The sequence below is a fragment of the Domibacillus iocasae genome (assembly GCF_001750285.1).
GTDB lineage: Bacteria > Bacillota > Bacilli > Bacillales > Domibacillaceae > Domibacillus > Domibacillus iocasae.
The window spans coordinates 346030-459342 of sequence record NZ_MAMP01000024.1 but is presented as its reverse complement, the minus strand read 5'-3'; the positions used below and the strand labels follow the sequence as shown (position 1 = coordinate 459342).

The 113313-nt window shown below is 43.1% G+C and carries 130 protein-coding genes, 3 tRNA genes, 1 other RNA gene, 2 pseudogenes and 1 riboswitch (2 of these 137 cut by a window edge); of the genes and pseudogenes, 93 read left to right on the top strand and 43 right to left on the bottom strand.

Going from position 1 to position 113313, the window contains the following annotated elements; all coding sequences use genetic code 11:
* Together BA724_RS16375 and BA724_RS16370 are read left to right on the top strand one after the other, a co-directional pair.
* Positions 1-621, top strand: partial view of a sensor histidine kinase gene (locus tag BA724_RS16375; protein ID WP_069939732.1) — the 3' portion only. It extends 759 nt beyond the left edge of the window; only the last 621 of its 1380 coding nucleotides appear in the window; its start codon lies off the left edge, out of view; it ends in the stop codon at positions 619-621.
* Positions 618-1085, top strand: a complete 468-nt coding sequence (locus BA724_RS16370; protein WP_069939731.1) for a FixH family protein — start codon at positions 618-620, stop codon at positions 1083-1085. Before BA724_RS16375 ends, BA724_RS16370 begins: the two co-directional genes overlap by 4 nt.
* 61 nt (positions 1086-1146) lie before the next feature.
* Here the strand turns inward: BA724_RS16370 and yhfH are convergent, their stop codons facing one another.
* On the bottom strand, positions 1147-1278 hold the full coding sequence (yhfH, locus tag BA724_RS16365) for a protein YhfH (protein WP_069939730.1): 132 nt from the start codon (positions 1276-1278) through the stop codon (positions 1147-1149).
* Positions 1279-1425: 147 nt separating this feature from the next.
* Between yhfH and BA724_RS16360 the strand changes: the two genes are divergently transcribed.
* The 4 genes from BA724_RS16360 to BA724_RS16345 all read left to right on the top strand — a co-directional run bounded on the left by BA724_RS16360 (position 1426) and on the right by BA724_RS16345 (position 4919).
* On the top strand, positions 1426-2160 hold the full coding sequence (locus BA724_RS16360) for an MBL fold metallo-hydrolase (RefSeq protein WP_069939729.1): 735 nt from the start codon (positions 1426-1428) through the stop codon (positions 2158-2160).
* A gap of 87 nt (positions 2161-2247) precedes the next feature.
* Entirely contained in the window at positions 2248-3798 is a 1551-nt protein-coding gene (locus BA724_RS16355; protein WP_069939728.1) for a fatty acid--CoA ligase family protein, read from the top strand.
* A 105-nt stretch (positions 3799-3903) separates the two neighbouring features.
* The gene (locus BA724_RS16350; RefSeq protein WP_069939727.1) at positions 3904-4617 is read left to right on the top strand and encodes an AzlC family ABC transporter permease; all 714 of its coding nucleotides are present in this window, start codon (positions 3904-3906) and stop codon (positions 4615-4617) included.
* Complete coding sequence (locus BA724_RS16345; protein ID WP_069939726.1) at positions 4614-4919, top strand: AzlD domain-containing protein; 306 nt, start codon at positions 4614-4616, stop codon at positions 4917-4919. The genes BA724_RS16350 and BA724_RS16345 overlap by 4 nt, the downstream gene beginning before the upstream one ends.
* 110 nt (positions 4920-5029) lie before the next feature.
* Here BA724_RS16345 and BA724_RS16340 read toward each other — a convergent pair whose 3' ends face one another.
* Complete coding sequence (locus tag BA724_RS16340) at positions 5030-5263, bottom strand: IDEAL domain-containing protein (protein ID WP_069939725.1); 234 nt, start codon at positions 5261-5263, stop codon at positions 5030-5032.
* Positions 5264-5434: 171 nt separating this feature from the next.
* On the opposite strand from BA724_RS16340, the gene BA724_RS16335 reads away from it, so the two are divergent.
* From BA724_RS16335 to BA724_RS16300, 9 genes are all read left to right on the top strand, one after another.
* Positions 5435-6001 (top strand): competence protein ComK, encoded by a 567-nt coding sequence (locus BA724_RS16335; RefSeq protein ID WP_069939724.1) that lies wholly within the window; start codon positions 5435-5437, stop codon positions 5999-6001.
* Between the two features lie 36 nt (positions 6002-6037).
* Positions 6038-6607 carry a TVP38/TMEM64 family protein gene (locus tag BA724_RS16330; protein WP_069939723.1) on the top strand — a complete coding sequence of 190 codons (570 nt, stop codon included), beginning with the start codon at positions 6038-6040 and terminating at the stop codon, positions 6605-6607.
* A gap of 92 nt (positions 6608-6699) precedes the next feature.
* Positions 6700-10170: a helicase-exonuclease AddAB subunit AddB gene (addB, locus tag BA724_RS16325; protein ID WP_069939722.1), complete on the top strand. Its 3471-nt coding sequence runs from the start codon at positions 6700-6702 to the stop codon at positions 10168-10170.
* Positions 10157-13828 carry a helicase-exonuclease AddAB subunit AddA gene (gene addA / locus BA724_RS16320; RefSeq protein ID WP_069939721.1) on the top strand — a complete coding sequence of 1224 codons (3672 nt, stop codon included), beginning with the start codon at positions 10157-10159 and terminating at the stop codon, positions 13826-13828. The genes addB and addA overlap by 14 nt, the downstream gene beginning before the upstream one ends.
* A 58-nt stretch (positions 13829-13886) precedes the next feature.
* Positions 13887-15056: a DUF418 domain-containing protein gene (locus BA724_RS16315; protein ID WP_069939720.1), complete on the top strand. Its 1170-nt coding sequence runs from the start codon at positions 13887-13889 to the stop codon at positions 15054-15056.
* Between the two features lie 4 nt (positions 15057-15060).
* The gene (locus tag BA724_RS16310; protein WP_069939815.1) at positions 15061-15921 is read left to right on the top strand and encodes a fumarylacetoacetate hydrolase family protein; all 861 of its coding nucleotides are present in this window, start codon (positions 15061-15063) and stop codon (positions 15919-15921) included.
* A 38-nt stretch (positions 15922-15959) separates the two neighbouring features.
* Positions 15960-16307, top strand: a complete 348-nt coding sequence (locus tag BA724_RS16305) for a YisL family protein (protein WP_069939719.1) — start codon at positions 15960-15962, stop codon at positions 16305-16307.
* Between the two features lie 80 nt (positions 16308-16387).
* Positions 16388-16534 (top strand): hypothetical protein, encoded by a 147-nt coding sequence (locus BA724_RS18695; RefSeq protein ID WP_169818568.1) that lies wholly within the window; start codon positions 16388-16390, stop codon positions 16532-16534.
* A 241-nt stretch (positions 16535-16775) separates the two neighbouring features.
* Positions 16776-18278, top strand: coding sequence for an alpha-amylase family glycosyl hydrolase (locus BA724_RS16300; RefSeq protein ID WP_069939718.1), 1503 nt, complete (start codon positions 16776-16778; stop codon positions 18276-18278).
* A 39-nt stretch (positions 18279-18317) separates the two neighbouring features.
* Here BA724_RS16300 and BA724_RS16295 read toward each other — a convergent pair whose 3' ends face one another.
* On the bottom strand, positions 18318-19136 hold the full coding sequence (locus BA724_RS16295) for a Cof-type HAD-IIB family hydrolase (protein WP_069939717.1): 819 nt from the start codon (positions 19134-19136) through the stop codon (positions 18318-18320).
* Positions 19137-19279: 143 nt separating this feature from the next.
* Here BA724_RS16295 and BA724_RS16290 point away from each other — a divergent pair, with 143 nt between their 5' ends.
* Positions 19280-19588 carry a metal-sulfur cluster assembly factor gene (locus tag BA724_RS16290; RefSeq protein ID WP_046179888.1) on the top strand — a complete coding sequence of 103 codons (309 nt, stop codon included), beginning with the start codon at positions 19280-19282 and terminating at the stop codon, positions 19586-19588.
* 270 nt (positions 19589-19858) lie between these two features.
* On the opposite strand, the gene BA724_RS16285 is transcribed toward BA724_RS16290, so the two are convergent.
* A complete protein-coding gene (locus tag BA724_RS16285; RefSeq protein WP_069939716.1) occupies positions 19859-20674 on the bottom strand; it encodes an undecaprenyl-diphosphate phosphatase in 816 nt (271 codons plus the stop codon).
* Between the two features lie 136 nt (positions 20675-20810).
* On the opposite strand from BA724_RS16285, the gene clpB reads away from it, so the two are divergent.
* Positions 20811-23408 (top strand): ATP-dependent chaperone ClpB, encoded by a 2598-nt coding sequence (gene clpB, locus BA724_RS16280; protein ID WP_069939715.1) that lies wholly within the window; start codon positions 20811-20813, stop codon positions 23406-23408.
* 62 nt (positions 23409-23470) lie between these two features.
* Here clpB and BA724_RS16275 read toward each other — a convergent pair whose 3' ends face one another.
* Entirely contained in the window at positions 23471-23653 is a 183-nt protein-coding gene (locus BA724_RS16275) for a ComZ family protein (protein WP_069939714.1), read from the bottom strand.
* 158 nt (positions 23654-23811) lie between these two features.
* Here BA724_RS16275 and BA724_RS16270 point away from each other — a divergent pair, with 158 nt between their 5' ends.
* From BA724_RS16270 to BA724_RS16250, 5 genes are all read left to right on the top strand, one after another.
* Positions 23812-23994, top strand: coding sequence for a YjzD family protein (locus BA724_RS16270; RefSeq protein WP_069939713.1), 183 nt, complete (start codon positions 23812-23814; stop codon positions 23992-23994).
* Positions 23995-24130: 136 nt separating this feature from the next.
* Positions 24131-25063 carry a beta-ketoacyl-ACP synthase III gene (locus BA724_RS16265; RefSeq protein WP_069939712.1) on the top strand — a complete coding sequence of 311 codons (933 nt, stop codon included), beginning with the start codon at positions 24131-24133 and terminating at the stop codon, positions 25061-25063.
* 27 nt (positions 25064-25090) lie between these two features.
* Positions 25091-26332 carry a beta-ketoacyl-ACP synthase II gene (gene fabF / locus BA724_RS16260; protein WP_069939711.1) on the top strand — a complete coding sequence of 414 codons (1242 nt, stop codon included), beginning with the start codon at positions 25091-25093 and terminating at the stop codon, positions 26330-26332.
* A gap of 76 nt (positions 26333-26408) precedes the next feature.
* Positions 26409-26597 (top strand): YuzI family membrane protein, encoded by a 189-nt coding sequence (locus BA724_RS16255; RefSeq protein WP_069939710.1) that lies wholly within the window; start codon positions 26409-26411, stop codon positions 26595-26597.
* A gap of 56 nt (positions 26598-26653) precedes the next feature.
* Positions 26654-27394: a DUF3603 family protein gene (locus BA724_RS16250; protein WP_069939709.1), complete on the top strand. Its 741-nt coding sequence runs from the start codon at positions 26654-26656 to the stop codon at positions 27392-27394.
* Positions 27395-27469: 75 nt separating this feature from the next.
* On the opposite strand, the gene trpS is transcribed toward BA724_RS16250, so the two are convergent.
* Together trpS and BA724_RS16240 are read right to left on the bottom strand one after the other, a co-directional pair.
* Positions 27470-28462, bottom strand: coding sequence for a tryptophan--tRNA ligase (gene trpS / locus BA724_RS16245; protein WP_169818567.1), 993 nt, complete (start codon positions 28460-28462; stop codon positions 27470-27472).
* Positions 28463-28528: 66 nt separating this feature from the next.
* On the bottom strand, positions 28529-28903 hold the full coding sequence (locus tag BA724_RS16240; RefSeq protein ID WP_069939708.1) for a DUF3899 domain-containing protein: 375 nt from the start codon (positions 28901-28903) through the stop codon (positions 28529-28531).
* A gap of 20 nt (positions 28904-28923) precedes the next feature.
* Here BA724_RS16240 and BA724_RS16235 point away from each other — a divergent pair.
* From BA724_RS16235 to pepF, 8 genes and pseudogenes are all read left to right on the top strand, one after another.
* Positions 28924-29283 (top strand): annotated as a pseudogene (locus BA724_RS16235) (ABC transporter permease); the annotation flags it as partial.
* 20 nt (positions 29284-29303) lie between these two features.
* Positions 29304-30380: an ABC transporter ATP-binding protein gene (locus BA724_RS16230; RefSeq protein ID WP_069939707.1), complete on the top strand. Its 1077-nt coding sequence runs from the start codon at positions 29304-29306 to the stop codon at positions 30378-30380.
* Positions 30373-31311 (top strand): ABC transporter ATP-binding protein, encoded by a 939-nt coding sequence (locus BA724_RS16225; RefSeq protein ID WP_069939706.1) that lies wholly within the window; start codon positions 30373-30375, stop codon positions 31309-31311. The genes BA724_RS16230 and BA724_RS16225 overlap by 8 nt, the downstream gene beginning before the upstream one ends.
* A gap of 94 nt (positions 31312-31405) precedes the next feature.
* Positions 31406-31996, top strand: coding sequence for a GNAT family N-acetyltransferase (locus BA724_RS16220; protein ID WP_069939705.1), 591 nt, complete (start codon positions 31406-31408; stop codon positions 31994-31996).
* Between the two features lie 242 nt (positions 31997-32238).
* Positions 32239-32634: a transcriptional regulator SpxA gene (gene spxA, locus BA724_RS16215; RefSeq protein WP_045850634.1), complete on the top strand. Its 396-nt coding sequence runs from the start codon at positions 32239-32241 to the stop codon at positions 32632-32634.
* Positions 32635-32848: 214 nt separating this feature from the next.
* Entirely contained in the window at positions 32849-33490 is a 642-nt protein-coding gene (mecA, locus tag BA724_RS16210) for an adaptor protein MecA (RefSeq protein ID WP_069939704.1), read from the top strand.
* A 102-nt stretch (positions 33491-33592) separates the two neighbouring features.
* A complete protein-coding gene (locus BA724_RS16205; protein WP_069939703.1) occupies positions 33593-34711 on the top strand; it encodes a competence protein CoiA in 1119 nt (372 codons plus the stop codon).
* A 68-nt stretch (positions 34712-34779) separates the two neighbouring features.
* Entirely contained in the window at positions 34780-36594 is a 1815-nt protein-coding gene (pepF, locus tag BA724_RS16200) for an oligoendopeptidase F (RefSeq protein ID WP_069939702.1), read from the top strand.
* A 336-nt stretch (positions 36595-36930) separates the two neighbouring features.
* Here pepF and BA724_RS16195 read toward each other — a convergent pair whose 3' ends face one another.
* The 4 genes from BA724_RS16195 to BA724_RS16180 all read right to left on the bottom strand — a co-directional run bounded on the left by BA724_RS16195 (position 36931) and on the right by BA724_RS16180 (position 39454).
* A complete protein-coding gene (locus tag BA724_RS16195; protein ID WP_069939813.1) occupies positions 36931-37752 on the bottom strand; it encodes a ClpXP adapter SpxH family protein in 822 nt (273 codons plus the stop codon).
* Positions 37753-37757: 5 nt separating this feature from the next.
* On the bottom strand, positions 37758-38156 hold the full coding sequence (locus BA724_RS16190) for a globin domain-containing protein (RefSeq protein ID WP_069939701.1): 399 nt from the start codon (positions 38154-38156) through the stop codon (positions 37758-37760).
* 121 nt (positions 38157-38277) lie between these two features.
* Positions 38278-38880 (bottom strand): lytic transglycosylase domain-containing protein, encoded by a 603-nt coding sequence (locus BA724_RS16185; RefSeq protein WP_069939700.1) that lies wholly within the window; start codon positions 38878-38880, stop codon positions 38278-38280.
* Position 38881: 1 nt separating this feature from the next.
* A complete protein-coding gene (locus tag BA724_RS16180) occupies positions 38882-39454 on the bottom strand; it encodes a CYTH domain-containing protein (RefSeq protein ID WP_069939812.1) in 573 nt (190 codons plus the stop codon).
* Between the two features lie 132 nt (positions 39455-39586).
* Between BA724_RS16180 and BA724_RS16175 the strand changes: the two genes are divergently transcribed.
* Genes BA724_RS16175 through BA724_RS16160 form a run of 4 tightly spaced genes read left to right on the top strand, consistent with a single transcriptional unit; the run spans position 39587 to position 42300 of the window.
* Complete coding sequence (locus tag BA724_RS16175) at positions 39587-39967, top strand: UPF0738 family protein (protein ID WP_069939699.1); 381 nt, start codon at positions 39587-39589, stop codon at positions 39965-39967.
* Between the two features lie 11 nt (positions 39968-39978).
* Positions 39979-40596 (top strand): GTP diphosphokinase, encoded by a 618-nt coding sequence (gene yjbM, locus BA724_RS16170; protein WP_069939698.1) that lies wholly within the window; start codon positions 39979-39981, stop codon positions 40594-40596.
* A gap of 26 nt (positions 40597-40622) precedes the next feature.
* Positions 40623-41417 carry an NAD kinase gene (locus tag BA724_RS16165; RefSeq protein WP_069939697.1) on the top strand — a complete coding sequence of 265 codons (795 nt, stop codon included), beginning with the start codon at positions 40623-40625 and terminating at the stop codon, positions 41415-41417.
* A complete protein-coding gene (locus tag BA724_RS16160) occupies positions 41395-42300 on the top strand; it encodes an RluA family pseudouridine synthase (protein WP_069939696.1) in 906 nt (301 codons plus the stop codon). Before BA724_RS16165 ends, BA724_RS16160 begins: the two co-directional genes overlap by 23 nt.
* 54 nt (positions 42301-42354) lie before the next feature.
* Here BA724_RS16160 and prpE read toward each other — a convergent pair whose 3' ends face one another.
* On the bottom strand, positions 42355-43092 hold the full coding sequence (gene prpE, locus BA724_RS16155) for a bis(5'-nucleosyl)-tetraphosphatase PrpE (RefSeq protein WP_069939695.1): 738 nt from the start codon (positions 43090-43092) through the stop codon (positions 42355-42357).
* Positions 43093-43254: 162 nt separating this feature from the next.
* On the opposite strand from prpE, the gene fabI reads away from it, so the two are divergent.
* Both fabI and BA724_RS16145 read left to right on the top strand, forming a co-directional pair.
* The gene (fabI, locus tag BA724_RS16150) at positions 43255-44034 is read left to right on the top strand and encodes an enoyl-ACP reductase FabI (protein WP_069939694.1); all 780 of its coding nucleotides are present in this window, start codon (positions 43255-43257) and stop codon (positions 44032-44034) included.
* A gap of 70 nt (positions 44035-44104) precedes the next feature.
* Positions 44105-44488, top strand: a complete 384-nt coding sequence (locus BA724_RS16145; protein ID WP_069939693.1) for a hypothetical protein — start codon at positions 44105-44107, stop codon at positions 44486-44488.
* 32 nt (positions 44489-44520) lie between these two features.
* On the opposite strand, the gene BA724_RS16140 is transcribed toward BA724_RS16145, so the two are convergent.
* Complete coding sequence (locus tag BA724_RS16140; protein WP_069939692.1) at positions 44521-45039, bottom strand: CotY/CotZ family spore coat protein; 519 nt, start codon at positions 45037-45039, stop codon at positions 44521-44523.
* A gap of 133 nt (positions 45040-45172) precedes the next feature.
* On the opposite strand from BA724_RS16140, the gene BA724_RS16135 reads away from it, so the two are divergent.
* The 5 genes from BA724_RS16135 to BA724_RS16115 all read left to right on the top strand — a co-directional run bounded on the left by BA724_RS16135 (position 45173) and on the right by BA724_RS16115 (position 46853).
* A complete protein-coding gene (locus BA724_RS16135; protein WP_069939691.1) occupies positions 45173-45622 on the top strand; it encodes a YhcN/YlaJ family sporulation lipoprotein in 450 nt (149 codons plus the stop codon).
* A 16-nt stretch (positions 45623-45638) separates the two neighbouring features.
* The gene (gene spoVAE, locus BA724_RS16130; RefSeq protein ID WP_069939690.1) at positions 45639-45995 is read left to right on the top strand and encodes a stage V sporulation protein AE; all 357 of its coding nucleotides are present in this window, start codon (positions 45639-45641) and stop codon (positions 45993-45995) included.
* A 66-nt stretch (positions 45996-46061) separates the two neighbouring features.
* Complete coding sequence (locus BA724_RS16125) at positions 46062-46172, top strand: YjcZ family sporulation protein (protein WP_069939689.1); 111 nt, start codon at positions 46062-46064, stop codon at positions 46170-46172.
* Between the two features lie 23 nt (positions 46173-46195).
* A complete protein-coding gene (locus BA724_RS16120) occupies positions 46196-46444 on the top strand; it encodes a stage VI sporulation protein F (RefSeq protein ID WP_069939688.1) in 249 nt (82 codons plus the stop codon).
* Between the two features lie 154 nt (positions 46445-46598).
* Positions 46599-46853 carry a hypothetical protein gene (locus tag BA724_RS16115; RefSeq protein WP_069939687.1) on the top strand — a complete coding sequence of 85 codons (255 nt, stop codon included), beginning with the start codon at positions 46599-46601 and terminating at the stop codon, positions 46851-46853.
* A gap of 76 nt (positions 46854-46929) precedes the next feature.
* On the opposite strand, the gene BA724_RS16110 is transcribed toward BA724_RS16115, so the two are convergent.
* The 3 genes from BA724_RS16110 to BA724_RS16100 all read right to left on the bottom strand — a co-directional run bounded on the left by BA724_RS16110 (position 46930) and on the right by BA724_RS16100 (position 48672).
* Positions 46930-47358, bottom strand: a complete 429-nt coding sequence (locus tag BA724_RS16110) for a GNAT family N-acetyltransferase (protein ID WP_245676235.1) — start codon at positions 47356-47358, stop codon at positions 46930-46932.
* A 4-nt stretch (positions 47359-47362) separates the two neighbouring features.
* Positions 47363-47878: a YjcG family protein gene (locus BA724_RS16105; protein WP_069939685.1), complete on the bottom strand. Its 516-nt coding sequence runs from the start codon at positions 47876-47878 to the stop codon at positions 47363-47365.
* A gap of 80 nt (positions 47879-47958) precedes the next feature.
* Entirely contained in the window at positions 47959-48672 is a 714-nt protein-coding gene (locus BA724_RS16100) for an alpha/beta hydrolase (protein ID WP_069939684.1), read from the bottom strand.
* A 131-nt stretch (positions 48673-48803) separates the two neighbouring features.
* Between BA724_RS16100 and BA724_RS16095 the strand changes: the two genes are divergently transcribed.
* From BA724_RS16095 to BA724_RS16080, 4 genes are all read left to right on the top strand, one after another.
* The gene (locus tag BA724_RS16095) at positions 48804-50450 is read left to right on the top strand and encodes an ABC1 kinase family protein (protein ID WP_069939683.1); all 1647 of its coding nucleotides are present in this window, start codon (positions 48804-48806) and stop codon (positions 50448-50450) included.
* A 183-nt stretch (positions 50451-50633) separates the two neighbouring features.
* A tRNA-Val gene (locus tag BA724_RS16090) sits at positions 50634-50706 on the top strand.
* A gap of 762 nt (positions 50707-51468) precedes the next feature.
* The gene (locus BA724_RS16085; RefSeq protein WP_069939682.1) at positions 51469-52851 is read left to right on the top strand and encodes an alkaline phosphatase; all 1383 of its coding nucleotides are present in this window, start codon (positions 51469-51471) and stop codon (positions 52849-52851) included.
* A gap of 66 nt (positions 52852-52917) precedes the next feature.
* The gene (locus BA724_RS16080; RefSeq protein WP_069939681.1) at positions 52918-53577 is read left to right on the top strand and encodes a DUF4352 domain-containing protein; all 660 of its coding nucleotides are present in this window, start codon (positions 52918-52920) and stop codon (positions 53575-53577) included.
* Positions 53578-53674: 97 nt separating this feature from the next.
* Here BA724_RS16080 and BA724_RS16075 read toward each other — a convergent pair whose 3' ends face one another.
* The 5 genes from BA724_RS16075 to BA724_RS16060 form a co-directional block, all read right to left on the bottom strand.
* Positions 53675-54217 (bottom strand): hypothetical protein, encoded by a 543-nt coding sequence (locus tag BA724_RS16075; RefSeq protein ID WP_069939680.1) that lies wholly within the window; start codon positions 54215-54217, stop codon positions 53675-53677.
* Positions 54218-54382: 165 nt separating this feature from the next.
* Positions 54383-54470, bottom strand: a tRNA-OTHER gene (locus tag BA724_RS18690).
* 62 nt (positions 54471-54532) lie between these two features.
* The gene (locus tag BA724_RS16070) at positions 54533-54961 is read right to left on the bottom strand and encodes a YugN family protein (RefSeq protein WP_069939679.1); all 429 of its coding nucleotides are present in this window, start codon (positions 54959-54961) and stop codon (positions 54533-54535) included.
* Positions 54962-55383: 422 nt separating this feature from the next.
* Complete coding sequence (gene speD, locus BA724_RS16065; protein ID WP_069939678.1) at positions 55384-56214, bottom strand: adenosylmethionine decarboxylase; 831 nt, start codon at positions 56212-56214, stop codon at positions 55384-55386.
* A gap of 134 nt (positions 56215-56348) precedes the next feature.
* Positions 56349-57134, bottom strand: a complete 786-nt coding sequence (locus tag BA724_RS16060; protein WP_069939677.1) for an SDR family oxidoreductase — start codon at positions 57132-57134, stop codon at positions 56349-56351.
* A gap of 143 nt (positions 57135-57277) precedes the next feature.
* On the opposite strand from BA724_RS16060, the gene BA724_RS16055 reads away from it, so the two are divergent.
* Positions 57278-57631: a hypothetical protein gene (locus BA724_RS16055; protein WP_069939676.1), complete on the top strand. Its 354-nt coding sequence runs from the start codon at positions 57278-57280 to the stop codon at positions 57629-57631.
* A gap of 37 nt (positions 57632-57668) precedes the next feature.
* On the opposite strand, the gene yyaC is transcribed toward BA724_RS16055, so the two are convergent.
* The 3 genes from yyaC to BA724_RS18685 all read right to left on the bottom strand — a co-directional run bounded on the left by yyaC (position 57669) and on the right by BA724_RS18685 (position 60347).
* Positions 57669-58229 carry a spore protease YyaC gene (gene yyaC / locus BA724_RS16050; protein ID WP_069939675.1) on the bottom strand — a complete coding sequence of 187 codons (561 nt, stop codon included), beginning with the start codon at positions 58227-58229 and terminating at the stop codon, positions 57669-57671.
* Positions 58230-58736: 507 nt separating this feature from the next.
* Positions 58737-59522 (bottom strand): DUF2935 domain-containing protein, encoded by a 786-nt coding sequence (locus BA724_RS16045; RefSeq protein WP_069939674.1) that lies wholly within the window; start codon positions 59520-59522, stop codon positions 58737-58739.
* Between the two features lie 681 nt (positions 59523-60203).
* Positions 60204-60347: a hypothetical protein gene (locus BA724_RS18685; RefSeq protein ID WP_169818566.1), complete on the bottom strand. Its 144-nt coding sequence runs from the start codon at positions 60345-60347 to the stop codon at positions 60204-60206.
* A gap of 238 nt (positions 60348-60585) precedes the next feature.
* On the opposite strand from BA724_RS18685, the gene BA724_RS16035 reads away from it, so the two are divergent.
* The 3 genes from BA724_RS16035 to BA724_RS18680 all read left to right on the top strand — a co-directional run bounded on the left by BA724_RS16035 (position 60586) and on the right by BA724_RS18680 (position 61759).
* A complete protein-coding gene (locus tag BA724_RS16035) occupies positions 60586-60975 on the top strand; it encodes a sporulation protein (protein WP_069939672.1) in 390 nt (129 codons plus the stop codon).
* A 68-nt stretch (positions 60976-61043) separates the two neighbouring features.
* The gene (locus BA724_RS16030) at positions 61044-61553 is read left to right on the top strand and encodes a cupin domain-containing protein (RefSeq protein WP_069939671.1); all 510 of its coding nucleotides are present in this window, start codon (positions 61044-61046) and stop codon (positions 61551-61553) included.
* 65 nt (positions 61554-61618) lie between these two features.
* The gene (locus BA724_RS18680) at positions 61619-61759 is read left to right on the top strand and encodes a hypothetical protein (protein ID WP_169818565.1); all 141 of its coding nucleotides are present in this window, start codon (positions 61619-61621) and stop codon (positions 61757-61759) included.
* 423 nt (positions 61760-62182) lie between these two features.
* Here BA724_RS18680 and BA724_RS18130 read toward each other — a convergent pair.
* Positions 62183-62459, bottom strand: a pseudogene (locus tag BA724_RS18130) (VOC family protein); the annotation flags it as partial.
* On the bottom strand, positions 62399-62935 hold the full coding sequence (thiT, locus tag BA724_RS16025) for an energy-coupled thiamine transporter ThiT (RefSeq protein ID WP_069939670.1): 537 nt from the start codon (positions 62933-62935) through the stop codon (positions 62399-62401). The pseudogene BA724_RS18130 and the gene thiT, both read right to left, overlap by 61 nt.
* A 36-nt stretch (positions 62936-62971) precedes the next feature.
* Positions 62972-63070: riboswitch (TPP riboswitch) on the bottom strand.
* Positions 63071-63257: 187 nt separating this feature from the next.
* Here thiT and BA724_RS16020 point away from each other — a divergent pair.
* Together BA724_RS16020 and BA724_RS18125 are read left to right on the top strand one after the other, a co-directional pair.
* Positions 63258-63539 carry an HNH endonuclease gene (locus BA724_RS16020; RefSeq protein WP_245676249.1) on the top strand — a complete coding sequence of 94 codons (282 nt, stop codon included), beginning with the start codon at positions 63258-63260 and terminating at the stop codon, positions 63537-63539.
* 80 nt (positions 63540-63619) lie between these two features.
* Entirely contained in the window at positions 63620-63787 is a 168-nt protein-coding gene (locus BA724_RS18125; protein WP_083256265.1) for an effector binding domain-containing protein, read from the top strand.
* Here the strand turns inward: BA724_RS18125 and BA724_RS18675 are convergent.
* The 4 genes from BA724_RS18675 to BA724_RS16000 form a co-directional block, all read right to left on the bottom strand.
* The gene (locus BA724_RS18675) at positions 63742-63948 is read right to left on the bottom strand and encodes a hypothetical protein (protein WP_069939668.1); all 207 of its coding nucleotides are present in this window, start codon (positions 63946-63948) and stop codon (positions 63742-63744) included. The genes BA724_RS18125 and BA724_RS18675 overlap by 46 nt on opposite strands.
* A 430-nt stretch (positions 63949-64378) precedes the next feature.
* The gene (locus BA724_RS16010; protein ID WP_069939667.1) at positions 64379-65275 is read right to left on the bottom strand and encodes a patatin-like phospholipase family protein; all 897 of its coding nucleotides are present in this window, start codon (positions 65273-65275) and stop codon (positions 64379-64381) included.
* Between the two features lie 42 nt (positions 65276-65317).
* Positions 65318-65731 (bottom strand): M48 family metalloprotease, encoded by a 414-nt coding sequence (locus BA724_RS16005; RefSeq protein ID WP_069939666.1) that lies wholly within the window; start codon positions 65729-65731, stop codon positions 65318-65320.
* A gap of 439 nt (positions 65732-66170) precedes the next feature.
* A complete protein-coding gene (locus BA724_RS16000) occupies positions 66171-66656 on the bottom strand; it encodes a DUF1648 domain-containing protein (protein WP_069939665.1) in 486 nt (161 codons plus the stop codon).
* 234 nt (positions 66657-66890) lie between these two features.
* On the opposite strand from BA724_RS16000, the gene BA724_RS15995 reads away from it, so the two are divergent.
* From BA724_RS15995 to BA724_RS15960, 7 genes are all read left to right on the top strand, one after another.
* Positions 66891-67868 carry a lysozyme inhibitor LprI family protein gene (locus BA724_RS15995; protein ID WP_069939664.1) on the top strand — a complete coding sequence of 326 codons (978 nt, stop codon included), beginning with the start codon at positions 66891-66893 and terminating at the stop codon, positions 67866-67868.
* Between the two features lie 215 nt (positions 67869-68083).
* Positions 68084-68293: a hypothetical protein gene (locus tag BA724_RS15990; protein WP_069939663.1), complete on the top strand. Its 210-nt coding sequence runs from the start codon at positions 68084-68086 to the stop codon at positions 68291-68293.
* Between the two features lie 696 nt (positions 68294-68989).
* A complete protein-coding gene (locus BA724_RS15980; protein ID WP_069939661.1) occupies positions 68990-69958 on the top strand; it encodes a glycine-rich domain-containing protein in 969 nt (322 codons plus the stop codon).
* A 97-nt stretch (positions 69959-70055) separates the two neighbouring features.
* Positions 70056-70262 carry a tautomerase family protein gene (locus tag BA724_RS15975; protein WP_069939660.1) on the top strand — a complete coding sequence of 69 codons (207 nt, stop codon included), beginning with the start codon at positions 70056-70058 and terminating at the stop codon, positions 70260-70262.
* A 235-nt stretch (positions 70263-70497) separates the two neighbouring features.
* Positions 70498-70902 (top strand): hypothetical protein, encoded by a 405-nt coding sequence (locus tag BA724_RS15970; protein ID WP_069939659.1) that lies wholly within the window; start codon positions 70498-70500, stop codon positions 70900-70902.
* A gap of 756 nt (positions 70903-71658) precedes the next feature.
* Positions 71659-72546 (top strand): TIGR01777 family oxidoreductase, encoded by an 888-nt coding sequence (locus tag BA724_RS15965; protein ID WP_069939658.1) that lies wholly within the window; start codon positions 71659-71661, stop codon positions 72544-72546.
* A gap of 104 nt (positions 72547-72650) precedes the next feature.
* Positions 72651-73277 carry a TVP38/TMEM64 family protein gene (locus BA724_RS15960; RefSeq protein ID WP_069939657.1) on the top strand — a complete coding sequence of 209 codons (627 nt, stop codon included), beginning with the start codon at positions 72651-72653 and terminating at the stop codon, positions 73275-73277.
* A gap of 442 nt (positions 73278-73719) precedes the next feature.
* On the opposite strand, the gene BA724_RS15955 is transcribed toward BA724_RS15960, so the two are convergent.
* Positions 73720-74085 carry a hypothetical protein gene (locus BA724_RS15955; protein WP_069939656.1) on the bottom strand — a complete coding sequence of 122 codons (366 nt, stop codon included), beginning with the start codon at positions 74083-74085 and terminating at the stop codon, positions 73720-73722.
* A 243-nt stretch (positions 74086-74328) separates the two neighbouring features.
* Here BA724_RS15955 and BA724_RS15950 point away from each other — a divergent pair, with 243 nt between their 5' ends.
* Both BA724_RS15950 and BA724_RS18375 read left to right on the top strand, forming a co-directional pair.
* Complete coding sequence (locus BA724_RS15950; RefSeq protein WP_069939655.1) at positions 74329-74745, top strand: hypothetical protein; 417 nt, start codon at positions 74329-74331, stop codon at positions 74743-74745.
* The gene (locus BA724_RS18375; protein ID WP_169818564.1) at positions 74745-74906 is read left to right on the top strand and encodes a hypothetical protein; all 162 of its coding nucleotides are present in this window, start codon (positions 74745-74747) and stop codon (positions 74904-74906) included. Before BA724_RS15950 ends, BA724_RS18375 begins: the two co-directional genes overlap by 1 nt.
* A gap of 78 nt (positions 74907-74984) precedes the next feature.
* Here BA724_RS18375 and BA724_RS15945 read toward each other — a convergent pair whose 3' ends face one another.
* Complete coding sequence (locus BA724_RS15945) at positions 74985-75707, bottom strand: hypothetical protein (protein WP_083256263.1); 723 nt, start codon at positions 75705-75707, stop codon at positions 74985-74987.
* Between the two features lie 297 nt (positions 75708-76004).
* Here BA724_RS15945 and BA724_RS15940 point away from each other — a divergent pair, with 297 nt between their 5' ends.
* From BA724_RS15940 to BA724_RS15925, 3 genes are all read left to right on the top strand, one after another.
* Positions 76005-76511, top strand: a complete 507-nt coding sequence (locus tag BA724_RS15940; RefSeq protein WP_069939654.1) for a GNAT family N-acetyltransferase — start codon at positions 76005-76007, stop codon at positions 76509-76511.
* A gap of 622 nt (positions 76512-77133) precedes the next feature.
* Positions 77134-77475: a hypothetical protein gene (locus tag BA724_RS15930; RefSeq protein WP_069939652.1), complete on the top strand. Its 342-nt coding sequence runs from the start codon at positions 77134-77136 to the stop codon at positions 77473-77475.
* Positions 77441-77644, top strand: coding sequence for a hypothetical protein (locus BA724_RS15925; RefSeq protein ID WP_069939651.1), 204 nt, complete (start codon positions 77441-77443; stop codon positions 77642-77644). The genes BA724_RS15930 and BA724_RS15925 overlap by 35 nt, the downstream gene beginning before the upstream one ends.
* Positions 77645-77748: 104 nt before the next feature.
* Here the strand turns inward: BA724_RS15925 and BA724_RS15920 are convergent.
* Positions 77749-77819: transfer RNA gene (locus tag BA724_RS15920), tRNA-Cys, on the bottom strand.
* Positions 77820-78186: 367 nt separating this feature from the next.
* Here BA724_RS15920 and trhO point away from each other — a divergent pair.
* Positions 78187-79137, top strand: a complete 951-nt coding sequence (gene trhO, locus BA724_RS15915; protein ID WP_069939650.1) for an oxygen-dependent tRNA uridine(34) hydroxylase TrhO — start codon at positions 78187-78189, stop codon at positions 79135-79137.
* Positions 79138-79579: 442 nt separating this feature from the next.
* Entirely contained in the window at positions 79580-81139 is a 1560-nt protein-coding gene (locus BA724_RS15910) for a Vga family ABC-F type ribosomal protection protein (protein ID WP_069939810.1), read from the top strand.
* Positions 81140-81199: 60 nt separating this feature from the next.
* Here the strand turns inward: BA724_RS15910 and BA724_RS15905 are convergent, their stop codons facing one another.
* The 3 genes from BA724_RS15905 to sspK are packed head-to-tail and all read right to left on the bottom strand — an operon-like array spanning position 81200 to position 81759.
* Complete coding sequence (locus BA724_RS15905; RefSeq protein WP_069939649.1) at positions 81200-81388, bottom strand: H-type small acid-soluble spore protein; 189 nt, start codon at positions 81386-81388, stop codon at positions 81200-81202.
* Between the two features lie 24 nt (positions 81389-81412).
* A complete protein-coding gene (locus BA724_RS18670; protein WP_169818557.1) occupies positions 81413-81589 on the bottom strand; it encodes a hypothetical protein in 177 nt (58 codons plus the stop codon).
* Between the two features lie 14 nt (positions 81590-81603).
* Positions 81604-81759: a small, acid-soluble spore protein K gene (gene sspK / locus BA724_RS15900; protein ID WP_069939648.1), complete on the bottom strand. Its 156-nt coding sequence runs from the start codon at positions 81757-81759 to the stop codon at positions 81604-81606.
* A gap of 222 nt (positions 81760-81981) precedes the next feature.
* Here sspK and BA724_RS15895 point away from each other — a divergent pair, with 222 nt between their 5' ends.
* The gene (locus tag BA724_RS15895) at positions 81982-82425 is read left to right on the top strand and encodes an esterase (RefSeq protein WP_069939647.1); all 444 of its coding nucleotides are present in this window, start codon (positions 81982-81984) and stop codon (positions 82423-82425) included.
* Positions 82426-82715: 290 nt separating this feature from the next.
* Here BA724_RS15895 and BA724_RS15885 read toward each other — a convergent pair whose 3' ends face one another.
* On the bottom strand, positions 82716-83432 hold the full coding sequence (locus BA724_RS15885) for a gamma-glutamyl-gamma-aminobutyrate hydrolase family protein (protein ID WP_141719962.1): 717 nt from the start codon (positions 83430-83432) through the stop codon (positions 82716-82718).
* 486 nt (positions 83433-83918) lie between these two features.
* Between BA724_RS15885 and BA724_RS15880 the strand changes: the two genes are divergently transcribed.
* The 4 genes from BA724_RS15880 to BA724_RS15860 all read left to right on the top strand — a co-directional run bounded on the left by BA724_RS15880 (position 83919) and on the right by BA724_RS15860 (position 87949).
* Positions 83919-84254, top strand: a complete 336-nt coding sequence (locus BA724_RS15880; RefSeq protein ID WP_069939644.1) for a YflT domain-containing protein — start codon at positions 83919-83921, stop codon at positions 84252-84254.
* 182 nt (positions 84255-84436) lie between these two features.
* On the top strand, positions 84437-84739 hold the full coding sequence (locus BA724_RS15875; protein WP_069939643.1) for an iron-sulfur cluster assembly accessory protein: 303 nt from the start codon (positions 84437-84439) through the stop codon (positions 84737-84739).
* A gap of 408 nt (positions 84740-85147) precedes the next feature.
* Positions 85148-86134, top strand: coding sequence for a BMP family ABC transporter substrate-binding protein (locus BA724_RS15865; RefSeq protein WP_069939641.1), 987 nt, complete (start codon positions 85148-85150; stop codon positions 86132-86134).
* 18 nt (positions 86135-86152) lie between these two features.
* The gene (locus tag BA724_RS15860; protein ID WP_069939640.1) at positions 86153-87949 is read left to right on the top strand and encodes a sensor histidine kinase; all 1797 of its coding nucleotides are present in this window, start codon (positions 86153-86155) and stop codon (positions 87947-87949) included.
* A 55-nt stretch (positions 87950-88004) separates the two neighbouring features.
* Here the strand turns inward: BA724_RS15860 and BA724_RS15855 are convergent, their stop codons facing one another.
* Both BA724_RS15855 and BA724_RS18370 read right to left on the bottom strand, forming a co-directional pair.
* Complete coding sequence (locus BA724_RS15855) at positions 88005-88460, bottom strand: TetR family transcriptional regulator C-terminal domain-containing protein (protein WP_141719961.1); 456 nt, start codon at positions 88458-88460, stop codon at positions 88005-88007.
* A 33-nt stretch (positions 88461-88493) separates the two neighbouring features.
* Positions 88494-89372: an exonuclease domain-containing protein gene (locus BA724_RS18370; RefSeq protein WP_069939638.1), complete on the bottom strand. Its 879-nt coding sequence runs from the start codon at positions 89370-89372 to the stop codon at positions 88494-88496.
* 118 nt (positions 89373-89490) lie between these two features.
* Between BA724_RS18370 and BA724_RS18665 the strand changes: the two genes are divergently transcribed.
* From BA724_RS18665 to BA724_RS15770, 19 genes are all read left to right on the top strand, one after another.
* Complete coding sequence (locus BA724_RS18665) at positions 89491-89667, top strand: hypothetical protein (RefSeq protein WP_169818563.1); 177 nt, start codon at positions 89491-89493, stop codon at positions 89665-89667.
* A gap of 219 nt (positions 89668-89886) precedes the next feature.
* Positions 89887-90027, top strand: coding sequence for a 3-methyladenine DNA glycosylase (locus BA724_RS18365; protein WP_141719960.1), 141 nt, complete (start codon positions 89887-89889; stop codon positions 90025-90027).
* 154 nt (positions 90028-90181) lie between these two features.
* Positions 90182-91060 carry a TRM11 family SAM-dependent methyltransferase gene (locus BA724_RS15845; RefSeq protein WP_083256276.1) on the top strand — a complete coding sequence of 293 codons (879 nt, stop codon included), beginning with the start codon at positions 90182-90184 and terminating at the stop codon, positions 91058-91060.
* Positions 91051-91347 (top strand): hypothetical protein, encoded by a 297-nt coding sequence (locus BA724_RS15840; RefSeq protein ID WP_069939636.1) that lies wholly within the window; start codon positions 91051-91053, stop codon positions 91345-91347. The genes BA724_RS15845 and BA724_RS15840 overlap by 10 nt, the downstream gene beginning before the upstream one ends.
* Positions 91348-91661: 314 nt before the next feature.
* On the top strand, positions 91662-94148 hold the full coding sequence (locus BA724_RS15835; protein ID WP_069939635.1) for a bifunctional 2',3'-cyclic-nucleotide 2'-phosphodiesterase/3'-nucleotidase: 2487 nt from the start codon (positions 91662-91664) through the stop codon (positions 94146-94148).
* 100 nt (positions 94149-94248) lie between these two features.
* A complete protein-coding gene (desA, locus tag BA724_RS15830) occupies positions 94249-95274 on the top strand; it encodes a Delta(5) desaturase DesA (RefSeq protein ID WP_069939634.1) in 1026 nt (341 codons plus the stop codon).
* Positions 95275-95342: 68 nt separating this feature from the next.
* Entirely contained in the window at positions 95343-96476 is a 1134-nt protein-coding gene (locus tag BA724_RS15825) for a sensor histidine kinase (RefSeq protein WP_069939633.1), read from the top strand.
* Entirely contained in the window at positions 96473-97072 is a 600-nt protein-coding gene (locus BA724_RS15820) for a response regulator transcription factor (protein ID WP_069939632.1), read from the top strand. Before BA724_RS15825 ends, BA724_RS15820 begins: the two co-directional genes overlap by 4 nt.
* A gap of 81 nt (positions 97073-97153) precedes the next feature.
* Positions 97154-97510, top strand: a complete 357-nt coding sequence (locus BA724_RS15815) for a DNA-binding protein (protein ID WP_245676233.1) — start codon at positions 97154-97156, stop codon at positions 97508-97510.
* Positions 97511-97599: 89 nt separating this feature from the next.
* On the top strand, positions 97600-97995 hold the full coding sequence (locus tag BA724_RS15810; RefSeq protein WP_069939630.1) for a hypothetical protein: 396 nt from the start codon (positions 97600-97602) through the stop codon (positions 97993-97995).
* A 416-nt stretch (positions 97996-98411) separates the two neighbouring features.
* On the top strand, positions 98412-98714 hold the full coding sequence (locus tag BA724_RS15805; RefSeq protein ID WP_069939629.1) for a peptidylprolyl isomerase: 303 nt from the start codon (positions 98412-98414) through the stop codon (positions 98712-98714).
* Positions 98707-98850 (top strand): hypothetical protein, encoded by a 144-nt coding sequence (locus tag BA724_RS18920; protein WP_245676231.1) that lies wholly within the window; start codon positions 98707-98709, stop codon positions 98848-98850. Before BA724_RS15805 ends, BA724_RS18920 begins: the two co-directional genes overlap by 8 nt.
* 551 nt (positions 98851-99401) lie before the next feature.
* Positions 99402-100211, top strand: coding sequence for an SGNH/GDSL hydrolase family protein (locus tag BA724_RS15800; protein WP_069939628.1), 810 nt, complete (start codon positions 99402-99404; stop codon positions 100209-100211).
* Between the two features lie 72 nt (positions 100212-100283).
* Entirely contained in the window at positions 100284-100883 is a 600-nt protein-coding gene (locus BA724_RS15795; RefSeq protein WP_069939627.1) for a TerD family protein, read from the top strand.
* A gap of 88 nt (positions 100884-100971) precedes the next feature.
* Entirely contained in the window at positions 100972-101391 is a 420-nt protein-coding gene (locus BA724_RS15790; protein ID WP_069939626.1) for an organic hydroperoxide resistance protein, read from the top strand.
* 12 nt (positions 101392-101403) lie between these two features.
* The gene (locus tag BA724_RS15785; RefSeq protein ID WP_069939625.1) at positions 101404-101883 is read left to right on the top strand and encodes a glutathione peroxidase; all 480 of its coding nucleotides are present in this window, start codon (positions 101404-101406) and stop codon (positions 101881-101883) included.
* A complete protein-coding gene (locus BA724_RS15780) occupies positions 101880-102329 on the top strand; it encodes a MarR family winged helix-turn-helix transcriptional regulator (protein WP_069939624.1) in 450 nt (149 codons plus the stop codon). Before BA724_RS15785 ends, BA724_RS15780 begins: the two co-directional genes overlap by 4 nt.
* A gap of 72 nt (positions 102330-102401) precedes the next feature.
* On the top strand, positions 102402-104219 hold the full coding sequence (gene asnB / locus BA724_RS15775) for an asparagine synthase (glutamine-hydrolyzing) (protein WP_069939623.1): 1818 nt from the start codon (positions 102402-102404) through the stop codon (positions 104217-104219).
* A 61-nt stretch (positions 104220-104280) separates the two neighbouring features.
* The gene (locus tag BA724_RS15770) at positions 104281-104580 is read left to right on the top strand and encodes a hypothetical protein (RefSeq protein WP_069939622.1); all 300 of its coding nucleotides are present in this window, start codon (positions 104281-104283) and stop codon (positions 104578-104580) included.
* An 818-nt stretch (positions 104581-105398) separates the two neighbouring features.
* On the opposite strand, the gene BA724_RS15765 is transcribed toward BA724_RS15770, so the two are convergent.
* From BA724_RS15765 to BA724_RS15755, 3 genes are read right to left on the bottom strand one after another with little or no spacing between them, the layout of a single operon-like run.
* The gene (locus BA724_RS15765; protein WP_069939621.1) at positions 105399-106259 is read right to left on the bottom strand and encodes a transglutaminase family protein; all 861 of its coding nucleotides are present in this window, start codon (positions 106257-106259) and stop codon (positions 105399-105401) included.
* Positions 106260-106295: 36 nt separating this feature from the next.
* Complete coding sequence (locus tag BA724_RS15760) at positions 106296-107228, bottom strand: alpha-E domain-containing protein (protein WP_245676245.1); 933 nt, start codon at positions 107226-107228, stop codon at positions 106296-106298.
* 13 nt (positions 107229-107241) lie between these two features.
* Positions 107242-108711, bottom strand: coding sequence for a circularly permuted type 2 ATP-grasp protein (locus BA724_RS15755; RefSeq protein ID WP_069939619.1), 1470 nt, complete (start codon positions 108709-108711; stop codon positions 107242-107244).
* A 278-nt stretch (positions 108712-108989) separates the two neighbouring features.
* Between BA724_RS15755 and ppnP the strand changes: the two genes are divergently transcribed.
* Positions 108990-109304 (top strand): pyrimidine/purine nucleoside phosphorylase, encoded by a 315-nt coding sequence (ppnP, locus tag BA724_RS15750; RefSeq protein WP_069939809.1) that lies wholly within the window; start codon positions 108990-108992, stop codon positions 109302-109304.
* A 141-nt stretch (positions 109305-109445) separates the two neighbouring features.
* A complete protein-coding gene (locus tag BA724_RS15745; protein ID WP_069939808.1) occupies positions 109446-111020 on the top strand; it encodes a catalase in 1575 nt (524 codons plus the stop codon).
* A 70-nt stretch (positions 111021-111090) separates the two neighbouring features.
* Here the strand turns inward: BA724_RS15745 and BA724_RS15740 are convergent, their stop codons facing one another.
* Positions 111091-112068, bottom strand: a complete 978-nt coding sequence (locus BA724_RS15740; protein ID WP_069939618.1) for an LLM class flavin-dependent oxidoreductase — start codon at positions 112066-112068, stop codon at positions 111091-111093.
* Between the two features lie 120 nt (positions 112069-112188).
* Here BA724_RS15740 and ssrS point away from each other — a divergent pair.
* Positions 112189-112389, top strand: a non-coding RNA gene (ssrS, locus tag BA724_RS15735) — 6S RNA.
* A 213-nt stretch (positions 112390-112602) separates the two neighbouring features.
* Positions 112603-113313, top strand: the start of a protein-coding gene (locus tag BA724_RS15730; RefSeq protein WP_069939617.1) for a methyl-accepting chemotaxis protein. It continues 981 nt past the right edge of the window; 711 of the gene's 1692 nt are visible here — the first part of the coding sequence; the start codon lies at positions 112603-112605; its stop codon lies beyond the right edge, outside the window.

The following is a 113313-nucleotide window of genomic DNA, read 5'->3' as shown; positions in this document are numbered from 1 at the left end:
AGCTATATAAAAGGATACAGTGAGGCCGCTATTAATGGCATTGGCAATCAGAAAAAACAGCTGTCGATTATTCATCGTGAAGCTATCCGAATGGAGCGGCTTGTGAATGACTTGCTTGAGTTGATCCGTCTTGATTCGGGTAAAATGAATATGGAAAAAACATTCATTCCGCTCGCTGATCTTGTCTACCGGACGGTTGATATATTCCGGCTGAAGCATGATCATTTTCAGCTTGATGTGGATGAGGAAACGATCGTAAATGGCGACGAAGGCAGATTGAGCCAGGTGATGACCAATATTTTAGATAATGCAGTGCGTTATTCAAAAAAGAAAACCCCTATTTATATTACGTTAAAACGAGAAAAAAATATGATTAAATGGATCGTGCGCGATACAGGAGCCGGCATGCCGGAAAATGAAATTCCGAAGATTACAAACCAATTTTACCGTATTAATAAAGCGCGGACCCGCCATGATGGCGGATCGGGTCTTGGCTTATCGATTGTAAAGCAAATTGTCGAACGCCATGACGGCAAATTAATGATTGAGAGCGAAGCAGGAGTGGGGACGACGGTCACCGTTATACTGCCGGCGCTGATAGAAGGAGGAGAAGAGAAATGAAAAAACAATTGATCTGGTTTATGATGCTGCTTGTATTTATGCTTGCAGCTTGCACATCAAAAGAAGAAGAACAGGCGGCAGAAGTAGAAAATAATCCCACGGTTCCAATCGAAGCTGCACTGGCTTTGCCGGAAAAAGCCAATGTCGGCGAAGAAGTAACGATTTCTACAACGGTGACACAAGATGGTAAACCGGTTAATGATGCGGACGAAGTAAAATATGAAATATGGAAAGATGGAACAAAAGAAAATAGTGAAATGATTGATGCCGTTTTAAAAGGTGAGGGAGTGTATACGGCTGCGAAAACGTTTAATGAAGAAGCCGCTTATTATATACAAGTGCATGTTACAGCAAGGAACATGCATACTATGCCAAAATCAGCCATCGCGATTGGAAATACTGTTATTCCTGCTGATGCGCGAGAAGGATCAGCGGATCACGATATGGAAGCAATGGATCATTAAAAAATCCCACCGGCCAAGGCGTAGCCGGTGGGATTTTTTATGGAATTGGTGGTATCATTGCTTACAGGTCTTTTGATGCACACGTTGTGCACGTATTACTGTAGCAATCATGCTGCTCTTCAATATGTGAACCGCAGCTCGCGCATTGCTTAGGCGGAAGGTTTTTGAAAAATTCAACGATGTTTGTAATCATGTCATTTCCTCCTTTGTTATATAACTGTTTGATTTGTTATTTATATTGTATTATAACAGATGGGAAGCGTCAACCGTTTTCAGAAAATTAATTTTATTTTTTAAAAACGAGGGAATAAAATAAACAAATAGAAAGGGGCAACTATTTATGAATATAACAATACTCGGCTGCTGGGGCGGCTTTCCAAAAGCAAATGAAGCAAGCAGTGGTTATTTAATGGAACAAGATGGGTTTAAGCTGCTCATCGACTGCGGCAGCGCTGTCTTATCAAAACTGCAAAATCATTTAAAGCCGGCTGAACTGGATGCCGTCATTGTTTCCCATTATCATGCTGATCATATTGCAGATATCGGTGTTTTGCAGCATGCACTGCTCATCGATTCATTTACTGATAAAATACGAAACGAGCCGCTTCCAATCTATGGACATAATGAATCAGATGGGTTTGGAGCGCTGACGTACAAAAACATAACAAAAGGAATCACTTACGATCCACAGAACATACTTCATCTCGGTCCGTTTTTGATTTCTTTTTTGAAAACAGATCACCCGGTGCCTTGTTATGCAATGAAAATAACAACTGGGGATGATACAGTCGTGTATACAGCGGACACGGCTTATAAAACAGAGCTGGCTTCCTTTGCAAAGGGTGTGGATGTACTGCTCGCTGAAAGCAATTTTTATAAAGGAATGGATGGGGCGTCTGCCGGTCACATGACATCAGAACAAGCGGGGATGCTCGCACGTGAAGCCGGCGTAAAAACATTAGTTTTAACCCATTTGCCGCACTTTGGAGAGCTGGATCAGCTTACAAGAGAAGCATCCGAACAATTTAATGGAACGATTTTATTAGCGAAAGAAAATATGGAGGTTGGATTGTAAGCCGCAGGTTGCGGCTTTTTTTCATGTCCTGTATAATAAAAGAAGAAAAAATGAATAGTTATTCATTTATGAAAAGGGGATGGAAGGATGAATGCATCACTGGCACTTGAACAAACCGCTTCAGCTCATGCAGGCAAAACGGCTTATACGTTTCTGAACACGTCCGCTACATATGGCGAGCTAAACGAAACAGTCACGCGATTTGCCGCAGGACTGCAATCGCTTGGTCTTCAAAAAGGCGATCACATCGCTTTACTGCTTGGTAATTCGCCGCATTTTATCATTGCGTTATACGGGGCGATGCGGGCGGGCGTCACTGTTATTCCAGTAAACCCTGTTTATACACTAAATGAAATTAGCTATATTTTGCAAAATGGCGACGTAAAAGCTGTTGTCATGCTGGATTTACTACTTCCGGCTACAGAAAACATGCATGAAAGCCTGCCGTCAGTTGAGCATTACATCGTATGCGAATCAGGAGATGAACGTGCGGCTGGAACCACAGCATCCTCATTTACTATTTACTCTAAATTGAAAGCGTTTTCTGAATTAATAGCAAATAGGGATATTTTACAGTGTCCTGACATACATGAAGAAGACACAGCGGTTATATTATATACGTCAGGCACAACAGGCCAGCCAAAAGGCGCGATGCTTACTCATAAAAACATTTATTCAAATGCGCGGGATGTTGCCGACTATTTATCGATTACAGAGAAGGATACAGTCATAACAGTCCTGCCGATGTTTCATGTATTTTGTTTAACTGTTGTCTTAAATGCCCCAATTGTCAGTGGGGCCGAAATGATCATTTTGCCTGCATTTAGCCCGAAAGAAGTGTTCAAAGCTGCGATAGAAAAAAAAGCAACTATTTTTGCCGGTGTGCCAACAATGTATAACTTTTTATTTCAATTTCCGGACTCCAATCCGGCTGATTTTTCATCGATTCGGCTTTGTATTTCAGGAGGCGCTTCAATGCCGGTTTCTCTTTTAGAACAGTTTGAAAAGAAATTTAATGTTCAAATTTCTGAAGGATATGGCTTGTCAGAAGCAAGTCCAGTTACTGCTTTTAATCCGCTGGACCGGCCGCGTAAGGCGGGTTCGATTGGCTGTTCTATTTCAAATGTAGAAAACAAGATCGTCAACGAACTAGGAGAAGAAGTGATACCGGGCCAGGTTGGAGAATTAATCGTAAGAGGGCCGAATGTAATGAAGGGTTACTACAAAATGCCGGAAGAAACAGGGGCCGCCATTCGTGATGGATGGCTGTACACAGGCGATTTAGCCAGACAGGACGATGAAGGCTACTTGTATATTGTAGATCGGAAAAAAGATTTGGTTATCGTAGGCGGCTATAATGTATATCCGCGTGAAGTGGAAGAAGTGTTATATGAGCATGATGACATTGTTGAAGCTGCTGTACTTGGCGCTCCTGATCCGGATTATGGGGAAGCCGTTCTCGCTTTTGTTGTTCAGAAAGGGAATTCACTTACGGAAGAGGAGGTGCTGAATTATTGCAGGGAGCGGCTCGTTTCATACAAAGTGCCAAGATCAGTTGAGTTTTTGCTGGAGCTGCCGAAAAACACAACTGGAAAAATTTTAAGAAGATCATTAAAAGATCAAATTGTAAAAAAGTAACAAAAAGCTGCGCGTGCCCAAAAGGCAAGCGCGCTTTTTTATATTGTTTATGTATAGACAAAAGAGTATTATAATTTGTGGGAAATTAAAAACGGAGGAAATAAGATGGAAACAACTGCTGCTGCACAAAGTGAGTTTAAAGATGGCCTTGCTGCTGGAACAGGTATTGCGATTGGATATGTACCGGCAGCTATAACCTATGGCTTGCTGGCAAAAAGTGCTGGATTGACATTTATTGAAACGATGTCATTAAGTATTTTTGTATTCGCCGGAGCGGCACAATATATTGCGCTCAGTCTCATTACAATCGGAACAGGGATTTTTGAAATTGTGCTGACAACGTTCATTTTAAACATCCGCCATTTTCTTATGTCGGCTGCCCTAAGTGAAAAAACAGAAGAAGAACCAATATGGAAAAAAGCAGCGTATTCGTTTGGGGTTACCGATGAAACCTTTTCGGTTGCCGCGATGAAAAGCGGCTCGATCCATTCTTCTTTTATGGCCGGTCTTATCCTTATTTCTTACTCAAGCTGGGTACTTGGTTCAGGGCTTGGTTATGTAGCGGGAAACGCGATGCCGCCTGTTGTGCAGGAAAGCATGGGAATTGCTTTATATGCAATGTTTATCGGATTGCTTGTTCCGTCGCTTAAAACAAGCTTAAAAGCAGTTCTTCTTGCCGCAACTGCAGCTATATTAAATTGTATTTTTACCTATTCAGGTGCGCTCTCAAGCGGGTGGGCTATTATTATTTCAACACTTATTGCTTCTATCAGTGTTGAAATGGCAGGCCGGGCAAGGGAAAAGGGGGGGATAGAATGAGCATGACAATGACAGCTATTGTTTTAGGAATGACTGTCGTCACGTATATTCCGCGCATGCTTCCATTTGTGCTATTGAAAGGAAAAGAGCTGCCTTCTTTTTGGCAGAGTATTTTGCAAAATGTTCCCTATGCGACGCTCGGTGCACTCATTTTTCCAAGTATTTTAACATTTCATGAAGATCCCTCATTTGCCCTAATCGGAGCAGCTGCGGCTTTTCTTATTGCTTTTACAGGGGCTAATATTATCATAACGGTTCTTGGATCGATTGGTATTTTAACTGTATTGTCGCTTTTTTTATAGAGAGGGTGTTTACGCGCTCAAAAAGCACCCGTATCAACAAGATACGGGGCTTTTTTTTGGTTAAGTTAATGGGGTTTTCATCGCTTGTGGTATCAGCATGAAGGAGTTAATCAAGATGCTTGATATGTTTTCTCCAAGCGGTTTAATTCATCAGACAAAGCAATAAATGCAGAACGGTCACCTTGATCAAGAGAGCGATCGATTTTTTCCATTAATGCGGCTTTTTCTTTTTTGTATAAAATATCGCTTAGGAAGCTGTCGATAAATTCACTAATTACTGTTTTCTCTTTTTCACGGGGCATCGGGGACTTCATCATCTCGGCAAAATAATTATTGTTTTCCATTTTAATCACCTCGGATACCTTTTTTTTATTATATGGGATTTTAAGAAACTAATCAACAGAAAGTTTAAAATTTTTTGAAAATTATTTCATGTGGCAAATGGGACAATTTTACTGCAAAATGGTAACATGAAGAAGTGCGAATAAATAAATAGAAACGGGTGAATCAAACAAATGAACAAGCAGCCGGGTAATGCAATCAACGAATACGTGATCAATGAAAACACACTTTTTTTAGAGCCGGTTCGTTACGGAGAGTATACGAAAGTGTACGAAAAAAACAGTGAACCGGTCATGATAAAAAAAACACCGTTGAAAATTATTCGGCATAGCTGTATCCGGCACCTTTCAACTTATGATGGAAGAAGAGAAGCTTCTGCTAAAGTGCTTGGCATCAATCGGAAAGTTCCCATTAATGTTGATCATTTGAAAGGTACTTATCTATTCCCGACGATTTCTCATTTAAAACCTGATTGTGTATGGATTACACTTTCTCATTTAAAATATTTGGAAAAGGTCGATAAAAAACAAACGAAAATTACATTTATGGATGGGCAGTGGATTGTCATTCCTGTATCGCCTCTTGCCGTTCATAATCAGATTATGATGACAAAAGAACTTTATGAGCGGGGCAATGCAGAGACGCCCTCTATCCGAACGGAAAAAGTGGCTCGCGCCCAATATGTTGTTGGAGTGAAAGAAAACGTTATTTCGTTTTTTTATCCGCAAAATAGGGAATGAGCATGTACAGGATTGATAATGAAAGGGAACAAGTAAATGAATTTTTCAATAGATCAAATTATGGAGTGGATTCAGCAATATGAATCATTTGGACCGCTTCCGGGTTTTTTACTGCCGCTTCTCGAAGCATTTCTGCCTTTTTTGCCTCTGTTTGCTTTTGTGCTTGCCAATGTAAATGCCTTCGGACTTTGGCTTGGCTTCCTTATTTCTTGGGGAGGAGCCGTAACCGGTTCTTTTATTGTTTTTTTACTTATTAGGAAGTTTGGACAGCAGCGCATTTTAACATTTTTGCAGAGAAATAAACAAGTAAGTCAAATGATGAATTGGATCGATCGTCATGGCTTTGCGCCAGTGTTTTTGCTGCTGTGCTTCCCATTTACGCCTTCTGCTATTGTAAATGTAGTCGCAGGCTTGTCACACATTAGCGTTGTTCAGTATTTATTTGCCGTCATGGCAGGTAAAACGGTGATGATTTTTACGATCAGCTATGTTGGTCATGACGTTTTTGCGCTCATTCATCAGCCGGGCAGGACTGCCGTTATTATAGCGGTTATGGCACTTTTATGGGTAGCAGGCAAGCAGTTGGAAAAGCGTCTTCAAAAATAAAAAACCGTTATGTTCTGGTTTTTTATTTTTTGAATTTTGACCGAACGTATGATCTTTGGTATAGTAATAATAAAGAAAAAGGGGGAATCGGGATGGCATTGCAATTTATTATTGGACGTTCTGGTTCAGGAAAAACAGAGCATATCGTCAATGAGATTAAAGAGCGTCTTCGCCGGCTGCCAAACGGAAAACCAATCATCTATATTGTGCCAGAGCAGATGTCGTTCCTGTCTGAATACCGCCTCGCCTCTGACCAGGAGATCGGCGGTATTATTCGGGCGCAGGTGTATAGCTTTACGCGGCTTGCATGGCGTGTTTTACAGGAAGAAGGCGGCATGAGCAGGCAGCATATTACACCAGCTGGCCGCAATATTTTAATTCGGAAAATTATCGAAGAACATCGTAATGAGATGGCTGTTTTCTCAAAAGCGGCTGATAAAACAGGGTTTGTCAGCACAGTTGAACAAATGCTGACTGAATTTCGCCAGTACTTAATTTCGCCGGATGAAATGGCGGAGCACCGAAAGAACGTTCCTGCTGCACTTGCAGACAAAATAAGTGATCTGCAAACGATCTATTCTTCCTATGAACAAGCTTTAGCTGGAAAATATACAGACTCGGAAGATTATATGAGGCTTTTAGCGGAAATGGCTGCAAATTCTTCCTACATACAAGAAGCGGATATTTATATTGATGGATTTCACAGTTTCACACCACAAGAATATGAAGTTATTCGTGTGCTGATGAAAACTGCAAACGAGGTAACCATCGCTTTAACAACAGATCGCCCGTTTCGGGATGAAGATCCAGTTGATACACATCTGTTCCGTATGCCGGGCCGTTCTTATCATGACCTATATGAACTGGCAAATGCAGAAGAGGTTAATATAAAAAAAGATCTTGCTATGCACGGTCATAAGCGCCAGGAAGCGGCTTCGCTTATTCACCTTGAAAGGCAATTTGACAAACGTCCGGCGAAACATTCCGCAAACAGTGAAGGAACATCTCTTTGGCAGGCGGCAGGCAGGCGTGCTGAAATCGAAGCGGCAGCGCGTGAAATCCGCCGCCTATCCCGTACTGAAGAACTGCGATATAAACAAATTGCACTGCTTGTACGGAATGGCGAAGAATATCGTTCGATCATTGAAACCGTTTTTGATGATTACAGCATTCCGTTTTTTATCGATCAAAAACGGCCAATGCTCAATCATCCACTCGTTGAACTTATTCGTTCGTCGCTCGAAGTCATTGGCGGAAAATGGCGTTATGAAGCCATTTTCCGTGCGATAAAAACAGATTTGCTTTTTTCATTCGATCAGCCGCGTGAACAAATTCGGCGCAGTATGGATTTGCTTGAAAATTACGTGCTCGCTCATGGCATTTACGGTGAGCGTTGGACGAATGGTGAGCGTTGGACGTACCGTCGTTATATGGGATTGGAATTTACCGCTGTTGCCCAAACAGATGAAGAGCGTTTATTTGAAGATCAATTAAACGAAATGAAAGAATTTATTGCCGCACCGCTTTTTAGATTGGAAAAGCGGCTGAAACGGGCAAGAAATGCAATGGAATGCTGCCGTGCGCTGTATCAATTTATTGAAGAACTCAATATTCCGGAGAAAATGGAGAAGCTTTCAATGGAAGCGGAAGATCGCGGAGAACTGACAGAAGCAGCCCAGCACAATCAGGCATGGGACGCGGTGATCGGCATGCTTGATGAATTCGCGGAAGTGGCCGGTGATGAAGAAATGGACGCGAAAAAATTCGCCGCGGTTTTAGATGCCGGACTTGAAGCGCTGGAATTTTCGATCGTGCCACCGGCGGCTGATCAGGTTATTATTGGCAATCCGGAAAAATCAAGGCTTGCCGACATTCATACCGCCTTTATCGTTGGTATGAATGATGGCGTTTTTCCTTCCCGGCAAATGGAAGGTGGAATTTTAGATGATGAAGAAAGGGAAGCCCTTCTTTCTTCTGGGATGCACGTTGCACCTGGCAGCAAAACAAAGCTGCTTGATGAAGAGTTGATTGCTTACCGGGCGTTCACAGTTCCATCAAATCGCCTTTACGTTTCATGGCCGATTGCCGATGCAGAAGGAAAATCATTGCAGCCATCCCCATATATAAAAAGAATACATGAATGGTTTCAGCAGATAGAAGAGGTTATTATTGCCAATGATCCCGCTGATCTGCCAGCAAAGGAACAGCTCTCTTACATTTGCCATCCGGAACCAACGTTATCGTATTTGACATCTCAGCTTCAGATGAAAAAACGAGGATATCCCATTTATTCATTCTGGTGGGATGTATACAATGTTTATATAGAAAGCAACAGAAAAAAAGCGGGATTTGTTCTCGACAGCTTATCATATGAAAACAAAACGGAGTCACTAAAAGATGAGACAAGTCTCGATTTATATGGAACCGATATGATTGCAAGTGTATCAAGAATGGAGACATTTTATTCCTGCCAGTTTAGCCATTTTGCCCGTCACGGTTTAAAGCTCCGCGACCGGCTTGTTTATCGCCTTGAAGCGCCGGATATTGGGGAATTGTTCCACGGAGCGCTGAAGTGGATTGCGGAAGAAGTAGAAAAAAGAGGGCTGAAATGGCCAGAGCTGACATCGGAACAATGCCAGTCTTTTGCCAAAACAGCCGTGCAGGAGCTGGCACCGAAGCTGCAAAATCGAATTTTAATGAGCTCGCATCGACACCTATATATTCAGAAAAAATTAGAACAAATTATTGCACGTGCGTCAACGGTACTTAGTGACCAAGCGAGGGTGAGCGGTTTTTCTCCGCTTGGCATTGAACTCGCTTTCGGCCCGCGTTCGGAATTGCCACCGCTCGTTTTCGAGCTGAAAAACGGGGCGCGTATGTCGCTGGCAGGCCGCATTGACCGGGTCGACCGGGCAGAAGGAAAAGAAGACACATATTTGCGGGTGATCGACTATAAGTCAGGCAGCCGGGATGTGGACATGACAGAGATTTACTATGGCTTTGCGATGCAAATGCTGACATATCTTGATATCGTTGTCACGAACGCGCCACTTTTAACTGGTACTGAAGCGCGCCCAGGCGGTGTTTTATATTTTCATGTTCATAACCCTTATTTGAATACAAAAAAATTTATGACCATTGATGAAATTGAAAAAGAACTGTTGAAAAGCTTCCGGATGAAAGGAATTGTACTTGGAGAAGACGAAGCGATTCATTTAATGGATGAACAGCTCGATACAGGAGACTCGCTCATTATTCCAGCAGGATTTAAAAAAGATGGCACATTATCCGCACGTTCAAAAACGGCGGATGATGAGGAGTTTAAAGCAATGAGGGGTCATGTGCGCAGCTTGTATGAAAAAGCGGGCAACGAGATCGTTTCAGGCCGTGTAGATATTACACCGTATCGTTACAATAAAAAAAAGCCATGTACATTTTGTTCGTATCGGCAAGTGTGCCAATTTGACGACACACTTGAAGAAAATCAGTACCGAATCATCCGTCCGAGAAAAAATGAAGAAATTATCGAAATGATGAAGGAGGAAGACGATGAACAGCTATAACATTCCTACCAAGCCCGAGAACGCGCGATGGACAGATGATCAATGGAAAGCCATTTATGCAGAAGGCAGCGACATTCTTGTTGCTGCAGCGGCAGGTTCCGGAAAAACCGCTGTTTTAGTCGAGCGGATTATTCAAAAAATGATCCGCGATGAATCGCCAGTCGATGTGGACGAGCTTCTTGTTGTCACTTTTACCAATGCAGCAGCGGCAGAAATGCGGCAGCGAATCAGTGAGGCGCTTGAACGTGAAATTGAGAAAAATCCGTCTTCCAGCCGTCTTCGCCGTCAGCTTCGCTTATTAAATAAAGCATCCATTTCCACGCTGCATTCGTTTTGTTTAGAAGTCATCCGAAAATACTATTACATGATTGATATTGATCCAGGGTTTCGGATTGCTGATGATACAGAAGCAGCGTTAATTCGGGATGAAGTGCTTGAAGACTTGCTCGAAGAAGAATATGCGAAACCGGACAATGATTCTTTTTTCCAATTAGTTGATACGTTCTCCGGCGATCGAAGCGATGTGGAGCTTCAAAAATCAGTTATTCGCTTATTTGACTTTTCAAGGTCGCACCCTGATCCAGATCATTGGCTAAAGAAGCTATCTTCTTTGTATGAAGCGACAGAGACAATTGATGATCTTCCTTTTATTCATTCATTGAAAAAGGATATCCGCTTTCAGCTTGAGAGTGCCCTTTCCCTGCTGGAGGAAGGCTTAATGATGACTGAATTGCCTGGAGGTCCCACGCCGCGGGCAGAAAATTTCACAATTGATCATGCAATGGTGAAAACACTCATCCAATGTGAAACGTGGGAAGAATGGTACAACGCTTTTCAACTTGTGAAATTTCCAACGCTGAAAATGTGTAAAGGCGATGAGTACGATGAAGGGCTGAAAGAACGATCTAAAAATGTCAGGGACCAGGCGAAAAAAATGATTATTGAGTTAAAAGATACTTTTTTTTCACGAAAGCCGGAAAACTGGCTGAATGATTTAAATGAAATGAAGCCAGTTGTAGAACGTTTGTCACAGCTCGTTCACATGTTTTCAGTGCGTTATGCAGATGTAAAGCGGGAAAAAGGCATCACAGACTTTAGCGACTTAGAACATTACACGTTAGCCATTTTAATCGAAAATGGACAGCCATCCAAAGCAGCAAAAGCATACAAAAACCGCTTTAAAGAAGTGCTGGTGGACGAGTATCAGGATGTTAATATGGTGCAGGAGACCATTGTGAGACTTGTCTCGAAAGACGATGAACAATCAGGTAATTTATTTATGGTGGGCGATGTGAAGCAGTCCATTTACCGTTTTCGTCTGGCAGAACCGGGTCTTTTTCTCGGTAAATATAATCGCTTTAACGAAGATGGTATTGGGGCGGGGCTGAAGATTGGCTTGTCCCGGAATTTTCGAAGCCGAGGAGAAGTGCTGGACGGCACGAATTATGTATTTCAGCAAATTATGGGGACAGAAGTCGGAGAAATTGAATACGGGGAAGCGGAAGCGCTCGTTCCGGGAGCATCCTATCCCGAGGCGGAATACCCGATTGAAGTGGCCGTTATTAATAGCAACGGCCCGGAAGATCCAGACGGGGATGAAATGGACCGTGAGGATGCGGAACAATCTCAGCTTGAATCGCGCTTGATCGCCTCGAAAATTAAAGAGCTGATCCAGTCAGGCCACTTGGTTTATGATTCAAAAACGAATTCAGAACGGCCGGTTCAATACCGGGACATTGTTATCTTAATGCGTTCCCTTACATGGGTGCCGGAGATGATGGAAGAATTTAAGCATGCTGGCATTCCTGTGTACGCCAATACATCCGGCGGTTATTTTCAGGCGACAGAAATTTCGGTGATGCTGTCACTGCTTCATGTGATCGATAATCCATTTCAGGATATCCCGCTTGCGGCTGTGCTTCGTTCACCAATTGTCCGCTGTACAGAAGATGAAATGGCAACGATTCGACTTGCATCCAAAAAAGGAAGCTATTTTGAAGCATTGCTTGCGTTTATGGAAGATACAGGTAGCGATGCGTCATTAAAAGAAAAAGTGAGTCCATTTATGGAGCAATTGGAAAGGTGGCGCTCAATCGGCCGCAGCGGCGCTTTGTCTGACCTTATTTGGGTGCTGTACCGCGATACGCAATTTTACGCATTTGCGGGCGGGATGCCGGGCGGAAAACAGCGCCAGGCGAATTTGCGTGCCCTTTATGATCGGGCACGGCAGTATGAAGAAACATCCTTTCGCGGTTTATTTCGGTTTTTGCGATTTATTGAACGGATGCGGGAGCGGGGCGATGACCTTGGCACAGCCCGGGCATTATCAGAACAAGAAGATGTTGTCCGCATCATGACAATCCATGCGAGCAAAGGTCTCGAATTTCCGATTGTGTTTACGGCTGCTGCCGGACGCAAGTTTAATATGATGGACTTAAACGGGCGGGTACTTTTTGACAAAGACTACGGGATCGCAGTGAAATATATGAATCCGGAAAAACGGATTGCCTGGCCGTCGCTCATTCAGCTTGCTTTCCAGCGGAAAAAAAAGCTGGAACTTCTGGCAGAAGAAATGCGTGTTTTGTATGTGGCGATGACTCGGGCAAAAGAAAAGCTGATTATAACAGCCTCTATGAAAAAACTAGAGAAAAAAATGAACAGCTGGACGCTTGCAGCAGACCATCCGGCAAATCTGCTTAAAGACGCAGTCCGGGCATCTGCTTCATCATACGTTGATTGGATTGGTCCTGCGCTTATGCGCCATATCGATTTAAATGGCAGTCATGCTCACTTTTTAGATCATCCGTCGCGCTTTCAATTTTCGGCAGTAGAAGCAGACAGCCTGCTGGTCACAGAAATAGAGCAAAAAGAGCAGGAAGAATCTTGGCTGGACGTGATCAAACAGCGCCAGCCGTATCATGAACACTCTGACGCGAAAAAAGAAATCGAAAAACAAATGACGTGGCAATACGGTTTTTCAGAAGCCGTTCGCCTTCGCTCGAAACAATCAGTCTCAGATTTGAAAAGATCAAACGACATTTACAGTGAAGGGGCGGCAAATGAAACGGCTCGTTCGTATCGGCGTCCGATCTTCCGGCGTCCACGTTTTGTGCAGGAAAAGCAGCTTTCACCTGCCGAAGTTGGAACAGCAGTCCACACTGTTATGCAGCATATTGACTTGAGCAGGCCTCCATCTGAGGTGGCAGTAGAACGGCTTCTTGAGAACCTTATTGAAAAAGAACTGCTGACGATTGAGCAGACGGAAGCAGTAAATGCAGGAGAAGTGGCCGCTTTTTTTGCTACCGAACCAGGTCGCATGCTGCTCGATGCCGATCAAGTTCAGCGTGAACTGCCATTTAATATGGGCATGACGGCACGGGAAGCAGGAATGGGCGAATCGGATGAGGTTGTTCTTATTCAAGGAGTTATTGACTGCTTATTTGAATACAAAGGACAGCTTTACTTGCTTGATTATAAAACGGATAGTATTACCGACCGATTTGCCGGTGGTTTTGATGAAGCAAAGCCGATTTTGGCAAAGCGATATGAAGTGCAGATTTCTCTTTACGCAAAAGCAGTTGAGCGGATTTTGAAACGCCCGGTCGAAAGGAAATTTGTTTTCTTTTTAGATGGGGCTCATGTTGTAGAATATGTGTAATCAATCCACTTTCTGTTATGATGAATAGGCAGTCATAATTAAGAAGGGAAGTGTTTTATTGCAGCATGTACAACAGAATGAATCGGCAAGAATTGTGTCCATTGATGTACTGAGGGGATTGTCTCTTTTTGGTATTTTCCTTGTGAATATGCTGTCATTTCATTCTCCTTATTTTTATTACAACCCATATGAATGGTGGAAAACATCGCAGGACTTAATTGCCTTTTCATGGATTGATGTGTTCGTGCAGGCAAGCTTTTATCCTTTGTTTGCAGCTATGTTTGGGTTCGGCGCGGCCATGCAGCATGAGAAGGCGGTCAAAAGGACGGGCACCTTTCTATGGACAGGCATTCGCCGTTTTTCCTTTTTGCTTGTTCTTGGCCTTCTGCACGCGTTTTTTATTTGGCCGGGCGACATTTTATTTAATTATGCGGTGAGCGGGTTTTTGATCCTTTTCTTTTTGCGCTTTTCCGGCCGGATTCTTTTGATCTTAGGCCTCGTCTTTTTATTTGTGCCGGCTTTTATATTCAGCCTGCTGCTTGTCTTAGCAGCACTGTCAGATCCATACAATTCGTTCTTTTGGACAGACATCACTTCCGTTTCCCAGTCGATTGCGGCATACGGAAGCGGCTCGTATGCAGAAGTGACCTTGCAGCGAATAAGCGACTGGATGAACAATAACATGATGGATGGCGCTTTTTTGTTTCAGCTTATAACAATTTTTCCGTTTTTGCTAATCGGCGCAGGAGCATATAAACAGCAGACACTTGGAAAGTGGGCAGCCAATCCGAAGAAAACGTTACATCTGTTCTTCATTCTTTTTACAGCGGGGCTTTTGCTGAAGGGTATTCCACATATACTAGACCCTAGCCACATGGCTTATATGTACATTCAAGACGCCATTGGGGGACCTGTGCTCGCGGCTTCATATGCCGCGCTTATTGTGTATTTATGCACATTTAATCGCGCGGCAAATCTGCTTTCACCTTTTGCAGAAGCTGGTAAAATGTCATTGACGAATTACTTAATGCAGTCTGTGCTTGGCTCGCTCCTGTTCTACGCTTACGGTCTCGGCTTTTACGGGCAAATTACATTGACAACCGGTATTTTGCTTTGTGTGACGATTTTTGCTATACAAGTAATCATCTCAGGATTATGGCTGAATCGATTTAAACGGGGACCGATGGAAGCTGTTTGGCGGTTTTTTACATATGGAAAAAGGGGATGAAGAAATGAAGTGGATGAGTTTTAAACATGAAGGAAAAGAAAAGTATGGTATTTATTTAACGGAAGACCACGCAGTGGCTGTCGTTTCAGATGAGGAATATGCACCTCCTACGCTTGTTGCCGCCATTGAAGAAAAGCGATTTTTAGATACCGTTTTACATAATGTTGAACAGCTGCCTCGTGTAGATGAAACAACAATTGAGTGGCTGTCACCCATTCCACGTCCATTGAAAAATGTGATGTGTGTTGGAAAAAACTACCGTGATCATGCGATTGAAATGGGCGGGGAAACGAGCGTTCCAGCGCACCCGATGATTTTTACGAAAGCCCCAACGGCCGTCAGCGCACATCATGCACCGATTCCATCTTACAAATCATTAACAGATGCGCTTGATTATGAAGGAGAACTCGCCGTCATTATCGGAAAAAAAGGAAAAGAAATTTCCCGCGCAGATGCGATTGATTACGTTTTCGGTTATACTGTGCTGAACGATGTAACGGCACGTGACCTGCAAAGCCGTCATAAGCAATTTTTTATCGGTAAAAGCTTGGATGGAACATGTCCAATGGGTCCGTGGATTGTCTCGAAAGACGAAATAAAAGATCCGCACCAGCTATCGATTGAAACAAAAGTGAATGGCGAAATGCGGCAGAAATCAAATACGTCGCAGTTTATTTTTCCGATCGATGAAATTATTCACGTTCTGTCAAAAGGAATGACGCTTGAACCGGGTGATATTATTGCAACCGGCACGCCGGCTGGTGTAGGATTTGCAATGAAACCAAAAGCAACGCTTCAGCCTGGTGATATCGTTGAGATTACCATTGAAGGTGTCGGGACTTTGTCAAATACGGTCGAGGTATAATGTGGTAAAATGAAGAAGGAAAAAAAGGAGGAAAATTTGTGGACTTTTTAACATCATCAACACACGTACATATTACAACATGGGTCGTCGCGCTTATTTTGTTTTTCATTGCGCTGAAAAAGCCATCAACCGGTGTTCATATGGGGCTTCGCTTATTTTATGTCTTGATTTTAATTACCGGCTTTATGCTGTTTGTTACATTTGACAGTTTAAATCCAATGCTCTATGGAATAAAAATGCTGGCGGGGATCATCGCGATCGGATTAATGGAAATGACGCTTGTCCGGAAGAAAAAGAATAAAAGCAATGGCGGTGTTTTTGCAGGTGCGCTTGTCGTGCTGCTTATCACGATTATTCTTGGCTTTGCGCTTCCAGGGATTGCTTAAAATTTGGATTTTGTAAAAAAGCTGCGTGAGGAAAATACACGCAGCTTTTTTGCTATAATACATAAAAAGGAGGCTTGTTCATGTTTCCGATCATTTTATGGGGCATGATTTTTATTTTATTTATTGTCACGGTCCGAGCCGTTTCTATTTATTTACGGCCGGCTGATAGAGAAACAAAAGACGAAGCACAGCAGCTTGAAAGAAAAGAAGACCCGTACTCAAACTAACCGCCATTTCCTGAAAAAGGAGAGGCGGTTAGTTTTATATACATACTGAATAGTGCGTTTAATCTGACCGCGTTTCTATTTTTTGTATCATGATTGTTCTTGTAAAAAAGCATTTATTTTGTAATGCGCAGTGGTTAAACCGTGTCGGTTTCTTGAACAATACCTGCTGCAATTGACGCCATGTAGGAAAAAGCGTACTCTAAATGGAGGTTGAACACTTTAGCGCAGGGGGAAACAGGCAGTGAAAAGACGACTATTTTCGCTCGTCATGGTCCCGCTTCTTCTTTTTTCTGCAAATGCGGCAGCCGCAGAGGAAAAAGAGGAAGACTGGCATGATGAAACGATGTATTTTTTAATGACCGACCGGTTTATGAACGGCGATCGCTCGAATGATGAACAGACAGACAATAACGACCCGTCTGCCTACCAAGGCGGCGATTTTAAAGGTATTCAAGACGAGCTTGAGTATTTACAGGAGCTTGGTATGACGTCAATCGTCATCTCGCCTGTTTTTGAAAATGAAGCAGGCGCGTATCACGGCTATAGTATAACGAACTACAGCAAAATGAATTCACAATTTGGCAGCGGGCAGGAGCTGGCGGCGCTTGTGGCCAGTGCGCATGAGAAAAACATTCGCGTCATTGTTGAGTTTCCGGCAACGCGTGTAAGCACGGAGCATGTGTGGCTCGATGATGCCCAAAAAGTGGATTGGTTTACGGAAGCGTCGATTGCTCAGGAGCCGGCTTGGCTTGGAGAAATGGCTCTTTTAAATACCGCCAATCCGGATGTCCAGTCGGCACTTGTCGAAGCTGCGGTAAAGCTGGCGGATGAAACAGGTATCGACGGCTATTTTTTCAGCGGCGCCTCAGCGGCTGAACCGAGATTTTGGACGAAATTCAACGAATCACTTCCAGAGCTGCATTTGATCGGGGAAATGTCAGGAGCCTCTATGCAGGAAGCGGCCGCTTATGAAGAAGCCGGGCTGGATGCTGTCACCTCTTCATGGCTGCAGGAGCCGATTCGTGAGCAATTTGCAACAGTAGACCGCTCGTCTGAGGAAGTAAAAGAGCTTCTTTTAGAAGAACAGAATGTATTAAGCGATCCGCTTGCTGCTGTTCATAAAGCCGACTCTGCTTTAGCAGACCGATTTACGCTTGATATGGCAAGTGAAAATATGTTTCCGGGAGCGCGCTGGAGAATGGCGCTGACATATATGTATACAGCTCCGGGAACGCCAGCCATTTTGTATGGATCAGAAATTGCGCAAAATGGAGAATCTGGTCCTGATTCACACGGACTGATGAATTTCCGGACTGACCAGGAGCTTGTCGATTATATTAAGCAAATTGCCGTGCTTCGGCAGGACCTTCCGGCGCTGCGGCGCGGTTCATATGAGCCGCTTTACGAAGAGGACGGCATGTCGGTTTTTAAACGGCAATATGAAGATGAAACGATTGTAGTAGCCATCAATAACACAGGAGAAACACAGAACATTACGATTTCGGCAGCTGAGCTGGATGAAGAAAAAGAATTGCGGGGACTATTGAACGGAGATATGTCTAGAGCGGCGGATGGCAGCTTTACAATCATTTTAGACCGGGAAGAAGCCGAAATTTACGCATTGGCCGAGAAAACAGGCGTAAATTACGCGTTTATCGCAGCAATGTTGGCTGTGTGGATTGTTTTTGTGATATTTCTTTATCTTGTTTGGAAACGCGGCAAAAAAGCGGCAAAATCATCATAAAACAAGCCTCACCGCATACAAAGCGGTGAGGCTGTTCTTTTAAACAAAAGTTTTAAGCGACAGGCGCTCTTCTAAAAAAAGAGCAATGCCGTCTTCTTCGTTCGACAGCGTTGTTTCGTTGGCGATCGACTTTAATGCTTCGATACCGTTGCCCATAGCGACGCCGGTACCGGCATACTCAATCATTTCAAGATCATTGTCCTCATCACCAAACGCAATGATCCGTTCAGGCGGAATACCGATCCAGTCAGACACTCGTTTTAATCCAACGGCTTTGCTCAAGCCGCTTTTGACAATTTCGATCACATGCCAAGGAGCGGCCCAGCGCCGGTGGTCAATGACTTCCGCGTGCACATCGCTTAAATGCCGCCGAATATCCGGCACTTGCTCCTCTGTTGCGTGAATAAGCATACTCGTTGGATGGTCGGTGAGTTTTTTACGCAAATCGCCGGTTGTGACGAGCGGACTGCCCATGTTAAACACATCAATCAGCTTTTCATCGTGATAGTGAAAATAAACACTATCAAGCACTTCGGCAATAATATTGTGGAAATCAAAATCATGGCATGCTTCCACAATATCAACTGCTGTTTTCAATTCCATCGGTTCGTGAAACAATCCCCATTTTTGATTGCCGGGGTGATGAACAAAAGCACCGTTAAAATTAACGATGGGTGTTTTTAAGCCAAGCTCAGCATAATAAAAGGAGCTTGATCGAAACGGGCGGCCTGTTGCAATCATCACCTCATGCCCATGTTCCATCGCTTTTTGAATTGTATTTTTTGTACGGGGAGAAATGGTTTTTTCGTCGGTTAATAACGTACCATCGAGGTCTAACACAATTAAATGTTTTTCCATACGGCCCAATCACTCCTTTGCCAGTTCTTCTTTTAGTGTAGAGGGGATGGACATTGTTTGTAAAGGAGCAGGCTTTTCACTCATCATTTCAATCGATGTCTGTTATGATAGGGTTATACGCATTCAAGGAAGGAGTGTTTGAAATGGATCAGGATTTAAAAGAAAATATCATGGGCGCGCTTGAACAGGTCGTCGATCCCGAACTTGGCATCGACATCGTCAATCTTGGGCTCGTGTATGACGTAGATATGGATGAAGCCGGTAAAACGACAATAACCATGACATTAACATCAATGGGCTGCCCGCTTGCAGGCGTTATTGTCGACCAGGTAAAAGCAGCATTATCCGGCATCCCGGAAGTAACAGAAGTGGAAACAAATATCGTCTGGACACCGGTTTGGTCACGTGATATGATGTCACGCTATGCAAAAATCGCCCTCGGTATTCAATAAGGGTCAAGGGCTAAGAGCGCGGCGGCCGTTCAGGACCGGCAGGCGTAAGACGGACCAGCAGGGTAGCGCTCATTGTCATCAGCTGTGACGGCTTATGACCGAGTGGGTGGCCGCCTGGAGCTGGACATGGATAAAAAAAGAAGGTTCCCCGGCGGAACCTTCTTTTTTTAATCTATTTGACAAATATCAATGGGGCAGTTTTCACAATTAATTTCTCTTTTTAAATAGTCAATATCGCAAAGGATAATCTAGCTCCGCTTCCTTCACCTTTTACCACGTCAGGAACAAAACAACAGGGCCGACAATAAAGCAATACAAGGCGAAATAAATTAAGTTTCCTTTTGCCATAATATGCATAAACCATTTTAATGAAAAGTAGGACATGACGAATGATCCGATAAATGCGAGCAAATATGGAACTGCGAGCTCACTGAGCATCGGATCATTCAACAAGTCACTGATGCTTAAAATCATGCCTCCAAAGCTGATTGGAATAAAGAGCAAAAACGAAAAACGCAGTGCAGTTTCCTGCTTCATTCCAAGTCCCATCGCTGCCACGATGGTTGCGCCAGACCTGCTGATGCCAGGAATAAGCGCAACAGCCTGAGCAAGACCGATAATGACTGCGTCACGCAGTTTCATGTCGCCATCATTTTTGCGCCCGCACAAATTCCGGATTAAAAAAAGGGCAATTCCGGTAATAATAAGCGTTATTGCTACGGTTTTAACACTGGATAATTTTTCGGAAATATAGTCGTTAAACAAAAGGCCAATGACACCGGCCGGAATCGTCGCAATAATGATATAGACGATAAACATAAACTCCGAACGGTCAGCAGGATTACGGTGCTTTACATAGTGTAATCCGTTTGATATGAGCCGCATAATGTCCTTGCGGTAAACGATCAGCACGGCAAAAAGCGAGGCCGTATTGACGAGCAGTTCAAATGTCAGCCCTTCAATTTCCATGCCGAAAAAATACTGGGCAAGCTGCAGGTGGCCGCTCGAAGAAACCGGAATTGGCTCGGTTAAGCCTTGAAACAAACCTAAAAATAAATATTTCAGCCATAAAAAAAAGTCTTCCATTCTCATCCTCCATTTTTCATGCTTCTGCTAGTTTACCAAGTTAAAAAGAATTTTTCACGCCGTTTCCTTTGCGTAAAAAAAAGGAATCTTTTAAAATGAAACAAAAGGTCAAAAAAGGTCAAGGAGGTTCTTGTCAATGAATATGGAAAAAATGACGTATACGATGCAGGAAGCACTTGCAGCCGCCCAGCAAAGTGCGGTAGAACGAAACCATTCGGATGTGGATACCGTACACATGATGACATCGCTTGTTTCAAAAGAAGATGGACTGTTTGGCCGTATTTTTGAACGAGGGGGACTTTCAAAAGCCGTATTGCTCAAGTTCGCACAGCAGGAAATTCAATCTAAGCCGGCTGTGTCCGGCAATGCCCAATACGGCGCTTATTTGTCGGGGGGGTTAAACACATGGTTTCAAAAAGCGGCGGACGTGCAGAAGGAGTGGAAAGACGCCTTTTTATCTGTTGAGCATATGGCCGCTTCTATCTTTTCTGCGGGTACAAAAATAACCGAATTGATGAAAAAAGAAAATGTGACAGAAAAAGCAATTTTGACTGCGATTCAAGACATAAGGGGGAATGAAAAAGTGACAACACAAAATCCGGAATCGGGATATGAAGCGCTGGCGAAATACGGACGTGATTTAGTAGAAGAAGTACGGGCGGGCAAAATTGATCCAGTGATTGGACGTGATGATGAAATTCGTCATGTTATTCGTATTTTGTCACGAAAAACAAAAAATAACCCGGTGCTGATCGGTGAGCCGGGCACAGGAAAAACAGCGATTGTTGAAGGGCTGGCCTGGCGGATTGTCCGTAAAGACGTACCGGACGGGTTAAAAGATAAAACGATTTTTTCGCTTGATATGAGCTCGCTCATCGCCGGCGCGAAATTCCGCGGCGAGTTTGAAGAACGGCTTAAAGCGGTCTTAAACGAAGTGAAAAAAAGTGACGGACGCATCTTATTGTTTATCGATGAAATTCACACGATTGTCGGTGCCGGCAAAACAGAAGGGTCGATGGACGCCGGCAATATGCTGAAGCCGATGCTTGCGCGGGGCGAACTGCACTGTATCGGGGCCACAACGCTTGATGAACACCGCCAGTACATTGAAAAAGACCCAGCTTTAGAACGCCGTTTTCAGCCGGTGCTCGTATCAGAACCAACAATTGAAGATGCGATTTCGATTTTGCGTGGATTAAAAGAAAGATTTGAAATTCATCACGGCGTGAACATTCATGACCGGGCCCTGGTGGCGGCTGCGACCCTTTCCAACCGGTACATTACGGACCGGTTTTTGCCGGATAAAGCGATTGATCTTGTCGACGAAGCCTGTGCCATGATCCGGACAGAAATTGACTCAATGCCGTCGGAACTGGATGCAGTGATGCGCCGGGTCATGCAGCTGGAAATTGAAGAAGCAGCCCTACGGAAAGAAAAAGACCGTGAAAGTGCGGCGCGTCTTGAACAAATTCAAAAAGAGCTGGCGGATTTAAAAGAGCAGGCTGATGCAATGAAAGCGCAGTGGATGAGTGAAAAAGACGCTATTATGAAGGTGAAAGACAAGAGGGAAGAGCTGGACCGTCTGCGCCGCGAGCTGGAAGACGCGGAAAGCCGCTACGATTTAAACCGGGCGGCTGAACTGCGCCACGGGCAAATTCCAGCGGTTGAAAAAGAGCTTTCAGAGCTTGAGACAGCGGCTTCTGCTGATAGAGACGACCGTTTGCTTCGCGAAGAAGTGACGGAAGAAGAAATTGCTTCCATTGTCGCCCGCTGGACCGGTATTCCAGTGACCAAGCTTGTGGAAGGAGAGCGCGAAAAACTGCTCCGGCTAGAAGAAATTCTTCATGAGCGGGTGATTGGCCAAGATGAAGCGGTGTCCCTCGTCAGTGATGCGGTCCTTCGCGCGCGTGCTGGCATTAAAGATCCAAACCGGCCAATTGGCTCGTTCTTGTTCCTTGGTCCGACCGGGGTTGGAAAAACGGAGCTTGCGAAAACGCTCGCTGACGTGCTGTTTGACAGCGAAGAGCAAATGATCCGCCTTGATATGTCAGAATACATGGAAAAGCATTCAGTTTCACGCCTTGTCGGCGCGCCTCCAGGATATGTAGGATACGAAGAAGGCGGCCAGCTGACAGAAGCGATCCGGCGTCGTCCATATTCGGTCGTGCTACTTGATGAAGTGGAAAAAGCCCATCCTGATGTATTTAATATTTTGCTTCAAATGCTGGATGACGGCCGCATTACCGATTCACAAGGACGGATGATCGACTGCAAAAACACGGTAGTCATTATGACGTCTAACATCGGATCTTCTTACTTGCTGGAAGCGGGGGGAGAAGGAGAAATTCCAGAAGATGCAAAAAATAACGTAATGGCACAGCTTCGAGGTCATTTCCGTCCGGAATTTTTAAACCGTGTCGATGACATTGTCCTCTTTAAGCCGCTGACACGTGAAAATTTAAAAGGGATTGCGGGAAAAGTATTAGAAGGACTGGCACATCGTCTGCTTGACCGTGGCGTAACCCTTCATGTGACCGGTGCGGCAAAGGAAAAAATTGCGGAAGAAGGGTACGATCCGGTCTTTGGCGCCCGGCCGCTTAAACGGTTTATTCAGCGGCAAATTGAAACGCAGGCTGCCCGTGCGATTATCGCCGGCGATATTTTACCTGGATCGGAAGCAGTGATCGATGTGAAAAATGAGGAGTTAGTTGTGAAGAAAGTCTCGAGTGAATGAACATAAATCCGCTAAACGGACATAAAAAATGGCGCATCCTTCAAAGGGAGCGCCTTTTTTTCTTATTCGTCCAATAAAGCTTCTTTTTTGCCAAGATCGTACGCCTCTTGCATGACGTTCATAAACAAGCCGAAAAAAGGTTCCGCCATTGCCGGTGAGAACTCAATACCGGCTTCTTTCATTTTTTCTTGCGCTTCCGGCAAATATTTCATCGCAATTTGCATAAACTCCATATTTTTTTCCATTATAAAAATCTCCTTTTCAGTTGCAGCTGATTTTTATCTCTATTTTAATGTATCAGCAAAAATCGTCAAGAAAAAGCAAAACTTTTTTATGCCGGTGCGTTGATAATATGCTAATATTATGGTCAGAGTACATAAAAACGACTAAAGGAGGGTTCCTTGTGCAATATCTTATGACGTTTGTCTGGACACTTATTTTGTCTGAAATGGTTGTATACGTTGTGTCTTCAATGAACGGAGCGGCATTTCACGCTGAAACAGGCGTTTTGATTTCAATTGCTGCAACGATTTTGTTGTTCATATTAACTGCGTTAATCCCGAATGATCCGATTGAAAAGCATTAAAATGAAAGCGGGTTCCCAATTGGTGGAATTCGCTTTTTCCTATTTAAACATTGCATTTTGGATAATTTTTCAGTAAAATTAGTACCAAGTCATAATAATTGATATTACAAAAGTGTGCGAAAGAAGGTGCGTTTTTTTGAACGCTGGAATATGGGGAATGGGACGGTATATGCCAGATCAAGTTATCACAAATGCTGATTTAGAAAAAAAGATGGATACATCAGACGAATGGATTCGTACCCGCACAGGCATCAAAGAGCGACGCATTGCTGAAGACAGCATAGGAACCGTGCACATGGCTGTAAGGGCGGCGGAAAAAGCGATTAAAAATGCAGGTATTAAACCTGAAGAGATTGATTTAATTATAACGGCAACTGTCACGCCAGATCACCAATTTCCTTCTGTATCATGTGAAATCCAGCATGAAATTGGTGCAATAAATGCAGCTGCAATGGACATTAGTGCGGCATGTGCCGGGTTTATGTATGGGATCATTACGGGAAAACAATTTGTAGAAACAGGCGCTTATAAACACGTACTGGTTATTGGGGCAGAAAAGTTGTCCACACTCATTGATTGGGAGGACCGGAATACCGCTGTCCTTTTCGGAGACGGGGCGGGGGCAGCTATACTCGGACCGGTATCTGACGGACGAGGCATTTTATCGTTTGAACTCGGTGCAGATGGACGCGGTGTCAAACATTTGTATGCAGATAAATATGTAAAAATGAACGGCCGTGAAGTTTTTAAATTTGCGGTTCGCCAAATGGGAGAATCCTCAATCAGCGTTCTTGAAAAAGCAGGATTGACGAAAGAGGATGTTGACTTTTTAATGCCGCATCAGGCAAATATCCGCATTATGGAGTCAGCAAGAGAGCGTCTTGGCCTCCCTCTTGAAAAAATGTCGGTGACGATTGATCGGTTCGGTAACACATCATCAGCGTCGATTCCGATTACAATGGTCGAAGAAATTGAAAAAGGAAACATAAAAGATGATGATGTCATTGTGATGGTCGGTTTTGGCGGCGGATTAACATGGGGTGCCATTGCAATGAAGTGGGGACGCTAAACGGAAACTAACAAAGAGGTGGAGAACGTGGAAAAACGAAGAGTAGTTATTACCGGACTCGGGCTTGTCTCGCCGGTTGGGAATACAGTAGAAGAAGCGTGGAATAGCGTCGTAACAGGGAAAAGCGGCATCAAGCCGATGACGCGTTTAAATCCGGATGATTACCCGGCTAAAGTAGCAGCGGAAATTCGCGATTTTGACCCGGAGCAATTTGTAGAAAAGAAAGAAGCACGCAAAATGGACCGTTTTACTCAGTTTGCGGTTGCGGCAGCAAAAATGGCTGTAGCGGACGCGAAGCTTGAAATCACCGAAGAAAATGCACCGCGTATCGGTGTTTGGGTCGGTTCAGGTATCGGTGGAATGGAAACATTTGAAAACCAGTACAAAATATTTTTAGAGCGCGGCTACCGCCGGGTCAGCCCATTTTTTGTCCCAATGATGATTCCGGATATGGCTGCAGGCCAAGTATCCATCTATCTGGGCGCAAAAGGCGTAAACTCGTGTACGGTAACGGCTTGCGCCACTGGAACGAATTCGATTGGTGACGCGTTTAAAGTTATTCAGCGCGGCGACGCCGATGCGATGATTTCCGGCGGAACAGAAGCGCCGATTACCCAAATGTCTGTAGCAGGATTTTGTGCCAATACCGCGTTATCAAATAATCCAGACCCTGCAACAGCGAGTCGCCCGTTTGATTCAGGTCGTGACGGTTTTGTCATCGGTGAGGGAGCAGGTATTGTTGTGCTGGAAGAATTAGAGCACGCCAAGGCGCGCGGCGCGCATATTTACGCTGAAATTGTTGGTTACGGGTCGACCGGAGATGCCCATCACATTACAGCACCGGCACCGGATGGTGAAGGCGGCGCGCGTGCGATGAAAATGGCGATTGATGATGCAGGTCTTGACCCATCTGAGATTGACTACATTAATGCGCACGGAACGAGTACGCCTTACAACGATAAATTTGAAACAGCGGCGATTAAAACCGTATTTGGTGATCATGCGAAAAAGCTCGCCATCAGTTCAACCAAATCAATGACGGGTCACTTATTGGGTGCCGCAGGCGGTGTTGAAGCAATTTTCACAGCACTTGCGATTCAACATGACCTCATTCCGCCAACGATTAATCTGCAAAATCCGGACCCGGAATGTGACCTTGATTACGTGCCAAACGAAGCGCGTAAAGCTGATGTTCGTGCGGCGATGAGCAATTCGCTCGGATTCGGCGGTCATAATGCAACAATCGTACTCAAACAATACAACGATTAAAAAAACAGGCTGCGGCCTGTTTTTTTTGTGCCTGTCCGGCATATACATAACGGACAAGCTGCGGGGGCGTGATCGAATGAGGTTCATTCTTTTTTTAACCGGCTTTGGCCTGGCAGTGGCGGGAGGAATTAGCTTTATCATGTACTTTAACTTGCTTGCAGCAGGCATGACATGGTCAGATTATCTTTCATTTACAATGCGCCGGCCGGAATGTTATTTATTTTTCATCGGCTGGCTGCTCATGTTTTTTGGTTTTATTGAATAAAGTAACAAAAACGTGTCGATAATGAACCCATAAAACGGTAATCAAGGAGGAATTTGATGCTGTACCTTCATGACGTGTGGGTGAACTGGTTTGAGGGAGAGGAAAATGGCTGCAACGTATGCCCGTATCACGAATGGCGAAAAGACGATGGAATGATGCTGCTTGATCAAGTGCCGGTCCTTATTCTGCATAAAAATGTGATGGATTTTTTTGAACAGACGCTTTGTGAATTGCCAAAAGAATTGCTGAAAAAAGTGGAAAGCAAAGCTTTTATCCGAAAAGGAAGCAAACGGGAAATGATGGAGTATTGTTTTATAGCATCAGATGGTGACCGGACGATGGCGGTTGATACAAATGGTTATCGTGTACCGATTAAAAAAAGCCGAATTATGCCACAGCATGAATTAATCGTCCGGGAAATGGCCGATTGTCATCCGGCAGAACCATTTTATTTTCCAGAAATGATTCAAAAAACGTACAGTTTAGCAGAACCGGCACCTGAATGGATGGCCGGGTTGACGAGGAAAGAGCGACAGCTGAAACAGCTTCTTTTGATGGCAGTTGAACAGCTGATTGAATCAGATCATGAGCCAGCGCTGAAGTACTGGCTGACGGAGTGGCAGCCGGCAAAATACGAAGTCATCCGGCAAATGGACTGGGAATCAGCTGTAAAGATGTTTAGTGAAACGATTATTGTCGGCTGGAGTTCTGCCCATGAACAATTGTGCGCACAAATGATCAAGGGGCGCCCGTTTTTCGAAAAAATGTATGAACAGGAAATGAGTATTGCGACTTGAACTGTCTGATTGTCTGCGTTGCTTACGATTAAGCCGTCATATAAAAAAACGTTCCAGGCAAAGCCTGGGACGTTTTTATTTACGCTTGCGGCCAAGACCCATAGCGTTTTCCATTTTCTTTAATGTTTTGCCTGCCGTGCGACGGGCTTTTTCGGCACCTTCATCTAAAATTCGGTCAAGTTCTTCAGAATCAATCAGCTCATGGTACCGTTCCTGAATAGGGCTAAGATGCTTAACAACCACGTCTGCCACCGCCTGCTTAAAATCGCCATAACCTTTTCCATCAAATTGCTTTTCAAGATCTGCGATGGAGATACCTTCAAGAGCGGAATAAATGGACAGAAGATTAGAGACGCCGGGCTTGTTTTCCTTGTCGTATTTGACGACACCGTCGGAATCAGTCACCGCGCTTTTAATTTTTTTCTCGATTTGTTTCGAATCATCCAAAAGAGTAATAAAAGCCTTTTGATTTAAATCAGATTTGCTCATTTTTTTCGTTGGTTCCTGCAGCGACATCACGCGTGCGCCTTCTGTTGGAATTCGTACTTCCGGAATGGTGAAAATGTCGTTGTACTTTTTATTGAATCGTTCTGCTAAATCACGTGTTAATTCAAGATGCTGTTTTTGGTCCTCGCCGACCGGTACAATGTCTGTTCCATATAAAAGAATATCTGCCGCCATCAACGGAGGATACGTTAATAATCCAGCTGAAACAGCTTCTTTGCCGGCTGACTTGTCTTTAAACTGTGTCATGCGTTCCAATTCGCCAATGTACGCTACACATTGAAGCATCCATCCGGCCTGCGCGTGTGCCGGCACTTCAGATTGAATAAATAAGGTCGCTTTTGAAGGATCAAGACCCACCGCTACATAAAGCGCCGCCAGACTGCGGATGTTTTTACGCAGCTCAAGCCGTTCCTGCTGCACCGTAATCGCGTGCTCATCTACAATGCAAAAAAAGCAATTGTAGTCTTCTTGAAGTTCTACAAACTGTCTCAAGGCACCGATGTAATTTCCTAATGTTATCGTACCGCTCGGCTGAATGCCGGAAAAAATCGTTTTCACCATAGGTCAAATCACTTCGTTTCGTCTTTTTATGTGTTTGTTTAATTATAAAGAAAACAAAATGAATATTCAAGATGACAGAATGTATGAGAGAAGCAGTGTGAACAAAACAGCTGAGCCGCCTGTTAGAAGCAGCGGCTTCGTCCAGCGTTCAGGCTTGCGGGCAGCATATTCTTCATACAGCTCGCCGGTTTGATCCAGGTCATCAAACTGCGTAGTATACGCACCTTCATTAGATGATTTGCGAATTCGTTTAAATCCATAAGCCACACCATTAATAAAGCCTTTTTCCAATACAAACAAGGCAACGCCCGCAATAAGGAATAATAAGCCAATCATAAACAAGGAATCAATCATTGCTCGAACAGAATCGGATTGCAGCAAGCTGAATCCAGCAGAACTAATAAAAAGAAAGGAAAACAATGAAAAAATTTTTTTCTTCATGTTTTTGGTCCGCCTTCCATGGCCAGTTTCTGAAGCTGAAAAATCAAGAGTTCGTCCTCGCTTCAAGAACACTTGGTGCATCAGGAAGCCGGCTGATTTGGAAGCATTTAATGCCGAACGTCATGGGCCCAATTATTGTCACAACGATGTTTACGATCCCGAGTGCGATTTTTACCGAAGCGTTCTTAAGCTTTATCGGCCTTGGTATTGCGCCGCCGGAAGCTTCACTTGGCTCACTTGTAAACGACGGATTTAAGTCGATGCAGCTGTATCCGCATATGCTGCTTATCCCATCCATCATTATCAGTTTGCTGATTTTAAGCTTTAACCTGCTGGCGGATGGCCTTCGTGACGCGTTAGATCCACAAATGAAAAAGTAACAAGAAAGGAGGACGTTTGAATGGAAAAGGTATTAGATGTAAAAGACTTGCACGTATCGTTTGATTTGCACGCCGGTGAAGTGCAGGCGGTAAGAGGAGTCGATTTTCATTTAGAAAAAGGAGAAACGCTTGCGATTGTCGGGGAATCCGGCTCCGGCAAATCGGTCACAACAAAAGCGCTTATGAGGCTGATTCCAAACCCGCCTGGCCGTATTAAGAAAGGGCAGATTTTGTTTGACGGCCGGGATCTTGCTCCTCTGTCTGAAAGGGAAATGGAAAAAATTCGCGGGAAAGAAATGTCGATGATTTTTCAAGATCCGATGACATCCTTGAATCCAACGATGAAAATTGGCAAGCAAATTATGGAGCCGCTTATGAAGCACCAAAAGCTGAGCAAGCAGGAAGCCCACAAGCGGGCAGCTGAACTGTTAGTGCTGGTCGGCCTGCAAAACCCGGAGATGCGCATGAAGCAGTTTCCGCACCAGTTTTCCGGCGGCCAGCGCCAGCGGATCGTGATTGCGATCGCGCTTGCTTGCAACCCGAAAGTGTTGATCGCGGATGAACCGACAACGGCTCTTGATGTCACGATTCAAGCGCAGATTTTAGAATTAATGAAGGAATTGCAAAAAAAGATCGATACAGCGATTATTTTTATTACCCATGACCTTGGCGTTGTCGCAAATGTGGCCGATCGTGTAGCCGTTATGTATGGCGGGCAAATTGTTGAAACAGGCACAGTTGATGAAATCTTCTATGACCCAAGACATCCATATACATGGGGACTGCTTTCCTCCATGCCGAGTCCAGACACCGACCACGAGGCAGAGCTTCGCGCAATTCCCGGAACACCGCCAGACTTGATTAATCCGCCAAAAGGCGACGCGTTTGCCCTCAGAAGCGAATATGCAATGGCCATTGATTTTGAACAGGAGCCGCCCCTATATAAGGTATCGGACACGCATTTTGTAAAATCGTGGCTGCTGCATGAACAGGCACCGCATGTAGAACCACCTGAAATTGTAAAGCTGCAGCGCCGCTCGCTGCCGGGGAATTATGAAAAGCCAGTACTGGCCGGGGAAGGAGTTGACAATGGATAAACTTCTCGAAATTAAAGGGTTGAAGCAATATTTTAATGAAGGAAAGCCAAATATGGTCAAAGCAGTTGACGATATTTCCTTTGATATTTACAAAGGGGAAACGCTTGGTCTTGTCGGGGAATCCGGCTGCGGGAAATCTACCACCGGGCGGACAATGATCCGGTTGTACGACGCAACTGACGGCCAGGTGCTGTTTAACGGAGAAAATGTGCACGGGAAAAAGTCGCGAAAAGAATTAATGCAGTTTAACCGCAAAATGCAAATGATTTTCCAGGATCCTTACGCTTCGCTAAATCCACGCATGAAAGTCGCGGATATTATCGCAGAAGGCATTGATATACACGGATTAGCCAAGTCCAAAGAAGAGCGGATGAAAAAAGTATACGAACTGCTTGAGACAGTTGGTTTAAACCAGGAACACGCAAGCCGGTATCCGCATGAATTCTCCGGTGGACAGCGTCAGCGTCTTGGCATCGCCCGTGCACTAGCGGTGGAGCCAGACTTTATTATCGCCGATGAGCCGATTTCGGCATTGGATGTGTCGATTCAGGCACAGGTCGTTAACTTGATGAAAAAGCTGCAAAAAGAAAAAGGCTTAACGTATTTGTTTATCGCTCATGATTTATCGATGGTTAAATACATTTCCGATCGGATTGGTGTTATGTATTTTGGCAAGCTTGTTGAACTTGCACCGAGTGACGTGTTGTACAAAAATCTGCTTCATCCGTATACAAAGTCGCTTCTGTCGGCGATTCCGCTGCCAGACCCGGATTATGAACGCAGCCGCACACGTAAAGTTTACTCTCCAGATGTGCACGGGTACAGTGCAGACGATGTAGTGGAAATGCGCGAGGTAGCACCAGGACATTACGTTTACTGTTCGGTAAAAGAAATGAAAAAGTACCAGGAAACATATGAAACGGCCCGTTAAACGGCCGTTTTTCTCATAGTGGTTTGTTTAAATCGCGGAAATATGTTTATACTATATAAGAAGGACAAAATACAGTAATACGAAGGAGAAATGCATGAATTGGTATGAAAAATTAAATCAATACTTTCCGATTGAAGAAATGAAATCAAAAGAACAGATGGATGTTTTGCTCGCTGAACGGGGCGATGTGTATCATAAAGATGAAGGGCCAAATCACGTACTTATTTACGTGGAGTTTAACGGGTTTGTTTTTGTCGACTATCTTTTCGTGTCTAAGGATGCACGTGGGCAAGGTCTTGGCAGAAAATTAATAGATAAGCTAAAGTCGAAAAACAAACCGGTCATCCTCGAGGTGGAACCGGTCCAGTATGATGACACCGACACAGAAAAACGGCTTCGTTTTTACGCACGTGAAGGATTTCAGCACGCATCAAAAATCGGCTACCGCCGCCGCTCGCTGGCAACGGGTCAGGAAACGGTTATGGAGATTCTTTATTGGAGTCCGAACGAGGCGGATGAAGAAACAATTTATAAAGCAATGATGCAGACGTATCGTGATATTCACAAGTATAAGGACAAAGAAATTTACGGGGCGCCATTTGCGCCGGTAGAGGAAACGCTCTCTTTTAAAGAAGAGCAAAATAATGACATTCTTGAACCGTTTGATCCGCTTGAAAAAGTTTAAAAAAATGCAGCTTTGACGTTTAGTTGACACATTCCTCGGGTACAATGTAGTTGTAAGTTAAAGAAGGAAAGATTATTTCATTTATATAATTGAAAATGATATTCAATTGGGTGTCAATTCATGGTATAATACATATGTAGCCGGTTGTTGAGGAGTTTCACTAACACTTGAAATCTCCATGAACGTTCAATTCCTCAAATTGACAGGTATTATATATTTTATTTAAGGAGTGTGAATGAGGAATGGTTACACTATACACATCACCAAGCTGCACCTCTTGCCGGAAAGCGAAAGCGTGGTTAGAAGAGCACGAAATTCCTTACGTGGAACGCAATATTTTTTCAGAACCATTAAGCATTGATGAAATTAAAGAAATTTTGCGTATGACGGAGGATGGAACGGATGAGATCATTTCAACACGTTCGAAAATTTTCCAAAAATTGAATGTTGATCTTGAAACATTGCCGCTTCAAGATTTGTTTGAACTGATTCGTCAAAATCCGGGCTTGCTTCGCCGTCCGATCATTATGGATGAAAAGCGCCTGCAAGTTGGATACAATGAAGATGAGATTCGTCGCTTCTTACCGCGGAAAGTCCGCACATTCCAGCTGCTTGAAGCACAGCGTATGGTTAACTAATTGACAAAGAAAAATTCCTGCTCAATATGCAGGGATTTTTTTTATTTTTTGTTTGTTTTGACTTGAAGAATGCGAAAAATTGGGTTAGAATGTGCAGACAACGGAGTCTTTCTATTTTCATTTATACCTTGTTTATCATACAATAGAACAAAGGGATGGGGCATTTGTTTCCGCAACCCTGTGAACCCTCTAAATGGAAGGGAGAGACCGCACAATGGAGATTGAACGCATTAATGATAACACGGTGAAGTTTTTCATATCATATGTTGATATAGAAGAACGGGGCTTTGACCGCGAAGAAATCTGGTATAACCGGGAACGCAGCGAAGAACTGTTCTGGGATATGATGGAGGAAGTCCACGATGAAGAAGATTTCACAGTGGATGGACCGCTTTGGATTCAAGTGCATGCACTGGATAAAGGGCTGGAAATTTTAGTGACACAAGCGAATTTGACAAAAGATGGACAGCGCCTGGAGCTGCCTTTCACAAGTGACAAAATGGATGTAAGCGGGCAGATTGAAGACTTGCTGGAAGAGCATTTTGACCGTTCAGAAGAAGACGATTCACCACTTGATTTCGTGCTTGCATTCCGCGATTTTGAAGATGTGATTGCGCTTAGCCGCCGCGGCGGTCTCGATCATTTAACCACTTCCTTGTATGCGCACGAAAATCGTTATTACTTGTTTGTTGAGTTTAATGAAGAGCGTTTTCAGGAAGAAGAGATCGACGACGCGCTCAGCATGCTGCTTGAATATACCCACGAATCCCGCATGACGATCCATACACTTCAGGAATACGGAAAATGCATTATGCCGGAAAATGTATTCCAGACGGTTCGTCAATACTTTTCATAATCCGCATCCTCTTGAGCAATCAAGAGGATGTTTTTTTATGAAAAAAGAAGGAGGTGGCACAGAGTTGTCGAATGATACATTTAAGAAAGGAGAGGATGTATTATGCTGTCGGCAGTTAATGCACACGGAGAGGTCGTTGTGCTTGCTGGACCAGGAGCAAAACTGTTAGCGATTCAGGCAAAAGAAATTCCTCATTTTTGTCCACAATGCGGCGGCTCTGTCATTGTTAAAGCGGGTGACGTCAATATTCCACATTTTGCCCACACGTCCTACTCTTCTTGTGACTCTTTCTCAGAACATGAATCTCCCCGGCATCTTGCCGGAAAAGCAGACTTATATCAATGGATCATGAAAACATCGGAAGCCAAAATGGAAGCACGTCTTCCTGATGGCTCGCAGCGTCCCGATATTTTATCCGGAAAAATCGCCGTTGAATTTCAATGTTCCACAATTTCCGCTGCGCTTTTTAAAGAACGTACAGATAAATACACAGCGCGTGGCATGACGCCTTTTTGGATTTATGGCGGCAAGCCGGTAGAGCGAAAAGGAAGGTATATGAAGTTGACACCGTTTCAGCGGCTTTTTTTGCGCTACCATTCCCAGCTTGGCTTTTACTTTATGTCTTACTGTCCCGATCAGAAAGGCTTTACAATTTACGAGCGGATTATACCGGTAACACCAACACTCTGCGAAGCAGAGTGTCGTTTTGTACGAGTGGAAGAGATGTCTTTTCCGCCTTCAGCAGCGATTGGCGAGACGAATGCTTTTCCTTTAGGTGCATTTTTTGATGAAAAAAGGAAATGGATTGATCGGGCGCTTTATTTTGGGCAGGCGCGCCGTCATCCTTTTTTTCAAGCGGTGTACACATCAGGACGTAATCCATATTTACTGCCAGAATTTATCGGGCTGCCGGTGAGAAGCAGCATGGTGCTTCGGAATCATCCGATTGAATGGCAATTTTATCTTTTGATAGGTGAGAAAAATCAGCCTGCTGAAGAGATTATCCGCCGCCGTATTAAACTCGGGCATTTAAAAGAACAGCCGCTGCCGCTTATAAATGGATTATCCGCGGAGAAGGCAGCAAAAGAATATGTGGACCTGCTCCAATTGATTGGAAAGCCAAAATTGGCTGACAGCAGGTCAATGGTGGCTAAACTGCAAAATGAGCAGGCTTTTCTGGCCGATTTCGAAAAAACGGTTATAAACAGGCTGATTTTTTGAGGTGAAAAAGAAAGGAATATATAATAAGGAACGAGAATGGTTATATACATAAAGGGAGGTTTTTATAAATGGCAGACAATCAGGTGAAACAGCTTCCGGCTCGCTCTGAAGTGGCGGAAGAGCTTAAATGGCGTCTTGAAGACATTTTTGAAACAGATGGATTATGGGAAGAAGAATTTAAAGCGATTCAAGTGCTTGCCGGGGAAGCAGTTTCATACAAGGGCACGCTCGGTAACAGTGCAGAACAGATGCATTCCTTTTTCACCTGGCAGGATGCATTGCTTGAACGGATGGGCAAGCTGTACACATACGCGCATATGCGTTACGACGAAGATACACAAAATGCGCATTATCAAGGCATGAACGACCGGGCAAAAATGCTGTATACACAAATTGCCGGCGCGCTTTCATTTGCTGATCCGGAAATTTTGTCGATTGAAGAAGAAAAAGTGAATGGATTTATTGCATCCTATGAGCCGCTTAGACTGTATAAAAAAGTGCTCGAGGACTTAAATAAACAGCGTCCGCACGTATTATCGGCTGTTGAGGAGAATTTGCTGGCCCAGGTGTCTGATGTTCTTGGGTCTTCCAGTGCCACATTTGGCATGCTGAATAACGCGGATTTGGAGTTCCCGGTTATAAAAGATGAAAACGGCGAAAATATTCAAATTACACATGGCAATTATGTGCGATTTTTAGAGTCATCTGACCGCCGTGTACGGGAAGACGCGTTTAAAGCAGTTTATGCGACATATGGAAAATTTAAAAATACATTTGCATCGACGCTGTCTGGTCAAATCAAAAAAGATAATTTTTCGGCAAAAGTCCGGCATTACGGCAGCGCGCGTGAAGCAGCGCTATCGCGCAATCATATTCCGGAAACGGTGTATGATAATTTAGTCGAAACCATCAATAATAATCTGCCGCTTTTGCACCGGTATATTAAGCTGCGCAAAAAAGTGCTCGGTCTTGATGAACTGCATATGTATGATTTGTATACGCCTTTGGTCGCTGAAGGAAAATTTGATGTAACATATGATGAAGCGAAAGAACTGCTTCAAAAAGGCCTGCAGCCGCTCGGGAAAGAGTACAATGATATTTTAACAACCGGTCTTGAAAGTCGCTGGGTTGATGTTGTTGAAAATAAAGGGAAGCGAAGCGGTGCTTATTCATCAGGCGCATATGGCACGAATCCATACGTGTTAATGAACTGGCAGGATAACGTGAACAATTTATTTACGCTCGCGCATGAATTTGGACACAGCATTCACAGCTATTACACACGTGAGAACCAGCCTTATATTTACGGCGATTATTCTATTTTTGTGGCGGAAGTAGCGTCGACATGCAATGAATCGATTTTAAATGACTACTTACTTAAAACGACTGATGACGAGAAAAAACGCATTTACCTGCTGAATCATTTTCTTGAAACATTCCGCGGCACAGTATTTCGCCAGACAATGTTTGCTGAATTTGAGCATATGGTACACGAGAAAGCACAAAACGGTGAGGCGCTGACAGCGGATGGGCTAAGTGAAGCATATTACGAGCTGAATAAAAAATATTTTGGCGACGATATGGTCATTGATGAAGAAATTGCACTGGAATGGGCGCGTATTCCGCATTTTTACTACAATTACTATGTGTATCAATATGCAACCGGATTAAGTGCTGCAATTGCTCTTTCTTCCCAAATTTTAAAGGATGGGGAAGAGGCTTCAGAACGATACATTAATGAGTTTTTGAAAGCCGGAAGTTCGTCAGATCCAATAGAGGTGCTAAAACGGGCCGGCGTTGATATGACGGAAGCCGATGCTATTGAAGCAGCCTGCCGAGTATTTGAAGAATCTTTAGAAGAAATAGAGAAACTACTGGGTTAATTTGTAAGTTAACGCTGTCAAATCCATTATTTTGACAATGTTGTGAACAGAAGGGGCATCTCTTGCAAAAAATGTGCCATACATGGTACGATAATGTCGTGAAGTTGATCACAAACAAACATATACCCCTTTGTTTGACCGTGAAAAATTTCTCCCATCCCCTTTGTTCGTAAGAAAAAGCTTCGCTTCGGCGGGGCTTTTTCTGTTTTTAAGAGGCTCCCTGGAGGATTACAAACTGAATAAATTAACCGCGAATAGAAGAAAATATTTATGAAACCTGCCGTTTATTCGTCATATAAAGGCAGTAAAAAACGCCAGCATAAATGCTGACGTTTTTCATTGTACGTATTCCCAAAAAGTACCGAGCTTCGTATTGATTTTACGGACTTTTCTCTGCAAAAGCAGTTTCTTCATTTCACACTCGGTCTGCCCATCTGTCCAGTCATAAACACCGCTTATTTCATCGGTGGCTGCAATACGAAAATATTGCATAAATTCTTCAAGAAATGGTGGATCAAGAGGCTCCGGAATTTCTTCCAGTATTTCCTGCAGAATTTGTACGTAAATGTCGTACGAATACAAGCCGGCAATTTTAATGCCCTCATCTTCAATCCGTTCATTGAAAAAAACAATCGTCGGCGCTTCCTCTACGTCCATTTCACAAGTAATTGATAAATCGCATTGAAACGCTTTTGTCGCACCGGCTGAGTAAATATCGCTTAAAAACTCGCTTTTATCAAGACCGGATTCTTCAGCACAGCGGCTCAACACCTCTAAATCCGCTAAATTTGCTTTATCTAAAAAAAACTGTTCCTGAAGCTTCCGCAAAAATTTACTCCCGGCTCGTTTCCCTTGCAGCTCAGCTGCTTTAATCGCGATCGATGCAAGAAACGGAGAATCGGCCGCCTCTTCCACCCAGACGGACTCCTCACAGGCCAGTCGTCCATTTCGTTCAACCGCGAGAGGCCGTCTTACCGCATTTAATGCAGTCAACTTGCCGGTCAACACTTGCTTCAACTTAAAATAATGGCCATACTCAATCTGCAATTTTCGAATGAGCGGATCAAGCGCCCAGCATTCTGGGCAAAGTGGATCAACAAATACATATAATTCGAGCGGCTTTTGCTGGGCAGAGCAAATCCGTTCAGATAATTGCATAGAATTCACAGAACATCACCCTCATCATCCGGCCGGTTTACCATATGAAAGGCCGTTTGTTTAAGTCGTCCAAAAAAGAAAGCACGCAATTCACCAGTTATATGAACATCATCCATTGCCGCTTCCATGCACGAGAGCCAGGCCGCTGCGCGTGCCGGGGTGATTGGAAAAGGCATATGTCGTGCCCGGAGCATCGGATGCCCGTGTTCATTTGTATATAAAGAAGGTCCGCCTAAAAATTGAGTTAAAAACTGTTTTTGCTTTCGGGCAGTCTCGGTTAAATCATCAGGAAAAATCGGCGCAAGATCCGGATGCTGCGAAACGCGGCTGTAAAAAACGTCAACCAGTTCTGAAAGCTGTTTTCCGCCAATGATGTCATATGGAACATTGGATTGCTCGGCCATAAATGTGACTCCTTTTTCCTCGTAATGTATCTTTATTTTAACAAGGCTTCAGTCATAAAACAAATGATAGGATTGAAGACGTGCCTGTAAAGCATTCTTTAGTTATAAAGGAAAACCGGCTCTACGCATTGTAGTAGCCGGTTACTTTTTTCACATAGTTTTGTGTTTCATTGAATGGCGGGATGCCGTCGTATTTTTTTACGTTGCCCGGTCCGGCATTGTAGGCTGCGAGTGCGAGTGAAATGTCTCCATTAAACATATCAAGCATTTGGCGTAAATATTTTGTTCCGCCAAAGACATTTTGCTCAGGATCCGTTGAATCGGTGACGCCCAGGTAGCTGGCTGTGCCCGGCATCAACTGCATAAGACCCGTAGCGCCAGCGTAGCTGACCGCGCTTGGGTTAAAGTTTGATTCTTGTTTGATTACCGACTGAATCAGTTTTTTCGGGACATTATACTGCTCGGCAGCGCGGGTAATAATGTCATCGTAATCTGTTTTCGGTGCGGATAGAAGATCAGCACCCGCTTTTGTATAAAGAGCCGGCTGTGCGGCAGGGGATGTGCCGGATTGAACAATTTCAAGCCCCTGCATAAGCGCCTGTTGTAAAATCGAGCCAAATACGTTGCTTGTGCTTGTCGAAGACGAAAATGGTGAAGTCTTCCCAGTTCCTACGGCTCCGGCAACAGTCGTATTAATCATTGTGTTGAAAAAATTTGTATCCACGTCAGTTTCCTCCATGTTGTGTAAGTGCATGATAAAAACGGCGGATTTTATTCTCAGCCGGTATATAGTCGATTCCATGTTTCGTTAAAAGCTGGTGAAACACTGCTTCTCCAGATATATCTTTTGCTTCATATTCAATCTCATAATCTTCTTGTCCGAGGTAGGTGCTATGGTCAAATACAAGTAAGCCATCTTTGTGTGTTGTTTCGGCGCGGGTGGTTGAAAGCGTGCCAAAATGAACAAAATTTACAGCCCCTGCCCGATTCGCCGCTCGATTCACCACATCATTGTCCGGCAATGTTCCGTTTAATGCAGATTCAACCTCACCCTTAGAAAGTGGAACGGTTGACTCAAGCAATCCAGTATCCGCCGGCTCTTTTAACGTCATTTCTGCTTTGCCGTTTTTTTCGCGAATGCGCAGAGCAGCTCCTGCTTCTTTCAGTAAAAAATCAGGCGTGTCAAAGTAATGATTGCGCTGGTTCTGAAACGGTTCCGGCGAATACACAGAAACGAGTTCATCAAATTGTGCTTTTGTGACGACGCATTTAAATTCGATTTCAATTTCTTCGTTCATTTTTTCGCCTCTTTTTTCCATTATCTATCTTCTTTCATTGTATCCTGTTGGATCCGTGTTTGAAAGAGTAAAATGTGATAAAATGTTTACGAAGTTTTAAATGAACGGATGTTGTAAAGGAGAAGTGAACGGATGAGAACGAAATGGCATTTTACAAAAACAGAATGGGCGAATAACACGCTTCGCCTATTATCAGAAGAAGAAGTGGAAGTTACACATCTTCAGCCGGTGAATCAAGTCATTACCGATTCAGACGCGGCGGCTTTTGTTTATTTGGCAGAAGCGGAACCGGGCTACGTCTACTTATATTTGCATGAAAGCACGTGGGGAGATGTAAAAAAAGCGCTCGACGGGGAACATCTGATTGAAGCAGCCGGGACGGACGGCACATTTGCGCTTGCATCATTTCATGAAGAAATGAATGACTTAATTGTCAATATTGAAGGGAACAGCAATTACGGCGAGGAAATGGTAAAGAAAGTCGAACGTGTTTTTTTCGCTGAACAGCGCTGATGGAGGACGCGATGGACAACTGGGATGAGTTTTTGGCGCCTTACAAGCAGGCGGTAGAGGAATTAAAAGTGAAATTGCGCGGTATTCGCAAGCAGTTTGCGATTGAGGACGACCGCTCGCCGATTGAATTTGTGACAGGGAGGGTCAAGCCGGTCCCAAGCATTCTGGATAAAATGGAAACGAAAAAAATACCAATGGACCGCATTCAGCGGGACATGCAGGATATTGCCGGGCTGCGCATGATGTGCCAATTTGTCGATGATATTAAAAATGTCGTGACAATTCTGCGGAAGCGGAACGATTTTAAGATTATCGAGGAAAAAGATTATATTTCTCATAAAAAGCCAAGCGGCTACCGGTCGTACCATGTCGTGATCGAGTATCCGGTGCAGACAATTCACGGTGAAAAAAAGCTGCTTGCGGAAATTCAAATCCGGACGCTGGCAATGAACTTTTGGGCGACCATTGAGCATTCGCTGAATTATAAATACAATGGCGTTTTTCCGGAAGAGATTCAGACACGGCTTCAGCGCGCAGCAGAAGCGGCTTTTCGGCTGGATGAAGAAATGTCCTTAATCCGGGAAGAAATTCAGGAAGCGCAGCTGTTTTTTACGAAGAAAAAAGAATAACCATTAATCGGCAGGGGTGAGGCAGAATGAAGTTTGCGATTACATCAAAAGGGGACGCCAAGTCTAACGCGTTGATGCATAAAATCCGCAATTACTTGACGGATTTTAAGCTGACATACGACGAAAGCGAGCCGGATATTGTCATTTCCGTTGGAGGGGATGGAACGCTTTTATACGCGTTTCACCGGTATAGCGGCCGCTTGGATAAAACAGCATTTGTTGGGGTGCATACCGGCCATCTTGGCTTTTACGCGGATTGGACGCCGGATGAAATTGAGAAGCTTGTGATCGCGATCGCGCGGACGCCGTACCAGATCATTGAATACCCGCTTCTTGAAGCGATTATCCGCTATCAGGACGGAGGCAAAGAGACACGTTATTTAGCCCTGAACGAATCAACAGTAAAAAGTGTGGACGGGACACTTGTAATGGATGTGGAAATTCGCGGCGAGCAATTTGAACGCTTTCGCGGGGATGGTCTTTGTGTTTCGACACCGTCCGGCAGTACCGCCTACAATAAAGCGCTCGGCGGGGCTATTTTGCATCCATCGATCCGCGCGCTGCAGCTGGCGGAAATGGCGTCAATCAACAACCGCGTGTTTCGAACAGTCGGTTCGCCGCTTATTTTGCCGGCCCACCATACATGCATGCTGAAGCCGGTCAACCGGCCGGACTTTTTAGTGACTATTGACCATTTAACAATTTTACATAAGGATGTTAAGTCGATTCAATACCGGGTTGCGTCAGAAAAAATCCGCTTTGCCCGTTTCCGGCCGTTCCCATTTTGGAAAAGGGTGCATGATTCCTTTGTCAGCAGCTAAAGGAAATCCATTTCAGTTGAGCTGGAAGGCCGATCAAGACGGCGTGCTGCTGCGGACATTTTTACAAGAAAAAGCGATTTCAAAACGTGCGCTAACGGATATTAAGTTTACCGGTGGGCTTATAGAAGTGAACGGCTGTGAAGTGAACGTGCGCCACATGCTGTCTGCTGGTGATACGGTCCGCATTGTGTTTCCGCCAGAGGTGCCGTCCGATGGCATAAAAGCTGAGCAGCTGGATTTGCCGGTGCTGTATGAAGATGATGTGCTCATCGCTGTTGCCAAACCGGCCGGCATGAACACGATTCCATCGCGTGAACATCCAGCCGGCTCACTTGCATCAGGCCTGCTATGGATATACGAGGAGCGCGGCATTCAGGCAACTGCTCATATCGTCACCCGGCTGGACCGCAATACATCCGGCATCGTTCTTGCGGCGAAACATCGATACGTTCACCATTTAATGTCTGAGATGCAAAAACAAAAGGCTGTTTTTCGAAAATATGAAGCGTTAGCGGAAGGCGTTTTTACACAAGCAGATGGTGTTATCGAAGCGCCTATTGGGCGCCGGGACGACAGTATTATTGAACGAACCGTACGTGCGGACGGTCAATACGCGCGGACCGGTTATCAAGTTGTGAAGCAGTACGATACATTTGCGCACGTATCGGTGAAACCGGAAACCGGGCGGACGCATCAAATCCGTGTTCATTTCGCTTACATCGGCCATCCGCTTGCCGGTGATGACTTATACGGGGGCAGCACGAAGCGAATGACGCGGCAGGCGCTTCATTGCGGCTCAATTTTGTTTCACCACCCATTGACAGGTGTTCAAATTGACGTCTCCATGCCGATGCCGATAGACATGAAAAACCTGGTCATGTAAAATACCCCTGCTTCCTTATTCGAAGAGGGGTATTTCTTATGGGAAATGTCGCTTTCATTCAAATGTGCGGAATTTCTCTCCGACGAGCGGCTGTTTTGATTCAACAGATACCGTCTCACGCTCTGGCCAGCGCAAGCCCGTCAGTCTTCCGCCGAAAACGCAGCCGGTATCAATGTTAATTGTTCTACCAACTTCACGAGGCTCTTTAACCGGCGTATGCCCATACACAATGTAAGCAGCGCCTGTATATTTTTTTGCCCAGTCACGCCTGACAGGAGAACCATCGGCGTATTTTTCGCCGGTAATGTCTCCGTAAAGCACGAATGTTTTTACGCGGGAGTCAAACCGGCCGATGTAATCGGCACGGATACCGGCATGGGCGATCACAAGTTTGTCATTATCAAGCACTTGATAAAGCGGCGACTCTTCATACATGGATAAAAATCGTTTTCTGAGCAGGCGGTATTCATCAGCAGGCATTGAGTCAAGCTCTGCAACGGTTGTTTCTAAACCATGTGTTTCCTGCACATTGTTTCCAAGAAAATACCGGTACAGCTTGTTACAGTGATTACCGGGCACATAAAGCGCCCCCTGCTCTTCAAACAGTCGGCAGACAATGTCCATGATGCGGACAGAATCAGGCCCCCGGTCGGTTAAATCACCGACAAATGCAAGCGTTCGGCCACCCGGATGAACCGGAATGCCGTCATCCCACCTATATCCAAGCGTACGCGTCAGCGTGCGAAACTCATCGAAACAGCCATGCACATCTCCGATAATATCCAGCTTCATTCAATCGCTCCCTATTCATTTTGTCTACTGAATTAGTATAAGCCGTTTGGAGAAAATTTAAAAGTGGGGCAAAAGCCGGCACGATATCCGTTGATTTTTTTTCTATTCATGATAAAATTAATACTAGGTACTAATAACTTGTATAAATGGGGGAACGGATATATGTCATTTTCACTTGAAGGAAAAACGTTTGTCGTAATGGGTGTTGCCAATAAGCGCAGCATCGCTTGGGGAATTGCCCGTTCACTTGACGCGGCAGGAGCACGCCTTATTTTCACGTATGCGGGCGAGCGGTTGGAGAAAAATGTCCGCGACTTGGCGGCAACGCTTGAAAATCAAAACGATCCGTTCATTTTATCATGCGACGTAACAGATGACACAGCAATTGAAACATGCTTCCAGTCCATCAAAGAAAAAGCAGGCGTTATTCATGGTCTTGCGCATTGTATCGCGTTTGCGAATAAAGAAGATTTAGATGGCGATTTTGTCGATACATCACGTGATGGGTTTATGCTTGCCCACAATATTAGCGCATATTCATTAACAGCAGTCTCCAAATACGCGAAACCATTGATGACTGAAGGCGGCAGCATCGTAACGCTCACTTATTTGGGCGGCGAGCGAGTCATTACCAATTATAATGTGATGGGCGTAGCGAAAGCGTCTCTTGATGCAAGTGTTCGTTATTTGGCAGCGGATCTTGGCAAAGATGGCATCCGCGTCAATTCGATTTCTGCAGGCCCAATCCGTACTTTGGCTGCAAAAGGCATTAGTGATTTCAATGATATGCTGACGCAAATTGAAGAGCGCGCGCCGCTTCGCCGGACAACAACACAAGAAGAAGTCGGTGATGCAGCAGTCTTCCTATTTAGCAATATGTCCCGCGGTATTACGGGTGAAAACATCCACGTTGACTCCGGCTATCATATTACAGGCAACTAATTTTTAAACACCGTCCATAATGGGCGGTGTTTTTGCATATACTGGACAAAAAAGCGGAGGTGCATGTGCGATGAAAAAACCAACCGGACCATTGCTTTATATTGGACAGCCGCATTTCCAGCCAGTAAAGCCTGTTATGCAGGAAGTCGCAAAAGCAGGTGCAATCGAGCCACAGCCAACCGAAGAAGTGAAACAGGAGGCAGAAAAAACAGATTCTGCTTCTGCGCCTGGCCGTTTGAAGCCTTTTCGGGAAATGGGAACGACAGAAAAGGTCATCTACTTAGCGAAGCGGCGCATTCCGGTGCCATGCCGCTTTGATTGGTCCGACAGTTCTGTGCGTGGAACGATTGAAAAATTCGATGGGGCGCATGTGTGGGTGTTAGATGAGGAAAGCCATGAAACCGTTCAAGTGCCGATCGCAGAGATTGTTCATATTCGCCTTGCCGGAACATAAAAAAACCGCCCCATTTGATGAGGCAGCTCGATTTAACGGCAAACGTCAAGATCAACGTCTTTAATGCACTGTACGGCAATAAATTCGTTTAAATCAACTGTAACGCAGCTTCTTGTTTTGGCGAAATTTTCAACTTTGCATACTTGTTTTAAGCTAATGCCTCCGTCAGAAGCAAGATTCACTGAATCACCTTCGTCATCAAGCGGCATAAGCACACGTAAACGCGCACAGCAGCTGTCAAACACATCTTCTACACGAAAAAAGATGGAGACGCAGCCAGAATCGCAATGGTCCATTTCATCCGGGTTGAAGAAAGCAAAAAATGGCTTTCCTTTTTTGGTTGTCAGTGTAAACACACGTGTGTCAGCGTTGCGGCGGCGCGGTCCATCTAAATCGCCAAGCGGCTCGGCAAAGCAGTCTTTGCAGTCGCGGCAATCATCATCTTGTCTTTCATCTTGAATGTCGCGGATCGCTCGGACAACTTCACATACACAGCTTTCAGAAGAAAAACGGTCACCTTCTACGTCGTCGCGATGCTTTTGGCATCCCATTATGCACTCCTCCTTTAATATCGGTACATTATTACAATATGAATTCTGTTCAAAACGGCATGGACAATTGCCGTAGTGAACGGAATTTTTTTTGTAATTTCGCACATACTGATCGAAAATGGAGGTGCGGATCATGAACAAAATGGCGGGAATTTTTTTAGTCTTTTTACTGGCTAAGTGCGGGGCCGAACACGATGGAACCGCGATGATTGAAACGGCTGATCCGGATGCGGTGCAGCTGGACGGACATCAGGATGACTTGGCGGCGGATATAAAAAAAGAAGCAGATTCTTTTGAAGAAATTTATGATACAGCAGTCGTGAAAGGAACAGATCAGCTGCTCGTTGCTTATAAAGTCCGCCACCTTGACCGGTTTCAAATGAAAAAAATCGAAAAAGAATTGGATGATCATATCGAAAAAATGGCAGAGAAGGAAGAATCAGAAATTATCGTCTCAAGTGATTACAAAATCTTCCTTGAAGTCGTCCGACTGAAAGAAGACATGGATGCAGGGCATTTAACAGAAAAAGAAGCAGATAAAAGACTCTCGGAAATCATTAAATTGAAAAAAGAAACGGCATAAAGAAAGGAAGAGGCAAATGATTGCGATGTTTTTTTGGGCATTTGTCATTGGCGGGCTTATTTGTGTCATTGGTCAGCTTATGATGGATCTTGGCAGCTTGACACCAGGCCATACACTTTCGATTCTCGTCTCAGCCGGTGCGGTCATGGCTGGATTCGATTTATACGATCCGCTTATCGATTTTGCGGGCGCCGGCGCAACGATTCCCATTACGAGCTTTGGCAACTCGCTAGTTACAGGCGCGATGCAGGAAGCTGAAAAGCATGGAGTAGTAGGGGTTTTGACTGGCATGTTTGAAGTAACGAGCTCCGGTATTTCTGCTGCGATTGTCTTTGGCTTTATCGGCGCACTTTTTTTTAAGCCAAAAGGGTGAGCGGGCCCATCCCTTTTTGTCACTCCTTCATATGATAAGGAGAGAACAGCGAAAGGGGGATGCATTATGGGTATGCATGGATGCGGCGGTTACGGCGGCTACGGCGGCACAAGCACATTTGTGTTAATTGTTGTTCTGTTCATTTTGCTCATCATCGTCGGTGCAAGCTTTTATTGATTTGAATTGAGGAGGAGCAGGTGATGAACGACAAGTTTTTTGGCAATATCGAGAAAAAAACAGGTGTGCGCATGAGCGACATTTTTGCGCTCGTCGATTCACTGCAATATGCAGATTTTAAAGATGAACAGACAATTCGCGCGGTTGTCGCGCAAACAGCCGGACTTGCTGGAAAAAAAGTGCCGAAGCAAGTAGAAGACGAAATTGTCCGGACCATTTTAAAAGATGGCAAAAAGCTCGACATGAATACGATCACGAAAATGATCAAATGAGCCTATGGAAAGAGCAGCAAAAACGCTGCTCTTTTTCCTATTTATACAGGTCAAAAGATCCTTTTTTTAATTAAAACTTTTACATAAGAAATAAAAGGGGAAAAGGGAGAATATATATTATAGTTATTATTTTTTTAAGAAAGGAGCGAGAGAAATGGGCTACATCATGCCAATTCCACAATATCAGTACAACGATTACAGAGAGCGGGTTTTAAATGAAACAAGCATGGGCTATTCATCTGTCAATTCAGCTGAAAAAGTAACGTTTGATAAAGTATTAAGGGATCGCTCTGAACCGCAAATGAGTTTAGAAGAGCAAAGAAAAAAACGCCAAAACGAACATGAGGCGTTTCGAGTACATATGGCGCAAATTAGCGGCAAAGGATTTGAAATCGACAAATTGGCATAATGAAAGAAGGATAGTTTGTTGACGAACTTATAGAAAAAGCGTATTTCCTTATCATGGAGAATACGCTTTTTTGCTATTAGAGCGGCTTTGTCATCGTTTTATGCAAAATGCCTGCATCTAAAAATTCACCGGATACAACCCTGTAGCCGCGTTTTTCATAAAATGGAATAGCCTGCAGCTGCGCATCAAGCTTTAATGTTGTCAAGCCATCGACGGTTTTCGCATGCTCTTCAATCGCATTCATAATAAGATTGCCGGAACCAAAGCCTCGTGCTTCTTTTAAGACGCAAATGCGCTCGACTTTACCGAATTCCCCGACTGTGCGAAACCGGCCGGCACCGCATGGCTCTTGCTGATCGTTGTATAAAACGAAATGAACCGCTTCATTCTCCAGTTCATCAATTTCGAGAGCAGGAGGCACATTCTGCTCGCCTACAAAAACCGTTGTGCGTACAGAATATGCGTCCTCGCGCTGCTTTAAATCTGTTGTTTTTACGACATTCAAAATATTATGCATCCTTTCCAAGCAAAAATGTTTCATATACGGTCCATGAGCCGTTTTCAAGCTGGTACAGCAAATGGAAACGGTCCGCAATTTCCGTTAAATCAATGGATTCCATTTGAAGTGAGCCATATACATCCGAATGCTCATCATCAGACAGCTGCTGGCCGATTGTAATATGAGGAACAAATCGATACGGCTCTTCACCTGGAAACTCATCTGTATGCATCATCTCGTATAAAGAATCAAGCGTTTTATTCGGGTCGACTTTAAAATAGATTACATTGTTAACGGGTTCAAATGATTTTACTTTGCTGACATGATACGAAAACGGCTGATGAACAGCGGCAATGCGGCGCAGCTTTTCCGCAATTTGACTAACATCCTGATCATCCGCGTCAAAAGGGCTTTTCAGCGTAATATGTGGCGTAATCAGCGCATAATGCGGATCATACCGCTTCCGGTAACCGTTTACTTTATCCTGCAAAGGTTTTGATGGAAAAATGACAACACCGTACTTCATGTTCATTCACTCCCTTTAAATTAACGTCTCCTCTATTAGTATAACAAACGTTTTTAAAAATGCGGAATGAGAGCCGACGCTCATTCAAACATTTTTAACAGCGCCGGCTTCATATCCTTCTGCCAATACGTCCATGTGTGGCCACCGGTAAACTCATCATAAAAATAGTCTGTTGTTTTGTCGGCTAAAAAAGAGTGGAGCGCCCGGTTCGGCGTTAAAAAATCTGCTCGTTCACCATTTGTCATAAGCACATCCGTTTCTTCCGTGCCAATCATGTGATAAAGAGAAGGAAGAGTCTTCGCTTGTTCTGCCTTATGTATGACCGTGCTGTCCACAAACGGAGAATGCATCAGCACGCGTCCAAACAAATCTGGATGTTCCAGTGCTGCCATGAATGATACCGTACCGGCTAATGAATCGCCCGCCAGTGCCCGTCCAAATCGACCGCTGTGCCCTGGGAACTGTTCCTCTAAATAGGGCACGAGCTCATGCGCTAAAAAGCGGATATATGCTTTTTGCTTTACACCTTCCGGATGGTATTTCTCACGCCGGTCATGTTTATCGTTATACGGAATGCCGACAATAATAAGCGGCTCAATTTCTTCTTCAAAAAGCAGTTCATCCGCCACACGCGGCAGACGGCCCATTTGAAAATAATCTTTTCCATCCTGGCAGATTAAGAACGTATACGAAAACATGGGCGAAAAATCCGCCGGAATATAAACGAGAAAGGAAATGTCTTCGTTTAATTCGTTTGAATGGATAAGATGATCTTGAATCGTTCCGCGTTTCATCTGAAAACCTCCCCAAAATGTTGTCAGTTCATTTTACCATGACTAGAAACGAACAAAAGTTCTTTTTCGAGCGAGAATAGATGCGGATATGATATGATGGACAAAATGATGGAAACAGAGAAGGTGACGATGTGGTGAAAATCGGAACGCTTCGGCGCGCACCAGAAATTGTGGCGGTATTCGCGAAGCACGGCTTTGCCGGATACATAAAAGATCTGGGTCTGGCTGAAAAAATCCCATTCACACGCTGGGGCGCGAAAGAACAAAATGTAAAAGGCGAGCAGCTGCGGCGGGCACTTGAAGAACTTGGTCCGACATTTATGAAGCTCGGCCAGTTTTTGTCAACGAGAACAGACTTATTGCCGCCGTCATGGACGGAGCCGCTCGCTAAGCTACAAAACAGCGCGCCGGCGATGCCATTTGACGCGATTAAGCAGATTGTGGAATTAGAAGCAGGACAGCCCCTGGATGACTGGCTTATTTACATGGAAGAAATGCCGCTCGGGGCTGCTTCGATCGGGCAGGTGCACCGGGCTGCGCTAAAAGATGGAACCGAAGTTGCCATTAAAATCCGCCGGCCCGGGATTGAGCCGGTCATCCGCAACGACGTCTCGATTTTGCGCCAGCTTGCAAGTATTGCCGAACGAAACTCCGAGCTCGCCCGCCAGATCAGCTTAAAAGCGATCATTGACGACTTTGCCGCAGCACTCGGGCGGGAAATGAACTACCGGATGGAAGCGATGGAAGCGGCCGGTGTGCGGGATTTAATGAAAGAAAAGCGTATTTACGTGCCGCGTATTTTTCCGGAATGGACGACCGAGCGGATGCTTGTCATGGAATTTGTAAACGGCAAATCACTGCGGGGAGAGGTCATCGCCGGGATTGAAGTAGAAGAACGGAGGAAACTCGCCCGTGCCTTATCAGAAACGGTGCTGCGTCAAGTGTTTATCGACGGTATCTTTCACGCCGATCCACACCCTGGCAACCTGCTCCTCTTAAAAGACGGACGTCTCGGACTCATTGACTTTGGCAACACGGGAAGGCTTTCTGACGACATGAAGCATTTACTCTCAGACTGCTTATTTGCGCTCGCAGACCGGGATGCCGCATCACTTTCGATGTTAGTGCTTGAAATGGGTGCAAGAAAACCAATTGAACGGCGGTTGCTGCAGCGGGATATTAGCCGCTGGATGGCCGGCTATTTGGACATTGAGCTTGCGGACGTACAAATGGGGGCGATGCTGCAGGAGCTGTTCACCGTCGCGGGCAGCCACCATATTACAATTCCGAAAGATTTTGTCCAGGTCGGGCAGGCCTTTTTAAAAGTCGAACAAACGGTTATCGCTCTCGACCCTGGTTCAAGCCTTTCGGGTATGGTACGGGACATGGCGCATGAAGTACTAATGGGGCGAATCCATCCGAAAGAAATGATGCGCGAATCCCGTTCATTCCTTCGGCTGTTTAAAATGGCCGCTGTGAAGCTTCCGGGTATTTTAAACGAAACATTGAACGAATGGGAAGGGGGCCAGCCGAAGCTGAAAATGCACCTGACCGCCGATGAAAACATGATGCGGCGTATCGAACGAATGGCCTCGCTGATCGTTTTGAGTGTCATCATGCTCGCTTTCAGCATCATTATGGCCGGCATCTTTGTATCGATGGGCAACCAGTCACCGATTTCCGACTCAAACACGTACCACATTGCGCTCCTGACCGCCGTCGTCATGACCATTCTGTTTATGACCGTGCTGTATTTAATGTGGCGGAAAATAAAATAGCAAAAAATAGGCCCTTGCCGTTCAGCGGCAAAGGGCATGTTTATGTGATCAAATCCAGGATTTTGCCACATGCGGCATTATTAGCATACATCAGATTCATAGATAGTAAGTAATTTAAATAAAATACAGAAAACCGTTGACATAAAAGACTTTTTTGAATAAAATATAAATTGTCAGTAAAACGATTCCTTAGCTCAGCTGGGAGAGCGCTACCTTGACAGGGTAGAGGTCGCTGGTTCGAACCCAGTAGGAATCATCGGGTGTTAAAACCCTTGAGAGAGCGTCAGGAACACGGTTTCTCTACAAAAGATCACTTCTTCGGAGGTGGTCTTTTTTTGTGTTTTTAAAACCGTTGCAATGGAGCCTCTGCGGACAGATTTTCTTAAAAAGACCAGAACAACAAACTTTTCTGGGCAATTAGCCTAACCCATCCGCCACTCTATATAAAGCGCAGCATATTCAAAAAATATACTGCTACAAATAGCATTTTTTTAAGTGCCACAAACAGGCATTCACAAATTAAAAGCAGCAATCCTTTGAAGGGTTAAGAACTGGCATTACTTTTTTACGCTGATGATTCGGGAAGAATTTAAGACGAATAGAGAATCCTGCTCTCGGAAATTCTTCATGCCAAACCAGGTGAAATTTCCTGATTTAGTGAAATGAGTTAAAAACCCATCAATTTCATAAGCTTCGATCGTCTTTCATAATGGCCTTTCATCTCCAGCTCTCCTTCTTGCTCCAGAAGAAAAGCGTTTGTTTTAAAAAAACCGCCTTTTCTCCTATCCGCCAAGTTATTTCCATTTATCACTACTTTTCCTCGACTATCAAACTGTGTTTTATGCCTTTTATTCTTCGGTATGGTTCTTAAGGTTCAATAAAGACTAAGCCATTTTGAGTGCAATCTTTTAAGCTATTTTGCTCTCTTTTTTATTTTAACATTCTCTTAACATTCACTTCATATTGAACCTCTATAGTAAAGCACGAATCCATTACATACTACCGGAGGTTATACAAAATGAAAAAGCAGTGGCGAAAAAAATGGCTCCCGATTTGTGCGGTGTCAGCTATGGCGATTACAGGTGCAGCAAGCGGGTTTTCTAATACAGATGCGGAAGCCGCAGGATCTAAAAAACAGGATAACGCTAAAATCAAAAATGTCATTTTTATGATTGGGGATGGCATGGGCACGTCGTATACATCCGCTTACCGTTATTTAAAGGATGATCCGTCTACGCCTGTTGTAGAGCAGACGGCCTTTGATCCGTATTTGGTCGGGCAGCAGATGACGTACCCGGAAGATCCAGCTCAAAATATTACAGACTCTGCTTCTGCGGCAACAGCGATGTCAGCCGGCATTAAAACATACAATGCAGCCATCGGGGTGGACAACGATAAATCCGAAGTGAAAACGGTATTAGAAGCAGCTAAAGAAAACGGCAAAGCTACGGGACTTGTGGCGACTTCTGAAATTACGCACGCGACGCCGGCTTCATTTGGCGCGCATGATGAAAACCGGAAAAACATGAATGCCATCGCAGATGATTATTACGATGAGCTCGTTAAGGGTGGGCATAAAATTGATGTCCTTCTTGGCGGCGGTGAATCAAATTTTGTCCGGGCAGACCGCGATTTATCAGCTGAGTTCCAAAAAGACGGCTACAGCTATGTAACAAGCAAAGAAGAAATGCTGGATAATGACAATAAAAAAGTACTCGGCTTATTTGCAGAAGGCGGCCTGCCAAAAATGATTGACCGGAATGAAGAAACCCCGTCTCTTAAAGACATGACATCTTCGGCGATCGACCGTTTGAAAAAGGACAAAGACGGCTTCTTCCTGATGGTAGAAGGGAGCCAGGTGGACTGGGCCGGGCATGATAATGATATTGTCAGCGCGATGAGTGAGATGGAGGACTTTGAAAAGTCGGTTGAAGCGGCAATTGAATTTGCGAAAAAAGATAAGCACACACTAGTCGTTGTGACGGCTGACCACTCAACAGGCGGTTATTCCATCGGGGCGGACGGCATTTACAATTGGTTTGGCGAGCCTATTAAAGCGGCAAAACGCACACCAGACTTTATGGCTGCTGAAATTGCAAAAGGCGGCAGTGTGAAAGAAGTTTTGACGACTTACATTGATCAAAATGTGGTTGCGTTAACTGATAAAGAAATCCAGTCCGTTGAAGAAGCGGCAGCGAACGGCAAGCAGATAGATATTGATAACGCGATTGAAGAAATTTTTAACAAGCGTTCTCATACGGGCTGGACAACAGGTGGCCATACAGGTGAAGATGTACCGGTGTACGCATATGGACCGTACAAGGAACGTTTTGCCGGCCAAATTGAGAATACAAAAAATGCGGAAATCATCTTTGACTTGTTAGAAAGCAAGAAAAAATAAACGGAAAACGCTCCTGCTGCTGATCGGGCAGCGGACGTTTTTTCAAAAAAGAACAGGGGTTATCCAATGAAACGATTAAGCTTGATGATAGCGCTGCTGCTGGCTGCTGGCTGTAGCAACAACGCATCACTGGAAACGATAAATAAAGAGCCAGCAGCGGCAGCAAAGACAGAAACTGCTGTTGAAACGACAGAAGCGGCCGCTGTCTTATACGTACCAAACCCGCAAGTGACCGATGACCAAACACTTGTGAAAGAAAACGAGACCGTGTCAGATGGAAAAGGTGAATTGACGCTTTTGCGTTATCAATCAGCAGATGAGCAAGTACAGGTCGGACCTGTACAAATGACGCTAAACGAAGCGAAGGTCATGCATTTTACACCGGATTACAGCATGATCGATTTTTTTCATATGTACACGCATGACGAACAATTTGATTTTGTGAAGGTCAACGTGACATTTAAAAATACATCAGATGAACCCGTGAAATTTAATCCGGTCGCTCACTTGAAAACAAGCACTGGCGAGATGAAAACGTGGGAAGATGATTTTTATTTGGAGGAGTTGGCAGGTACGCTTGAGCCGGGTGAAAGGAAGTCCGGCAGCATGGGCTTTATTGTGGAAAAAGGCGAAACGATCGAATGGATCGGCCTGTTGACAAGTGACGCAGTGAATGGGAAGAATGAGATTATTGAGCAAGGAAAGAACGTGCGCCTGGACTTTTAGTAGTTGTAAAATCTGTTAGGAAGAAGCTGCGGGTTCCAAACGCACCAGGAATCATAAATCACGTCAGAGCATTGATAACCCGACCTCTCTGACATTTTTATTCTGCTGTCTCAATAATGGAATCTGCAATAGCAGTCAGCATGTCGAGGTTTGCTGTAACGGCTGCGCGCTTATCTATATTTAACATATACTGCCAGCCGTTTTTTTCAAAAGCTAACATATTAAATTGGTTTCCAAAACAATAGACCGCTTCGGTTCCATTTTTGAGTTGGATTAAATGATCAATTTCGTTTTCTCTAAATGTAATTTGATGTTCAATCGGTCTAACTCTAATGATAAAATGATTTTCAGGTAAGTTTTCATTTATATATTCCACTTCGAATTCATCATTCATTTCTCCACTTGCACTATGAAACCTTCCAAAAATATGTGTAAAGGGGATTGGCGGAATTTGGAATGGAAGATGAATGTCGCGTTTAAAATGGCGGCTGCTTTCTTGAAGAGCTTCGGATACAGAGACGTAACCAGCATCAACATAACTTTTTTGAAGGCTGGTACCGCTTTCCACTGCAGCTGCATTTGGAAAACTGACTAATATCAATATAATCAAACTAATGGCATGACCTTTTAAAAAAAACATAAGTGTCACTCCTGATCATTCCTTAAAAGGAAGAAAGGTAGGTATATATGGTTTAGTTAAATGGGAATATATTATCGTTTTCGTATACAAGCATGAAAAGTAACGGAAAAAAAAGTTGTGAAGTTTTAAACACTGGATTTTAGAAAAGAAGCAAATCCTTATAAAAGGACTTGGTAGGATTTAAACCCACAAGATACACAATAGTTCATCACAGAGAGGCTATTGGCTGCTCTAATCATTGAGCTACAAGTCCATAGTGTTATTATTAACTATTTAAAAAAAGATATACAAAAAAGCTGGCGGACATATTCAGTATTAACTGGCACTGAGCCCCTTATTTATATAACTAATGATCCGTTGTACCGCTTTTTCACCGGCTTCTTCCCATTTGTTTTTATTTTTTATTTGCCCGTCTGGATCAACAGGGTCTTGAAATTGATTAAACCCTGAAGCGGTGACTAAAGAATGTTCATCTTTTTCCAACCCAATATTGACCACATGCTTGATTACAAAGGGAGGATGAAACTCAATCCAGGCATCGTATTCATCAAGTGCGCCTTTCAATACCGTAAATGGAAGCCGGATATAAATCGTTTCTCCGCTTTCACGCCATAAAATACCATCGAAGCTCCCTTGATCATATTCCCAATTCCCTCCTAAATCATATCCGAGGTCTTTAAACATATCCCGTACATCACCAAAGTATGCTTTTTTTCCTTCAAGCTCTGTATGTAACTTCAACACCACTATTCACTCCTATTTAAAAAGGTTACTAAACAGTTTTACCTTTAAATAGGAATAAAATACTTCGGATTGAAATGAAGTAAGATCATGGAAAATGTGATTCATTTCATGATGGTTTTAGTACAAAATAAAAAGGACTGATTTCAGCCCTTTTTGTTTTAAGAAAAATTTATTTGCTTTTCATGATGTTTATATGTGCTACGGCTTCTCATCGCCAAATTTCCAACGTTCTTGAAGACGTTTTTCTTCGCGGTTGTATGGCTCTTCATAGTCTGCTCTTTTTAGCCAGTTTTTGCAAGCTGTTCATCATTTATGCCCAGTTTTTCGCCTTTTTCTGTTCTTTGGCTAAGTAGCTTTTGAATGTGTCAAAGGGTGCCGGAATGTTTTCTTTTTGTATCTTCCAGTTTATTTAGAAAGTGTTATTATTCTCCCATGTTTGAACCGTTCACAATATTTTTTCCGTAAAAGATTTCATCCATTTCATGGTGAAGCTTCTGGGTGATGTTGTTAATTTCATCTTTTTCCAAGTCATCTTTTGTATGGCCGAACAAGTAATTGTCCAAGTCAAATTCACGCAGCTTACATTTTGTGTGGAAAATGTTTTCCTGGTAAATGTTTACGTCAATCATGTGATACAGCGCTTTAATATCTTCCGGAATATAGTTTTGGATGGAATTGATGTCGTGATCGATAAAAAGCTTATTTCCGTTAATGTCGCGTGTGAAGCCGCGGACGCGGTAGTCCATTGTCATAATATCCGTATCAAAGGAATGAATTAAGTAATTTAGCGCTTTTAATGGTGAAATTTCGCCACATGTTGAGACGTCAATATCCGCTCTAAAGGTGCTGATGCCTTCATTCGGGTGATATTCGGGATAGGTGTGAACCGTAATATGACTTTTATCAAGCGCCATGACAACAGTGTCGGGCAGGGGACCAGGTGATTCCTCAAGTGATTCTTCCCGCGACTCAGGGTCGACGGGCCCTTCAGAAATAAGCATCGTAACACTCGCACCTTGCGGAATGTAATCCTGCTTGGCAACATTTAATACATGTGCGCCGATAATATCGGTGACGTTTTTCAAAATCTCCGTCAGCCGGTCTGCATTGTATTGTTCATCGATGTATTCAATGTACGCTTTCCGTTCCTCTTTCGTTGTTGTCCAGCAAATATCATACATATTAAAACTGAGCGACTTTGTCAGATTGTTGAAATCATGCAGCTGAATTCCCTGGCTTTGTTTAATAACCAATTTATGCACTCCTTCATTTCCATGATCGATATGTTTATGTTACCCGTCCTTCGCATGAAAAAACAATCTTTCTTTTGAAGAGAATTTCGCAAAAAAAAAAAGAACGGAAGAAAAAATCCGCTCTTTACGTGTAGTTAAATCTCCATATCCCACCGTGCCTGCTCGGTTTTCTTCAGCTGCTCTTCTGTTTCTTTTGGATGTACGGTGCGAAATTTATGGTGGTCAGCCGGGATGATATCGATCATTTTGGAGATCATGTCTGCCGGGTCGAATTGATCGTTTAGCGCTTCTTCTTGTTTTTTCATATCTTCTTTCCGTGTAAAGTGCGTTTCTTCGTTGAACCATTTCCATTTTTCTTCCGCACTCCGGTCGTTAAATCCGGTCGCATAGGCACCAGGATTAATGGTGGCTACCTGCACGCCAAATTCGTCCATCTCTGCTTTCAGCGTTTGGGCAATGCCTTCGATCGCATGTTTTGTGGCGGTGTACGGACCGACATATGGTGTGGCTGAAATACCGGCCATTGAGCTCATAAAGATGATTTTACCGTTGCCTTTTTCGACGAACTTGCGGGCAGCAATTTGAACGGTTTCAAGTGTGGCGAATACATTAACTTCAAACAGGGCGCGGAACCGGTCCATCGGCACTTCACCGAGTGGTCCGCCCTCATTGATCGCGGCGTTGGCGACAAAAATATCAAAGTCGTAGTCGTTAATTTGAGCCACATCGCGCGGATTAGTAATATCAAGCTTAAATACGTCCATCTTAACTTCTTGTTTTTTTGCTTCTTCAAGTAAGTCCGTTTTCTGGGCGGTTATTTCGGTTGTAGCAATAACACGATGACCGGCTTTCGCAAGGCCAAGCGCCGCACCGCGTCCAAGCCCCGTACCTGCTCCTGTGATAAAGATCGTTTTGCTCATATATATTCCTCCTGTCAAAATGAAGTGTTCCTTTTGACGTTCCCTTTAGAGAAAAAAGTAAACGTTAGGCCGTCCGTGCTGCTTGGGCGTTTTATTTATTTCGTATCGGGTAGAGAATAAAGAAAAATAAGGAGATGATTCCAATGGAACAGGAAAAGAAAATATATTATGTAGATCTTAATAGTGAGAGTATTTTGCCTGAACCGATCGACAGCCCAAGTTTTGTGATTCATGCAACGGAGAAGGAAGTAGAGGTTTTACAAGCTGTGATGGATGATAAATACGAAGCTGATTTAGAAACATATGTCCGTTCGCATATTCCGTATTTGGAATATCACCATGATCCTGAAAACGATCATTATGATGCGTCGCAAAAAGTGCTGTATTCGATTATTTACCTTCTAGGAGATGAAGCAGCGAAGCAGCATATTAAGCAGATGGGCATCTTGGAGGACCGAAAATCAGATGATCCGGAAGAAATTCAGCGTTTCAGATAACAAAGAGGTGCGCCTTTAAACGCACCTTTTTTTACATTCAGACGGCTTGGGTTTTCTTTTTTTCATATTCCAATTCAAACAGCGCCCGCGTAATAAAATCAGCGGTTTTATTAGCCATTTTGTACACGAGGGCGAGTCTTGTGGACTGCAAAACTTGAAGCGGAATAAAGCCGCCAACGTTAACGATGCCTGAAATGTGATAGTCACCTATCGGGGGGAGCTCTTTTTGGACGCCGGACCCGGGCTTCATGGGCCCTTGATCAAGTACGACAGTACCGATATTTTTTGCTGCGCCGAGACAGGCGTCAATCGCAATGACAACCGGGTTCGTGTGGCGTTCCTTGATCTTTTGAATCGTTTCGGCCAGATTTTTCGCGTGAACGGGGTAATCAAGACATCCATAGACGGATACGTGTGTGTATTTGCGGAGATAAAAAGTTTGTTTTAGCTTGGAGCCGACAAAGGGTCCATAGCTGTCACCGGATGACCGGTCCGTGCCGATACAGACGAATACGACCTCCTGGCGGCCGGACAAAACAGGCTTTAATTCATTTTTTAAATGATGAACGAAAAACGTGTCTTCTATACATTGTCTCATGATTAATAACCTCCTTTTGTTCTGTATAAAGAACTTAATAAAAGTATATAGTTCTTTATATAGAATGTCACCTATGATAGTGAACGTTTTAAAATAAATTTTTATTAATAATAATAAATGGAGATACCCCCGAGCTGGCGGGGAGCGCTTCGCAGAGTGGCAGCCAGTGTGTTTCCGCTTTTACTCTTCTTTTTTTGGTGAAGTCTTCTTAATATGCCCATTATTATCAGCTATTATATAGGATTATTTTATATATTTTTCATGGGCCATTTTGCTTTTTTTATGATCGTTTTTGTGGTGGGGTACGATGCAAAGAGAAATCAATAAGGGTATGATGGCAGATTTGTCAGCAGCACCGGCGCGGGTTTTTTCACAGCTGTATAGATCTGATTGTTCAAGAAGAGAAAATAAATAAATGGAAGGGCCTTGGAGAAACGGATCCTTCCAAAATAGTCTGGCCGTCTTAAAGGATGGAATGTCACCGGTTTATACAGGCGATTTGACCTTTTATTTCTTAAGACTGGCTTCAAACATATCAATAATCTGTAAGAATCTTTCGGCTTCACGAAAAACGTGGTCTGCCAGTAAAGGGTGGATGTTGCTTTTAATTTTACATTCCTCAATTAACTCTTTAGCAGATTTCTTGAAATTTCGTAAAGAAACAACTGAAATCCGATTTCCATCCAAAAACTGGTTTAAAATGGGCTTTGTCTCAGATTGCGGTCTCATTGAATCGAGATCAATCGCTTGATAAAGCAGTTGATCGAAGTCATAACTGAAATCTCGGGCTTGATCGACTAACTTTCTCTCGGATGGATCAAGTAAGTGACCAATAAATTTCGCATGGTCCCCCATAATCTTAAGGAAAAATACATTTTCCTTAATAATCGCATCAGGCAAAGTCTTTAATTTTCCCTCATTGAGCTCTTTTAAGCGTTTTGCAAAATAAGCCGCCTCACGACTTGTATGGTCTACTAAAAGTGCATAATTATTTGACCGGATTTTACAGCGTAAAATCAATCCTAATACTTTCCGCTTGTACGCCCATATAGAGACAGCGGCTTGATAAACATGATTATTGAATGTTTTGATCAGCTGTGGGTCTGTGTGTGATGTATACGTATTCAGCTGTTGTTCAATTTGTTCAAATACGCCAATAAATTGTTTTGCTTCGTCAATTAATTGTTTGTCCTCATACGTAAAGCCAAGACTTAAAAACAAAGCATGCTCTTTCATAATTCTGGACCAAAACCGTATTTCGTCTAAAGAGCGGCTGACAAAAAGGTTGTCCAAGCTTTAGCCTCCTACAGGAAAATTAACTTCACTTTAACGTTATGCGGACATCTTTTTGAATATGTGATACAGCGATAATCAGCGAAACATAAAGAAAAGCCGTTAAAACAAGCCATGTCCGGGAGTCGAATACAAAGAGGTGCAGAATAAGTGAGCATGATTCGACAGAAGGGATTCATGTATTTGGGGCGTTAACGGCGGTCTTTTTACAAAAAAGATAAAAAGCACAATCCGGTTGAATGCGCTTTTTGTCGGGATTTGATGAACGATTTTTACAGGGAAAAACTCTTATTCTATCGAAATTATTAGGAAAAGGAGGATGGTCATTATGAAAACGAGCAACCTTACATATTTACAATCTATTAGGTATCATGTGGTGGACCGGCTGGCGAAATCTAAATGTGCTTTATGCAAAATAAAAGGTGAACCACTATTTCAAGTGAATCAGAAGAATCGGAAGAGAAGCGTCTGCTCTAAATGTGCAGTCTATGCAGAAGCGAGAATATTCAGGAAAAATGCCTGATTGTCTGCTTTTCATTGTTGAATAAAAAATACCGAGGGCGATGCCGTACTATTGCAGCAGGGCGGCGACGTCTTCGGTCACTTCTTTTAAAATGAAACGATTGTTAGTTTCTTTGTACAGTCACAATTTTGAAGTGAAAATTGTTTTGACTTTACCTGTTACTTTTTGTTCCCATTTTTTTGAAGCTCTCGTAAAAACCCCATAGAAGCAGCGAAGGCAGCAGCCTTTGGGGGAACCCCTTTTTTCATTAATTCATCTGCTGTGTCTTGAATACGCTGCCCTGTATTTTGTGGATTCTCCATTACAAACACCTCCCTTTCTTTATCAGTAGCTTGTGGAAAAACATGATTTTCATGCAGGAGGAAGCATGGTTACAAACACTTTTTTTAACAAATTGTTCATAAATAATACCGTTTACAATTTCTTAATAATATAATTTTTTCTATTCCTCTTTACAAATCATCAAATCGGGCGTATAGTACGTGTTTATTAGGCGAGTACGCCAACATTTATTTTCAGGCAATGGAGGGATTCCGAGGTATGTTGAATAAGTTAATGAGTCAGGTCAAAGGCCGGATTGGCTCACCGCATATCGATTTGTTGCTGGATAAAAAAGAATTTACGCCCGGTGAAAAAGTAACCGGTTCTTTTATTATAAAAAGTGGTCTATTTGAGCAAAAATTAAGCCGCCTTGAATGCGATTTAGTGACGGGAAATACGTCAAAGAAGTCACCGGCTGCTGATGCGATTATGATTTTTATGTCAGAATACATTCCACCCAATACATCAAAACAGATTCCATTTTCATTTCAGCTGCCGGCTCACATGGATGGAAGCCGTTATTATTTTGAAACAAAGCTTTGTTTTGGTGACGGAAAAAAATGTGTCGAACAAGATCCGATTCACGTCACTCAGCCGTCTTTTTCCTGAAAAATGAATACGTATCCCACATTTGGGTATAACAAACTGTCAAGTTATCCAAAAAGGAGCGGGTGCGGATGGAGACAAACATTTTTTCCTTTCAGTTTAAAGATGATGGCGAGATTCCAAATAACGCGAAGCTGCCTGTTATTGTCTATGCCGGTATATTTGTGGACAACCCTGATGGTATTGAATCGGTGTTTAACCGGCATGGCTGGACAAACAGCTGGACAAATGGTGTATTTGACTATCATCATTACCACACGAATACACATGAAGTGCTCGGGGTAAAATCAGGGACCGCTGTCGTGCTGATCGGTGGTGAACGAGGCGAGCGCCTGGACTTAAAGATCGGCGATGTCATTGTGCTGCCAGCGGGAACAGGCCATAAACGCCTTAGTCAAAGCCCGGACTTTTCAGTTGTTGGCGCATATCCGGACGGAAAAAGCCCGAACTTGAAAAAACGGGATTCAAGCGGGCGGACCAGGTCGCTTAATGAAATCAGGAATGTGCCGGTGCCGGAAACCGATCCGGTTTTTGGGAGCGAGGGACCACTTCTCCAGCAATGGAAAGCAGCTGCGAACTAGCAGCTATTTTTTTATGGATATAAATTCGCATGAATGGACACAAAGGATGTGGAGTGGACTTAAATGTGAATAAGTGGACACAAAAAAGATGCCCAGTCGCAGCTAGAGCTAGCTGCGACTGGGCATCTTTTTTGCAGACCGGCGGCACCGGTTTTTCGTCTAATCGGCCGGCACGCTCGCCAATGGCAATGCATCGTTCTGTATAGTCGGACATCCGGATGCCGATTTCACATAAACAGCAGTTCATGGCTTCCTGCGTAAAAGCCGGTGCTTCTGTCAACCCGTCTTCAATTTCCTCTAAAATCTGGTCTGTATTTTCAGTATTCTTTTTTAGTGATCATTTCTTGAAGCTGCCTTTTTGATAAGGTGGCTGGGTCCATGAGCATAGAAGCGAGCATCATCGCATTGGTGCTACCCATAGTTCCATTGTAAGCAGATGACTTCGTTCTGTTCTTTTTAGCGAGTATCCGCAATTTTCCGACCCATTGATTGGAGCTGTTTCAGCACTTCATTAGTTGTCACGTACCGGCACCATCTGGATTCAGTATATTTAATTGCCAGGAAATGCCGAACCGGTCGTTGAACCAGACGAATTTTTGGCTGAACGGATAGGTGTCAATCGGAATCAAAATCGTGCCGCCATCTGATAGCGATTCATACAGGTGGTCCATTTCTAATATACAAAGACAGGGCAGGCGTAAAGGTGAAATCGTGCTTCAATGGGCTGTCAATGCACATGAATGTCTGGCCATTCAGTGTGAAAACAGCGTGCTGAACGGTTCCTTCTTTTCCTGCTTCATTTTCGATATGAAAAAAACCGGCACTGTGCCGGTCCCATAAAGAAATTACGTTTTTTTTAAAAGCCGTGGAGCTGTTTTCCAAAGAAGAATAAGCACAATCGCGCATAAAATAAAAGTTAAAAGCGCCGTTCCGCCGTTGACAATTAACGAGTAGAGCGCGGCAGGCATCCCTTCCGGGGCGTATTCAGCAAAATACACCCAGCCGGCGATAAAATGCCAGAAATAGCGGGCAATAGAGCCGATTAATACAGCCAATACAATAGAGCGTGCCGATAAAGAACGGTTTGACAATAGACCTGCTAAACCGACAAAAGAGAACGCGATAAAATATTCAATAAATGCTTGAAGCGGCGTTAAAATGTAGGCGTCTCCTAAGGCAATCTGTAATAAGCCCCAAATGAAACCGGACGCCATTCCTACCCTCCACCCCCAGCGGATAGAGACGAGAAAGATCGGCAGCATCGCTATCGACACCGACATCCACGGCCCGATGTTAATAGCCGGAATCAGGTCCAAAATAAACGCAAGCGCCGCCATAACGGCTGCTTCAATTAATGACTGCAATGGTACTTTACGGTTCATTCTTTTTTCCTCCTTTCTTAGCCGGTGCGCGAAGAAAGAGAAGGAAATCCACATCCCTGCGCCGGCATGATCCGACAGGTTCCATGGGTCCAGATCGAATCTGTTCTCAGCCCGAAGACTCCCCATGTGGTCTCGTCCATTTTAGCATAAAATGGTCTTAACAGTCAGAAAATTATTCCTGGCGGGCAGAAAAAAGTTAAAATGGCCGAATTCTGGCAGATTTTGATCATCTGCCAAATATTAGGCTGCCGTTTCTATTACAGCCGTTAAAACCATTTTGGTACAATAACAAGAAAAGGAGTGTCAGTTTATAAAACCGTCTATATGTGAATTGTGCGGGCGCTCACCGGTTGAAACGACAGTCCATCATTTAACGCCGCGTGAAGAAGGCGGGTCACACGGACAAACCGCTGACCTGTGCCGCACGTGCCATAAACAAATTCATGCACTGTACACAAACAAAGAACTCGCTGTGCGCTTGAATACGGTCGAGATGCTGCGCCAGGATGAAAAAATAAGTAAGTATATCAAATGGATCCGCAAGCAGCCGGCCGAAACATTGTTAAGGGTACGGAAGTCAAACGAACGGAAACACCGCCGATAAGGAACTGGACACAAGAAAGCAGAAAAAGACCGGAATTCTCTCAGGGCGCTTGGTAGAATACATATAAGGAGGGAAGATAAATGGTCTGGGTGGAGGCAATGCGAAAAACGTGGAAGCAAATTTACGCGGAATGGTTCCCGTCGAATTCATATAAACACACTCCTGGCATTCCAGAACTCAAACGGTATCCAGAGGAAGATCCTTATAAGAAAAATTCATATTTAGAAATTTGGATTCCCATTCCATAATAAGGAGAAAAAGCAGCTGCACAAGAGTGAACTAAAATGCCAATCGCGATGAGCAAAAAAAGGAAATGGGTGATTTGCAGCCTATTTTCTTTTTTCGTTTTAACAAAAAGAGCGATCCACAAAACGGCAAGCAAATTATTTAAGATGAAGGTTCCAACCATAAATACCAGCTCCTCTCCTTGCCTTTATTGTGTAACAAAGAAAAATAATTACAAGGATTCTGTCAGTTTATCTAACGGTAAATAAAGATGTTCGACAGGCAGAAAACATATTCAGATAGTAAAAAGCCGCTGTTCCTTTTTAGGGGGATTTTCCTTCAGACATACCGGAAAACAGGCTCCCTGGCAGACCGATTATGCTATAAAGAAAAACAATGGCCAAACCAGACTGGCACTTCCTTTTTAAATTCATCCATTGCATGATTGGCAGCTTATTCGTATGTGTTTTGTAAAATGATGAAAACGAGTTTGCCGAGAGGAGAGAGCATCGATAACCATTTGAATTTTATGTAAAAGGGCTGCTCTAAAACCAGCGAAAATGGAATTTAGAGCAGCTGTTTTTTATGTTATTAGCCATGAAAGAAAAAAGCGATTAAACCCGGTAACGACGAATATAATCTGAAAAGTTCCATTTTCCTAAAAATTCCTCTGCCGCTTTTTTTCCTAATTCGATCAATTGAAGCTTTTCCTCTTTGGAAATACCAAACTGGGTGACAGAAACCGGAATTCCTGTGATAAAGATCGTTCTTACCGCATTATGCGATTCAATGTATCGTTTGTCGTGAGCTTCCATCATCGTTTTAAATAAGGCAAGGGTGATGTCGACAAGCCCTTTCACTTTCTTCGGGTGATGTATACGCTTAGGTCCGGAGAGCCGGAATCCAAAGGTTGGCCATCTCGGTGTTTCCTTTGTATCAAACAGCCAGAGCGGATAATTGCTCAACAGGCTGCCGTCTACCATTATGTTTCCATCCAACGTCAGCGGTTTGAAAAAAAGGGGGACACTTGAGCTCATGGTCACCGCCTGGGCAATCGGGAATTCATCAGGGTTAATATGGTAAAGAGGAAGATCATCCGGAAATACAGACATTCGATTTTTCGTAATATCTGAAACGATGATTTTTAATTTGTTTTTCGGGAGATCACCGAATGTGACCTTTCCCTTTGTTTTTAATGCGTCCGTCAACCATTTTTCAAGGGGGCTTAAAGAATAAATACCATTTAGCAACTCCAGGCTTAACGTTGAGCCAATCAAGGGGATACGGCTGATTCCGGATTTTTGACCTAATTGCTCCAACGGGAAATCAAGAAAGTGCTGTTTCATTTCTTCTCCGTTAAAACCGGCGGCCAGCATTGCGGCGGTGATGGAACCAACCGAAGACCCGGCGAGCTGATTCCATACGTATCCGGCCTCCTCTAACGTTTGGATAGCACCAATATAGGCAAACCCCTTTACACCACCGCCCTCAAATACCGCATCTATTTTCAATCAATTCTCTCCCTCGAATTTTTTCATTCCATTTCATAATACTCAGGAAACAGGAGCAGGTGACCAGTTAGCAAGAAAAGAAAAAGGTTGAAAGAAAGCAAGCGGCAAATACAAAAGCGTCAGAGCGGTGCTCAAAAAGAAATAATAATAGCCGATCTGCCAAAACGATCTGCGAAAGCGCGCGGTGGCCCGGTTGCGAAATTTAACCGAGATCGTCATCAAAAATAGTACTAACACCACATCGAGCGGGGTTTGTAAAAAGAACGTAAAATAATGGATGATGTCTAGATGATGGGCTTCCTCTATTTCCTTTTCCGTCATAAACTGTTTTGGATCTGCGCTCGTGCCGGCATACTCAGCCGGAACATGGCCTGGCTCAAGATTCAGCAAATAAACGCTGATGCCTGCCGCATAGAAAAGATAAAAAATGAGAAAGCCAAGTAAAAATTTTTTCAATAAGCTCTTCCTTTCGGCTTTAAAATAAATAAACAACTTATAACAATTTGATAATCAGGATAAAAAATCCTCAGTCTAAATGACTTTCCTGCTTTAAATAATTCATTGCGCCCAGTCAAGGCGTTATATCAGGCGCTCTTCATTATATTCGGTCGCTTTTATTTTAGATGTCACCAGTAAAGAATGTTCAAAAAATAATCGCTCTACCCGACTTGTTTTCATAATATAATAGCAGGTCAAAAGACTTGTAACTTTTTATTAATGAAAGAAAATAGAATTAATTCTATTAAGAAAAGAGGGGTGTCCATCATGTCTTCTACATCCAATTTTTGAATCATACGCACTAAAAAGTCGTTCTTATCACTTCGTATATGATTCAAGCAGCAAAAACAAATCTAAGAAACTATAGAAAACTAGTGTCGAAAAAACTATGTGCATTTTATTTTACAATAAATACAAGAAAAGGATGGGCTTCGATGATCGTGTATGAAGCACTAAAATCTGAATTCCTGCATGATTTTTTCCAGATGGAAACTGATTCGAATAAAACCACAGAAAAGAGCAGCAAACAAATATTTTTCAATTGATTGACCAGTTTTCGACTGTGCAGATAGAATTGTTCGGCGTTTGATTCATTGAAGCGTTCGGGATAATTGTGCATTTTGGGAAATTTTTCGAGTACTTGCATAAGAATGATGATGAACGCACCGATGCCGGGTAAAAGAAGCAGCTCTGTTTTCGCTCCCCAGCGGTCCACTTCACCGAGTGCATTGTAATGGCCGGGCACTTTGTCCGGAAGCTGGTCCCAAATAATGAGTAAAAAAACAACTGAACTAATATAAAAAGAAAATCCGATAATGTCCCAAACCCACTCACTTCTCGACTTCGATATATTCCGTTTGGGCCGGTTCCGCCTATTATTCATCTCCTATCCTCCCTTACTCTTTTTACGTGCGAAAAAGGAAAAAGTTTAAAAAATTATGGCTTGTGTGTGGTCGGCAAAGTGATGAATGGATTTGTCCTTATGTGCTAGAGTAGTTCTTCATAAAATAGGACCGTTTTTTAATGAAAATGTCATCTTTTTTCATTAAGTCAATGGTAATATAAATATAGAAATTTTTGAAAAAAGGGTTCTTGTGAACAGTAATGGAGGATGGAAATGAAGAGAAAAGCAGCAGCGTTGCTGGCCGTTTTAATACTGGCGGGATGCGGAAACAAACTATATGAAGAGTCAATGAGTCAGGGGAAACTGGCACTGGCTGCGGGTGAATTTGATAAAGCACGGGCATCGTTTGAATTGGCGCTTGAAGAAGAACCGGGAGATACGGATGCTTCTGTTATGTATGAACAGCTGAAAAAGTTTGGCGAGATAGAAAGCGCTCTTGAAAAGGCAGAATGGCAAGAAGCGGAGAAGCAGGCGGATATCCTTTTGAAAAATAAGGATTTGCACAGCAGCTTGAAAGAACCGCTTGCACAGTATAAGCAATCAGCGGCAGACGGGAAAGAACAGGAGCAGGCTGTAGCTGAAAAAGTGAAAAGCATTCAATCGTTAACGAGTGAAAAAAAGTACAGTGAAGCGAAATCACAGCTGGATGAAATGAATGACGATGACGCATTGAAAATGGCGGCTGCAAGCTTTTCTGATGAATTAGATGAAGTGGAAAAAGAGATTCAAGCAGGCTTAGAACGGGAAGCAGAGGCGGAAAAAGCCGCGGCTGTTCAGCAGGCGGAAGAAGCGGCCGCCCGGAAAGCAGAGGAAGCGGCTGCCGCAAAAGTGAATCAGAAAACAGAATATTATCAAAAGCTGGACCGGATCGAACGGAGCCAGGCGGATTTAGCCTACATATATGAAAATGGGACAACAGTTGAAATGAGAGAGGCGGAAGCAGAGCGGTACAAGCGCTGGGACGATGCACTTAATGAGATTTACGGGGTGTTAAAAGAACAGCTTCCGGCATCTGAAATGGATCAATTGCGCCAGGCGCAGCGTGAATGGATTACATATCGTGATGAAACGGCTGAAGAAACTGCATCTGGATTCGCCGGCGGTTCGTGGGAGTCTGTTCAATATGTAAGCACACAAGCCAGTATTACACAAGAGCGGTGCTATGAGCTTGTGGACCGATATATGGATTAAAACCATCTGCAGAACTTCCATTTTTGGTATAGGTCATTTCGTATAATGGAGTTATCGAAAGGGAGTGGAAAGATGAGTGAAAAAAGTGTCCGGATTGCGGGGCTTCATTAATAGAAGATGCGGCGGAAGAACTGGAAATCGATCAAAATGGATCTATCACCATTGATGGTTTTTTCGCTTATGTTTGCCAAGCAAAATGCGGGTATGTGGAGCGAATGCCGGATGGAGAAGTGGATCCGCAGATTATTGCGGACCGGGGCGACGCACTGCTGCTTTATCCGAATGACCAAGGCCGTGTATATATAAAAGCGGGAAACGTCCTGTATCCCGCCATGCATTATGAAGCCATTTTAAAGTTTGGCTATTGGGAGGAGTATAGAGGAGAGAACAACGCTATGATGATTGATCGATATGAAGAAAAATGAATAGAAAATCAATAGGAATTCATTTCCTTTTTGGTAAAATAAAAAAGAGATACGAAACAGCAGCTGACTGGAAGCAAAGAAAAGGAATAAATGTATGCAAATCGTAAATAAAATCAAGATACGAACAGGTTCGATTCAATTGAGCAAAACCTTCATAAAAAAGTTGAACAAAAGGAATAACACAGGAAAAGTTAACCAGTAAAGTTCGGCATGTGATTCAAACTGGACGGTATGCAGGCATTTACCGTGATCAGCAAATAATAGGGAAATAGTGCTTGATGAGCCGATGAGAAAAGTAGTAAAGATTTTCTTGTAGAAAAAAGGAGTCTGAGCAAAATCAGCCTGTTCCGTTAGGTGAATTTGAGCAGGAGATTGAAAAAGTGAAGACTCTGCTGGAAAAAGCAACGCATTATGAAAAGGTAATTAGCAGTGAGATTAGCGCCTGTATAAACAAATTAGCAACATTTATCATGATATGGAAGCGAATTCATTTAACGCCTCACAAGGGTACCAGTTTGGGAAAAAATGACAGATACTGCTTTGAAAAAGGCGTATTTGAATATGTAATCGGATGGGCCCCCTTTACTGATGAAAATTTGTCCTGGGAAACCGTCTGATATGGACCAATGAAACAAGAAGGAACCGGTAGTCTGCCAATGGCTGAAAAGGCAGGAAATACAGCGAGGGGGCGTTTCCATGTTTTTTATGACGAATTTTTTTAACAAAAGAAATCAAGCGAAAGAGAAGGCGCGTCTTCCTGATCTGCCGGCAGAATTACATCAGACGCTGGGGATGCGTCTTGAGGAAGGGTATTTGCTTGTAAACAAGCTTTATGAAGCGTGGAATGACACATCAGCAGCGGCGGTGAAGAATCGTTTAATCGGAAAAGGCATCCTTTCCAACAAAGAATACGGTTGGTATGAGCTTGAACTAAAACGTTTTTTCTGTTTGTCTGCTATTATGAAAAATGTACCGATGTACAATGAAAAAGTAGATGCGATTTGGCACGACATGATTCTTTTTACGAAAGATTATGCCGATTTTTGCGAGCAGTTTAATGGCGCTATGATTCATCACACACCGACAGATAAAGCCTCAATGACAAAGGCTTCTGCCAGCCATGAACGTGCTGTTTATGAACTTGTGTATGGAATATTATTTGATCCTCACTCGGGTTCAGAGCTGATTCAACGGCCGTTTGGACGTTGTCTGCTCGGTCGGCAGTTTATGCTCGAATGTAAGCAGTTGAAAGGACAGGAACTGGAGCGTTATATCCAGGATACGATTTTTAAGAATGAAAATTCCCGGTATGACCATTTGATTCATAAGATTTCCAAACAAATTGCCCATCATGTAACCGAAGCAAAAGAAAGGATCGAGCGCAGTGGGACGGCAGACACCCGTAATGTAAAAAGGAGCTTGTCTAGCAGTGATCAAGCGGTTTATTTGCCTTTATACACATCGATGGAAGCAGCTCATGAGCCTGAGGAAAAGGAAAGGGATTCAGCGGCCATCTCGTCTTGTAATGGTTCAGATGGCCGCCGGTACGACCACGACCGAAGTGACACCGATCATCATGGCTCAGATTCCTCAGGAGGGTCAGCTGACTCAGGGGACTCATCTTCAAGCAGCTGCAGCAGTTGTGGTGGTGGCTGCAGCAGCTAGAAACGTCCAACTGTGAGAACACCACTTGTTTGGGTTGATCGGTCACACGTCATGCCGCTTATGCAAGGAAAAATGAAAAAGAAAGAAGGAACCAATCATGCCCTATGTAAACATTAAAATTACCAATGAAGGCGCAACGCCGGAGCAAAAAGCACAGCTCATTCAAGGAGCCACACAGCTTTTAGTCGATGTGCTTGGCAAAAACCCGAATACAACAGTTGTCGTGATTGATGAAGTAGAAACAGACAACTGGGGAATTGGCGGGGAAACCATCACTGTCCGCAGACAGCAGGAGAAAAAGTAAGAGTACCGCCGGACCGGTTGAAGGGTGCTGATTTTCAGCCCATTCAAATGGCTGAGGACATGGTGTGTAAGTTCGAAAAGTTCCTCCACACAGCCAATTAATATTCACATTATTTAAAAAAGAAACTGCCGGACTGCTCAAAGCAGCAAGGAAATGGTATAATGATAAAGTTGTGAAAAAGAAAGACAGCATAAAAACAGCATCGTAGATACGTACATTTAGGGGGAAAGATAAAATGAAAAGAATATTAGCAGCCTTGCTTGCGGCAGTGGTGGTTTTTTCGCCTGTTGGAAATTTTGTTTCTCAAGATCAGACCACAACTGTAGAAGCGAGAGGCAAGAAAAGCATAAACAGCAACAGCAATAGTACCATTAACAATTCAAGTGTCCAAAACAAAAAATCCGACTCCGCTGCGGCGACAGCAAAGAAAAAAGGCGGATTTCTATCAAGCGGTTTAATGAAAGGGTTAATGCTGGGCGGGCTTGCCGGCTTGCTGTTTGGCAGCTTGTTCGCAAACATGGGCTTACTCGGTTCGTTGCTTGGCTTGCTCGTTAACGTTTTCGCCGTTGTGATCTTAATTTTAGTCATTCGCAAACTAGTTGTTTTCTTTAAAAATCAAAGAGAAAAAAGAGTCTACTAACCCAAGGAAAGCACTGTCCGCCTCTCATTTTGCGGACAGTGCTTTTTTGCGCACCTGGATCTTCAATAAAGAAAGCACCCTTCATTTGGAAAACAAAGGGTGCTTGTTTACTGAAAATTTAATAATCTGATCAAAAATAACCCGCAAACTTTATAGGAGGTCCTAAGAGTGAGAAAAGATTATTTTACACAAAAAGGAATTTTTTAAATTTGTTTTTATAAGAAATGCAAAGTAAATATGTTTTATTTTGCAATGCCACTATTAGGAAAAAAATAAACAGGGAGAAAAGTACCGGCTATTACTTTTTTAGAAAAGCAATCCCGACATGAGTTGTTATAGAAGAAAATGTTTTTTATTATTAGCAGCAAACAAGGAGTGAATAACCATGCAGCAGTGAATCTGCAAAAAACGATTCCCGCCAGCGGAAAAAACACCTAACGATATTTTTGTCGAAATAACGCAAAAAAGCAACGTGTTTCGAAAAAACCTTCTCATTTTTTTCGATAGGTCAAACAGCAAAAGAAGGCAGAAGCCGGCGCATAAAAAAATAGAAACGAGGACGGGCGTATGGTACTATGTGGATATCGCGAATGAGGATAAAAATGGAAGAAAAACTGCATATTAAACAAACAATTTCACGATGCAGGAAATCATTCTGCTTTCTTAAGCGGGTTATTTTTTTGCTGTTTCCCATGAATTCTTATTTTTCTTGAATGAAAAAAGAAACTGACTTTAAAAAAGATTGGAGCTTTTCATATGAAAAAAATCGTTTTAGCAGGCGGAACGGGATTCATTGGCAACTATTTTGAAATGAAATTTAAGAAGCTTGGCTATGAAGTGAAAATCATATCAAGGCAAACAAAGCATATTTCCTGGGAGAATAAAACTGGAGTAATAGAAGCGTTGGAAGGTGCTGAGCTGCTGATTAATCTGGCGGGAAAATCAGTGAATTGCCGTTATAATGAAGCGAATAAGAATGAAATTATGAATTCAAGAATCAGAACAACGAAGCTGCTGGGAGAATTGATCTTAGCCTGTGAAAATCCGCCTGGCATTTGGATGAATTCCAGTACAGCTACTATCTACCGACATGCAGAAGACCGCCCGATGACAGAAGAAACCGGAGAAATTGGTGCCGGCTTTTCGGTTGATGTCGCCAAAAGCTGGGAAGAAACCTTTTTTTCTTTTAATCTGCCAAAAACAAGGCAAATCGCTCTGCGTATCGCGATTGTATTAGGCAGGAATGGTGGCGTCATGACCCCTTACCGCAATTTGGTGAAGTTTGGACTCGGCGGTGTTCAAGGAAGCGGAAATCAAATGTTCAGCTGGATCCACGTCGAAGATTTATTTCAAATCGTTCTTTTTTTAAAAGAGAGGGAGGACCTAAGCGGCGTTTTTAACTGTTCTGCGCCTCATCCGGTTACTAATCGTGAATTAATGGAGAAGCTGCGGACAACAATGAATGTTCCGCTTGGTCTGCCTTCGCCTAAATGGATGCTGGAATTTGGTGCAATATTTATCAAAACAGAAACAGAGTTAGTGCTGAAAAGCCGCTGGGTGCTTCCAGACCGGTTAGAACGCGCGGGGTATCCATTCACCTTTAAAACACTTGATGAAACTTTTCAAGATATTCTTTCTACATAAGCTAAAAGGGTAAACATTCAAAAGTGAAGCAGATAAAGAGCAGACTTCCCCGCCTATGCTTATGGTAAACTGAAATAGGAACGCTGCTAAAAAAGAGGTGCTTTATGATAAAAAGAATAATGAGCTTAATCGTGATTGCCGGTATTCTCGTGCTTGGCATAACCCAAAAAGAACAGCTGCTGGCCATGGTGAACGAAGGCGGCGCTTATTCCATCCTCATCAGCATGTTGCTGGTGTCGATCTGTGTGTTTGTCCCGCTCGTGCCGTTTCCTGTACTAGCGGGGTTGATTGGGGGTATTTTCGGTACCCCGCAAGGTGTCATTATTACACTTAGCGGCTCCATGATCGGGACGATGTTGTTTTTCTATATTGCCCGTTACGGTTTTAAAGAGTGGGCGCAAACGAAAATCGAACAGTATCCTCAAGTGAAAGAATATGAGGAAAAGCTAAACAAAAATGCTTTTTTGGCGATTTTGTTCGTTCGCTTAGTGCCGATTGTGCCTTCTCCTGTTGTCAATATCGTCTGCGGATTAAGTAAAGTAAACGGGTTTACCTTTTTTCTCGCATCAGCGATTGGGAAATTGCCGAATATTCTTCTGCTGTCGTTTGCGGGAGCGAGTTTCTCCGAAAACAAATGGTTTTCTTTTGGGCTGTACGGGTTCTATGTGCTTATCATTATGATTGTCAATTACGTAATTGTGTACAGAAAAATGAACAAAGCGCCGGAATAATGCAGGCGCTTTTTTTATGGACAAATATGAGAGATAGAAAAATCAAAAAAAAGAGGCGATGATACAACCTTGCATGACCACTTTTAAGGAGACATAATGAAATGAAAAATATATGAATGATCCAGCATTGGTTTTAAAAAAAGGCGGCTTCGGGAAATACATATAAATTATTGGTTCGGCTGTTAAAGTATACCGACAGTCAATGGATCGGTATAGAGAAGCTGTTATCAAAGTAAAAGCAAAATAATATTACGCCTTTAATAATTACGGTATTGAAGATGGTCTTGTGAAAAAGAGATCTTTCAGCCAATTCTCAGACATAAAAGAGAATTGGCGTTTTTTTGATGGAGAAAAACAATAGGGAGTTTGTCATTTTATACAGAAAGATAAAAGAAAGAACAAAAAAAGGGCTGGCTCGCCCGGTTTGTTTGCGGCTGGTTATTTAGGGGGAATGACGTTTTAATTTAGCTGGCTTGATTCCCCGTTTTGACGCTCTATCGATCCAAAAGATGCATGTGAGAGAAAAGCCGATAAAAGAAAATACCCAAAAAACACCTGTACGCCCGTTGATCCCGGCAGACAGCAGGGCAATCACGATAAGATAAAGAGTAATCAGGCTTTGAACGACCGTTTTAAAGCCGATTTTTTTCAGGGCTACTGCTTTTCGGATAACGAGGATACAGCGGTAAACCTGCCAGGCAAAAACGCCAACGGTCACAAAGAAAAACGTATAAGACACAGCTTGTACTACATTTTCCATCGTCAGCCATTCTTTTATCGACGCGATCAAGCTGATAACATCCTCCATTCTCTCCGCCCCTTTCTTTTCTTATTTTAACAGGATTTTTTTTCGAACTAAATATACGTAACTCCTAGCATGCCCAGGAAAAGATAATATAATACCCATTATTTACATTAATTATTTAGATATCTTATGTAATGCTTTTTCCAGTTCATCGAGCGGCAGAAGGGATCTTATTATAGACAACGAATATATAAAGCGTAACCTATTGGTAATTTTCATGAAGTATTTTTGAGCAGGAGAGATTTGTTGAGAAAATATGTCTTGTTAACAATGTTGTTTTTTCTGTTAGCAGGCTGCCGCTCTGAAGCGCCCGTTAGCCGCCAGTCAGCCATCGATTGGATTGATTTTGTTAAATGGACCGGCGTGGAGTATCACGGGATTCATACTGGGATTTTAGTGGATGAAAGCGCAATTGGCGAAAAAATTGGAAATGTAACATTTATGGTTGCGGGTCACGTTACCGATCCAGCCTACAAAACAAAAAACGGAGATGCTACATTCTACGAAAAAGGAACTAAACTTTACGCGGTCAAAAAACATCCTGAGTTGCTTGCCGTAAAAATGGACATGCGATCAACGGATATAATCTTTATTTCTCAACAAAAACAACAGAGTACCAATGGCATTTTAAGAATGTGCCGATTGAAAAGGTTACGAGAGTAGTGATTTATCAAGACGGCCGGGACCGGAAAGAGCTGGCTTGGAAGAAAACCTTTGCGGCTGATGAGCAGGGGGCGTATATCTTTACCGCGAAGCGCCGTCTTCATTCGCGAGTGGACGGCAAACAAGCAAAAGGCGGCTGCCGCATTGAATTCAGCCGTTGACGCAGTGACGCTGAAGCTGCAGGAAGGAAAGTAAACGAATAAGCCGGGCAGAAGCAAAACGTTCTCCCCGGTCTTTTTTTACCGGTCCCGTATTTGTTCAATGGTTAACAGCGATGAGTTCCACGCAGAATTCATCGCCTGCGTGGAGGCCCATAGGTTGCCAAGCAGCCGAGCCATCATTTGCTTGGATGGAATCCGGCCGTATTGCTTAAAGTAAACAAAATACTGCAAATAAAGAAAAGCAGAGGCAGGCAGGTGAATGTGCTCCAAATAATCACGGTTTTCTGTAAGAGTGGCAATGGAGTACGTTTCAAATCCGGACAAAAAGCGGGTCCGCTGGCCATTGTATTTATTTTCAATCGAGTGCACGGTCTGAATAACAGACGGGTCGTCTTCTCCATCTGCATTCGCCATCCGCAGCTGCCGGTCGAGTGGCACGTCATCCAGCTTGTCTGCAAAGACTGTTGTGTGGACAAATGCTTTATCAAAGTCATTCATTTGCGGGGTGCAGCTTATTTTGGCTAAATAATCGACCAGCTTTAATGTTGTATTTTCGGCCATATAAGAAGGGCGGTGAATCTGCCGGGCGTATTTTACCTCAGTTAATGTATCAAGTTTCCAGCGAATAGCGAAATACCATTGGTCATGGTCATCTTTCATAATTGAATGGGGCTGTTCCTCATGTCGGTAAAGGGCAAAGCACGCTTGCTGATCAAACATATAAGGCTCCTGCTTGACCGGTTCATAGCCGGATAAACCGCCTGGATATTTAATCGGGACAAGGATATCACTCCAAATCAAGACAAACACTCCTTTAAATGGTTAAGTAAAAGAAAATTGATGGGATCAAACACAGATCCATTTCTATCATGCCGTTCCAGTCCTTTATCCATCCAGCCCTTGAAGAAAACCTCCAGATATCACTTGTTCATTTTTTTATATGAAACAACTTTATTCATTCACAGTCCAATGGTAACATGTTAGTAACGATATTTAAAAAAAGGTTCAACAATTTGTAGAACGAAAAAGCTATTCTGCGGGCTGTTTGACCCTATATTTACAGGGATAAAAGAAACCAAACAGAAAGAAGTGGACAAGATGATCACCATTCGACAAGCAGAGCAGGATGAAGTAGAACTGATTCGAGAACAAAGAATAAAAGCGTACGAAGAACATGCAAAACACATTCCAAAAGAACATTGGGAAGCGCTTAAAAGCGCTATTTCTTCAGATGCTGATGACCAGGAGGGAGTAGAGCTGTTCGTAGCAGTTGAGAAAGAACAAATCATTGGCAGTGTAGCGCTGTTTCCAGCAAAATCAGACGCCTACACAGGACTGGTGGATATGCTGGATTATCCGGAGATTAGAATGCTGGCTGTTGCGCCGCAGGCACGGAATAAAGGGGCAGCGAAAGCGCTCATAAATGAATGTATTCGGCGTACAAAACAAAGCGGCTTGCCATACATTGGACTGCACACTGCTGATTTTATGAAAGCAGCTATGCAGCTTTATGAACATATGGGCTTTTTGCGCATGCCGCAACACGATTTTGAGCCGGCGAATGATGGCATTATTGTAAAAGCATACCGGCTGCCTATTGAATAAATGCCTGTTGCTTATGTAATTAAATGGATTGAAATGTTCGCTGTATAATGAGGGAGCTCTTTAGTCCCTAAAGGCTTCATTTTTAAGATTAAAACTTATGTTCAAAGCCCGCCAGGCGTTACATAAAAAATCAAAAAAGATATTCCTTGTCCGTCATTTACGGACTTATGGAATATCTTTTTTTATGATGGCTATTTCTTTTTTTTGTTACATTTACCGATTTTATTCGTTTTATAAGATGAACGAGAAAAAAGAGACGGGGGCGGAAAAATGTGGATGGTTATTTTTCAATTATTCATTCTTAATTTTTTGCTTGTATGTGCGAGCCTGTGGTTATAAACGCCAAAACCAAACAGCGCCAGTTAAAACGATTTTAAACAATATTTTACTATTGTAAGTTCTATCTTCTGAATATAATACACATAAAATGATAATTGGAAAATGAGGTGGTGAATTGGAATTTATGTTCAGTGTATTCAGATGGCTGCATATTGCGGCAGACTTCTTGGCGCTATTGATTTTTTGGATGCCGATTGTGAGCAAAAAAGGAGGAAGAATTCATAATCAGAGCGGCTAGATCTATGTTTATGCGATGGCATTTGTTTCGGCTAGTGCATTTTATATGGGCATATACCGGATTTTCTGGGATCCTGCTCGAAATGAAGAAACCATTCCGTTTGCCTGGTTTCTGATTTTTATCACGGTCTTGAGCGGAGCCAGTGCCTGGTACGGCATCCGAGTGCTCAGATTTAAACGGCGGAGCGAAAAACATCGCAGCTTTGTCGACTTTTTGTTTCCGTTCAGTGTTCAGGAAATGACAGAAGAAGCGGGTGTCACTATCTGGATGTATGACCGGAAGAGTCGGCAGTTTACTTTTATTGACCGAATTGAATCGATTAATAAACAAAAAGGAATTGGTTATCGAAGGAATGACGGCAAGCCCGGATGGACGCTTTGCACTTGATCTGTTTGCTGGAAATGCTCCTTACACCACTGTGCTCCTATATGATCTGGAAAAAGGAAAACGATCAGCGCAGCTGGATCAGGCGCATTCACTGTTTTGGCAGGGGAACCGTTTTTTGTTTGAGCGGTTCAGCGGCCAGCAGGCAATGCTGTCTTCAAAAAGCTTTTAAATTGGGGCGTCTCAAGCTTGAGACATCTTTTTTGCAGGGAATTATCTCATGAAAAAAGAGCGGGACAACAATTTAAATGTTGTCCCGCTCTTTTTTACATTTGAAGGTAGTACTCGGAATTGAACCGAGGATCAAGGTTTTGCAGACCTTTGCCTTACCGCTTGGCCATACTACCATGTTTTATCTCATATTCTATGAGAAGCTTTTTGATACTCTTATTATACTTCTTTTGCCAAAAAAGTCAAATATTATTTTTAGGAGAATTCATTTTTTCCTTCTATTATATTAGGATTTTCTCAATGAACCGATTCCGCTATGAAAATAATTGTATTCATTTACTTAAAGGATTATTCCTCTCAAAAGAAAAACAGGAGAAATTTATTGAAGAAGAAGCAAAAAGTTTGGAAACATCAAATTAGTGGACACCGCGCACATAAAATCGACTCGCATTCGGCTGACAGAATATAAAGCAGATTATCCCCATCCCGCCGCCAAACGTGATATGATACCATAAGAAAAAAGTGAACAGATGGAGGAAAAAGATGTACAGAGTATTGCTTTATTATCAATATGTGCCGATAGATGACCCAGAAACGTTTGCAGTGGAGCATAAGTTGTTTTGCCAGGAGCTTGAGTTAAAAGGGCGTATTTTAGTCGCGAAAGAAGGCATTAACGGCACGGTGTCGGGAACAGTGGAACAGACAGAACGCTATATGCAGGCGATGAAGGAAGATGCCCGGTTTAAAGATATGGTGTTTAAAATAGATGAAGCAGAGGGGCACGTGTTTAACAAATTAAAGGTTCGTCCGCGCCAGGAATTGGTGACGCTTCGCCTTGAAGAAGATATAAATCCGTTGGAGCTGACCGGAGACTATGCGGAGCCGAAAGAATTTTTGGCGGCGATGAAAGAAGACAATACGGTGATACTCGATGCGCGCAACACATATGAGCATAATCTTGGCCACTTCAAAGGTGCGATCCGGCCGGATGTGGAGAATTTCCGTGAGCTGCCGCAGTGGATCCGGGATCACCGGGAAGACCTTGCAGGCAAGAAAATTTTAACGTACTGCACAGGCGGCATACGTTGTGAAAAATTTTCTGGCTTCCTGAAGCAGGAAGGGTTTGAAGATGTCATGCAGCTGCATGGTGGTATTGTCTCTTACGGAAAAGACCCCGAAGTCCAGGGAGAAAACTGGGACGGCCAATGCTTCGTATTCGATGACCGCCTCAGTGTACCCGTTAACAGCGTCAATCCGAAAATCGTCGGGAAAGACTTTTTTACCGGTGAGCCGTGTGAGCGTTATGTGAGCTGTGCAAATCCGGAATGCAATAAAAAGATTTTAGCATCGGAAGAGTCAGAACACCGCTTTTTGCGCAGCTGCTCGGATCATTGCCGGACGCATCCGCGCAACCGGTATATTGCGGAACACGGCTTAACGCCGGAAGAAGTAGAAGAACGTCTGGAAAAAATTGCACAGCCGGCTGAAGCATAATCAATAAGATTGGAAAAACGCCTGGATTCATTCGGCGTTTTTATTTTAAATGGAGCTGAAGGAGTGGCTGCACTACTATGAGCGGTTCTGGAACAACAAGCTTACACGTCTCCGATCCATTATAGAGCAGGAACCAAAATAAAACACTTTGATGATCCAGCAGTTGACAAAACAAAAGATTTCCATTAATTTAGCTGTAACAAACAAACGGAAGGGTGACCCAATCGAATGAAGTTCTAATCCTATTTTTTGAATGTAATCTAATTGAAGGTTTTTCTAAAAAGCAGTGTTACGCTTTTTTGTGATGCCTTCAATGGATCCTTTCAGAATAGGATTAGGCAAATTCGTAAGGGGAAAATCCCTGCTTTTTTGCCATGCCTCCTATTCTGAAAAGAAATAGGGGGCTTTTTTGTCTCCACAAAAAGAAAAAGGGGATGAGAAAATGAAGGTTCTAGAGGCTAATAATATTCATCTAGAGGTGCGGGAAAGACTATTGTTGTCAATTGATCATTTAGTGATCCACGAAAAAGAGCGGATTGGCCTGGTCGGCAGAAACGGAAGTGGAAAAACATCCTTGATGCATGTACTGGCCGGAAAAATCGAGCCGGATCAAGGAACGATTGTCCAAAATGGGACGATACAGCTTTTGCCACAGCTGAAACAAATCGATTCGGCGAAAAGCGGCGGGGAAATTACACAGCGTTATGTGAGTGAAGCACTGATCAAAAGCCCAAAACTGCTTTTAGCCGATGAACCAACTACTCATCTTGATACAGATCACATTGAATGGCTGGAGAAAAAGCTGCTGGAATGGCAGGGAGCGTTGGTCGTTGTCTCCCACGACCGTGCTTTTTTAGATGCGGTTTGTACCGTTATATGGGAAATAGATGAAAGTCGGCTTCGGATATACAAAGGAAACTATTCCGCTTATGCCGCTCAAAAAGAAACGGAAAGGCAGCGGTACGAACTGGAATATGAAAAGTATGAACAAACGAAAAAGCAGCTGGAACAGGCGATTGCGGCGAAACAGAAAAAAGCGGAACGGGCAGTGAAAAAACCAAAATCAATCGGCTCTTCTGAAGCGCGAAACGTCAAGCCGTATTTTGCGAAAAAACAAAAAAAGCTGCAGACGACCGCCAAAACATTCGAAACAAGGCTTGAAAAGCTCGACAAAGTGGAAAAGCAAAAAGAGCTGCCTCCGATTCGTATGAATGTACAAGAGAAGGAAAGCTTGAAAAATCGAGTGATCATCAGGGGGGAGCAGGTTGAAGGAAAGGTTCGAACCCGGATTCTTTGGAAGCCGGCTGATTTTGTTATTCGCGGTGGTGATAAAGCCGTACTTATTGGACCAAACGGAAGCGGAAAAACAACGCTTTTGAAAAAAATTGTTCACAAAGATGCCGGTGTTTTTGTTGCTCCGGCTGTGAGAATCGGCTATTTCAGCCAGCATATGACGATTTTGGATACGGAACGAACCATTTTAGACAACGTAAAAGAAACGTCTCTTCAAGATGAAACACTGATTCGCATTGTGCTCGCGCGCCTCGGCTTTTGGCGGGAAGACGTGTTTAAAAAAGTGAAAGTATTAAGCGGGGGAGAACGGGTGAAAACGGCGCTCGCAAAATTACTTGTCAGTGACATGAACGTCCTCGTGTTGGATGAGCCGACGAATTTTCTGGATATTGAAGCAATTCAAGCGTTAGAATCCCTTTTAACCGATTATGAAGGCACGGTCCTTTTTACGTCGCATGACAGACATTTTGCGGAAAAAATCGCCACAAAAGTGCTGGCAATTCATGAAATAAAACTAAACGTTTTTGATGGAACTTTGAAGAAATACACGGAAAGACAAAGAAAAGCTGGGCGTGATGGAACGGAAGAACAGCTGCTGTTAATCGAAATGAAAATCGCAGAAGCACTCGGCAAAATGAGTATAGAGCCATCGTACGAACTGGAAAAAGAATTTCAGCGGCTGCTGGCAGCAAAGCGGGCGTTAAAATGAATTGGAAGCTGTACAATTAAAAAAGAAGCTGTCTCCTTACAAAAGGAGACAGCTTCTTTTTTAATGAGTGACTTCTTTCAGGTCCTCTATTCCAACTTCTGTCCGTTCTTCTCCGGGGCCGCGCAGGTGGACCGTTGCCGTTTTTGAGTCTTCATGGACTTGATCAATCCAGACGGACACTCCGTTAAATTGAACCTCCACATCTGATGATGGAGTAGAAACGATTTGTTTCGCTCGTTGAACGTCCATTTGATTACCTCCAAAAAATCGAAATTAAATTTTCTTAGATGCCTTGTCTTGGCTCAATCTTTTTCGTCTTAAACTGGTCAGTTCCGCAAGCTCCCGGGCATATTCTTCATTCACTGTATCCGCCGGTATTTTTAAATTTTTGGGAGTCTGTGAAAGCGCGCGACCGCCGCGGCTGCCTGTTTTATGTTCATCTTTTCCCATTATAACGCCTCCCCTTATTCTGTCCGGTCTGTTGATGCTTTCATCCGTTCCTGTGGATGGGTGTTAATGGTTCCATCTGCTCGTTTGGATGCGTATTCTGCTTTTGCCCGTGCTTTTCCGGCCTCGCCCTTCATGGATGAAACGGAGAAATCTTTTGCTTTGTTCCTCATCTCTTCCCCTCCAGTCACAGCTGAAATATGCGTTTCCGCCCATATAGTATGAAACATGAAACGAAAATTATCATCGCATCTTGTGTGAAAATGATGGATGTATCATTCTGCGGATTTAGGTAAAGCTGTGAATAAAATGTTTTGACCTGTAAAATCGTGCTATAATGGCGTTTGAACATTATTTTGTCAAATTGATTTTGGCATCGAAGGAGATTGGACTGTTTGACTAACAAAGAAGTAAAAAGCGAAGTGCCTCCAAATTTTAAAGAATTGAAAAAATCAGCTGATCGCAAGTCGAATTGGCGGGGACGTCTAGATGCGGTGGAAGAACTGGGACAGTCGAAGAGTGAGTCAACAATCAAGTTGTTAAAACGGATTATGGCCACAGATACAGTTTTTAAAGTACAGGATGCCGCTTATCGCGAGCTTAAAAAGTGGGGCGAAGATGTATCGCAGCCGCCGAAGAAAAAAGGCGACGCAATCAAAGATGTTTCGAAAATTTTGCTGCGCATTAAAAAAAGCCTGCCGAAAGATCATACATTTGACGAGTTTGAAGAAAAGCTTAAAAAGATGCGGCTTGACGTATACGATACGTATGAAGGCGAAAAAGGCGCCGAATTTGGCAAGTGGCTGAAAGAAACTTGGGAAAGTCTTCGGGCTAAATAACCGTCATCATATTTCTGTCAAGCAGATAAAGATAAAAACCAAGCTTTCGGCGCGCTTCAATTGTTAATAGGAGCGCGCTCGTTTCATTTTTAAGGAAATACTTATTTTTTGATTCATTTGTTAGATTGTTTAGGCGTATACCGAAATCTTGATCTAAGGGATGAAGACTCCGGTATATGTCTTTTTTCATTCAGAAAAGGCATCCGTCATAGCCTGGTTATTTTCTTCTTCTTTAGATATCATCAAAGAATCTAAGGGCCGCTTAAGCATTTTGTTGACCACTGTTGTTACTAGACGGGAATGGAATGGATAAAGTGAGAAAAGAGCCTGCGCATCTCGATGCTCTCTGGCACCATTGATTCAGGATGCCACTGCACCCCGATTACAAATACATCCCCTTCCATCTCCACTGCTTCAATCAAGTCATCCGGACTGTGGCCAACGGCTGTCAACCCTTTTCCTAATGCCTCGATTCCTTGGTGGTGCAGACTGTTTACGTTTACCGTGGTTTCTTGAATGATTTTTGCTAACCGTGAATGGCCGGCGAGGGTCACCTGATGGATGGGAACGGAACGGTGGCTGCTTTGTGAGTGAAGAATGTTGCTGGGTGCCTGTGTTGGGATATCTTGCCATAATGTACCACCAAGTGCCACATTGATAAGCTGCAGGCCGCGGCAGATGGCCAGAAGTGGTTTTTTTTGCTCTAAAATCGAAGCGGTTAACCTCAATTCAAATTCATCCCGTTCAGAAAAAACAGGACCTAGTTTTTCATGGGGGGATTGCCCGTAGTGCATCGGGTGAACGTCTTCCCCGCCGCTTAAGATAAAACCATCGCACATACTAAGGTAGAAAGGAATGACATGTAAGGGGGCGGGCGGCAGGATGACGGGGACGCCCCCGGCTGCGAGTACTGCCCGGTGGTAGTCGTGGTGAACGTACACTCCTTCAGAATTTAACGTTTTACGGACAAACGAACTTGTGATGCCGATAATAGGTGCTATTTTCACGGTTTTCCTCCTTTGACCATTTAGCTGTATTGGTCTTCTCATACTCTTTTACATACAGCTATACATATTGTTAAAAAATGTTTTTTATTAACTATTAGATAAATAGAAAAGAGCGTTGTGTGATTAGGTCTTAAAAATTCCATATTGAGGAGTGCAAAGGGAATCTATTGCTTTAGTTTATTCGGGACTTGATTTCCTTGTGAGAGGAAAAGGGCCTTAATCCGTTTTTTTTAACAAAACGTGAAAAAATAGAAGATCAAAAACGGATGAACAAGAGCCATGCGCCTTGTTTATAAACGATAGCGCTAAAGGATGATAAGAAGCGCATAAAAGAAAAGCAGGAGTTAGTCGAAATAAAAATTGCTGAGCAACAGTGGTGTGTCGAAAGTCTCAAATTCTCCTTTCTATGTTTATTGTGTTTCAGAACGTGAAAACTACCATTGAAGACGTATAGCAACTAACCATTAAAAAGGAGAGAAACATTTTATGACACTTGTAAAAGAATACTCTACTGTTGAAGAAGCTGTACAAGGAGCTAATCTCCTTTATTCTAAAGGAGTAATGGACGAAGAAGTATATGTTCTCGCTCATGAAAGAGATGTAACCAATGAAGTAGCGGATCGTTCAAAAGCGGAGAAAATCGGCATGGATGAAACGGGTGCCGGCACGGCGATGAAAAACTTATTCCGCAGCACAGGCGATACGCTTCGAGCGAAGATGGAAGAAGTCGGCTTAAGCCCTGCTGAGGCCCAAAAATACGAAGAGCGGCTCGACAACGGCAAAATCCTGTTGCTTTCTAAAAACGATCAAGTCATTTTATAAGCTCAGGCTTTTTGTAAAGGCCCGCTTTCTAACTTTATCCATACTTTGAGCTTCCTGACTTAAGTCAGGAAGCTTTTTTCAGTCATAGCGATCGGTTGCAGGCAGGATTTTCGCCTTTTCCTTCAGTAAGCGATAAAATACAAGAAGTCTATATTCTTTAGCAATTGAGAGGAGATCATGTAATGAAATGTAAAGTGAATAAAAAAGCAGCCAAAGAATTGAGAAAAATGCTTGAAACGCCGGAAGCGGAGAACAAAATGATTCGTGTTGAAGTGACGGAGAATCACGGCAACCATGCGCATTATGCCATTTTGCTCGACACGCAAAAAGAGCATGATGTGGTTGTTCATACCGATAAAGAGATCGATATCTTACTCGACAGCCGTGAAGAATTTCTAGACGGCATTTTTGTTCAATATTTCTACGTTCCAAAAGAAGGATTTGTCGTCACCAACTCGTCAAAAGGCGGACACCATCACCATTAACATAAAAAAAGACGCCACACCGGCGTCTTTTTTTAAAAGTTATTATCTGTTTTGTAAAGCATCCAGCTTTTTCCGAAGCAATGATGTGTCCATCTCATCTTCTACAGCAATTGAAGTGTATATAAGACCAAAAGAGTTTTTGTATTAAACATGCGGCTGCCGCTTTGCGTGTACACATCGAATGAATGTCCTTGCGCAATTTTAATTAATTTCTGTACGTCATCTGTACTTTTTAATTGACAATCAATAATCAAATGAACCCTTTTTTTATTATTAGGAAATAATTTCAATAAAATGCACGACAAAAAGATGCCATAGTGGGAAAGAAAAGTATCGATTTTTGTCAAGCAATGACCTACTATCATAGTATAGTACTTTCCGATAAATAAGCTGATTAGGGGGTGTTCAATGCTAATGTTCAAACAGGGGAGGCTCATTTTGGCAGGGGCTTTTGTCGCGGCTTTCACTATCATCGTCATGGTCAGTTTAAAAGCAGAAGAGATTATAAACAAAGAAACGGATGTCCGCAAAGAAAGCCAAGTGAAAGTCTGTATTTTAACAGCTGATGCGATAGAAGACCAGAGCTGGAGCAGCCTTGCTTATAAAGGAATGCTACAAATAGAAGACCAGTTTCCGGTTGAAGCGGAGCTGGTAAGTGAGATACGGTCCGAGGTACAAATGAGGGAAATCATTGACCAGGCAGTTCAAAGAGGAGTAAAAGTAATTATCGGTCACGGGCGTGAGTATGCCAGGCCTTTTGATGAGGCTGCCGCCGATTATCCGGATGTGCAGTTTGCGCATTTAAATGGAGAAGCGAAAAGAAATAACCATACCGCTTATACGTATAATCAGAACTCTATTGAGATTGAGCGGATTGCAGCTCTGGCAGTTTCTATGAAAACGAAAACGAATAAAATCGGCTTAATCGACCCGGTAGAAGACCGGCTGTTTCATCCGGGATTTGAAAAAGGACTTAAACAATTCGCGCCGGAGGCTGAATTTTATTATAAAGTCGTCGGCGATTGGGAAGACGGGACGAAAGCCGTTCAAATTGCCAAAGAAATGATTGACGGTGGCGTGGATGTTCTTTATTCTAGAGGGAATGAATTTAACCGGGCGGTCATTAATTATGCACTGAAACAGGGAGTTTACGTAATCGGCTATATGGATAATCAATCATACATAGGGGAAGAGGTCGTTTTGACCAGTATAGTAAACGATATACCGCAAGTTTACGAGGCGATCATGAATGATTACTTTAGTAAAGAAGGAATGCCGGGTGGTATTGCGATGCTGACAAATGAGGAGGGCGTGTATTCACTTGCACCGCTTGGTCCTATGTACACGGAAAAAGAAAAGCAGCGGATTCAAGCCGAAATTGACAAGCTGAACTGATGCAAAAGGAAGCAAGTTATGAAAAAACGATTTATCCACATGTCTTTCCGTCATAAAATTTTAACGGTACTATTAGTAAATACACTATTATTAAGCGGGTTTTCGCTCGTTTTCGTGCAGTCTATTGAAGACGTTCAAACCGTCGGGCATCGGATTAATAAAACCGATATCCCTGAAGTTGTGTGGATTTCGTACTGGAAAGAAGACATAAATATAAAAAAATATATTGTGGAAAGTTATTTGTCGGGCAGCTCGGGCGGTACGCTGATCGGAGCCTATGAGGAGCAGGATGAGAAGACCGTCCAGCCGATAAGCGGACAGAAAGTTGCCATTCCAAAAACGCTTGAACCATTTAGCCGTGACATTGACCGTTTGGATTTTTTGATCGAAAACAATGTAAAGGGTCTTTTGCTTAACGGCAACAATGAGAAGGCAGCCGCTTATGTAACGGAACAATATTTACCGGAACTCAACCGGCTAAAAGTAGAGCTGGAAGAAAAAGAGGCCGCTGCGCTTTCGTCATTAAGTGGTCGGGCAAACCGTTTTTCAGAAATTATTAAAACGGCTCTTCTTGTTTTACTGTTTTTCACCACAGTCGCACTCATTCTGTCTATTTATGGTGCTTACTGGATTAGCAGAGGGCTGACGAAACCAATCGAAAAAATGATTCGGAGTGTGGATGCGATTGCAAGCGGTCATTACGGCTTAATCGTAACAGCGGCGGAGCAGGAAGAGCTGAAAACCGTCACAGACTCCATTAATAAAATGTCCGTGCGTTTAAAAGAATCGTTTGAAACGATTACCGCCGGAAAAGTATATCGGGAACAAATTTTAAATTCATTGCCTGTCGGGATTATAACAAGTGATGATAAAACGGGTCTTTTTTCTTTAAACACTTTTGCGAAGCACCTGTTAAATACGCAGGAAGACACCTTTCAATATTTGGCAGAAACCGATTTTAATCAAAATAAGGCATTTTGGCATATTTTACGGTCTAAGCGAATTTGTCAAAATGAAAAAATTTCTTTTTCGATGAATGAAAAATTGTATCAGCTACTTGTGTCGCAGACCGAATTATTTAATGATCAGGAAGAGAGAATCGGCCGAATTTTTTATTTTATCGATTTTACACAAGTCAATGAACTGGAACAGCGAATGCGGCAGTCAGAAAAATTGGCAGTTTTGGGAGAAATGGCGGCAGGAGCAGCGCATGAAATCCGAAATCCGCTTGCTGTTATTCAAGGATTTCTGACATTAATGGAGAATTCCTTTTCAGACAAGGAAAAAGAACAATACTATATCCCGCTTGTATTGAAGGAGCTGGGTCGGATCAATGCGATTATTGAAAACATGCTGCTCATGTCTAAACCGGAAGCCCCGATTTTAAAAGAGGTAAGGCTGGAAGACTTAATTCGGGACATTTTGCCGCTTATTACACAGTCAGCCGAAAAAGATATTGAATTTACACTTGCATTAGATCCGCAGCTTTTGCATGTTGACCCGAATCAAATGAAGCAAATTTTTCATAATTTGATTCGTAACAGCATGGAAGCGATTGAGGAAAAAGGACATATTTCGATTCAATCAACGGTTGAAAATGGGTGGTATCGAATTGATTTGCAGGACACAGGACCTGGTATAACGGAGCAGATGCAAAAAACGTTGTTTGATCCATTTTCCACTTCAAAAGAAGGCGGCACGGGACTTGGACTGCCTCTTGTTCAGCGGATGATTGAAAGCCACGGAGGAACCATTAACTTAACATCTACGTCAGAAGCCGGGACGACGTTTTGTATCCTCCTGCCTATTGAATAAAAGAAAACAGAAGGAGCTGTGGCAAAATCGGATTGATTTTGCCACAGCTTTTTATCTATATATCCGTTTCCTCAATTGGCTGCTTGAATAAAGTATTCATGTGATTTACAAGAACTTGTTTTATTTTTTCCTTCTGCAGTCGTTTTGGGTTAAGAATGGCGTGAAGAGCAAGACCGTCAACAAGGGCATAAAGCCTTTCCGTTTCAATATCAAGATTTATTGAGTCTTTTAGAATCCCTCCTTGATGAAGTTCCGTCATTATACGTTGAACTCCTTCCAATACCCCCTCATCCTCCTGTTGTCTATGGTGAATATCCGCCATTATAAAATGAAACCAGACGGACATTTCCATTTCACTTTCTTTATTGTAAGGGATCAATTCGAGCAAAATGCGGATGCTGGTCTGCTCTGGAGTGCCTTTCGACTGTAAAATGGAGTCGATTCGCTTTGACACATTTTCTTTTACAAGATCCATTGTATAAAGAAGCAGCTCTTCCTGTAAAGAAGGCAAAAAAGAACGCGCTGAAATAAAAAGCGCGTTCTTTCATTTAAATAATGCGTCAAAAAATTTTCGTTCCGAGACGAGTTTAACCGGTCCGCCTTTAGCCTGCCACTCTTTTGCTTTTTGAATTTGGGAAGAGATGCGGCCATCTCGGTATTTTTTTGCATCTGATTCGCCGACGATTAAATAATCGGTGTCTTTTTTTACAGTGGCATGAACGTTTGCGCCAAGGTTTGTCACAAGATCGATGGCTTCCTGTCGTTTCATCGATGTAAGTGTGCCGGTGAAAGCGATTGACTTTTGAGAAAAGGGATGCGTGCCGGTTCTTGGTTTTGGCTTCAGCTTGCGGACAGTCTTTTTTTTCTTGAAAGAGTCTCCATGTATATAGCCAAACGAATAATTTATTTCTTCCAAAAACTGATCAAGCGATGTATAGTGTTTCAGCATATTATTTACAATGACTGCGCAGGCTACCGCATCTTCCAGCGCATTGTGATGATCGAACGTAAAGTCGAAATGGGCGGCTACAACATTTAATTTATTAGATGGAAGCGTTAAAACCGATTTTGCCAGCATGCATGAGCAAAAATACGGATTATTTGGCAGCGTCAGCCGGTGTTTGGCGGCTGTGCCCCGCAGGACATTGATATCGAATTGGGCAAAGTGGGCAACAATCGGATCATCGCCGATAAACGCCAGCACTTCGACAAAAATATCCGCAAACGAAGGAGCGTCTTTGACATCATGAGACCGGATGCCATGCACGGCGATATTTCGCGCATCAAACCGTTCATTCGGGTTCACTAATGAATAATAGGTTCCGGCGATTTCCCCGTTTACCACTTTTGCCAGCCCGATCGAACAAACACTGCTTCGGCTGGCATTGGCCGTTTCAAAATCAAGTGCAGTGAAATTTTTCAAAACGAATCATTCCTTCGCATGAATTTTAATAGAATAAGTGTACTGTTTTTGCGAAAGAAAAACAATCGAATGACAATCTATGGTACACTGACAAAAAGAAAATCAGGCAGGTGCTTTTATGATTAAACTCGGCTGGGCCCTTACATCCATTGGTTTCATCGCTATTATTTGCGGGCTTCTTTATCCGTTTGGCGCGATTGCAAAAGAGACATTTCTTGTCTTGTTAATTGGAGGTGCGCTTATCATGTTTATCGGTTCAATGGTGCGCACGTTTGCGATTTTAAAAAAGAAATAATCAACCCCGCTGTCAGCCGGCAGCGGGCTTTTTCATGTTTTAAACCTATAGGGTATAAAGAAGACAAGGTGATCTCCAACGGTATGACCGCATTTTGCCGGTTTATCAATGGAGACGATCATCCACGGGATGTTCTTACAAAAACATAATAACCTGTGTTTAGTTTTCAGGGATTGTGGAAATAACATAACAGAAGCAAGACAAAGGAGGCAGACATACATGTCAGAAAAAAATACCGAGTCGAACGACTCTGTAGAACAGCAAAAGAAAAAAGAACGCGGCGAGGATATTGAACCGCAGCGGGCACAAGATAAAAAAGAGCCTCGTCCCGCCGATAAAAACCCTGACGATTTCGAATAAATCGTCAGGGTTTTTTTATTTTGTTCAAAAAAGATTCCGCCCAATCATAAAAAGTATGTCAAAATAAGCAGAAGAACAAAAGGAAAAGAGGGCAAATGTGAACGAATTTATTTATACAGTAAACTACAGCGCCGAAGACCAGGAGCTGGCTGAGATGGAACTGCGTGCTTTCTTTGGACCGAATGCAAAAGGTCCGATTATAAAAAGCGAGGTTGATCTGGATCTGAACCGCAGCCCATTTATACGGGAAAAAATAGACGTACTGCTTGACAGTGAAACGGCATCCGGCATTATAAAAAAAGCCGGCAGCATGAACCTTGGTGAAGAAACATTTAAAGTCATTTTTGTGAAAATCAATGACTTGCCGCTTCGCGAAAAAGTTGAATATGCTGAACGAATGGAAATAGAACGGGCAATTGGGTGGGAAATCACCGGTGAAGCTGATTTGAAAAATCCGGACCATCTTTTTGGTGTTGCTGCCTGCGGCGGCCGCTGGTACTTAGGCCGCTATCAAAAAAATCAGCGGCTGTGGACGAAGCATATAAAAAAGCCGCGTGAATATTCAACAGCGCTCAGCGCACGAGATGCACGGGCAATTGCGAACATTGCTGTCCCAAGCGTAGCTGGAATAAAGGCGATTGATCCGTGCTGCGGCATTGGCACCGTCCTCGTTGAAGCATTGTCGATGGGCATTCATATCGATGGACGTGATATGAACCCGCTCGTTGTGGACGGCTCCCGTGAAAATATTGCTTATTTCGGACTGGAAGGAGATGTGGCGCTTGGTCCTATTGAGGACACGAAAGCGCATTATGACGTCGCAATTATCGATATGCCGTACAATTTATACACCCATTCGACGCCGATGGAGCAGCAGTCCATTTTAACAAACGCCCGGCGGATTGCAAAAAAACTAGTGGTTGTTTCGGTCGATCCGATTGAAGAGATGATCCGCGAAGCAGGGTTTATTATTCAAGATCGCTGCATTGCGAAAAAAGGCACCTTTTCAAGGCGGATTTTAGTATGTACTTAATGAAAAAAGCACTTTGCAAAAAGTATCTTCAGAGTGCAGTCAAAGAAAACTTTTGCCGGCCCCCTTTTTTATTTACCATTGTGCCAGGGATGCGAACAAGTTCATTCGATTTGCCGCTTTTTTGTTGGAGCCGGATGGCGGCAGCGCCGAATTGGGACTGTTACGATGCCCACCCGTTTTTCGCGAATAAAAGCCAGCCAAAAACGGCACAAAAGCTCGCTGTTCTTCCAAAAAACGGGATGAAGCCAAAAGGACGCAGACTCCTCCTGGAAAAGAAGTCGACGTGAGACCCCGCAGGAGCGGCAACGCCGAGGAGGCTCACATACTGCCCGCGAAAGCGGAGTTCTTTTTGCTTCACCTATCGACCCTTTCAAAAAAGCGATGTTTCCCGTCAAGACGCTTGTTCGTTTCTGGTAATAGAAGCTTTTTTTCAAAAAGACTGCCGATTTTGTCGACAGCCTAAAGTCACTTTGCAAAAATTGTCTTTTTTTTATGCGAACACATTGTAAACTTATGCGAAAAATGTTGTAAATTTTCTGATTTTTATTTAATGGACATGTTATAATTTTTATACTAAAAAAATAATTTAGGGGGCAGTTATATGGAAAAAGCATGGACAGTCGTTACTCTGATCGCAGCGGGTTTATTTTTACCTCATATGGCGGCGGCAGAAGGCACCGTTAATTTGCGTATTGTCGAGACATCAGACATTCATTCAAACGTAATGAACTACGATTATTACAAAGGGTCGACTACAAATGCGTATGGACTGTCCAAAGCAGCAACACTGATTAAACAACTGCGCAGCGAAGCAGAAAATAGTCTTTTATTTGATAATGGAGATTTAATTCAAGGCAGTCCGCTTGGTGACTACGTGTATAACAACGGGCTGATGAAAGAAGGATATGTTCACCCGGTTTATAAAGCGATGAACCAGCTTGGCTATGATGCGGCGACTATCGGAAACCATGAGTTTAACTATGGACTGGATTTTATGGATATTGCTCTAGAAGGAGCGGACTTTCCATATGTAAATGCTAATGTGTACGACAACGAAGGAAATCCATACTTTACCCCTTTTAAGATTTTAGAGAAAAATGTGACAGATATGAAGGGGGGCATACATAAAATAAAAGTCGGCGTAACCGGTTTTGTGCCGCAAGGGATTATGAACTGGGATGCCAAACATTTAGAAGGCAAACTAGTCGTAGAAGACATTGTGAAGTCGGCAGAAAAAGTAGTGCCAGAAATGAAAGAGGCCGGAGCGGACGTCATTGTCATCCTGTCGCACTCTGGCATTGCGGAATATGACCAGAATGGCAAGATGAAAGCTTATACAGAAGGCATTGAGAACGCCTCCTATTATTTAAGTCAAATCCCGGATGTAGATGCGATTTTAACCGGCCATCAGCATTTAAGCTTTCCAAATGCTGCGAAGCCATCGTTCCCAGACGGGAATGGCATTGACAATACGACTGGAACAATTAATGGCGTCGCGACAGTGATGCCGGGCTCGTGGGGGAATAATATCGGGTTAATTGACCTTCAAGTGGAAAAAGTGGACGGCAAATGGGATGTCATAAATGGAACATCAACGCTGAAGCCAATCACTGCGGGAGAGGTGACGGCAGATGCAGATCCTGCCATCATCGATTCGGTAAAAGCGGAGCACGAAGCGACTATTACGTATATGGATACACCTGTTGGCGAGCTTAAAGGAGACTTAAATACGTATTTCGGTCTCGTGCAGGATAACGCGGCGATGGAGATTTTAAACCGCGCACAAACATGGTACGTAGAAAGCGCACTGAAAGGTACTCAATATGAAAAATTGCCGGTTCTTTCCGCATCCGCACCGTTTAAGGCAGGACGCGGCGGAGTAGAAGATTACACAGATGTAAAGTCAGGCACGATCGTACTGAAAAATATCGCAGACCTGTATTTGTACGATAATAATGTCGTAAACGCCGTAAAAGTAGATGGCGCAACGTTAAAAGAATGGCTGGAGTGGTCAGCAGGACAATTTAATACAATTGAAATTGACCCAGCAAAAAAAGAAGTGCAATCGTTAATCAATCCAGACTTCCCGACCTATAATTTCGATGTGATCGACGGTGTTACGTATGAGATTGATGTGACATCACTGCCGAAATACGATAAAGGGCAAAATCTCATCAATGAAGATGCGAATCGGATTAAAAATGTGAAGTATAATGGAAAATCGGTTACAGATGACATGGAATTTATTGTGGCAACAAATGATTACCGGGCCGCAGGCAGCAAACTGATGAACCCTGGCGGCGTGAATACGGTATTAAAAGCACCGGATTCCAATCGTCAGGCGATGATGAACTATGTTATGGAGTTTAAAGAAATTGATGCAGCCGTTAACAATAACTGGACGTTTGCCAAAACAAATGCGACCGTTGTTTTTACATCAAATCCGAAAGCGGAGGCTCTTGCGAAAAAAACAAAAAATATCACGTATACAGGTGAAACGAATGAAAAAGGATTTGGTCTTTTTGAGCTTGATTTAAGCGAAGGAGGATCATCAATCGACCATTCATTTATAGACGTGCCGGCAGATCATTGGGCGGCCCGATATATTACAGCCTTAGCGGAAGCGGATATCATTAAAGGCAAGACCGATAAGACGTTTGATCCGGAAGGCAGTGTCACACGCGGTCAATTTGTCAGTCTGCTCGCACGTTCTATGAAGTGGACAGCTAAAAAAGAAGCTCCTTTCGTGGACGTGAGTGGGTCCCTAAAACAAGACATCGCTGCTGCTTATGAAGCAGGCATTACAAAGGGAACGAGTACAGAAATGTTTAAACCAGCTAAACCGATCACTCGTGCAGAAATGGCGGCTATGCTTGTCCGTGCGTATGAAAAAGAACATGGGAAAGTAAAAGTGAGCGGATCGCTGCCGTTTACCGATCTGTCGGCTTACGGACGAACTTTTCAAGAATCCATTCACAAAGCATATCAGCTCACGTTAATGGAAGGAACGGACAAAACATTTAAGCCGGGGAATACAGCGACACGCGCTGAAGCGGCAAAAGTGTTATATTTGCTAAATGAAAAATAAAATATGACAAGTGTCATATAAATTGCATGACGGGTGCTACTGCACAAGACGTTTTCCCTCCGCTATACTAAGTACATAAATGAGCGGAGGGAACGTAAACATGAGTAAAGAAAACACAAAAGTTTTACGGAAGCAAGTAGCTCCCTATGAAAAATCAAATACACAAAAAAGTATTTTCCAATTAATTAACACGGTCGGTCCATTTTTACTTGTTTGGTACTTGGCATATCAAAGCTTATCCATCTCTTATTGGTTAACGCTTGGACTGGCGGTTGTCGGTGCCGGATTTATTACGCGCATCTTTATTATTTTTCATGACTGCTGCCACCATTCGTTTTTCAAAAACCGGAAATTAAATCGCATTGTCGGTACATTGACAGGTGTTTTGACATTTTTCCCGTATGACCAATGGCAGCATAGCCATAACGTCCATCATGCGACGAGTTCTAATTTAGATAAGCGCGGTACAGGTGATATGTGGATGATGACTGTGAATGAGTATTACGCGGCACCGCTAAAAACGCGTATTGCGTACCGTTTGTACCGCAATCCATTTGTCATGTTTGTAATTGGCCCGATTTGGGTGTTTTTAATTACCAATCGATTTAATGTAAAAGGTGCCCGCAAAAAAGAGCGCATGAACACGTACTTAACGAACGTGATTCTTCTTGGCAGCGTACTTCTCATGAGCTGGCTTGTCGGCTGGCAGGCATTTTTGCTTGTACATGGTCCGATGTTCTGGATCGCCGGCGCGATGGGGGTTTGGTTGTTTTATGTACAGCATACGTTTGAAGATTCGTACTTTGAAGAAGACGAAAACTGGAACTACGTGAAAGCGGCAGTAGAAGGAAGCTCTTTTTATAAGCTGCCAAAGCCGCTCCAATGGATTACCGGCAACATCGGTTTCCATCATGTGCATCATTTAAGCCCGCGTGTGCCAAACTATCAGCTCGAAGCAGCACATTCAAATTCAGAGCCGCTTCAAAATGTGCCGACAATTACACTCTGGACGAGTATCCAGTCCGTGAGATTCCGTCTATGGGATGAAGCACAGGATAAATTTGTTACCTTTAAAGACGCAAAGAAAACGTACGGTGCGCATAACAAACGAAGCGCAGTTAATTAACTGAAAAGCTGTCCTCGCTCGATGAGGACAGCTTTTTTATGTTAAAATAAGGTCAAAAAAGGTGTTTTATGAAAAAACGATTTGCATCGCTTCAAAGAAGCTCTGGACTGTCTCCATACATATGGAGCATTTTAAGTTTTCTACCATTTTACTTTATTTTCCAGTCGTCCTCAACCATTGAAATTGTGGTCGGCATCACATTAACTATTTTATTTTTTATTAGTTTTCGATTTGCTTTTTTATCATCCAAGTGGCCGGTTTATTTATGGATTTGCATTCTTGTTGGGATTTCCGTGACCATGACGATTTTGTTCCAATTTATTTATTTTTCATTTTATATTGCGTATTACAATGGCAATATCCGCAACCGTGCGGCGTTTGTTACGGCGTATGTGATTCATCTGGTCAGCACAATCGCATCGATCAACTACAACATTGTCGTTCAGGACCCGCTGTTTATCCAGCAGCTGCCCATTATTATTGTGGTTTTTATTAGCGTTATTTTATTGCCATTTACATTGTACAATCGAAAAAAGCAGGATAAGCTCGAAGCAGAGCTACAAATGGCAAACAACCGGATTTCAGACTTGGTCAAGCAGGAGGAACGTCAGCGGATTGCCCGCGACTTGCATGATACACTTGGCCAGAAATTGTCATTAATTGGACTGAAAAGTGATTTGGCACGCAAACTGATTGAAAAAGACCCGGAAAAAGCAAAAAGTGAACTGCTGGATGTACAGCAGACGGCACGGACAGCGCTGAATGAAGTGAGAAATCTTGTTTCCTCAATGCGAGGCATTCGTGTGAACGACGAAATGGTTCTTGTCCAGCAAATGTTAAAAGCAGCGCAAATTGAATACACAGGCGCTCCTTCATTTCAGCTTGAAAAGGCGTCACTATTCGTAGAAAATGTGTTAAGCATGTGTATGAAAGAAGCAGTTACGAATATTGTAAAACACAGCCAGGCATTTTCATGCCACATTCAAATTCAACAGCTCGAGGACGCTGTACGAATGACTGTAAAAGATGACGGAGTTGGCCTGAACCGTCATGACATTGGGAAAGGAAGTGGGCTGCCAGGCATGCGTGAACGGCTTGAATTTGTCAACGGTACTTTAGACATCCAGTGTAAAAATGGTACGACACTTGTGATGACAGTCCCAAATAATGTAACACAACATGACGGGGAGATGAAAATATGATTCGTATTGTCATTGCCGAAGATCAGCGTATGCTGCTTGGCGCACTTGGATCGCTTCTCAGTTTAGAAGACGATATGGAGGTGATTGGCCAGGCGGCAAATGGAGAAGAAGCAGTAACGCTTGTCCATGAGATGCAGCCCGACATTTGTATTATGGACATTGAAATGCCGATCAAGACTGGTCTTGAAGCCGCTGAAGAGTTAAAAAACGATTCGTGCAAGGTGATTATTTTAACAACATTTGCTCGAACTGGCTATTTTCAGCGCGCGTTAAAAGCGAAAGTGAGCGGCTATTTATTAAAAGACAGTCCGAGTGAAGAGCTCGCAAGCTCGATCCGCAGCATTATGGATGGGCGTAAAGTGTACGCCCCGGAATTAATGGATGATTTTTACAGTGAAGAGAACCCGCTGACAGAGCGGGAAAAAGATGTACTCGAACTTGTAGCAGAAGGGAAAAATACGGGTGAGATTGCGAAAAAGCTTAATTTAAAAAACGGTACAGTCCGTAATTACATCTCTACCATTTTTGATAAATTAGAAGTGAAAAATCGAATCGAAGCGATTTCCCAGTCGAAAGAAAAAGGCTGGTTTAAGTGACCAGCTGCTTAAAAGCTATACTGATTTTTAAAATGGACAAACGTGCTTAGGCGCGTTTTTTTATTTTAAAAGAAGAAATGATTGTTGCCGGTTGTTCATAAGATAGGAAAGTGGATAAAGAATGAGGAGGAGGGACAAGCCATGAGTTTATTTTTAGGATTGGGAATTGCTATAGCGGGCTATTTTATTGGGGATGGGCTGAAAAACTGGAAAAATCCATCAGAAAAAAACTTTATCGATCATTTTAAAAAAAGAGATGAGCCTGAATTAATTGAAGCGGGGGAGGTGCATCGTTTTATCGGTACACCGAAAGGAGAGGCAAAAGCATTGATTGAGGAAAATCCGGATATTCCTTCGATAACGATAAACAGAAAAATATATTTTTCCAGAACCACTTTGCGTGAATGGCTGGCGGCACAAAAACTTCGCTCAAGTTGAATGCCGGCTAAATTCAAAAAGGTCGGCGAAAGCAAGCCGTATAAATTGATTTTATCTGCTTAAGATAAAGAAAAAGGAGGGAATAAGGTGTGGATAAAGACTTGACGTTGACGTTAGGAAAAGTGCTGGGTGAATTATATGAAATTCAAAAGCAACAAGGAATCAACAAGGTGGATAACGGTCATATTTACGGTTTGTTACATGGGTTTGAAGAAGCTTTAAAGAAAGAATTTGAAAACTTGAATTTTATCAGCCAAGAAAAAGTAGAGGCGGTTTCCCAATACTTTTCTTCTTTTATAAAGGCGGGAACGGAAACAGACGACCTTCCTCCATTCGATAGTATGCGCTCGCAGATGGAAAAGCAGGGCATGGATCAAGAACAGTTTATTACTATATTACGCTATTTAAACGCATCCGACAGGCTGAATATAGATGTAAATCAACTCGGAAACTTCGAATTAACAAGCGGTGATAGAAATGGCTGAGCATCCTCAAAGAATGCTTCAGCTTGTAGACAACGTCAACAGCTTCTTTTCAGCAAATGTCTAATGTCTGAAAAGTTATAATATTCCAGTTAACTAATTTTGTTTTTTTTCTGGAGCCGATAGGTGAAGCTGGCAGGAATGCGCTTTCCATGGGCAGTGCGGGAGCTTCCTCGGCTGACGCTTGCGGGATCTCCCGACTCTGAACTGCATCCCCAATCATTAGTGTCCAATGATTGGGGTGCAGTTCAACGCTGCCTTTTCGGAACCATTTTAATAATACGTGTACAATTTTCTCACGCAAAGAAAGTAATTTGTCTACAGTCTAGAGCATCCAAAAAAGGATGCTTTTTTTCATTTAATTTTCACTGTCCCTCGTTAAACTGAATAGGTAACGAATGAAAAAGGATGTGCAAGAAATGGATCAAGAGAAGGACACTTTTGCGACATCTGAGAAAGTGGAAGCGAGTCATATTTTAATTGAAGATGAAGAAACGGCAAATGAAGTAATCAAAAAACTTGAAGCTGGCGAAGACTTTGCCGAATTGGCGAAAGAATATTCAACGGATACAGCAAGTGCGGAAAATGACGGCGAGCTCGGATTCTTTGGCACAGGTGAAATGACTGAAGAATTTGAAACGGCCGCATTTGCTATGAAAGTCGGAGAAACAAGCGATCCAGTAAAAACTGATTGGTTACCACGTTATAAAAGTAATGGATAAGCAGGAAGCAAAGGAGGCAAATTTAGAAGACAGCACAGACGGAATCCGTGAAACACTTATGCAGGAAAAACTGTCGTCCGAGTACACAACATGGCTTGAAGAAAAACAGGAAGAATACGACATTTATAATCGTTAGAAATAATGACGGACCCTGTCGAATGAGACGGGGTTTTTATATTAAGCGCCATTAAATTTGAAGCAAATAGGGGAAGGAAGTAGACTAAGAATGAGAAAGCACATTGGATAAGGCTGTGACTAAACATGAAAATCGATGAGTTTTTTTGATACAACATGCCGTTTGGCAAAAAGCTCATTCGGCTGCATCATAAAAATGCGCTGTTATTTCTTGTTTTAACGATAATCAGTTTTCTGCTTTTTTCAACGACATTCAGGACTCCTTTTCCAGAAATGCGGGTATGGATAAAAGAAAGTCATATTTGGATCGGCTTTTTCTTTATATAATATATCACACTGATCGTACTGGATTTTTTTACCGGAAATTGTGAAATGGATGAATCCGTTTTTTGCGTTAAGCAGCCTTTATAAACAGGATGGGAACGGCTTAACCACTTCTTCCAATAAGAAACAGATAATTTGAGAAAGCGGAGTGCCCGAACGTATAATAGGAAATTAACAAGGTCATACTGAAAGGTATTTCGGTATAAAAGGAGGAAAAAGGCAAAGGGCATGAAAGTGGTCGCAGCGATCCTTAGTCTCGTAGCAGCGTGTGTGGCAGGCATTGCGATTTGGATATATTACCCGCAGTATCAGATAGAGCAGTTAAAGGAAGGAAACGGGCCTCATACACTTGCAAGTGAACGAAAAGACACGTATGTAGAGTATTTTCGTAAAAGCGACAAGCAAGTGCTTCGCCATGTAGCGATTGGGGATTCAATTATTACCGGGTTTGGAGCAAGTCCGAAAGAAAACCTCGTTAAGACATTCTCGGAAAATCTGGAAGCGTCTATTCAAAAAGATGTACAGTTTCAAAATGAAGGGATTAATGAGATTACCAGCAGCGAATTAAATGAACTTGTTCAAAACGGGGAGTTTGATGAGCAAATTAAGCAGGCGGATATTGTCACGATTAATGTTGGCGGCAATGATATTTTGCAGCTTGGATTTGAAGAAGGATTTTATGAAGCTGTACAGTCATTTGATTTGCTGCAGACAGAATTTAACGGGAACTTAACAGACGTTTTGGATCGGGTGCACGAGCTAAATCCGGAAGCGACAGTTTTATTGCTTGAATTGTATAACCCGCTTGATAGAGAGTTTGAATTATACACGCTGGCGGACCGGTTTTTACCAAAATGGAATGTCCAGCTGTACGAGCTCGCTTCGAAATTAGACTACGCAGTCGTTGTCGATACAACCGAAGTGATAAACAGTGAGCAGCCGCAAAATTTGTCAGACGATGGAATTCATCCGAGTGAACTTGGCTACCATGCGATTGCAGAGCAAATGCTGAATCAGCTTGAAACGAGAACAAGATAGATCGTCAGCTGTAGGCTTTTACTTTGAAAGAAAGCCTGCAGCTGATATGATTAATGGTAAGGAGGGATTTTTTTGAAACCTAATCGGCTGACAGCTTCTATTAAAATTGCCCTAGGCTGGGATGGAAGCGCTTCACTTTTTGATCTTGATATGATGGCAATGTTAGTTGATGAAAAAGATAGAGTCCGTTCGCATAAACATATCGTTTTTTATAACCAATTGACAGCTTTTGATGGTGCGCTGCTTTTGTCAAATGATAATCAAACGGGTGCGGGCATTGGCGATGATGAAGAATTATATGTTCAGTTGTCCATGCTGCCTGCGTCTGTTGATAAAATTGTCATTGCTGTCGCTCTTTATCAATCGGGCGTCCAAACCTTCTTTCGTGATGTAAATGAAGCCTTTATCAGGATGATCAATGATGAAACAAAAGAAGAAATCGTCCGTTACGAACTGGGAGAGGATTTTTCTGACACATCGGGGGTCGTCATTGGAGATGTGCGCCGGGCAGATAATGGCTGGCGGATTGTCTTAACGGGAAGCGGTGCCACAGGTAACTTTCAGGATATTTGCAATATATACGGGCTTACAGACTTTCCAGACGGTTTTTTTGATAAGAAAAAATCAATGAATAAATTGTCGCCCTTACATATGAAAAAGCCATTTTTTTAAAGATGGCTTCTTTTTGTTTGCATTATTTATTTGAAACGTGTACGATTTAATCGTAGAAGATTTAATTAATAGAAAAGGAGCTTATTAAATGAAGCCACTTTATGAAGCAACGATCATTAACACAGGCGGACGTGAGGGAGAAGTGCATTCACCGGATAATATTTTCAATATTGATGTCGCCAAACCGGCGGCACTCGGCGGCAGCGCTACAACGGCTACAAATCCTGAACAGCTTTTTGCGGCCGGCTACAGTGCATGCTTTAATAGTGCACTTGAATTATTATTAGAAAAAGGCAATGTGAAGTTTGACAGCAGTGAGGTAACAGCGACTGTGTCACTTTTCCCGGATAAGACAGATAATGGATTTCAACTTGGGGTGAAGCTTGAAGTGTCAATTGCAGGGGTTGATCGTGAGACTGCGGAAGAATACGTGCATAAAGCGCATAATTTCTGCCCATATTCAAAAGCCATAAAAGGCAATATTGATGTTGAATTATCCGTTAAGTAAAGGGGAATGTTTATGACCACTGTTTATGATTTTACTGTAAAAAAACCAAATGGCGAAATGCTTTCGCTGAAACAGTATGAAGGAAAGGCCTTCGTTATTGTGAACACGGCGAGCAAATGTGGATTTACGCCACAGTTTGGTGGTCTTCAGTCTCTGTATGAAAAATATAAGGATGATGGATTAATGGTTCTTGGTTTTCCATGCGATCAGTTCAATAACCAGGAATTCGATGATATCGACAAAACGACAGAATTTTGCCAAGTGAATTATGGTGTCACGTTTCCCATATTTGCGAAAATTGATGTAAATGGAGATCATGCGGACCCGCTTTTTAAACATTTAACGACGGAGAAAAAAGGGCTGCTGTCAAAAAAAATCAAGTGGAATTTCACGAAGTTTTTAATTGATAAAAATGGTCAGGTTGTAGAACGGTATGCACCCCAGACAGATCCTGAAAAAATAGAAGAGGACTTAAAAAACGTATTGTCATGAATGATTTTTTATCGCTGAATAAACAGCTTTGCTTTGCCGTGTACGAAACGGCTGGTGAATTTAATAAGCTGTATACAAGTGTGCTTCAGCCTTTTGGATTGACATACCCACAGTATTTGGTGCTGTTGTCGTTGTGGGAGAAAGATGAAGTAACGATGAAAGAACTTGGTGCGAGGCTTCATCTTGGCACGGGAACACTGACGCCAATGATTTCGCGTATGCAGGAAAATGGCTGGGTGCGAAAAGAGCGCTCGAAAGACGATGAGCGGAAAGTGTTTATTTATCTCCAAGAAAAAGCACGCAGAGAACAGTCTGCCATTACGAAGCGTGTCGCCGAAGAAATACAGTTTTGCAACATTAGCGTAACCGAATATGAGCAGATGATGGGAACTTTAAATGGGCTGCACCGAAAACTGAAGAACCGAACAAAAAACGCCGCTGAGTAACTGCCTGGCGTTTTTTTTGTGGAATGTTTTGTCCAAGCGGTGAATAAAGTAATACAGGAAAGGGTGATGAACATGTGCGGCATAACGGGCCTGGTTCATTTTCAGCGGGAGCTGGTGGATGAAAAAGAAACGGTCAGCAAAATGGCGGCGACGCTGAAAAAGCGGGGTCCGGACGACTTTAATGTGTGGACGTCACGTCATGCGGCATTCGGTCATACCCGGCTTGTCGTTGTCGATCCGGCGGGCGGTATTCAGCCAATGACACGCGGCTCATTTACGATGGTGTACAACGGCGAGCTTTATAATACAGAAGAGGTACGGAAAGAACTGATAAAACGTGGCCATGCATTTCAAGGGCACTCCGATACTGAAGTGCTGTTAACCGCGTTTATCGAATGGCGTGAAAACTGTTTGGAGCAGCTGAACGGGATTTTCGCATTTGGCGTGTGGGATGAGCAGCGCCAGGAATTGTTTATGGCACGTGACAGGCTTGGTGTGAAACCTCTTTTTTATACGGAAAAAAACGGTGCTTTTTTATTTGGTTCAGAATTAAAAGCTCTTCTTGCACATCCGGATGTTGAGGCGGAAATCGAACGATCGGGACTAATGGAATTGTTTGCACTTGGACCGGGGCGCACGCCGGGAAACGGTGTATTCAAAAATATATTCGAATTACGACCGGCGCATGCACTAACAGTAAAGCGGAGCGGACTGAACGTGTGGCGTTATTGGAATGTGAAAAGTGAGCCGCACCGCCACTCATTGAATGAAACAGCGGAACGCGTGCGTTATTTACTTCGGGATGCAGTTGAGCGGCAGCTGACGGCGGATGTGCCGGTTTGCACTTTTTTGTCGGGCGGTGTTGACTCAAGCGCGATCAGTGCATTTGCGGCGAACTTCTTTGACAAACCGCTTCATACGTATTCCATTGAATACGAAGATAACAGCCGTTTTTTTAAGAAAAATCTGTTTCAGCCTGGAGAAGACAGGCCGTGGATTGAAAAAATGCAGCATCATATCGGATCGGTTCATCATACAAAAGTGATCGATCACGATACGCTTGCGGCGAAATTAAAAGAAGCGATGATCGCGCGGGACTTGCCGGGAATGGCGGATGTAGATTCATCATTGCTATGGTTTTGCGATGAAATTAAACAGGATTTCACAGTGGGCTTATCGGGAGAATGTGCGGATGAAGTGTTTGGCGGCTATCCGTGGTTTCACCGGGAACTAAAAGAAAATGGTTTTCCGTGGCTAACATCGATCGAGGAAAAGACATTACTGCTGAACGATAAATGGCGAAAAGAACTGTCTTTAGAGGAATATGTCCGGGAAAAAAGCGGCTGGCTCCGAAGTGAAACACCGCAGCTGGACGGAGAAACCGCACTGGAACAAAAGCGCAGAGAGCTGTTTTATATAAACATGGTGTCATTTATGGCGGTGCTGCTTGAGCGCAAGGACCGGATGAGTATGGGAGCCGGGCTTGAAGTGCGTGTGCCGTTTGCGGATCACCGGCTCGTGGAATATGTATGGAATATTCCATGGGAAATGAAGATGGCGGATGGCCGGGAAAAAGGGATTTTGCGAAAGGCGCTTGACGGCGTACTGCCGGCGGATGTGCTGTACCGGAAAAAAAGTCCCTATCCGAAGACACATCATCCCGATTATACAGCGGCTGTGTCGGGCATGTTGCGGGAGATTCTATCCGGTGATTCACTGTTGCTTGAATTTTTCTCCCGGGAAAAGCTCGAGGAAATGGCGAATACGGGCGGAGCGTCGTTTCGTGTTCCCTGGTTTGGCCAGCTGATGACGGGTCCACAGCTTGTCGCCTATTTTATACAATTGCACCTCTGGTTTGATGAATATGGTGTGAGATTTTATAACAAATAAGAGGTTTTTTTAAAGAAAATCAGGGAATATAGTAATCAAATAAGGGAAGGAGTGCTGAACAATGAAAACAAACAAAGTAAAATGTGTATACCGAAATGGACATGGTGAGTGGAAACAGCCTAAATTGTTCGAAGAAGAGCTGAAAATCGGCGAAGGCACTCACTTTCATATTAAGTGCGAAGAGTCATCAGCATTGTATAATATGATATCCGACCGTTATCTAAATGACAGAAAAGACCGCAAAAAAACCTACTATAAATTTGAAACACCGGATGCAACGACACCAGACAACCGCATTTTCAGTGTTGCATTTATTGACCACCGAAATCAAGACATTACATTTGACATACACAGTGAATAAATAGATTTGTTTAAAAAAGACTGCTTCTTCGGAAGAAGTCTTTTTTATTTTTACATTATATAAGTTGACCTTATCATTTTTCCTTATGCCAGATGTTGACCGGTCAACTCCCCTAAAGAGTAGCCTGCATCACCCTTTTTTACTGTTGCTTTTGTGTGAGAGCCGTTTTGGCTTGCTGCTTTTGATAGGAGCCGAAATGGCGGTGGGCGCACGGCTTCGCGCACCATAGCGGGCAAGTGTTGAATTCGTTTCCGCCGCTCTGCGGCTCCACCGATCTCAACACTTGCCCGCTAGTCCCACTGGAGTCTGCGCCGCACATCCGCCGCCTCTGCTTTTTGACAAGTAAGGATAAAGAAGAAAAAAGGGGGGCTAGCAGGCTTCGATTTAAAACGAAGCGATCATCCATTTAAAGAGCAAAGCGCGCCAGCTTGAACACTCACCGCTTTTCTCAAAACACTTGGTGAAGCCTGCCGGATGAAGACTTCTGCGGGACGTATAGTGAATCGGCAGATCCTGCAGGCACAGCTAAGGAATGCCGCACTGCCCGTAGAACGCGAAGTCCGGCCACCTATCGGTCCCTGTTCAAAAACCTCCACAAGACCGACTCATGCTTGCGCACATAAGGGATTGTTGAGCAGGGTGGATTCCTCCAAAACAAATCGGTGATCATCCTTTTGCACCTATACGAAACACACCAGCCTAAACAGTCACTGTTTTCTAAAGTAAGAATCTTTGTTCAATTTATATAGTTTATAAAAATGCATAGCAGAAAGCGGTAGCTTTTCATTTTGAAAAGCTGCCGCTTTCTGAATCATTTATTATAGATAGTCAAGTTTTTTCACGCTGACTTTTACGTCAAGCGTATGCTGCCCACCTCCCCCTCTATAAGTTCCCTGAAGCGGGCTTACATCTGTATAGTCCCGCCCTGTGCCAATCCGAATATGGTTTTCCAGTGCCTCTACATTATTTGTCGGATCCAAGCCGATCCAGCCAATACCGGGAACCATCACTTCTACCCATGCATGAGAAGCAGAATCACCGATAAAACCGGAATTCTCCCCCACATACAAATAACCGCTAACGTATCTCGCCGGAATGCCTTTTTTTCTGAGTACGCTAAGCATGACATGGGTATAATCCTGGCAAACTCCTTTTTTTAAGGAGAATGCTTCCTGGGCGTTTGTGTTCACATTTGTTGATTCGGTATCATACGTAAATACGCTATGCAAATAACTCATCAATTCTAATGAAAACTGGACAGGATTTTCAATATCTCCGATAGCCTGCAGGACTTCATCAATCTGTTCTTGGCTGAGATACGTATACACATTTTCCCTTAAAAAGGGCAGATAATGTTCAAAGAAAAGCTTAGAATGGAAAATCGATTTCATTTCGGAAGAGTACTCAATTCTCTGAATAAATGGAGCGCGCTGAATACTGACGATAGAGGTAGTTTTAACCTCTAATGAATTGTGCTTCTGCGGAATCAGAAAGCTTTCAACAGTATTTCCCCAAAGATCAAAGGATTCTTTTGTCATAGAAGCAGGAATTACATCAATCTGATAAGAAAGCAGACGCTGGCATTCATCCATGCTCGGCTTTAATCGGATATGATTCATGCTTTGGTCTACATCATTTTCATAATGAAATGTATTTGTATGGACAATTTCGTATTTCATAAAACCTTCCCTCTCCAAGTACGTTGTTTTTTCCTTTCATACGCTATGCTCACGCTCAACTAAATAATAAGTCTTGGAGAAGACTTTGCCAAATTCTATGCAACGGTTTAGTGATTGAATAAGAAAGTCCTCGACTTCCTCATCGGCGAGATTACTTATATATTCTTCATTAAATTCTGTCATCATCGTATCTAACAAAGCATACATCTGCCAGGAGTAATGGGACACTTTTCCGCTTTCCAACCCTTTAACAGCTTCCCAAACATGTTCCATACAATAGCGAATCGAGCGCGGAAAGGACAAGTCAGAAACAAGAAACTGAAGGACACTTCTCGGATTGATAACAGGAGGGAAGTGTTTGAAATAGGTTTCGGACCCATTGACAAATTGCAGAGCGGATCGCCAAAAAAAATCATCCATTGCGCTTTGATTAGCATGTTTGGACTTTTGAAAAAAAACATTAAGGATAAGCGCTGTTTTTTCTGCTCTCTCAAGCCATTTGCCTATTTTCATAAAATGGTAGGGAAGATCCCTCGTCATCGAAGAATCGATAACGCCCGTTGCAGTAAAAGAAGATTTTTTAATGTTATTTAAAAAATCGTGAATTTCCTTAAGGGAACAATTTTTTGCTTTTTGAGCGTTCTGCAAATATAAATAAAATTCGTTCCAAACTTCCCACAATTCATTTGGAATGCTGTTCCTGGTGATCCTGGCATTTTCCCGGGCGAATGAAACGGTATTTGCCATTGAATTGGGATTTTCTTTTGAAAAAGTTAAATAGTCCACAACCTTTTCAAATGTAAGGGCCTCATAAAAGCTGTAATAGCTGTTTTTTGACGTGCAAATGTCGAGTACCGTTTCCCAATCATTCCCTGCTGAAATTTCCTGTTCAGAAGCTTCTAGTATGGTAATGAGCTGCATGCTGAGAATATGAGCGTTATGTTCCGTTCTTTCACAATTTCTAGACATCCAATACAATGAATCAGCTACCCTGCTCAGCATGCTGCATTTCCTCCTTTAATACCCAAGTATCTTTTGCTCCTCCGCCTTGCGAGGAGTTAACGACAAGCGAACCTTCCTTAAGGGCGACGCGAGAAAGACCACCTGGAAAAATATTTATATTTTCTCCCTTCATCACAAATACCCGCAGGTCAACATGACAGGGATAAAAATGTCCGTTTTGATAAACCGGTGCCCGCGACAATTTAATCGTTGGCTGGGCAATATATTGATTCGGGTTTTCAAGAATTTTTTCTCTGAAGAGTATTAATTCCTCATCGGTTGCATGAGGCCCGATCAGCATGTCATAGCCTCCGGAAGCACCGACATTTTTGATTACCAGCTCGTCAAGATGTTCAAGCACCCATTCGCGTTGATGAGGATCACGCAAAATGAATGTTTCCACGTTCGGAATGATGGCTTCTTCATTTAAATAATATTTAATCATGTCGGGAACATAAGCATACATCGCTTTATCATCCGCTACGCCGTTGCCGATTCCGTTTACAATGGAAACATTGCCTGCCCGGTAAGCGTCGACCAAACCTGGAACCCCTAAGCGGGAATCTTTCCGGAACGCTTTTGGATCAAGAAAATCATCATCAATGCGGCGGTAAATAATATCAACTCTTTTTAGCCCTCTGATCGTTTTCATATAGACAATATTGTTTTTGACTAATAAATCACGTCCCTCAACCAGCGAGATATTCATACGCTGGGCTAAAAAAACATGGTCGTAATAAGCTGAATTATACATACCGGGCGTTAATAAAACGGCGCGTGGGTCTGACGTTATGCTTGCATTTTTAGGCAGGTGAGCCATAAGAGCTGAATGCAGGTGGCCCATTTGCTGCTCCAGCATATTGAGAGAGTGTTCAGAAAAGAATTCCGGACAGACTTGCCGCATCACATAACGGTTTTGATACACGTATGACATGCCAGAGGGATTTCGCAAGTTATCTTCAAGTACTCTGTAAACGCCATGCTCATCTTTTATTAAATCAATCCCAGCCAAAAAAATATGATTTTGGAGCGGAATCTCTAAGCCGCCGGCCTGCCGATAATAAAAGTAAGGATTTTGTTCAACCAGATCCCGTGGAATAATGCCATCTTTTAAAATGTTTTGTTCATGATAAATATCATCCAGAAATAAATTTAAAGCTTTTACACGCTGAATCATTCCTTTTTCGATCTCTTTCCATTTTTCAGCGGGAATAATGATTGGAATAAAATCAAATGGCATTGTTCGTTCAGTTCCGCCATCATTTCCGTAGACCGTAAACGTGATTCCCTGTCTTAAAAAACTTAAGTTTGCTGTTTCCTGCTTTTCTTTTAATTCTTCCTCAGACAAATCCTGAAGAACGTCATAAAAAGATTGATAATGTTTTTTGGGATTTCCGTTTTGATCCAGCATTTCATCAAAATAGGGGCCGATTTCATAAGGTTTAAACATGCCAGTACCCTCCTTTGTGTAAAAGTATTACTTAAAAGAATACGACAAAGGCTGGCAAATCCCTTTAATAAAAAAATAAAATATGACATTAATATGATAGAAAACATAACAAACTAGTTTATTGTTTATTTTTGAACGTGATTATTAACTGGAAACGTTCGAGAAATGCAGGTTTTGTGACATAAAATAAAAATAAGTCATTAATAGTGAAAAAATTCTGTTTAATTTGACATATTTCTATGATAAATTTAGGGGGATAAGTCGAAAGGATGAATAACATGACACAACTGAAAAATGTAACCATTATTAAAAAAGCAAATATTTATTTTGATGGAAAAGTGACGAGCCGAACAGTTTTACTTCAAGATGGAACGAAAAAAACACTCGGCATCATGATGCCAGGGGAGTATGAATTTTCAACGGAATTAAAAGAAGAGATGGATATTGCAGCAGGCAAGCTTGAATATAAAATTGCGGGTGGCGAATGGGAAACGATTGATGGAAGCGGCGTGTTTTATGTGCCAGCAAATGAATCGTTCCAGCTGAAAGTACATACTGTTGTGGATTACTGCTGTTCTTATCTAGCTGAGTAATAATAAAAATGTTTGTACAAAGCGCTTATTTTTTTAAGCGCTTTTTTGTGTTTGATTTTTGGCAAAAAAGGATATAAGTAGTAGAGGTTTGAATAAAAAAGACAGGGAGGAATGTAAGTGGAAAATGATGAAAAGAAAAAAATGGGTACTGGTGAAGCGGAAGGAACGCTAACCAACCGCCAGGGTCATCCAGTCACCGACAACCAAAATATCAGAACAGTCGGAAATCGCGGACCTTCTACATTAGAAAATTACGATTTTATTGAAAAAATTTCACATTTTGATCGTGAAAGAATACCGGAGCGGGTTGTGCATGCACGCGGCGCCGGAGCACATGGTTATTTTGAGACGTATGGAAAAGTAGGCGATGAAGACGTTTCAAAATATACGCGGGCGAAAGTATTTCATGGAGCAGGCAAGCAGACACCAGTTTTTGTTCGATTTTCAACTGTAGCAGGAGCGAAGGAATCTCCTGAAACAGCACGTGATCCACGCGGATTTGCCGTGAAATTTTACACCGAAGATGGAAACTGGGATCTTGTTGGCAACAATTTAAAAATATTCTTTATCCGTGATCCATTAAAATTCCCTGATATGATTCATGCATTTAAGCCTGATCCTGTCACAAATATTCAAAATCCGGAGCGGATGTTTGATTTTGTTTCACAATCACCGGAAGCGATTCACATGATTACGTTCCTGTTTTCACCATGGGGCATTCCGGCGAACTACCGGCAGATGCAAGGCTCGGGGGTTAACACGTACAAATGGGTGAACCAGGAAGGAGAAGCTATCCTGGTAAAATATCATTGGGAACCGATAAAGCAGGGCATTAAAAACTTAACACAAAAAGAAGCGAATGAAATTCAAGGGATGAACACGAGTCATGCCACGCAAGATCTTTATGAAGCGATCGAAAAAGGGGATTACCCGGAATGGGAGCTTTGCATTCAAATGATGAGTGACGATGAGCACCCGGAACTTGATTTTGATCCGCTTGATGACACAAAACTGTGGCCAACTGATCAATTTCCGTTCCTTCCAGTAGGGAAAATGGTGCTGAATAAAAATCCGGAAAACTTTTTCGCGGAAGTAGAGCAGGCAGCGTTTGGGACAGGTGTCCTGGTGGATGGACTGGATTTCTCGGATGATAAGATGCTGCAGGGCCGTACGTTTTCTTACTCTGATACGCAGCGTTATCGTGTAGGGGCAAACTATTTACAGGTGCCGATTAACAAGCCGAAAAAACGGGTGGCAACGAATCAGCGCGATGGCCAGAATGCTCATTATGTGGATTCGGGTCAAAATCCACATGTGAATTACGAACCATCCATTCTTGGCGGCCTGAAAGAATCCGAACAGGTTGGAAAAGTGCATGAACCTGCCTACAACGGGAAATTGGTCAGAGAAGCAATTGAGCGCAAAAATGAATATGGACAGGCGGGAGATACGTACCGCAGCTTTGAAGATTGGGAAAGAGATGAATTAATCAGCAATCTAGTAGATGCGCTTAAAGTATCTCATCCGGAAATTCAAAAGCAGATGATTGAGCATTTCACGAAAGCAGATGAAGAATATGGCCGCCGTGTAGCCGAAGGGCTTGAAAAAGCAAACAAGGAAATGGGCAATGAATCAAAACACAATACAGGATCTGCAGCGTCCGATGAAGCTGCTGAAAATGCGAAAGAAAAAGGACACGAGGCTGATCCCTATTAAAAGCAGAACTCCCTTCATTTGTGATGAAGGGAGTTTTTACGTGAGGGTAAATCAATAATAAAATGACTTTTTATTTTAAAATGTCCGCAACAATTTCAAAGGACCGCAGTCTGGCATCGTGGTCAAAAATTTGAGCGTTGACCATAATTTCATCTGCATTTGTTTCTTCTATAAAAGAGGAAAGCTTTTTCTTTACGGTTTCCGGACCACCGATGATAGAAGCGCCAAGCTGCTGCTGAAGGGCCGCTTTTTCAAATTCACTCCAAATGCTGTCCATATTGTCAACAGGCGGCTGAAGAGGTACTGCGTTGTTTCGAATTAAGTTTAAAAACTGCTGCTGCATCGATGTGGCAAGGCGCTCCGCTTCTGCGTCCGTATCAGCGGCAATAACATTGACCCCAAGCATTGCGTGTGGTTTTTCAAGAACATCAGATGGTGTGAAATGCCGGCGATAAAGCGCCAATGCCGGCATTGTATTATCCGGTGAGAAATGGCTCGCAAATGAAAACGGCAAACCGAGGTCACCGGCAAGCCGGGCGCTAAAGCCGCTTGAACCAAGAAGCCAGATCGGTATGTTCAGTCCTTCACCCGGCACAGCATGAATATGATTTCTTCCTTCAAAATAGCCGCGAAGTTCTTCCAGCTGTTCAGGAAAATCATGGCCGTCGCTCATGTTTTGACGGCGCAGCGCACGCATCGTCATTTGATCTGTTCCCGGTGCACGGCCAAGCCCGAGATCAATGCGTCCAGGGAAAAGAGACTCTAGTGTGCCAAATTGTTCAGCGATGACGAGCGGTGCATGGTTAGGAAGCATAATGCCTCCGGAACCAACGCGGATTGTTTTCGTTGCTGAAGCGATGTGCCCAATAACAACAGATGTTGCCGAGCTTGCAATGCCCGGCATATTATGATGTTCTGCCAGCCAATAGCGGTTATAGCCCCATTTTTCTGCGTGACGGGCAAGATCAGCGGAATTTCGAAAAGAACCCGCCGAAGTACCGTCAGCTGTAATTGGCGCAAGGTCAAGGACTGAATAAAGAATCGACATTGTATAAGTACACTTCTTTCTGTGTGATGGTTTTGTTTTGGTGTGCTTAGTGTAGCAGGAATATTTCGTGAGGCAAAATAAAATGACTTGCCATCCAGGAAAAAAAGGAGTAATATACGAATACAGCTGCGTTGTACGTGTTTTTTTAATTAAGTTTTAACCTTTAAGCTGTAACAGGGAGTTTAACATTAAGACGGGATTGACAGGCCTCTGCCCATGCGGCAAGGAGGACAGACATGAACGTTTTTGCAAACACCCACTTTGAGGAGTGGTGGTTTAAAACTTTCTTATTCTTTATAATACGGCAAAGGCGGCAAAAAAATCAGTTCCCATTCGGGACTGATTTTTTTTGTCTGTTTTTACCTATTTGCGTGTTTGAAACTCAAGATTTTTTTGAAACACTGTAAAAGTGTAAATTCTTTTGTTCAACTTATATATTTAAGATTTAGGAAGATAAGTCGATAAAATTCAAGTAACGTTAACCTTTAATGTTCAGGGGAAACAACTTGAGAATTTTCAAACGGGGGGATGGGCATGAGAAGAAAAATGAAATTAGGATTTAAAGTGAATGCAATGGTGCTGGGGATTATATTATTATTGTCTACTGCATTGAGTGCTGTCGCCATTCAACAGGTAAGGGATGGAATTAAAAATGTGGCAGTGGAAAAAGCGAAAGGCGATCTCAATCTTGCTTATCTTTACATAGAAAACAAGTTTCCGGGTGAGTGGAGAATTGAAAGCGACTCGCTGTTTAAAGGCAATACAAAAATGAATGACAACACAGAAATAGTCGATATAATTGGAAAAGAAACAGGAGATACAGTAACGATTTTTCAGGGCGATACTCGGATTTCGACCAATGTAATGGTGGACGGAGAACGTGCTGTAGGAACAACGGTTTCACCGGAAGTGGCCAATGCCGTTCTGAAAACAGGTGAGAATTTTTACGGGGAAGCTGAAGTGGCGGGTAATCATTATCAGACCGCGTATATGCCTCTAAAAGATAATGATGGAAAAACAATCGGAATTTTTTATACAGGAGCTTCAGAAGAAATTATCGACCAGACAATTAATGATTTTCTGAACAAATTTTTTATTGTATTAGCAATCGTAATTATACTAGCGTCTTTTATTATCTTCTGGTTTACAAAAAGGTTAACGAAAAGATTGCACATCATTTCGTCGGCTCTTGCTAAGTCGGGAAATGGAGATTTTACAACTGAACTGTATGATTCGTCTGGAGAT

Bases quoted from the DNA above. Each gene is read 5' to 3' on its own strand.
- BA724_RS16190 (WP_069939701.1), bottom strand. From the start codon at position 38,156: ATGGCCGAGCAATCCAATGTTCCATATGACATCATTGGCGGAAAACAG.
- BA724_RS16145 (WP_069939693.1), top strand. From the start codon at position 44,105: ATGAAAAAACCAACCGGACCATTGCTTTATATTGGACAGCCGCATTTC.
- sspK (WP_069939648.1), bottom strand. From the start codon at position 81,759: ATGAGGAACAAAGCAAAAGATTTCTCCGTTTCATCCATGAAGGGCGAG.
- BA724_RS16350 (WP_069939727.1), top strand. From the start codon at position 3,904: ATGGAAACAACTGCTGCTGCACAAAGTGAGTTTAAAGATGGCCTTGCT.
- BA724_RS16100 (WP_069939684.1), bottom strand. From the start codon at position 48,672: ATGAAACGCGGAACGATTCAAGATCATCTTATCCATTCAAACGAATTA.
- BA724_RS18125 (WP_083256265.1), top strand. From the start codon at position 63,620: ATGGTCTGGGTGGAGGCAATGCGAAAAACGTGGAAGCAAATTTACGCG.
- thiT (WP_069939670.1), bottom strand. From the start codon at position 62,935: ATGAACCGTAAAGTACCATTGCAGTCATTAATTGAAGCAGCCGTTATG.
- BA724_RS16310 (WP_069939815.1), top strand. From the start codon at position 15,061: ATGAAGTGGATGAGTTTTAAACATGAAGGAAAAGAAAAGTATGGTATT.
- ppnP (WP_069939809.1), top strand. From the start codon at position 108,990: ATGACACAACTGAAAAATGTAACCATTATTAAAAAAGCAAATATTTAT.
- BA724_RS15980 (WP_069939661.1), top strand. From the start codon at position 68,990: ATGTTTTTTATGACGAATTTTTTTAACAAAAGAAATCAAGCGAAAGAG.
- BA724_RS16255 (WP_069939710.1), top strand. From the start codon at position 26,409: ATGAGGTTCATTCTTTTTTTAACCGGCTTTGGCCTGGCAGTGGCGGGA.
- BA724_RS16140 (WP_069939692.1), bottom strand. From the start codon at position 45,039: ATGGGATGCCAAAAGCATCGCGACGACGTAGAAGGTGACCGTTTTTCT.
- BA724_RS16220 (WP_069939705.1), top strand. From the start codon at position 31,406: ATGAATTGGTATGAAAAATTAAATCAATACTTTCCGATTGAAGAAATG.
- BA724_RS16180 (WP_069939812.1), bottom strand. From the start codon at position 39,454: ATGAACGAAGAAATTGAAATCGAATTTAAATGCGTCGTCACAAAAGCA.
- BA724_RS15785 (WP_069939625.1), top strand. From the start codon at position 101,404: ATGACCACTGTTTATGATTTTACTGTAAAAAAACCAAATGGCGAAATG.
- BA724_RS16355 (WP_069939728.1), top strand. From the start codon at position 2,248: ATGAATGCATCACTGGCACTTGAACAAACCGCTTCAGCTCATGCAGGC.
- addA (WP_069939721.1), top strand. From the start codon at position 10,157: ATGAACAGCTATAACATTCCTACCAAGCCCGAGAACGCGCGATGGACA.
- BA724_RS15765 (WP_069939621.1), bottom strand. From the start codon at position 106,259: ATGAAATACGAAATTGTCCATACAAATACATTTCATTATGAAAATGAT.
- BA724_RS16125 (WP_069939689.1), top strand. From the start codon at position 46,062: ATGGGTATGCATGGATGCGGCGGTTACGGCGGCTACGGCGGCACAAGC.
- BA724_RS16080 (WP_069939681.1), top strand. From the start codon at position 52,918: ATGAAACGATTAAGCTTGATGATAGCGCTGCTGCTGGCTGCTGGCTGT.
- BA724_RS18675 (WP_069939668.1), bottom strand. From the start codon at position 63,948: ATGGTTGGAACCTTCATCTTAAATAATTTGCTTGCCGTTTTGTGGATC.
- trhO (WP_069939650.1), top strand. From the start codon at position 78,187: ATGTACAGAGTATTGCTTTATTATCAATATGTGCCGATAGATGACCCA.
- BA724_RS16290 (WP_046179888.1), top strand. From the start codon at position 19,280: ATGGATCAGGATTTAAAAGAAAATATCATGGGCGCGCTTGAACAGGTC.
- BA724_RS16105 (WP_069939685.1), bottom strand. From the start codon at position 47,878: ATGAAGTACGGTGTTGTCATTTTTCCATCAAAACCTTTGCAGGATAAA.
- spoVAE (WP_069939690.1), top strand. From the start codon at position 45,639: ATGATTGCGATGTTTTTTTGGGCATTTGTCATTGGCGGGCTTATTTGT.
- yhfH (WP_069939730.1), bottom strand. From the start codon at position 1,278: ATGATTACAAACATCGTTGAATTTTTCAAAAACCTTCCGCCTAAGCAA.
- BA724_RS15820 (WP_069939632.1), top strand. From the start codon at position 96,473: ATGATTCGTATTGTCATTGCCGAAGATCAGCGTATGCTGCTTGGCGCA.
- BA724_RS15770 (WP_069939622.1), top strand. From the start codon at position 104,281: ATGAAAACAAACAAAGTAAAATGTGTATACCGAAATGGACATGGTGAG.
- BA724_RS16060 (WP_069939677.1), bottom strand. From the start codon at position 57,134: ATGAGCAAAACGATCTTTATCACAGGAGCAGGTACGGGGCTTGGACGC.
- BA724_RS15740 (WP_069939618.1), bottom strand. From the start codon at position 112,068: ATGTCGATTCTTTATTCAGTCCTTGACCTTGCGCCAATTACAGCTGAC.
- BA724_RS16335 (WP_069939724.1), top strand. From the start codon at position 5,435: ATGAACAAGCAGCCGGGTAATGCAATCAACGAATACGTGATCAATGAA.
- BA724_RS15940 (WP_069939654.1), top strand. From the start codon at position 76,005: ATGATCACCATTCGACAAGCAGAGCAGGATGAAGTAGAACTGATTCGA.
- BA724_RS18695 (WP_169818568.1), top strand. From the start codon at position 16,388: ATGTTTCCGATCATTTTATGGGGCATGATTTTTATTTTATTTATTGTC.
- BA724_RS16205 (WP_069939703.1), top strand. From the start codon at position 33,593: ATGCTGTCGGCAGTTAATGCACACGGAGAGGTCGTTGTGCTTGCTGGA.
- BA724_RS15790 (WP_069939626.1), top strand. From the start codon at position 100,972: ATGAAGCCACTTTATGAAGCAACGATCATTAACACAGGCGGACGTGAG.
- BA724_RS16285 (WP_069939716.1), bottom strand. From the start codon at position 20,674: ATGGAAGACTTTTTTTTATGGCTGAAATATTTATTTTTAGGTTTGTTT.
- BA724_RS15995 (WP_069939664.1), top strand. From the start codon at position 66,891: ATGAAGAGAAAAGCAGCAGCGTTGCTGGCCGTTTTAATACTGGCGGGA.
- BA724_RS15845 (WP_083256276.1), top strand. From the start codon at position 90,182: ATGGAACTGCGTGCTTTCTTTGGACCGAATGCAAAAGGTCCGATTATA.
- BA724_RS16055 (WP_069939676.1), top strand. From the start codon at position 57,278: ATGGAACAGGAAAAGAAAATATATTATGTAGATCTTAATAGTGAGAGT.
- BA724_RS16230 (WP_069939707.1), top strand. From the start codon at position 29,304: ATGGAAAAGGTATTAGATGTAAAAGACTTGCACGTATCGTTTGATTTG.
- BA724_RS15880 (WP_069939644.1), top strand. From the start codon at position 83,919: ATGACACTTGTAAAAGAATACTCTACTGTTGAAGAAGCTGTACAAGGA.
- BA724_RS15825 (WP_069939633.1), top strand. From the start codon at position 95,343: ATGAAAAAACGATTTGCATCGCTTCAAAGAAGCTCTGGACTGTCTCCA.
- BA724_RS15910 (WP_069939810.1), top strand. From the start codon at position 79,580: ATGAAGGTTCTAGAGGCTAATAATATTCATCTAGAGGTGCGGGAAAGA.
- BA724_RS16240 (WP_069939708.1), bottom strand. From the start codon at position 28,903: ATGAAGAAAAAAATTTTTTCATTGTTTTCCTTTCTTTTTATTAGTTCT.
- fabI (WP_069939694.1), top strand. From the start codon at position 43,255: ATGTCATTTTCACTTGAAGGAAAAACGTTTGTCGTAATGGGTGTTGCC.
- BA724_RS16160 (WP_069939696.1), top strand. From the start codon at position 41,395: ATGATTCCTTTGTCAGCAGCTAAAGGAAATCCATTTCAGTTGAGCTGG.
- BA724_RS18665 (WP_169818563.1), top strand. From the start codon at position 89,491: ATGATTAAACTCGGCTGGGCCCTTACATCCATTGGTTTCATCGCTATT.
- BA724_RS16345 (WP_069939726.1), top strand. From the start codon at position 4,614: ATGAGCATGACAATGACAGCTATTGTTTTAGGAATGACTGTCGTCACG.
- spxA (WP_045850634.1), top strand. From the start codon at position 32,239: ATGGTTACACTATACACATCACCAAGCTGCACCTCTTGCCGGAAAGCG.
- BA724_RS15970 (WP_069939659.1), top strand. From the start codon at position 70,498: ATGAAAAGAATATTAGCAGCCTTGCTTGCGGCAGTGGTGGTTTTTTCG.
- BA724_RS16195 (WP_069939813.1), bottom strand. From the start codon at position 37,752: ATGCAATTATCTGAACGGATTTGCTCTGCCCAGCAAAAGCCGCTCGAA.
- BA724_RS16165 (WP_069939697.1), top strand. From the start codon at position 40,623: ATGAAGTTTGCGATTACATCAAAAGGGGACGCCAAGTCTAACGCGTTG.
- BA724_RS15965 (WP_069939658.1), top strand. From the start codon at position 71,659: ATGAAAAAAATCGTTTTAGCAGGCGGAACGGGATTCATTGGCAACTAT.
- BA724_RS16360 (WP_069939729.1), top strand. From the start codon at position 1,426: ATGAATATAACAATACTCGGCTGCTGGGGCGGCTTTCCAAAAGCAAAT.
- BA724_RS16295 (WP_069939717.1), bottom strand. From the start codon at position 19,136: ATGGAAAAACATTTAATTGTGTTAGACCTCGATGGTACGTTATTAACC.
- desA (WP_069939634.1), top strand. From the start codon at position 94,249: ATGAGTAAAGAAAACACAAAAGTTTTACGGAAGCAAGTAGCTCCCTAT.
- BA724_RS15930 (WP_069939652.1), top strand. From the start codon at position 77,134: ATGGGCATATACCGGATTTTCTGGGATCCTGCTCGAAATGAAGAAACC.
- BA724_RS16000 (WP_069939665.1), bottom strand. From the start codon at position 66,656: ATGAATAATAGGCGGAACCGGCCCAAACGGAATATATCGAAGTCGAGA.
- BA724_RS15780 (WP_069939624.1), top strand. From the start codon at position 101,880: ATGAATGATTTTTTATCGCTGAATAAACAGCTTTGCTTTGCCGTGTAC.
- pepF (WP_069939702.1), top strand. From the start codon at position 34,780: ATGGCAGACAATCAGGTGAAACAGCTTCCGGCTCGCTCTGAAGTGGCG.
- BA724_RS18365 (WP_141719960.1), top strand. From the start codon at position 89,887: ATGTCAGAAAAAAATACCGAGTCGAACGACTCTGTAGAACAGCAAAAG.
- BA724_RS15955 (WP_069939656.1), bottom strand. From the start codon at position 74,085: ATGGAGGATGTTATCAGCTTGATCGCGTCGATAAAAGAATGGCTGACG.
- BA724_RS16275 (WP_069939714.1), bottom strand. From the start codon at position 23,653: ATGGAAAAAAATATGGAGTTTATGCAAATTGCGATGAAATATTTGCCG.
- BA724_RS15875 (WP_069939643.1), top strand. From the start codon at position 84,437: ATGAAATGTAAAGTGAATAAAAAAGCAGCCAAAGAATTGAGAAAAATG.
- BA724_RS15960 (WP_069939657.1), top strand. From the start codon at position 72,651: ATGATAAAAAGAATAATGAGCTTAATCGTGATTGCCGGTATTCTCGTG.
- BA724_RS15990 (WP_069939663.1), top strand. From the start codon at position 68,084: ATGCCGGATGGAGAAGTGGATCCGCAGATTATTGCGGACCGGGGCGAC.
- BA724_RS15925 (WP_069939651.1), top strand. From the start codon at position 77,441: ATGACGGCAAGCCCGGATGGACGCTTTGCACTTGATCTGTTTGCTGGA.
- BA724_RS15760 (WP_245676245.1), bottom strand. From the start codon at position 107,228: ATGTCTAGAAATTGTGAAAGAACGGAACATAACGCTCATATTCTCAGC.
- BA724_RS16115 (WP_069939687.1), top strand. From the start codon at position 46,599: ATGGGCTACATCATGCCAATTCCACAATATCAGTACAACGATTACAGA.
- BA724_RS15805 (WP_069939629.1), top strand. From the start codon at position 98,412: ATGGATCAAGAGAAGGACACTTTTGCGACATCTGAGAAAGTGGAAGCG.
- BA724_RS16330 (WP_069939723.1), top strand. From the start codon at position 6,038: ATGAATTTTTCAATAGATCAAATTATGGAGTGGATTCAGCAATATGAA.
- addB (WP_069939722.1), top strand. From the start codon at position 6,700: ATGGCATTGCAATTTATTATTGGACGTTCTGGTTCAGGAAAAACAGAG.
- BA724_RS15755 (WP_069939619.1), bottom strand. From the start codon at position 108,711: ATGTTTAAACCTTATGAAATCGGCCCCTATTTTGATGAAATGCTGGAT.
- mecA (WP_069939704.1), top strand. From the start codon at position 32,849: ATGGAGATTGAACGCATTAATGATAACACGGTGAAGTTTTTCATATCA.
- BA724_RS15905 (WP_069939649.1), bottom strand. From the start codon at position 81,388: ATGGACGTTCAACGAGCGAAACAAATCGTTTCTACTCCATCATCAGAT.
- yyaC (WP_069939675.1), bottom strand. From the start codon at position 58,229: ATGAGACAATGTATAGAAGACACGTTTTTCGTTCATCATTTAAAAAAT.
- BA724_RS16035 (WP_069939672.1), top strand. From the start codon at position 60,586: ATGTTGAATAAGTTAATGAGTCAGGTCAAAGGCCGGATTGGCTCACCG.
- BA724_RS16370 (WP_069939731.1), top strand. From the start codon at position 618: ATGAAAAAACAATTGATCTGGTTTATGATGCTGCTTGTATTTATGCTT.
- BA724_RS16030 (WP_069939671.1), top strand. From the start codon at position 61,044: ATGGAGACAAACATTTTTTCCTTTCAGTTTAAAGATGATGGCGAGATT.
- BA724_RS16135 (WP_069939691.1), top strand. From the start codon at position 45,173: ATGAACAAAATGGCGGGAATTTTTTTAGTCTTTTTACTGGCTAAGTGC.
- BA724_RS16225 (WP_069939706.1), top strand. From the start codon at position 30,373: ATGGATAAACTTCTCGAAATTAAAGGGTTGAAGCAATATTTTAATGAA.
- BA724_RS16075 (WP_069939680.1), bottom strand. From the start codon at position 54,217: ATGTTTTTTTTAAAAGGTCATGCCATTAGTTTGATTATATTGATATTA.
- BA724_RS16120 (WP_069939688.1), top strand. From the start codon at position 46,196: ATGAACGACAAGTTTTTTGGCAATATCGAGAAAAAAACAGGTGTGCGC.
- BA724_RS15745 (WP_069939808.1), top strand. From the start codon at position 109,446: ATGGGTACTGGTGAAGCGGAAGGAACGCTAACCAACCGCCAGGGTCAT.
- BA724_RS16175 (WP_069939699.1), top strand. From the start codon at position 39,587: ATGAGAACGAAATGGCATTTTACAAAAACAGAATGGGCGAATAACACG.
- prpE (WP_069939695.1), bottom strand. From the start codon at position 43,092: ATGAAGCTGGATATTATCGGAGATGTGCATGGCTGTTTCGATGAGTTT.
- BA724_RS15860 (WP_069939640.1), top strand. From the start codon at position 86,153: ATGAAAAAACGATTTATCCACATGTCTTTCCGTCATAAAATTTTAACG.
- trpS (WP_169818567.1), bottom strand. From the start codon at position 28,462: ATGGTGAAAACGATTTTTTCCGGCATTCAGCCGAGCGGTACGATAACA.
- BA724_RS15840 (WP_069939636.1), top strand. From the start codon at position 91,051: ATGTACTTAATGAAAAAAGCACTTTGCAAAAAGTATCTTCAGAGTGCA.
- BA724_RS15835 (WP_069939635.1), top strand. From the start codon at position 91,662: ATGGAAAAAGCATGGACAGTCGTTACTCTGATCGCAGCGGGTTTATTT.
- BA724_RS16085 (WP_069939682.1), top strand. From the start codon at position 51,469: ATGAAAAAGCAGTGGCGAAAAAAATGGCTCCCGATTTGTGCGGTGTCA.
- yjbM (WP_069939698.1), top strand. From the start codon at position 39,979: ATGGACAACTGGGATGAGTTTTTGGCGCCTTACAAGCAGGCGGTAGAG.
- BA724_RS18685 (WP_169818566.1), bottom strand. From the start codon at position 60,347: ATGGAGAATCCACAAAATACAGGGCAGCGTATTCAAGACACAGCAGAT.
- asnB (WP_069939623.1), top strand. From the start codon at position 102,402: ATGTGCGGCATAACGGGCCTGGTTCATTTTCAGCGGGAGCTGGTGGAT.
- BA724_RS16250 (WP_069939709.1), top strand. From the start codon at position 26,654: ATGCTGTACCTTCATGACGTGTGGGTGAACTGGTTTGAGGGAGAGGAA.
- BA724_RS18920 (WP_245676231.1), top strand. From the start codon at position 98,707: ATGGATAAGCAGGAAGCAAAGGAGGCAAATTTAGAAGACAGCACAGAC.
- BA724_RS15975 (WP_069939660.1), top strand. From the start codon at position 70,056: ATGCCCTATGTAAACATTAAAATTACCAATGAAGGCGCAACGCCGGAG.
- BA724_RS18670 (WP_169818557.1), bottom strand. From the start codon at position 81,589: ATGGGAAAAGATGAACATAAAACAGGCAGCCGCGGCGGTCGCGCGCTT.
- clpB (WP_069939715.1), top strand. From the start codon at position 20,811: ATGAATATGGAAAAAATGACGTATACGATGCAGGAAGCACTTGCAGCC.
- BA724_RS15800 (WP_069939628.1), top strand. From the start codon at position 99,402: ATGAAAGTGGTCGCAGCGATCCTTAGTCTCGTAGCAGCGTGTGTGGCA.
- BA724_RS16340 (WP_069939725.1), bottom strand. From the start codon at position 5,263: ATGGAAAACAATAATTATTTTGCCGAGATGATGAAGTCCCCGATGCCC.
- BA724_RS15865 (WP_069939641.1), top strand. From the start codon at position 85,148: ATGCTAATGTTCAAACAGGGGAGGCTCATTTTGGCAGGGGCTTTTGTC.